The following is a 115343-nucleotide window of genomic DNA, read 5'->3' as shown; positions in this document are numbered from 1 at the left end:
CGCGCGCCTACAATTCGATCTACGTGATCGATCACGACGGCAGCGTGCTCGCGGTCTACGACAAGCTGCACCTCGTGCCGTTCGGCGAGTTTCTTCCCTATCAGGAGTTGATGGAGAAGCTCGGTTTCGAGCAGCTGACGCGTGTGCGTGGCGGCTTCATCGCCGGCAGCGTGCGGCATGCACTGCCGGTCCCCACCGCACCATCGGCACTGCCGCTGATCTGCTATGAGGCCATCTTTCCCGGTGAGGTGGCAGGACGAAACGAACGTCCCGGCTGGATCGTGAACCTCACCAATGACGGCTGGTTCGGCATCTCGACCGGTCCCTATCAGCATCTGGAGCAGGCACGCATGCGCGCGATCGAGCTCGGATTGCCGCTGGTCCGCTCCGCCAATACCGGCATCTCCGCGGTGATCGATCCGGTCGGACGAACCGTCGCCAGCCTCGGTCTCGGCATCGAAGGCATTTTGGATGCAAGCCTGCCCGCCGCGATACCACCGACCGTCTACGTGCGGCTAGGCGATGTGCCCGCAGCCATGCTCGTCGCGCTCGGCGTGATACTCGCGGTCCGCCGACGTGTTGCCAAACGGCACCCCTGATCGCGCCGTCGTCGCCGAGGCGGCCGGAATCCTTTGACAACCGTAGTCCCACGGTTGACAGATTGCAGGCGGGTTCCTCATTCTGCACCCGCTGCGAAAGACAGTGGGCATTGCTAAATTTCTCCGCAATGTTTCCCAATAACAGGGTTTGATTTTTACGCTGCTGGCACCTGAGGCATTCCGGTCGATTGCGCTGAGGGTGGTGTTTGGAGGCTGAGGAAATGTCGAAAGCGCCCAACCCTGTTGACAAATATGTCGGCAGCCGCGTGCGCATGCGCCGCATCATGTTGGGCATGAGCCAGGAAAAGCTCGGCGAAGCTTTGGGCCTGACGTTCCAGCAGATTCAGAAATACGAGAAGGGCACGAACCGGGTCGGCGCGAGCCGCATCCAGCAGATTGCCGAGATTCTCCAGGTGCCTGTGTCGTTCCTGTTCGAGGGCGGCCCGAGCGGTGTGGCCGGCCCGGACGGCTTCGCTGAAGGTGCTTCGCCCTCCTACGTCTCCGACTTCCTCGCGACCTCCGAAGGTCTCGCCTTGACCAAGGCGTTCACCCGAATCACCGATTCGAAGATGCGCCGCTCGATCGTCGATCTCGTCGAGCAGATCGCGGCCCGCGAAGGCCCCGACAAGCGCTGAGGCGCACCAGCTCAATCCGATTTGAGGCTGCGCCAAATCTGGCCTATGTCGTCATTTGCGGCCGCGCGTTGACGCGCGCCCTCCCGGATGATGCGATTCAAAGGCATAGATGCGCCCATGACGAACTCCAACTGGTTTGATACCCAAACTATTCTCGACGGCATCCGGCGCTGGGTGGAGATCGAGACGCCGACCGAGGCGCCTGAGCAGGTCAACAAACTCGTGTCACTGGTCGCGGATCAACACCGCGATCTGCCCGTCACGCTCGAGCGCATCGCCGGCGTCGACGGCTGCGGCGATCATCTTCTGGCCCGCTCGACATGGGGGCAGGAGCAGCCGGGCATCCTGGTGCTGAGCCACCTCGACACCGTGCACCCCCTCGGCTTCATCGAGCGCCTGCCGTTCAAGGTCGAGGGCGACAGCGCGTTCGGCCCCGGCATCTACGACATGAAGGGCGGCGCCTACATCGCCCATCACGCATTCGCTGCGCTCTGCGCCGACGGCAAGCGTCCGCCGCTCGGCATCACCCACATGTTCACCTCCGACGAAGAGATCGGCAGCCCCACCTCGCGCGCGCTGATCGAGCAGGAAGGACGCAAGGCCAAATACGTGCTGGTGACGGAGCCGGCGCGCGACGGCGGCAAGATCGTCACCGGCCGCAAGGGCGTCGGACGCTTCGAGGTGTTCATCAAGGGCGTGCCCGCGCATGCTGGCTCGCGGCCCGAAGACGGCCGCAGCGCCATCCGCGAGCTCGCCAATATCATCCATGCGCTGGAGGGAATGAACGACCTCAAGCGCGGTGTCACCGTCAATGTCGGCGTGGTGCGCGGCGGCACGCGCCCCAACGTGACGCCGGAAGAGGCCTATGCCGAAATCGACCTGCGCGTTCCGAGCTTCACCGACGCGGACGAATTCGTCGGCAAGATCCTCGGGCTGAAATCGAAGACGGAGGGCGTCACCGTCACGGTCACGGGCGAGCTCAATCGTCCGCCCTACGAGAAGGGCAATGCAGGCGCCTCGCTCTACGAGCACGCCAAGGCGCTCGCCTCGGAGATCGGCTTCGAGCTGATCGACACCTATACCGGCGGCGGCTCGGACGGCAATTTCACCGCGCCCTACACCGGCACGCTCGACGGGCTCGGCGTCGACGGCAAGGGCGCGCACACCCATTATGAGCAGCTCTATGTCTCGTCGCTCGAACCGCGCGCGCGGCTGCTCTACCGGCTGTATCAGACGCTGCGATGAGCGAGCGCAAGTCAGACCCCGATCGCGACGACAGCGAGCGCGCCTTCTTCGGGCGCCGCAAGGGCCACAAGCTCAGGCAGCACCAGGCCGGGCTGATCGATCATCTGCTGCCGCATCTTGCACTCGACATCGAGGGCGAGAAGCCGGCTGATGCAAGCGAGATCTTCGATCCCGCGGCCGATGACGTGCGGCTCGAGATCGGCTTCGGCGGCGGCGAGCATCTCGCGGCCGAGGCGCAGGCTTTCGCCACGACCGGCTTCATCGGCTGCGAGCCTTACGTCAACGGCATGGCGAAGATCCTCGCACAGATCGAAGCTGCGAACATCGCCAACATCCGCCTGTTCGCCGGCGACGCCGCCGAGCTGCTGGCCTGGCTGCCGAAGGCTTCGCTGTCGCGGATCGACCTGATCCATCCGGATCCCTGGCCGAAGCGGCGGCACTGGAAGCGGCGCTTCGTCCAGGACAGGACGATCGCAGCGATGGCGCGGGTGCTGAAGCCGGGTGGCGAATTCCGCTTCGTCTGCGACATCGACGATTACTGCGCCTGGACGCTGTCGCATCTTGCGCGCTCGTCGGACTTCGTCTGGCTCGCGGAGCGCGCCGACGATTTCCGGCAGCCATGGCCCGGCTACACCATGACGCGCTACGGCCGGAAGGCGGCGCGCGAAGGCCGCAAGGCGGCTTATCTGCGGTTCAGGCGGGTCGGTTAGAAACTAGATCGTCTGCCGGTTGCGCCAGAAATTCACGACGCGCTCGGCCGTGGTCGGCATCAGGCGCGTGAAGTTCATCCGCGCGGCCTCGATGTCGGCATCGGCCGGTGTGCGATTGGGGCCATACCAGAGCAGGATCAGTGCGCGCACCGTAGGCCAGCCGAGATTGAGCACGCGGCCGAGGATCAGGATCGGATCGTAGCGGTCGCCCGCGATCAGACGGTCGAGGATCGAGATGCGGATGCCGGCCATCGCCGAGAGCGAGGCGATCGATTCCTCGTATTTGTGCGCCTTGGCGAAGCCAAGCAGCGCGCTCTCGCCGAGATGGCCCTCGCGGTGCAAGGTGAGCACAGTGCGCTGCGCCGCGGAGAAATCGCGTCGCGGTCCCGGCGGTAGCGCAGCCTCTTCGATGGCCGCCATCGCACGCTTGATCTCGACCTGGCGCACGGGATTGACCACGGTGGAGAGACGGCGGCGGATGACGTCGAGCGTGCCGTCGAGAAGCTGTTTCAGGTGCTCGCCGGAGAGATCGCTGCGCTGGCCGATCTTGAGCGTCAGCACGCCGTCCTGCGCGGAACGCTTGATCAGCTCGGAATAGCTGCCCGGTGAAAACACTGCGCCGGCATTGCCCGCGGCGCGGCGCACGACATCGCGATCGCCGCGCTCGACCAGCACGTCGGTGACGACGGCCGGCAGGACGGGGCGCTCCGTCATCGCCAGCAGATGACCCTGTCCCTTCAGCCGCGCGATCTCGACGAGAGCGGCGTCATCGAGCACGGGCGAGCGGCGCAGCACGGGTCCCGCCACCATGATCTCGTTTTCGCGCGCGAGCTGGTTCACCAGATGCGGCGGCGCGTTGTCCAGGCGCGAGAAGCGCTCGGCGAGATCGACGCGCGAGGTGAGCTCCGCATGCGGGACGAGATCGATCAAGAGATCGTCGAAGAGATCGATGAGCTCGGGACCGAGCCTCGTGGGATCCTGGAAGAACAGCCCGGCGATGGCACGCGCGATCTCGCCGCGACGGCGGGGGTCGCCGCGCTTGACGATAGCGTCCAGTCCAGGAATGAGCGACGTGGCAGCGGTCATGAAACGCAAACTCGTACAGGGCACGCCGCGGGTGCGCCCTAGGTCCAAGCCGCCCCACAATCAGGGAATTTAGGCCTCGGAAATGAAGGAAGCGTTGCGCCGAAGGCCACAAACCGGGCGCAAAAAGCCTTGTAGCCCCAGCGATGGGCCTTGTCCGGGAGGGCAGAAAGGGCTATATCAGCGCCAATTCATCTTCTCATACGATCCGCGTAGTGAGAGTGGGCCCGAAAGGACCCGCTCTTTTTTATTACCTGAACGCGGGTTGGCGGAAGATCCGGCCCGACGCGCTGTCGGGAGAGTTCCGAAGCAGGCTTTGAAGTCTTAACCAAGCCTTAACCCAAGCGTTAACCAACGAGCGCCTTGACCGCTGATATGACCGAACCGAACACTGGTTCCACCGATGCCGAACTGCTGGCCGAGCCGAGGCTCGTGGTCGAGCCTGGCGTGGCGGCACGGGTGTCTGCTGTCGCGGCTCCCGTGCTCGAGGGCATGGGTTACCGCCTGGTCCGGATCCGCATCTCCGGGGAAGCCGGCTGCACCGTGCAGATCATGGCCGAACGGCCGGACGGCTCGATGCAGCTCGAGGATTGCGAGGCGATCTCGCGGGCGCTGTCGCCCGTACTTGATGTCGCCGACCCCATCGATCGCGCCTACCGGCTGGAGATCTCCTCGCCGGGAATCGACCGCCCGCTGGTGCGGCGCTCCGATTTCGAGCGTTATTCCGGCCATCTGGTGAAGGTCGAGATGGCGGTCGCGCATGAGGGACGGAAGCGGTTCCGCGGCACGCTCGGCGCCGTCGAAGGCGACCGCGTCCATCTGCATCGCGACGACGTCAAGGCGAGCGACGATGCCGACGTTCTCCTGACCATGGAGGATATCGGCGAGGCTAGGTTGGTGCTGACCGACGAGCTGATCGCCGAATCCATGCGCCGCGGCAAGGCCGAAGAGCGCCAGATGCGCAGGGATCTCGGCCTCGCGCCGCCGCAGGCGCCGCACGCGAAAATCAGCGAAAAAACCACCAAGAACACCAAGCCGAAAAAGAAGCCGGCCCCGACCAATACCAAGAAACATCGCCTTGCCGCCGAGCGCGCGCGGCGCGGCGAGTTCGAGCCTGACCAAGGAGACTAGCCATGGCAGTCAGCGCCAATCGACTTGAATTGCTTCAGATCGCCGATGCCGTTGCCCGCGAGAAATCGATCGACCGCGGCATCGTCATCGCGGCGATGGAGGACGCCATCGCCAAGGCCGCACGGGCCCGCTACGGCAGCGAGACTGACGTTCATGCCGAGATCGACCCGAAGAAGGGCGAGCTGCGGCTGTCGCGCCACATGCTGGTCGTCGACAAGGTCGAGAATCACTCCAACCAGATCTCGCTGGTCGATGCGCAGCGCGCCAATCCCGGCGCCCAGGTCGGCGACACCATCGCCGACACCCTGCCGCCGCTGGAATATGGCCGCATCGCCGCGCAGTCTGCCAAGCAGGTGATCGTGCAGAAGGTGCGCGAGGCCGAGCGCGACCGGCAGTACCAGGAATTCAAGGACCGCATCGGCGACATCGTCAACGGCGTCGTCAAGCGCGTCGAATATGGCAGCGTGATCGTCGATCTCGGCCGCGGTGAAGCCATCATCCGCCGCGACGAGATGCTGCCGCGCGAAGTGTTCCGCAACGGCGACCGCGTCCGCGCCTACATCTTCGACGTCCGCCGCGAGACGCGCGGCCCGCAGATCTTCCTCTCCCGTACCCATCCGCAGTTCATGGCGAAGCTGTTCGCGCAGGAAGTGCCTGAGATCTATGACGGCATCGTCGAGATCAAGGCGGTCGCTCGCGATCCCGGCTCGCGCGCGAAAATCGGCGTGATTTCCCGGGATTCCTCGGTGGATCCGGTCGGCGCCTGCGTCGGTATGCGCGGCTCGCGCGTGCAGGCCGTGGTGAACGAGCTGCAGGGCGAGAAGATCGACATCATTCCCTGGTCGCCCGACATCGCGACCTTCGTGGTCAACGCGCTGGCGCCGGCCGAAGTCTCCAAGGTCGTCATCGACGAAGACCGCGAGCGCATCGAGGTCGTCGTCCCCGACACCAACAACCAGCTCTCGCTGGCGATCGGCCGCCGCGGCCAGAACGTGCGTCTGGCCTCGCAGCTTACCGGCTGGGACATCGACATCCTGACCGAGCAGGAAGAATCGGAGCGCCGCCAGGCCGACTTCGAGAACTCCACCCGCGTCTTCATGGAATCGCTCAACGTCGACGAGGTGGTCGGCCAGCTGCTCGCGTCCGAAGGCTTCACCTCGGTCGAGGAGCTCGCCATGGTGGACGTCAAGGAGCTCGCCGGCATCGAGGGCTTCGACGAGGAGACCGCACAGGAGCTCCAGAACCGCGCCCGCGAATATCTCGAGCAGCAGGAAGCCGAGCTCGAGGCGAGGCGCAAGGAGCTCGGTGTCGAGGATGCCCTCAAGGACGTGCCCGGCGTCACCTCGAAGATGCTGGTGAAGTTCGGCGAGAACGATATCAAGACCGTCGACGACCTCGCCGGCTGCGCCACCGACGATCTGGTCGGCTGGACCGAGCGCAAGGAAGGCGGCGAGCAGACCAAATATCCGGGCGCGCTCGACGGTATCGACATCTCCCGTGACGATGCCGAGGCGATGATCATGCAGGCCCGCGTCAAGGCCGGCTGGATCACCGAGGCCGATCTCGCCAAGCCCGCTGAAGAGGCTGAAGCGACCGAAGATCAGCCGGCTTAAGGGCTAAGGAGAATGTCGCCCGGATGCTCGCAGATACTGACCCCGAACTCGACCATGGACCGCGGACCGAAAGGTCCGCGACCATGCGGATGTGCGCGGTCAGTCGCGAAGTCCGGCCGATCGACGAGCTGATCCGTTTCGTCGTCTCGCCGCAAGGCGACATAGTTCCCGATCTCAAGCGCAAGCTGCCCGGACGCGGCATGTGGGTCACCGCCTCGCGCGAGGTGGTTGCGGAAGCCGTGCGGCGTCACCAATTTAGCAAGGCCTTCAAGCGCGAGCTGCGCGTTCCCCAGACGCTTCCCGCCGACATCGAGGCGCTCCTCGTCAGGAGCGTGACGGAAGCCCTTGGGATCGCTGCCAAGGCAGGCCAGGTCGTGGCCGGCTTCGGCAAGGTCGAGAGCGCCCTGCGGGAAGGCACGGCCGAGGTCCTGATCCACGCCAGTGACGGGGCTGCGGACGGAATCCGCAAATTGGACATGCTGGCGCGTCAAAATGCCGGAAATCGCGGCGCCAAGCCGCAGATTCCCGTCATTACCGCACTGAAATCGTTAGAATTGGATTTGGCACTGACCCGGTCAAATGTGATACATGCTGCGCTGCTCGCGGGCCCGGCGAGCAGGTCATTCCTGTCACGTAGCCAGATGCTGGTCCGATACCGGATGGCGGACGATGACAAGACTGCCGAAAAGCACGGCCAGGATTTCTGAGAGACAACGACGAACCGATCTGACGGTGCGGCAACGCACAACACTGATAAATCAGGATTAGGACTGCTGAATGGTTGATACCAAGACCCCTGGCGACAAGAAGCTGAGCGTTCCGAGCAAGACGCTATCGCTCAAGCCGCGCGTCGAAACGGGTACCGTGCGCCAGAGCTTCAGCCATGGCCGCAGCAAGCAGGTCGTGGTCGAGAAGCGCGGCAAGCGCCGCATTGGTGACGGCCCCGAGCCGCACGCGCCTGAGGTTGCTGCAAAGCCGGCACCGGCCGCGCCTGCTCCGTCGCGCCCTGCTCCGCCGCCCCCGCCGCGCAATGCCGGTTCCGGCGTGGTCCTGCGCACGTTGACCGAGGACGAACGTTCCGCCCGCGCCAGCGCGCTGGCCGATGCCAAGGTGCGCGAAGTCGAAGAGCGCCGCCAGGCCGAGGAAGAGGCCCAGCGCCGCGCCGTCCGCGAGGCCGCCGAACGCGCCGAGCGCGAGGCCGCCGAGTCGCGCCGCAAGGCCGAGGAAGAGCGCCATCGTCACGAGGACGAAGCCAAGCGGAAGGCCGAGACCGAGGCCAAGAAGCGCTTTGGCGAAGGTGAGCAGCCGTCCGCTCCCCGCCCTGCGGCGGCTGCGGCCCCGGCCGCTCCCGCGCCGCGTCCCACCAGCGCGCCCGCAGCGCGTCCCGGCGCCCCCGCGACGGCACGTCCGGGAACAACGACCGCGCGCCCCGGAACGACCACGCAACGGCCGGCCGGCGGTGGCCCGCTGGGTCGCGCCCCCGCAGTCGCAGCCGGACCGGACGAGGACGATGGTCCGCGCCAGATCCGCCGCGGTCCCGGCGGCGCTGCGCGTCCTGCGGCAGCCCCCAAGACGACCCACAAGCCCGGCCCGCAGAAGGAACGCGGTCGCCTCACCGTCGTCACCGCGCTCAATGCCGACGAGGTGCGCGAGCGCTCGATCGCCTCGTTCCGCCGCCGCACCCAGCGCCTGAAGGGCCACGCCTCGAACGAGCCGAAGGAAAAGCTCATCCGCGAGGTGACGATTCCGGAAGCGATTACCATCCAGGAACTCGCCAACCGCATGGCCGAGCGCGCAGTCGACGTCATCCGCATGCTGATGAAGCAGGGCGCGATGCACAAGATCACCGACGTGATCGACGCCGACACCGCGCAGCTGATCGCCGAGGAGCTCGGTCACACCGTCAAGCGCGTTGCCGCCTCCGACGTCGAGGAAGGCCTGTTCGACCAGGTCGACGATTCCACCGACACTGAGACCCGTTCGCCTGTCGTGACCGTGATGGGCCACGTCGACCACGGCAAGACCTCGCTGCTCGATGCGCTCCGTCATGCCAACGTGGTCTCCGGCGAAGCCGGCGGCATCACCCAGCATATCGGCGCCTATCAGGTGACCTCGCCCGAAACCGGCAAGAAGATCACCTTCATCGACACGCCCGGCCACGCCGCATTCACCGCGATGCGCGCCCGCGGCGCCAAGGTCACCGACATCGTCGTGCTGGTGGTTGCGGCCGATGACGGCGTGATGCCGCAGACGGTCGAAGCCATCAATCACGCCAAGGCGGCAGGCGTGCCGATCATCGTTGCCATCAACAAGATCGACAAGCCCGATGCCAAGCCGGAGCGCGTGCGCACCGAGCTGCTCCAGCATGAGGTGCAGGTGGAATCCTTCGGCGGCGAAGTCGTCGACGTCGAAGTGTCCGCCAAGAACAAGACCAATCTCGACAAGCTGCTCGAGATGATCGCGCTCCAGGCCGAAATCCTCGACCTGAAGACCAATTCGGAGCGTCCGGCCGAAGGCACCGTGATCGAAGCCAAGCTCGATCGCGGCCGTGGTCCGGTCGCCACCGTGCTGGTCCAGCGCGGCACGCTCCGTGTCGGCGACATCATCGTCGCCGGCGCCGAGATGGGTCGCGTCCGCGCGCTGATCTCGGATCAGGGCGAGACGGTGCAGGAGGCCGGTCCCTCGGTACCGGTCGAGGTGCTCGGCTTCAACGGTCCGCCGGAAGCCGGCGATCGTCTCGCTGTGGTCGAGAACGAAGCCCGCGCCCGCCAGGTCACCAGCTACCGCGCGCACCAGAAGCGCGAGAATGCGGCTGCCTCGATCTCCGGCATGCGTGGCTCGCTCGAGCAGATGATGTCGCAGTTGAAGACGGCGGGCCGCAAGGAATTCCCGCTGATCGTCAAGGCCGACGTGCAGGGCTCGCTGGAAGCCATTCTCGGCTCGCTGGAGAAGCTCGGCACCGACGAAGTCGCCGCCCGCATCCTGCATGCCGGCGTCGGCGGTATCTCGGAATCCGACGTGACGCTGGCGGAAGGTTTTAACGCCGCGATCATCGGCTTCTCGGTTCGCGCCAACAAGGAGGCCGCTGCGGCCGCCAAGCGCAACGGCATCGAGATCCGCTACTACAACATCATCTACGACCTCGTGGACGACGTGAAGAAGGCGATGAGCGGCCTGCTCGCGCCGACCTTGCGCGAAACCATGCTGGGCAATGCCGAGATCCTGGAGATCTTCAACATCTCCAAGGTCGGCAAGGTCGCCGGCTGCCGCGTCACCGACGGCACCGTGGAACGCGGCGCCAATGTGCGCCTGATCCGCGACAACGTCGTCGTGCACGAAGGCAAGCTGTCGACGCTGAAGCGCTTCAAGGACGAGGTGAAGGAAGTCCAGGCCGGTCAGGAATGCGGCATGGCCTTCGAGAACTATCACGACATGCGTGCCGGTGACGTGATCGAGTGTTATCGCGTGGAGACGATCCAGCGCTCCCTGTAAGTCCAAATCTTACCGAAGCGTTCGGATCTTTTTGAGCTGAAATTGCAGGAGTGCGATGGCCGGATTTTTCCGGCCATCCGCGCCTCTTCGTTTCAACAGGACAAATGACAATGCCCGTGTCCCAAACGCGGGCATGACGAGGTGATTTCCAAACTATGCCCCGCCACCACCAGAAAAAAAGTTCCGCGCCCGGCGGCTCGCAGCGTCAGTTGCGTGTCGGCGAGCAGGTTCGCCATGCGATGGCCGAGATTCTGGCGCAAGGCAACGTGCATGATGCGGATCTCGAAGGCCACATCATCACCGTGCCGGAGGTACGGATGTCGCCCGATTTGAAGCTCGCAACAATCTACGTGATGCCGCTCGGTGGACGCGACACCGAGATCGTCATCGCTGCGCTCGAGCGCAACAAGAAATTCCTGCGCGGCGAAGTCGCGCGGCGCGTTAACCTGAAATTTGCACCTGACATTCGCTTCCGCGTCGACGAACGATTCGACGAGGCGGAACGGATCGAGAAGCTTTTGCGAACACCTGCGGTGCAGAAGGATCTCGAACAGGACTTGGAACAGGATCCGGATTCGGATCGGGAAGAAGAGCAATGACGATGGACCCGGCTCACGGCACGATCGACGGCAACGAGGCCGATCAGCGCGATGTGCAGAACAATAATTTTGCGGAGATGGGCGGCAATTCCCAGCCGCATCAGGAGCCGCGCCGCGTCAACAACGATCCGCGCGCCAAGCAGCAGAAGGGCAACCAGCCTCGCCGCGACCGGCGCGACGTCCACGGCTGGGTCGTGCTCGACAAGCCGATCGGCATGACCTCGACGCAGGCGGTCGCCGTGCTCAAGCGCCTGTTCAACGCCAAGCGTGCGGGACACGCCGGCACGCTCGACCCGCTCGCCTCCGGCGGCCTGCCGATCGCGCTCGGAGAGGCCACCAAGACGGTTCCCTTTGTGATGGACGGCCGCAAGCGCTACCAGTTTACCGTGTGTTGGGGCGAGGAGCGCGACACCGACGACATCGAGGGCCGGGTGACCGCGACCTCGGACCAGCGCCCGACCCGGGACGCCATCCTGGCCCTGCTGCCCCGCTTCACCGGGGTGATCGAGCAGATCCCGCCGCGCTATTCGGCCATCAAGGTCCAAGGCGAGCGCGCCTATGACCTCGCCCGCGACGGCGAGGTCGTGGAGCTGGCCCCCCGCCCCGTCGAGATTCATCATTTAGCCCTTGTAGATCAACCAGATAACGACAGGGCCGTGTTCGAGGCCGAGTGCGGCAAGGGCACCTATGTCCGCGCGCTCGCCCGCGATATGGGCCGGATTCTCGGCACTTACGGCCATATCTGCGCGCTCCGGCGGACCCTGGTCGGCCCATTTGGCGAAAACGACATGATTCCGCTGGATCAGTTGGAGGCTTTGTGCGATAGAGCCGCGTCCGGCGAGGGCAGCCTCGCCGACGCGCTTTTGCCCGTTGAGACCGCGCTGGACGACATCCCGGCACTGGCCGTCACTCGGGCTGATGCGGCAAGGCTCCATCGGGGCCAAGCCGTTTTGTTGCGCGGACGGGATGCGCCCACTTGTAGCGGCACAGTCTATGTCACGGTGGCAGGCCGTCTTTTGGCGCTTGCCGAAGTTGGCAATGGCGAAATCATCCCCAAGCGTGTGTTCAACCTGACCGGCCTGACTGCCAGCCCCGGTCGCAACGAGAGAAATTGACGATGTCGATTGCCGCAGAACGCAAAGCGGAAGTCATCAAGACGAATGCCACCAAGGCGGGCGACACCGGCTCGCCCGAGGTTCAGGTCGCGATCCTGTCGGAACGCATCAACAACCTCACCAACCATTTCAAGACCCACGTGAAGGACAACCATTCGCGTCGCGGTCTCTTGAAGCTGGTCTCGACCCGCCGCTCGCTCCTCGACTACCTGAAGAAGAGGGACGAGGCGCGTTACAAGGCGCTGCTCGAGAAGCACAACATTCGTCGTTAAGAGCTCTGCGCGCGCCAACGGCGCGCGTTTTCGCGCGTGGTTTCGAACGAAAGCATTTGTGTAAAGGTTTTTGATCGAGGCTGCGTGCGCGTCGGGTGCGGGCCGTTGACGGCGAGCACCCGAGGCACGAAGGGCGAAGACCGCAATTCGGTGTTCGCATTCGTGCCGACTGACAGTCCAGCAGCAATCCGGCGGCTGGGCACAACGGGCAAGGCGCCCGTATGACCCGAAAGGATGGACGCCATCCGAAATCCAAAAACCATGGCAGGATCGCAGGACGCTGATCGCCCGCTTCGATCAGCATCCCGCAATCTTGCGCATGGTTTTTGTTTTTCCGAGCCGTCCCTTCTTTCGAGAACCATGAAAGAAGACATCTATGTTCAATAAGCATTCGGTCGAGATCGACTGGGGCGGACGCCCTCTCAAGCTCGAAACCGGCAAGATCGCCCGTCAGGCCGACGGCGCCGTCATCGCCACCTACGGCGAGACCGTGGTGCTCGCCACCGTCGTCGCGGCGAAGGCGCCGCGCGAAGGCGTCGACTTCCTGCCGCTGACCGTCGACTACCAGGAGAAGACCTACGCTGCCGGCCGCATTCCCGGCGGCTATTTCAAGCGTGAGGGCCGTCCGACCGAGAAGGAGACGCTGGTCTCCCGCCTGATCGACCGTCCGATCCGTCCGCTGTTCGTCGACGGCTGGCGCAACGAGACCCAGGTGATCGCCACCGTGCTGTCGCACGACATGGAGAACGACCCTGACATCGTCGCGCTGGTGGCATCGTCGGCTGCGCTGACGCTCTCCGGCGCTCCGTTCAAGGGCCCGATCGGCGCCGCGCGCGTCGGCTTCGCCAATGACGAGTTCATCCTCAACCCGACGCTCGACGAGATGGTCGACACCCAGCTCGACCTGGTCGTCGCCGGCACCGCCGACGCCGTGCTGATGGTGGAATCGGAAGCCAAGGAGCTGAACGAAGACATCATGCTCGGCGCCGTGATGTTCGGTCACCGCCACTTCCAGCCGGTGATCAACGCGATCATCGAGCTCGCCGAGAAGGCCGCCAAGGAGCCGCGCGAAGTCACCGTGATCGACAACGCCGCGCTCGAGAAGGAGATGCTCGGCCTCGTCGAGCAGGAGCTGCGCGCCGCCTACGCCATTCCGGTCAAGCAGGATCGCTACGCCGCGGTCGGCAAGGTCAAGGAAAAGGTGATCGCCCATTACTTCCCCGAAGGGCAGGAGCCGAAATACGACAAGCTCCGCATCGCTGCCGTGTTCAAGGAGCTGGAAGCCAAGATCGTTCGCTGGAACATCCTGGACACCGGCAAGCGCATCGACGGCCGCGACAGCAAGACCGTCCGCAACATCGTCGCCGAAGTCGGCGTGCTGCCCCGCGCCCACGGCTCGGCGCTGTTCACCCGCGGCGAGACCCAGGCGATGGTCGTGACCACGCTCGGCACCGGCGAGGACGAGCAGTACATCGACGCGCTGTCGGGGACGTACAAGGAAACGTTCCTGCTGCACTACAACTTCCCGCCCTTCTCGGTCGGCGAGACCGGCCGCCTCGGCGGCACCAAGCGCCGCGAGATCGGCCACGGCAAGCTGGCCTGGCGCGCGATCCACCCGGTGCTGCCGCCGCACCACGAATTCCCCTACACCACGCGCGTGGTGTCGGAGATCACCGAGTCCAACGGCTCGTCCTCGATGGCTTCGGTCTGCGGCGCCTCGCTCGCGCTGATGGATGCCGGCGTGCCGTTGAAGCGGCCGACCGCGGGCATCGCGATGGGCCTGATCCTCGAAGACAAGCGCTTTGCGGTTCTCTCCGACATCCTCGGCGACGAGGACCATCTCGGCGACATGGACTTCAAGGTGGCCGGCACGGAAGCGGGCATCACCTCGCTCCAGATGGACATCAAGATCGAGGGCATCACCGAAGAGATCATGAAGGTGGCGCTGGCCCAGGCCAAGGACGGCCGCATCCATATCCTGGGTGAGATGTCCAAGGCGCTGACCGCAGCCCGTGCCGAGCTCGGCGAATACGCGCCGCGCATCGAGACCTTCAAGATCGCCACCGACAAGATCCGCGAAGTGATCGGCACCGGCGGCAAGGTGATCCGCGAGATCGTCGAGAAGACCGGCGCGAAGGTCAACATCGAGGACGACGGCACCGTGAAGGTCGCCTCCAGCGACGGCGAGGCCATGAAGGCCGCGATCAAGTGGATCAAGTCGATCGCGTCCGACCCGGAAGTCGGCCAGATCTATGACGGCACCGTCGTCAAGGTGATGGAGTTCGGCGCCTTCGTGAACTTCTTCGGCTCCAAGGACGGTCTCGTCCACATCAGCCAGCTCGCTTCGGCACGCGTGCAGAAGACCTCCGACGTCGTCAAGGAAGGCGACAAGGTCAAGGTCAAGCTGCTCGGCTTCGACGATCGCGGCAAGACCCGCTTGTCGATGAAGGTGGTCGACCAGACCACCGGCGAAGACCTCGAGGGCAAGGACAAGGGCGGCGAGGGCGAGAAGGCCCCGCGCGAAGCGGCCGGCGAGTAGATCTCGCTACAGTCCAGAAAAACGAAGGGCGGCCGAAAGGCCGCCCTTTTTGTTTGTGTTTGACGTATCGCCTCTCCGCAGTCCGTAGCCCGCATGAAGCGAAGCGGAATGCGGGACCGGCGTCCCGGATTGCGCTGCGCTCCATCCGGGCTACGGGAAGTCACCTCTCCCGCAAGCGGGAGAGGTGCAAGGCCTCACGCCGCGATGTCGTAGCGGTCGAGGTTCATCACCTTGGTCCAGGCCTTGGCGAAGTCCTTGACGAACTTCTCCTTGGCGTCCGAGGTCGCATAGACCTCGGCGAAGGCGCGGAGCTGCGAGTGCGCGCCGAAGATGAGATCGGCGCGGGTGCCGGTCCACTTCACCGCGTTGGTCTTGCGGTCGCGTGCCTCATAGGTGCCATCGGCAACCGGCGTCCACTGCGCGCTCATGTCGAGCAGGTTGACGAAGAAGTCGTTGCTCAGCGTTCCCACCTTCGCGGTGAGCACGCCGTGCTTCGAGCCGTTCGCATTGGCGCCGAGCACACGCAGGCCGCCGACCAGCGCGGTCAGTTCAGGCCCGGTGAGCTTGAGCAGCTGCGCGCGATCGACGAGGGCTTCTTCCTGCTGCAGGAACTGATGCTTCTTGCCGATGTAGTTGCGGAAGCCATCGGCCCGCGGCTCGAGCGGCGCGAAGGACTCCGCGTCGGTCTGCTCCTGCGAGGCGTCCATGCGGCCCGGCGTGAAGCCGACCTTGACGTCGACGCCGGCGTCCTTGGCGGCCTTCTCGACCGCGGCGGTGCCGCCGAGCACGATCAGATCCGCGAGCGAGACCTTCTTCGCACCGGTGCTGAACTCCTTCTGGATCGCTTCGAGCTTGCCGAGCACCTTGGAAAGCTGGGCCGGCTGGTTCACCTCCCAGTCCTTCTGCGGAGCAAGGCGGATGCGCGCGCCATTGGCGCCGCCGCGCTTGTCCGAACCGCGGAACGTCGAGGCCGACGCCCAGGCGGTCGAGACCAGCTCGGAGACCGACAGCCCCGAGGCCAGGATCTTCGACTTCAGCGCAGCGATATCCTGGTCGCTGGCCAGCTCGTGGTTCAAGGCCGGAATCCGATCCTGCCAGATCAGCGCTTCCTTCGGCACCAGCGGGCCGAGATAACGCTGGATCGGGCCCATGTCGCGATGGGTCAGCTTGAACCAGGCGCGGGCGAAGGCGTCCGCGAACTGAGCCGGATTCTCGAGGAAGCGGCGCGAGATCTTCTCGTAGGCCGGATCCATGCGCAGCGACAGGTCGGTCGTCAGCATGGTCGGCCGATGCTTCTTCGACTTGTCGAAGGCATCGGGAATGATCGCGTCGGCGCCCTTGGCCGTCCACTGGTTCGCACCGCCCGGGCTCTTCGTCAGCTCCCATTCGTACTTGAACAGGTTCTCGAAGAAGTTGTTGCTCCACTTCGTCGGTGTCGTCGTCCACGTGACCTCGAGACCGCTGGTGATGGAATCACCCGCGAGGCCCGACGCGTGCTTGCTCTTCCAGCCGAGGCCCTGATCTTCCAGCGCGCCTGCTTCCGGCTCCGGTCCGACCAGCGAGGGATCACCCGCGCCATGGGTCTTGCCGAAGGTGTGGCCGCCGGCGATCAGCGCGACGGTCTCTTCGTCGTTCATCGCCATGCGGGCGAATGTCTCGCGGATGTCCTTGGCAGCGGCGACCGGATCCGGCTTGCCGTTCGGGCCTTCCGGGTTGACGTAGATGAGGCCCATCTGCACGGCGCCAAGCGGTTCGGCGAGCTGGCGTTCGCCGCTGTAGCGCTCGTCGCCGAGCCAGGTGCCTTCCGGACCCCAATAGAGCTCTTCCGGCTCCCACACGTCGGCGCGGCCACCGGCGAAACCGAAGGTCTTGAAGCCCATCGATTCCAGCGCGACGTTGCCGGCGAGCACCATCAGATCGGCCCAGGAGATCTTGCGACCGTATTTCTGCTTGATCGGCCAGAGCAGACGGCGCGCCTTGTCGAGGTTGGCGTTGTCGGGCCAGCTGTTGAGCGGCGCAAAGCGCTGCTGACCGGCACCGGCGCCGCCGCGGCCGTCGGTGATGCGGTAGGTGCCCGCGCTATGCCAGGCCATGCGGATCATCAGGCCGCCATAGTGACCGAAGTCGGCCGGCCACCACTCCTGCGAATCCGTCATCAGGGCGGTGAGGTCCTTGACGACTGCGTTCAGGTCGAGCGACTTGAATTCCTTGGCATAATCGAACTCCTTGCCCATCGGATCGGACAGGTCGGAATTCTTGTGCAGCATCTCGATGCTGAGCTGGGTGGGCCACCAGTCGCGGTTCACGCGCGTGGGTTTTCCGCCCGAAAACGGGCACTTCGAAGTGTCGTCCATGATTACCTCCTCTGGTGGCGTCCGACGGCGCCTTTGACCAGGTAGAACCACTCTAAGCGCCGCCTCCTATCAGGTGAAGTTGACTTTAATGATCGCTGCGATAGGATTTTCTTATGATAAATCTGACGCTGCGCCAGCTCCGGTATTTCGATGCGCTGGCGCGCCATGGCCATTTCGGGCGTGCGGCCGAGTCCTGCTCGATCTCACAGCCGGCCCTGTCGATGCAGATCAAGGAACTGGAGGAGACGCTCGGCGGCCTGCTGCTGGAGCGCAGCGCGCGGCAGGTCGCGCTGACCCGGTTCGGCGAGGAACTCGCCCAGCGGGTCCGCGATATCCTGCGCTCGGTCGACGAGCTCGGCGATTTCGCCCGGGCCTCGCAGGACCGCTTCGCCGGCCGGCTTCGCATCGGCATGATCCCGACCATCGCGCCATACCTGCTGCCCACGATCACCAAGAACCTCACGCGCATGCACCCGGAGCTCGACATCCGCGTGCGCGAGACGATGACGCCGCGGCTGATCCAGGAGCTGGTGGAGGGACGGCTCGACACCGCCATCGTCGCGCTGCCGGTGTCGGAGCCCTCGCTCACCGAGGTCGCCCTGTTCGAGGAGAAATTCCTGCTGGTGCGGCCGGGCGCTGATGAAGGGACGCCGGCGCCCTCGCGGGAGATGATGCGGGAGATGCGGCTGCTGCTGCTCGAGGAGGGCCACTGCTTCCGCGACCAGGCGCTGTCGTTCTGCAACATGCAGTCGGCGCCGCCGCGCGAGATGCTGGACGCGAATTCGCTGTCGACCCTGGTGCAGATGGTCAGCGCCGGCATCGGCGTGACCTTGATCCCGGAGATGGCGGTGCCGGTGGAGACGCGATCGGCCTCGGTCTCGCTGACGCGCTTTCGCGATCCCGAGCCCTCGCGCACCATCGGCATGGTCTGGCGCAAGACCAGCCCGTTGGCGCGGCAGCTGCTGCAGATCTCCGAAGTGGTGTGCCTGTCGGCCGGCAAGGTACGCGCACGGCAATCCGTGCGCAGCCAAAGGGCTTGAGCTCGGATGTCGCAACCCGTCATCCGCCCTGCCCGCGCGGACGAATACGACGAGATCGGTCGCGTCTGGATGGAGAGCTGGGTCTCGACCGGGCTTGGCGAGGCCAGCGAATTCCTGCTGGCAAATTTGCGCGCGCGCATCCGGCGCGAGATGGAGAACGGCTGGAGCCTGTTCGTCGCCGACGATAACGGCACGATCGGCGCGATGCTCGCGCTGCACCTGCCAAAGCTCTATCTCGATATGCTGTTCGTCGCGCCTGCCTATCAGGGCCAATCGGTCGGGCGGCAATTGCTCGCCTTCACGCGAACGCAAATGCCGGACGAGATGCATCTTCGTTGCGTGCGCGAAAACGAAAAGGCCTGGCGCTGGTACGAGCGCGAAGGTTTTGTGTTCGAGAAGGAAGAGATCGAACCGTCGAACGGGTTCGTGATGAAATACTACCGGTGGAAGCGGTAGCCTGCGGGATAGACGGCGACCTCTGGATGCATCTTGCGGTTGTCGCGATCCCAACCTAGTCTGGCGTGACCGATGACCTCCTGCCTCTGATCTCCCGGAATCCATGATTCGAATTGCTGTCGCGGCGATCGCCCTGCTGTCCCTTTTGACTTCGGCAAATGCCCAAACCCCTCCCGCAAACGGCACGCCTCCGGCCTCAACCGCGACACCGGCGAAACCGGTTTCCACGAAAGCGACGGCGAAGCCAAAAGCGACAGCCAAGTTTGCGGAGCCGGCGACGGCCGGTCCTTGTGGCGTCGGCGTGATTGCGGGGACCGGGGACATCTTCGTCGTCCAGAAGATCGGCCTGACCGTGTTCGGCAACGACTATGCAGAAGTCCCGGTATCCTGGGGCCTCGACGATCTCGTCTTTGCGCGGGCGCGGGCAGCCGCAGGCAGCACGCCGGTGCGACGGATCACTTACGCCAAGGGCGCGCTCGATTCCTACTATCACCCCAAATCCGGCCTGTTCCGCAATCGAGGCGAAGAGCTGTCGAACCTGATCCGACAGGTCGCGGGGAATGCCGGTTGCGAGCGCTATCTCGTCATCATGCGCAGCGAAGGACAGCTAGACGGGACCAACCAGTCGCTCAGCGGCGTCGGCATCTTCAGCAGGGGCGTCGGTCTCATCTCCTACGCATATGTCTTCGCCTATATCGGCGTGACATGGGTCGACGGCCGCACCTTCGAAATCATGAAGGGCCCAGCCGTAACGTTCGAAGGTGTCATGAAGCATATGGCGGACAACTTCGTCTCGAACGAGCTCTTGCAGAAAGTGGACAAGTCGATGTTTCCGGAGACGGCCACGGACTCCGCCAACAACACCACCCTGCGCGACACCACGCGCGACTTTCTGACCCAGCGGCTGGACAAGATCTTGCCGCCGTATTTCGCGCCGTGACGATGCTGAAGGGAAGCCAGGCTCGTAAGAAGGCGATGATCAAGGCGATGCAGGCCGTCGCAATGATCGTCGCGGCTCATCTGCTCTCGACGGCGGGGGCTGAGGCCCAGGCAGCGCCAAAGACGAGCACGGCCAACGGCAAGGTAACCACGCGGCGCGATGTGACGGCGAGGTCCGCTGCTGCTGGCGGCGGCTCGTGCGACTTCGGTGTCGTGGTCACCGCCGGCGATGAGTTCACCGTGCTGACGACCGGCCTCACCGTATTCCAGAACAAGAAGATGGTGATCCCGATCCCGGGCTGGGGGCTCAACGATCTGATCTTCGCGCGGACTCGCGCCGCGATCCCTGCCGGCGTGTCCGTTCTGAGAATCCCCTACAACCCGGCGAAATTTCCTCCCCGCGATGAGTCCAAGGACACATTGAAGGACAGGTTGTTCCGCGATCTCAACGCGGAGCTGGCCGGATACATGCGCGAGGTCGTGAAAGGAACGAATTGCCGGCACTACATCCAGATCCTCAATTCGATCAGCCCTATCGGGACATCGAACTATACGGTCCGCGGTTTCGGCATCCTCAACCAGGATGTAGTGCTAGGGCGTCGCATCTATCTTTATGCCCTGGCGTTTATCCGCATCTTTGACGGGCGCGATTTCTCCGTTGTCAGACAGAGCTCTGCGCTGATCAACCTGCATCATTCCCTGGTGGTGCAGAGGCTTCTGGGCAGGCAAATCGGCGGCCCCTATCGCGAATTACCCGCAGAATCGTTTCCAGCGCGCCCTGAAGATGCCGCCGACAATCCCGCACTGCGCGACGGCGTGCGCGCCCTGCTGACCGAAAGCCTCGACAAGACGCTGCCGCTTTTGCTCGGTGTTCGATCAGCAGCGAGTCAAAGCGACGCCGGAGAACGTTGACCCACATGTCGTTCACGCCGCTTGCCTTCTGCCTAGGCGTAGTGCGTTGCGGATGCGCGGCAAACGCGGCATGAATTGCGCGCTGTTGACCTTCCGCCGATGAAAGGTTCCCGCCATGATCAAGCTCTATTGGTCGCCCCGCTCGCGCTCGTTCACGACGCTCTGGCTGATGGAGGAGAGCGGCCTGCCCTACGAGCGCGTGCTGACCGACATCTCGACCGGCGCGCAGAAGGCGCCGGACTATCTCAAGATCAATCCGATGGGCAAGGTGCCGGCACTCAGTGACGGCGATGCCGCGCTCGGCGAAGCCGCCGCGATCTGCGCCTACATCGCCGACCGCTATCCCGAGACGAAGCTCGCGCCCGCCGTGACCGATCCGCGCCGCGCACGCTATCTGCAATGGCTGTTCTTCTCGCCGGGCTGCATCGAGCCGGCCATCATCCAGATCTTCACCAAGATCGAGATCCCGACCTCGACCGCGGCGTGGGGCAGCGCGACGCAGGTGTTCGACGTGCTGGAGGCTGCGCTCGCCAAGGGGCCGTGGATTCTCGGCGAGGAATTTTCTGCCGCCGACGTCACGGTCGGCTCGGGCCTGAATTTTGCGGTGCGCCTGTTCAAGATGGTGCCGTCGCGCCCGGCCTTCGATGCCTATCTGGCGCGCTGCATGGCGCGGCCGGCATTCCAGCGCGCGGAGAAGATCGCGGCGGGCTAGAGCGTTTTCGGGCGAGATGGGGACCGGTTCGCGTCAAGAAAACGCGCCAAACAAGAATCTCGCTTACAGCCTGATCTTAAGGACGGCGAGCCCGGACTGCTGAAGCAGTCCGGAGGACGTCGCCGACAGGCCATAGCGGAGGCCGAGATCGAAGCGATCGTTATCGGCCGCGACGAGCCCCAGCGCGGTCGAGTAGATCCATGGCGACAGCGCAAGACCGGAGGTCGCGAAGGTGTCGCCGCCGCCGGCAAACGCCGACTTGATCTGAAGGCCCTGGTTCAGCGCGTTGTAGCCGACACCGACCTCGCCGGTGAGATAGACCTGCTTCGCGATCCTGTAGGCGCTCTTCAGTCCCGCCGTCAGCGTCAGCTCGCGATAGGTCTGCGAATCCACGTTGAGGCTGAAGCCGCCCGCGCCGCCCTCCTGATAGGCGGGCGAGCGAACCTGGCCATAGTCCAGCCGCAGCGACGGCGCGATCGCAAGTCCCGGCTCGATCGGGATCAGCTTGCGAACACCCGCACCGGCGTGCGCGCTATAGGATCTATAGCCAGCGCCGGCCGTGCTGTTGATGAAGGTCAGCGAGCGGCTCTCGCCATTGTCATTCAGCGCGCCGTCGAGCTGGCCGTCGACCTGAACGCCATGGCCGAGTGCATAAGCGCCATAGACGCCAGCTTGATAGGAATCGATGGCGAGCCGGTTCGGGACGGCGTCGTCGCTGCCGATGATCGCCTGATGCGAAAAGGCGAACACGCCGCCAAGTATCGCGCGCGGGGATATCGTCGCGTCCGCACCCACGGCAATGCCGCCGCCGGAGGCGTTGTAGCCGGGGACGCCGTCGACACTCCCTTGCCGGACACTACCGCCGAGCGGCTTCATCCAGACATTCCGCTCTGGTGTGACGCCGGCGTTCAACCCGAGCACATCGTCCAGCCGGCCCGTCATCGCCTGCTGGAACACGCGCTGCGTGGAATAGGTCGCCTGCGATGCTGCGCCGGTGAGGACAGGCAAGGTCTGGTTGACGGCGTTGACGAGACCGGGACCGCTGAGATTGTCGAGCGCGACAAAACCTTGCGCCATGCTGCCGCTCCAGCCGAGCGACGTCGCCGATAAGCGATAGAGCATGTCGACTGCGCCGAGGCCCGCGCGGCTGTTCTGCGCTTGCAGCGTTTCGGCGTAGGGGCGCACCAAAGAGAGATAGGCAACGCCGCCGGTCGGGTTGCCCGAGAGATCGTAGGTGCTGACCAGCATCTGCGCGCCCGACGCATCACCGCTGGCCGTGCCATAGAGGCTTGCGAGCGTGCCCTTCGAAAGCGTGTTGAAGAGCACGTTGCCTTCAGGCGTCACCGAGCCCAGCAGCGTGAAGTTCGCGGCGCTGCTTCCCGCGGGCGCGATGCCGGCGCCCCAGAAATATCCGTTCTGGTAATTGGTGATGACGAAGCGGCCGGGTGCCGAGGTGCCGAACAGCGTGGAGCTGACGATCCGCCACGGTGTGCCCGATGTCCACGCCCATTGCGGGACGGAGTTGGCGGGGACGGCCTGCGAGGCCGGCGGCGTGAACGTCGCGGGATCGTAGGGCAGCATGTAGGCCCAGTGCGTCACGAGCAGCGTGTCGCCGGTGATCATCTGCATTTCCATCGCGGTCACGCCGTTGATGGCCCGCATATGGCCGAGGCCAACAGTGACCGCGCCGCCCGATGTCGGCGTGAACAGCATCGTGATCTGGCCCGCAGTCGTGACGAAGCCCTGGATGGTCGAGCTATCCGTCAGCAGCGCCGACCCAAGCTTGAGCTGGGCAACGCTCGTTCCCGTGAACGCGCCGTTGGTCGCGGTCGCGAGCGACCACAGCGTCTGATCGCCGATCGGGATCGGGTTGGAGAAGCCGGTCTTCGGCGCGGCGTAGGCCAGCAATTGCGCCGTCGGCACGTACCAGTTGGTGTTGGAGAGGGTCGTGTCCCAGATCGCCGACTGCGCCCGGGCAAGCGTGCTGCTGCAAAGCAGCGCGGCGCCGGCAACGGACGCCAGCGCCCCGGCACGACATATCGCACGCATCCTCGGCACGATCGTTCCTCCCGAACCGCGGGATACGATCCTGCGGCGCCACCGGGGCGCAGCAAACATGATTTTATTGCCGGGTCTGCCCCATGATCGTGGGGGTGCGACGAGGTCGCGGCCGCTGAGGCGGCTTCAGTCCGCCAGGACGAAGATCCTGTAGGGTGGGCAAAGGAGCGCAAGCGACGTGCCCACGTTTCAGATGGTGGGCACGCTTCGCTTTGCCCACCCTACGGCAGCTTCGTCTATTCCGACTTCAAATCATCCGGCCTCGGCATCAGGACGATGTTGTAGCCGGAATCGACATAATGAATTTCGCCGGTCACGCCGCCCGAGAGGTCCGACAGCAGATACAGCGCCGAGCCGCCGAGCTCGTCGAGCGTGACGCCGCGGCGGAGCGGCGCATGCTTCTGCATGAACGCGAACATCGCGCGCGCCTCGCCGATGCCGGAGCCGGCGAGCGTGCGGATGGGACCTGCGGAGATCGCGTTGACGCGGATACCGCGCGGTCCGAAATCGGAGGCGAGGTAGCGTACCGAGGCTTCCAGCGCGGCCTTGGCCACGCCCATCACGTTGTAGTTCGGCATCGCGCGTTCCGAGGCGCCGAAGGTCAGCGTGATCATGCTGCCGCCCTCCGTCATCAGCTCGGCGGCGCGCTTTGCCACTTCCGTGAATGAGAAGCAGGAAATCACCATGGTGCGCGAAAAGTTCTCGCGGCTGGTGTCGGCGTAGCGGCCCTTCAGCTCGTTCTTGTCGGCAAAGCCGATCGCATGGATGACGAAATCGAGCTTGCCCCACTTTTCGCGCAGCACCGCGAAGGTGGCATCGACGCTGGCGATGTCCTCGACATCGCAGGGCAGCACCAGATCCACGCCAAGCGATTCAGCCAGCGGCTTGACCCGCTTGCCCAGGGCTTCGCCCTGGAAGGTGAAGGCGAGCTCGGCGCCGTGGGCATGCAGCGTCTTCGCCATGCCCCAGGCGATCGAATGATCATTGGCGATGCCCATGATCAGACCGCGCTTGCCTTTCATCAAACCTTCCATTGCCTTTCGGCTCCTATCATTCCCACGTCATCGCCCGCGCATGCGGGCGATCCAGTATTCCAGAGACAGCAATTACAGGCCAAGAAGCCGCGGTGTGGGGGCTCACACATCCAGCCGGCTGAACACCAGCGTGGCGTTGGTGCCGCCGAAGCCGAAGGAGTTCGACAGCACGGTGCCGACCTTCACGTTGTCGATGCGCTTGCGCACGATCGGCATGTCGGCGAACACGGGGTCGAGCTCCTGGATGTGCGCGCTCTCGCAGATGAAGCCGTTGTTCATCATCAGCAGCGAGTAGATCGCCTCCTGCACGCCGGTGGCGCCCAGCGAATGGCCGGTCAGCGCCTTGGTGGCGGAGATTGGCGGGCACTTCTCGCCGACGCCGAACACCCTGCGGATCGCCTCGATCTCCGGCGGATCGCCGGCCGGCGTCGAGGTCGCATGCGGATTGATGTAGTCGACCTTGGTCTTCACCGTCGACATCGCCATGCGCATGCAGCGCTCGGCGCCTTCGCCAGATGGCGCGACCATGTCGTGGCCGTCCGACGTCGCGCCGTAGCCGACGATCTCGCCATAGATGCGCGCGCCGCGCGCCTTGGCATGCTCGAGCTCTTCCAGCACCAGCACGCCGGCACCGCCGGCGATGACGAAGCCGTCGCGGTTGACGTCGTAGGGACGCGATGCGGTGGCGGGCGTGTCGTTGTACTTCGAGGACATCGCGCCCATGGCGTCGAACAGCACCGACAGCGACCAGTCCAGCTCCTCGCAGCCGCCGGCGAAGATGACGTCCTGCTTGCCGATCTGGATCGTCTCATAGGCATTGCCGACGCAGTGGTTCGACGTCGCGCAGGCCGAGGAGATCGAATAGTTCACGCCCTTGATCTTGAACCAGGTCGCGAGCGTCGCGGAGGCCGTGGACGACATCGCCTTCGGCACTGCAAACGGTCCGACGCGCTTCGGCCCCTTGGTGCGGGTGATGTCGGCGGATTCGACGATGGTGCGCGCGGACGGACCGCCCGACCCCATGATGATGCCGGTGCGGATGTTGGAGACTTCGTCGGGCGACAGGCCGGAATCCTGGATCGCCTGCTCCATCGCGATGTGATTCCACGCCGCGCCCTGACCGAGGAAACGCATGGCGCGGCGGTCGACCACCGTCGAAGGATCGAGTGTCGGCTCACCTTGCACCTGCGAACGGAAGCCGAGCTCGGCATATTTCTCAGCCCGCGAAATGCCCGACTTCGCCTCGTGAAGGCTCGCAAGCACTTCCTGGGTGTTGTTTCCGATGGACGAGACAATGCCCATCCCGGTGACCACAACCCGCCTCATGACAGCCTCGCCTAAATCGTTGTCTCTCTTGGTGATGCGCCTCAGCCCAGGCTCGTGCCCTGCTTGAACAGGCCGACCTTCAGATCCTTGGCGCGATAGATAATCTGGTCATCGACCGAAAGCCACCCGTCGGCGATGCCGAGCACCAGCTTTGACCGCATCACGCGCTTCATGTCGACGTTGTACACAACCTTGCGGGCCTCGGGCAGCACCTGGCCGCTGAACTTTAATTCGTTCAGGCCAAGTGCACGGCCACGACCTTCGCCGCCGATCCAGCCCAGATAGAAGCCGACCATTTGCCACAGCGCATCGAGGCCGAGGCAGCCGGGCATGACGGGATCGTTCTTGAAGTGGCAGCCGAAGAACCAGAGGTCAGGCTTCACATCGAGCTCGGCGCGCACCAGGCCCTTGCCGAACTCGCCGCCATTGTCGTTGATGTCCGTGATGCGGTCGAACATCAGCATCGGCGGCAGCGGCAGCTGGGCATTGCCCGGGCCGAACATCTCGCCGCGGGCACACGCCAGCAAGTCTTCATATTCGTAACCGTTGCGCCTGTTCAGCATGCACGAGCCTCTGTTCAAATTCCGATTGAGCGGCGTTCTTTGGCGAAAATGGGCCCCGTCTCGGTCGGAGAGCAACGCCGATTGCCGTCGTCAGGCGCAGCCCCCGCAAGCCCGGATGGACGGCGGACCGGGCCTCCAGGCCCGGTTGCGCCAAAATCGGCTAAGCGGAACCGCGGGCTCTCTAACACAGGCTATTTCGGTGGCAAAGCGCTCTCATGAAGGTAGAATGACGGCCTTCTCGCCCGGTTCCAAGCCTGATTAGAACCTCTCTAGTTGCGAGAAACTTGCATCTGCATCTTTCTATTCTTATATTGCAGGGAGATATTGTTCACGCGTGCCCGAAAACTGGAAATGAGCGAGAATACCGCGCCCCATCACGACGACGACGTCCATGCCGCAGCCCTCCTGTCCGGCCGCCAGCCGGCCCTGACCGGCTGCCCCTGGCACGACGTCAATGAAATGCTCCAGTCCGCCGGGCTCCGTCCGACGCGCCAGCGCATGGCGCTGGGCTGGCTCCTGTTCGGCAAGGGTGCGCGGCACCTCACGGCTGAAATGCTGTACGAGGAAGCAACCCTCGCCAAGGTCCCGGTGTCGCTGGCGACCGTCTACAACACGCTGAACCAGCTCACCGATGCCGGCCTGCTCCGCCAGGTCAGCGTCGACGGCACCAAGACCTATTTCGACACCAACGTCACCACCCACCACCACTATTACCTCGAGAACAGCCACGAGCTGGTAGACATCGAGGATCCGCATCTGGCGCTGTCCAAGATGCCGGAGGTGCCCGAGGGTTACGAGATCTCCCGCATCGACATGGTCGTGCGCCTGCGCAAGAAGCGCTGAGATCGATCCAAATCTGCTGAATTCGTCGTCATGGCCGGGTTTATCCCGGCCATTGTTGTTTTATCCCGTCATTCCGGGGCGGTGCGAAGCGCCGAGCCCGGAATCTCGAGATCCCGGATTCGATGCTGCGCATCGCTCCGGGATGACCCTTTGGGTCAATTCACCTGCTCGTCCGAGTACACGCCCCAGAGGCGTTCCTGCTGGATCCAGCCGTCAAAGCCGCTGCCGGTGACGCGGCACCAGTTTGCAGTGCACTTCTTCACTTGCGTGACCACGCCGGCCTGGAGCCTGGCCGCAACCGCGCTGTCCGAATCGGCCCGGTCATAGATCGGTGCGAGGTCATCCTTGTGCTTCATGGTGACGACCGCAGTGCGGCGGCCCGACAGCAGCGAGTGATAGACCCAGCCCTCGGCGCCCTCGGAATCGCGCACCCGGCGCCAGTTCTCGAACTCGGCGGTAATTTCGACCGGCAGGCCGGCGCGGGTATAGACCCAGGCCACGTCATTGTCCTTGGTCGGGCCGGCGCGAACGTTGACGTGATCGGACTTGAGGCTGACATAGCGCGGCACGGGCAAGCCGCTGGCGGTCTGCGGGCTATTGTCCTTCGCCGAATGCGAGGGGCCGACCGAGGCGCTCAACCAGGTACAAACGAGCGCCATCACCGAACAAAAACGCCCCAACGCCATCAACCCGTCTCCTGTCGAGGACCCGGCCACGCGCCGAACCCTCACCCCAAACTCCAAAAACCCCGCCGCGCCAGTCCCTGACCCGCCCCACGCGGGTGTTCCGCCAAGCCTTGACCCGTGGTTCTTGTCTTGGCCCGGCCTTCTGCTAGAGAGGACGGGCGCTTGAGCAACCAGTTTGTCCCGATTTTCCGGCTGGAAATCTCGGGAGAGCTTAGAGGAAACGCCGGGGACGACACGGCAAGGCCAGTGTCGAACAACCGGGTTAATGAGGCCTGAACGACCGGCCTTTGGCGACAGAGGCGGCGTGCGGCGCCTCATGAGAGCAGGACATGTCGGTGAAGAAAAAGCCCCTCGTCGTGGTGACGCGCAAGCTGCCGGATTCGATCGAGACGCGGATGCGCGAGCTGTTCGATGCGCGGATCAATCTCGACGACACGCCGATGTCGCCTGAGCAGATCGCGGAAGCCGCGCGCACCGCCGACGTGCTGGTCCCGACCGTCACCGACCACATCAGCGCCGATGTCGTGAACCAGCCCGACTGCAAGCTGCGCCTGATCGCCAATTTCGGCAACGGCGTCGACAATATCGACGTCGAGGCCGCACACGCCCGCGGCATCACCGTCACCAACACGCCAAAGGTCCTGACCGAAGACACCGCCGACATGACCATGGCGCTGATCCTGGCCGTGCCGCGCCGGATGATCGAAGGCGCCTCGATCCTGACCGAAGGGAAATCCTGGGCCGGCTGGTCGCCGACCTGGATGCTCGGCCACCGCATCGGGGGAAAACGTCTCGGCATCGTCGGCATGGGCCGCATCGGCCAGGCGGTGGCGCGCCGCGCCCGCGCCTTCGGCCTGCAGATCCACTATCACAACCGCCGTCCCGTGGCCCCGAAGATCGCCGAAGAGCTTGGCGCGACCTATTGGGAGAGCCTCGACCAGATGCTGGCGCGGATGGACATCATCTCGGTGAACTGTCCGCACACGCCGGCGACCTATCATCTGCTCTCGGCGCGGCGGCTGAAGCTGATCCGCAAGGACGCCTATATCGTCAACACCTCGCGCGGCGAGGTGACCGACGAGGACACGCTGATCAAGCTGATCGAGGGCGGCGAGATCGGCGGCGCCGGCCTCGACGTCTACGAGCACGAGCCTGCGGTGAATCCGAAGCTGGTGCGGCTCGCCAAGGCGGGCAAGGTGACGCTACTGCCGCATATGGGCTCGGCCACGATCGAGGGCCGCGTCGAGATGGGCGAGAAGGTGATCATCAACATCCGCACCTTCCTCGACGCCCACAAGCCGCCGGATCGCGTGCTGCCGAGCATGCTCTGAGTTTCTGATTTCCGCGCGCCACACCCTCATCTCCTCATCCTGAGGAGCCGCGAAGCGGCGTCTCGAAGGATGGCCACAGGCGAGATGCGGGCCTTTCATGGTTCGAGACGCGCGCAAGAGCGCGCTCCTCACCATGAGGGTCTACCGGCTGCGCGTCTCGCGCCTGCGCCAATCGGCGACGAAATCGATGAACGCGCGCAGCGCGGGCGGTGTCTGGCGCCGGCTCGGGTAATACAGGAACGGGCCCGGAAACGGCTCGCACCAATCTTCCATCACGCTGACCAGCGCGCCGGACTTCACGGCTTCACCGACATAGCCATCGAGCGTCGCCCAGACACCAGCGCCGTCGAGCGCCGCGCGCATCGCAAGGTTCATATTGGTCGAGATCAGCTTTGCGGGCGGATCGACCTTCACGATCTGGCCCGCCTTCTCGAACTCGAGATCATGCATGACACCGCTCGAGTAGCGCGCGCGAATGTAATCGTGCCCAAGCAGATCCTTCGGATGCGTCGGGCGGCCGCGGCGCGCGATGTAATCGGGCGACGCGACGACGACGTAACTCTGCGGGCCGCTCAGCGGGATCGCCACCATGTCCTGCGCGAGATGCTCGCCATAGCGCACGCCGGCGTCGTAGCCCCCACTCACGATGTCGACGAAACCGCTCTCGGAAACGATATCGAGATCGACCTGCGGATGCTCGCCAAGAAACGGCCCCACCATCGGCGCCAGCACCAGATCGACCGCCGGCGGCGGCGCGTTGATGCGCAGGCGGCCCGAGGCGACCTCGCGCAAGCCGCGGACCTGATCCAGGGCATCGCCGACATCGCGCAGCGCCGGGGCGACGCGCGACAGCAGCAGCTCGCCCGCCTCGGTCAGCGCGACGCTGCGGGTGGTGCGGTTCATCAAGCGGACGCCGAGGCGTTCCTCCAGGTCACGTAGCCGCTGGCTCAAGCTCGATACGGACACGCGCATTTCGACCGCCGCGCGCCGGAAATTGCGGGTGCGGGCGATTGCCACGAAGGCATCGAGATCGCGCAGGTCGGGGGTAACCATTGTTCGCCAGTGTGAACAAGCTATTCTGGATTGTCCAGCTTATCGGCGTAATCGCCCAAGCGCATATCTGACCTCGTCACGCGGCGCCATTCGCCGCCAATTTTCGAGGAGAGCCATCATGGAACAGCGCAAACTCGGTTCAACCGGCCCCAACGTCTCCGCCCTCGGGCTCGGCTGCATGGGCATGTCCGAGGTCTACGGCCCCGCCGATCGCGGCGAGGCCATCGCCACGGTGCATGCGGCGCTCGACGCCGGCATCACGCTGCTCGACACCGGCGACTTCTACGCCATGGGCCACAACGAGATGCTGGTCCGCGAAGCCTTGAAGGATGTGCGGCGCGAAAAAGTGCAGCTCAGCGTCAAGTACGGCGCACTGCGCGGCCCCGCCGGCGAATTCGTCGGCATGGACACGAGGCCGGCTGCGACCAAAAATTTCCTCGCCTATTCGCTGCAGCGGCTCGGCACCGACTACATCGACGTCTACCGCCCGGCGCGGCTCGATCCCAACGTTCCCATCGAGGAGACCATCGGCGGCCTCGCCGATCTCGTGAAGGCCGGTTACATCAGGCATATCGGCCTGTCCGAGGTCGGCTCCAACACCATCCGCCGCGCCCATGCGGTTCATCCGATCGCCGACCTCCAGATCGAATATTCGCTGATCGAGCGCGGCATCGAACGCGACATCCTGAAGACCTGCCGCGAGCTCGGTATTTCCATCACCGCCTATGGCGTGCTGGCGCGCGGCCTGATCAGCGGCCACTGGTCGAAGGAGTCAGGCAAGGCCGGCCGCGACTACCGGCTGATGACGCCGCGCTTCCAGGGTGCGAACCTCGATGCCAATCTCGCACTCGTGGACCAGCTGCGCGCCATCGCGACCGAAATCGGAGCCACGCCGGCGCAAGTCGCGATCGCCTGGGTGGCGGCGCAGGGGAAGGAGATCGTGCCGCTGATCGGCGCGCGCACGCGCAGCCGTCTGGCCGAAGCGCTCGGCGCGACCAAGGTGACGCTGACGCAGGCACATCTTGCCGCGCTGGCAAAAGCCTTCCCGCCGAATGTCGCAGCCGGCACGCGCTATGCAGCCGAGCAGATGGCGCATCTCGACAGTGAGAAGCCGGCGACGGCGTAACCGCGCCGATCAGGTGCGATGGGCGCTGAGATCGGTGATCACAGGCCCGTCGCCATTGAGCGGATTGGCGGGATCGCGGGCATAGCGCAACGTCTCGAAGCGCATCGCGCGTGCATCGATCATCAGGAGGCGGCCGACGAGGCCGTCGCCAAAACCGACGATCTCGCGGATCGCCTCCAGCGCCATCATCGAGCCGAGCACGCCCGCGAGCGCGCCCATGACGCCGGCCTCGGCGCAGGCCGGCACGGTGCCCGGCGGCGGCGCCTCCGGAAACAGGCAGCGATAGGTCGGATTGAACTCGCCTTGCTCGTTCGTCTCATGCGCGCGGATGGTGGTGAGCGAACCGTCGAAGGTGCCGAGCGCGGCCGTGATCAGCGGCCGCTGTGCGAAGAAGCAGGCGTCGGAGACGAGATAGCGCGTCGAGAAATTGTCGGAGCCGTCGAGCACGAGGTCGTAGTCGCCGATCAGACCGAGCGCGTTGTCGGCATTGAGCCAGGTGGCATGCCCGACGAAGCGCACATGCGGATTGAGCGCGGCGATGCGCTCGGCCGCGCTCTCGACCTTGTGCCGGCCGATATCGGGCGTCGTGTGTATGACCTGGCGCTGCAGGTTGGACAGCGACACCACGTCGTCATCGACCACGCCGAGGGTGCCGACGCCGGCCGCGGCCAGATACATCAGGGCTGGCGCGCCGAGCCCGCCGGCGCCGACCACCAGCACGGAAGCACGCTTCAGCGCAGCCTGGCCGGGGCCGCCGACATCGCGCAGCACGATATGGCGGGCATAGCGTTCGAGTTCGTCCGGGCTCAGCATCGTCCTACGTTCCTCTCAACCCTCATGGTGAGGAGCGCGGAACGCGCGTCTCGAACCATGAAGGCCCCGATCTCGCCTGTGGCCATCCTTCGAGACGCGGCCTTTGGGCCGCTCCTCAGGATGAGGACCTCAGTTCGTGGTCTCTCAGCCACCTGAACCACCGCAACATTGTTCGCGACCAACGAGATGTGCTTGAATGGCATTGCGTTCAATGGGCTGGCTGGATTTGTCATGAGATCGATGCTTGCGGCAACACTGATGTTGGCGGCCGCCACGGGCGCGCACGCCCAGATGACGGCGCCGCAGATCCCCGGCACCAAGCCGAAACCGGTCCAGACCGTCCCGGTCCGCCCGCCCGCACTGCAAACGGCGTCGGAAACGGCCGATGCAATGGCACAGGCGGAACGGTTGTCGCTGCAGTCCGACCTCGCCTGGGTCGGCCAATATAACGGCGCCATCACCGGCGACGTCAGCGAGCGCATGGTCAACGCCATCAAGGAATACCAGAAGACCAAGGGCGGCAAGCCGACCGGCGTGCTCAATCCGCAGGAGCGCGCGGCGCTGGCCGAGACGGCGCGGCGCAAGCAGGACAGCGTCGGCTGGAAGATCGTGATGGAGCCGACCAGCGGTGCGCGGCTCGGTATTCCCTCGAAGCTGGTGCCGCAGCAGGCGAGCGACGCCAACGGCTCGAAATGGACCTCGCCGACCGGAACCGTGCAGGTGCTGCTCAGCCGCCGCAAGGAGGCGAATCCGACAACTGCAAAGCTCGCCGAGGTCGAGAAGAGGGAGCCCGCGGGGCGCAAGGTCGATTACACCGTGGTGAAGCCCGACTTCTTCGTGCTGTCGGGCTTGCAGGGCCTGAAGAAGTTTTACGTACGCGGCACCTTCAGAGGCGACGAGGTCCGCATCATGACGATCCTCTACGACCAGGCGATGGAGAATACGGTCGAGCCGGTCGTGATCGCGATGTCGAGCGCGTTCAACGCGTTTCCGTCCACCCCGATGGCCGGACCGCCGCCGCGCAAGAATGTCGAATACGGCACCGGCATCGTCGTCAGCGACGACGGTGCGATTTTGGCCGACCGCCTTGTCACCGACAGCTGCCTTGCGATCACCATCGCAGGCTTCGGCAGCGCCGACCGTCTCGCCGAGGACAAGGAGCACGATCTGGCGCTGCTGCACATCTACGGCGCGCGGGGCCTGAAGCCGCTCAGCCTCGCCGGCGGAACGGCCAGGACCAATGTCGATGTCATCGGCATCGCCGATCCCCAGAGCCAGGGCGGCGCGGCCGGCGTATCGAGCGTCAAGGGCGCGCTGGCGCCGGTCACATCGAGCGACTCCGCACTGTCGCCGCCGCCGGCGATCGGGTTATCCGGTGGTCCCGCAATCGACGGCGACGGCAAGTTCGCCGGCGTCGCGCTGCTGAAGCCGGCAATGGTCGCGGGCCCCGCGACAGCGGTGCCGGCCTCGCAGGCGGTGATGGTCTCCGCGGAAACGGCGCGCGAATTCCTCAAGGCGAACGGCGTCACCGCGAACGGCACATCGACTGACGCGAAAGCCGCCGTCGTGCGCGTGATCTGCGTGCGGAAGTAGCTTTCGTGTCCCGGACGCGCTGCAACGCGCTTGCGTTGCTGCGCAGAGCCGGGACCCATGCCACCACAAATTCGGTGGGCGAAGTTTCTGGGCCCCGGCTCTGCAGCGCACCGCTTCGCGCTGCGCCGCGTCCGGGGCACGGGACCTAGCTCAACCGGAACCTGACCCCACTCTTCGCGAGCCCACCCGAAATCCCGACCGGCGTGCCGTCGGCGCGCCAGCAGGCGGCGCCGGTCATGGTGCCGTCGTCGTGGAAGGCGATGGCGTTCATGCCGCCGGCGACGGTCGCGACGGGCTGCACCTTGTGGCCAAGCGCTGCGAGCTTCGCCCGCACGCTCTCCGGCACCTTTTGCTCGACCTCCAGCGCATTGCCTTCCGTCCAGACCCTGGGCGCCTCGACCGCTTCCTGCAGGCTCATGCCGTGGTCGATCAGATTGACCAGCGCCTGCATCGCGCTCGGGAAGATGCGTTTTCCCCCGGGCAGCCCCAGCGCATAGCGCAGCTTACCGTCGCGCAGTGCCATCATCGGCGACATCGAGGTGGTCACCCTCTTGCCCGGCGCCAGCGACAGCGCGTGGCCCGGACGCGGATCGAACAGGTTCATGTAATTGTTGGCGACGGCCCCGAGGCCCGGGATCATGATCTTGGCGCCGAACAAATTGTTGATGGTCTGCGTGGTCGCGACCACATTGCCGAAGCTATCCGCCGCCGTCATATGCGTGGTGTGCGCGCCTTCGAGCTGCGACACGCCGGCGCTCCAGGCCTGCGCCCGGGCCGGATCGATCGCGCGGCGGCGCTCCTCGGCGTACGTCTTCGAGGTCAACTTCTCCACGGGGACGCCGACGTAATCAGGATCGCCGCTGGCCGCGGCGCGGTCGGCGAAGGCGATCTTCAGGACCTCGGCGAGATAGTGGATGGTCTCCGATGTCCCGAAGCCGAGACCTTCGATGTCGTAGCCTTCCAGAATGTTCAGCATCTGCGCGATATGCACGCCGGAGGCCGCGGGCGGCGGCGGGCCAAAAATGGTCCAGCCGCGATAGTCGGCGCGGATCGGCTGCCGTTCGACGGTCTTGTAAGCCGTGAGGTCATTGCGGCGGATGAAGCCGCCGGTCTTCTCCATGTAGTCGGCGAGGATGTCGCCGAGCGGCCCCTCGTAGAGCGCCTTCTCGCCGTGGTCGGCGATATGGCGCAGCGTCTCGTCATATTCCGATTGCACCACGCGCTCGCCGACCTTCAGCGGCTCGCCGTCAGGCAGGAAGATCGCCGCGATCGGCTTGTCCTTGCGCATCTCGGCCGCGCACTCGCTGATGCATTCGTGCAAATAGGGCGTCGTCGCATAGCCACGCGCGGCGTGCTTGATCGCGGGCTGCATCACGTCGGCGAGGCTCATGGTGCCGAACCGGTGCAGCGTCTCGCACCAGGCTTTCAGCGAGCCCGGCACCGCGACGGCCTTCGAACCGTTGAGATTCTCGTTGCCGACGGTGTCGAACACGTCATGCGCCGAACCCGGCTTGGAGGTGTAGGTGGTGTCGCGCACCGCCGATGGGACCGTGCTCTGGCCGTCGATGAAGCGATGGCTGCCGTCGGCGAGGCGGATATGCGCCATGCCGCCGCCGATGATGCCGACCATCATCGGCTCGACCACGGTCAGGGTGAACAGGGTTGCGATCGCGGCATCGATGGCGTTGCCGCCGGCGGCCAGCATCTCGGCGCCGGCACTGGAGGCGAGCGGATGGTTGCTGACCACCATGCCGCGGCTCGAGACCGCCGGCATTTTCTGGCAGTCAAAGGTGGTTGCCGTCCGGTCGCGCCAATTGCCGCTCATCTCGCCTGCCCTTTCTATTCAAGGCGGCGAGCACACCATAGGCACAACTACGGGTCCAGTATTGGTACGGATTAGCTGGCATTCCCGATTCTGCCATCATCATACCGTTGATTCGGACATCCGCGGTCCCCTTTGGATCGGGCAGGGCACGTCCTGAGCGAGAAGAGCTCAGCATCGAGAAGCGATGCACGTTCGCGTGGCGTTTCCCCTTAAGACCCAGGCACTCCAAAGGATTGATCTTCAAATGCATACGATCGTACTGGCCACCCAAAAGGGCGGCAGTGGCAAGAGCACGCTTGCCATCGGCCTCGCACTGGCGGCCAAGCAGGCCGGCTTCACCGTCCGCCTGATCGAGACCGACCCGCAGGGCACCCTCTCCAACTGGCAACGCCGCCGCAACAACGACGACGTCGTCGTCGAGCCGATCTATCACGCCGCCAATATCGAGCCGCGCCTGAAGATGCTGGCCGACAGCGGCCTCCAGCTCGCGATCGTCGACACCGCGGCCGGCCTTTCCGCCGCCACCACCGCCGCGATCCGCCATTCCGATCTTTGCCTGATCCCGGCCCGCCCGAGCGTTGCCGACATCGAGGCGACCGTCTCGACGCTGAGCGTCGCGCGCGCCTGGAAGCGCCCCTACAGCTTCGTGCTGAACCAGACACCGATCCGCGGCCAGCGCATCGACAATGCCGCGGGTGCGCTCGCCGAGGAAGCCGCGCTCGATCTCGCCGAGGTGCTCGCGCGCCCCCTGATCGTGATGCGAAACGACCACCAGGACTCGCTCGCGAGCGGCCTCGCGGTGAGCGAATTCGCGCCGAACGGCAAATCGGCGGACGAGATCCGCGGCCTCTGGCGCTGGATCGAGACCCGGCTCGACCTCGAAGCCACAACGAGTGTCCTGATCGACCAGGTCATCTCGGCTGCGGACGGCATGCTGCACGTCGCCACCGAGCTTGCGGCGGACGAGACCACGCCCCTGGTGTCCTGAGCGGGGCAATCGCTCGGACGACAGCCGGCCCTTCTCCATCCGGAAGGGCCCCAGCGACGAAGCAATCCGGCCACCAGCCCGGCCGGATTGCTTCGCTTCGCGTTCCATCCACCCGTCATTGCAATGACGGGCTCCTTGTAGCCCGGATGAAGCGGAGCGAAATCCGGGAAAGTCTCTCCGCGGAGAGGCTGGACCCGGATTGCGCTGCGCTCCATCCGGGCTACGTCACTTCTGACACTTTTGGCACCAGAAGGTCGAGCGGCCGTTCTGGGCGAAGCGCTTGATCGTGCCGCCACAGCGCGGCGTCGTGCATTTCTCGCCCTCGCGGTCATAGACTTTGAACGAGTGCTGGAAATAGCCGAGCTCGCCGGTGGTCTGGCGATGGTCGCGCAAGCTGGAGCCGCCGGCCTTGATCGCGTCGTTCAGCACGGTGTGGATCGCACCGACCAGACGCTTCGCATGGTCCGTCGCCTCGCCCTTCTTGGTCGACAGCGTTGCCGCGATCCGACGCGGCGACAGATGCGAGCGATGCAGCGCCTCGCAGACATAGATATTGCCGAGCCCGGCGACCACGCGCTGGTCGAGCAGCGCGGCCTTCAGGCTCGTGGCCTTGCCTTCGCACGACCGCGCCAGCATCGCGGCGTCGAACTCGTTGCCGAGCGGCTCGGGTCCGAGCCCACGCAGCAGCGGCTCGTCCTCGAGCGCGTTGCGCGCGATCACTTTCATGTAACCGAAACGGCGCGGATCGTTGAACACGATGTCGGCGCCGGAGGACATCCGAAACAGCACGTGGTCATGCGCCGAATCCTTGGCCTTCGGATAGTGAAACTCGCCGGGCACCGTGCCGTTGTCCGGCTTGATGACGCGGAACGAGCCCGACATGCCCAGATGCATCAGCAGCACGTCGCCGGAGGCGAGATCGGCCATGAGATATTTTGCGCGGCGACCGAGGCCCGTGACCACCTGCCCCTTGAGCCGGGCCACGAAATCCGGCTGGAAAGGGAAGCGCAGGTCCGGCCGGCGGGCCTCTGCGACCAGGATTTTTGCACCCTCCATGACGGGCTGAAGGCCGCGGCGGACGGTCTCGACTTCGGGCAATTCAGGCATGGTCAGGCATTCACCTTATGAGGGCGGTGTGATAGCGCCATTGCGGCGGGCAGGCTATGGTCCGCCTCGTGGAGTAGAGTAATGGATCGGCCGGGCGAAACCACGCATTTTGGCTTCAAAGACGTTCCCCTGGGGGACAAGCAGACGCTGGTGAACGATGTGTTTCACAGCGTGGCGTCTCGCTATGATTTGATGAACGACCTGATGTCCGGTGGCATGCACCGGGTCTGGAAGGACATCATGATCAACGCGCTGGACCCGCCGAGGAGCGACCGGCCGTTCGCCTTGCTCGACGTCGCCGGCGGCACCGGCGACATCTCGTTCCGCGCCGCCAAGGCGGCCGGCCCCGGCTTCCACGCCACGGTCTGCGATATCAATTCCGACATGCTCGCGGTGGGGCGCGAACGCGCCGCCAAGCGCCATCTCGAGACTCAGGTCGATTTCGTCGAGGGCAATGCCGAATCGCTTGGCTTCGCCGACCGCAGCTTCGACGCATATACGATCGCTTTCGGCATTCGCAACGTGCCGCGGATCGACCTTGCGCTGCGCGAGGCCTATCGCGTGCTGAGGCCCGGCAGCCGCTTCCTGTGCCTGGAGTTCTCGACCGTCGAGATGCCCGGCCTCGACAAGCTCTATGATCTGTTCTCGTTCAAGGTGATCCCGCCGCTCGGCCGCATGGTCACGGGCGACGCCGAATCCTACCAATATCTCGTCGAATCGATCCGCAAGTTTCCGAAGCCTGCCGCCTTCGCCGACATGATCCGCGAGGCCGGCTTTTCCCGCGTGAGCTGGCAGACACTCTCCGGCGGCATCGTCGCACTGCATTCGGGCTGGCGTTTGTGATCTCTGCTTTCACCCACATTACGCGCCTCATCCGCGCCGCGTTCGTGTTTGCGCGCGAAGGCGTGTTCGGCTCGGTCGATCCAAGCCTGGTGCCGCCCCCCGGCCAGCTTGCGCTGAAGCTCGCGCGCATCGTCGAACGCCGCGGCGTCAAGCAGGGACCACGGATCTCGCGCGCACTGACGCGGATGGGTCCGGCCTATCTCAAGCTCGGCCAATTCCTGGCAACGCGCCCCGACGTGGTCGGCTTCAACATGGCGCGGGACCTCGAAAGCCTTCAGGACCGCCTGCCCCCGTTTTCGCAGGCGGAAGCGGAAGCTACGATCGCGACCTCGCTGGAGCGGCCGCTGAAGGACATCTTCGTGAGCTTCGGCCCGCCGGTCGCCGCCGCCTCGATCGCGCAGGTGCATCGTGGCGAGGTGATGCGCGACGGCATCCGCAAGCCCGTTGCGGTCAAGGTGCTGAGGCCAAATGTAGCCTCGCGTTTCCGCCGCGACCTCTCGGATTTCTTCTTCGTCGCGCACAAGGCGGAGGCCTATTCGGCCGAGGCGCGGCGGCTGCGCCTGATCGAGGTCATCAACACCATGTCGCGCTCGGTCGCGATGGAGATGGACCTGCGGCTGGAAGCAGCCGCGCTGTCCGAGATGGCGGAGAACACGGGCGACGATCCCGATTTCCGCGTGCCGACCGTCGACTGGGATCGCACCACGCACAACGTGCTGACGATGGAATGGATCGACGGCATTGCGCTGAACGACCACAAGCGTCTGGCAGAGGCGCAGGTCGATCTGCCCGATCTCGGCCGCAAGGTGATCCAGAGCTTTCTGCGCCACGCTTTGCGCGACGGCTTCTTCCACGCCGACATGCATCCGGGCAATCTGTTCCTCGATGACGCCGGCCGCCTCGTCGCTGTCGATTTCGGAATCATGGGCCGGCTCGGGATGAAGGAGCGGCGCTTCCTCGCCGAGATCCTGCTCGGCTTCATCACCCGCGACTATCGCCGCGTGGCGGAAGTGCATTTCGAGGCGGGCTATGTGCCCTCGCACCACTCGGTCGAGAATTTCGCGCAGGCCATCCGCGCCATCGGCGAGCCCATTCACAACCGCACCGCCGAGGAGATCTCGATGGCGCGGCTGCTGACCCTGCTGCTCGAGGTCACCGGCCTGTTCGACATGACGACGCGGCCCGAACTGATCCTGCTGCAGAAGACCATGGTCGTGGTCGAGGGCGTCGCGCGCGGCTTCGATCCCAGGCTCGACATCTGGAAGGTCGCCGACCCCGTGGTGCGCGAGTGGATCGAGCGCAATCTCGGACCCATAGGCCGGGTGCAGGGCGCGCTTGCCGGGACCGGGGACATTGCGCGCGTGCTGATGCGCCTGCCGGAGATTGCGGAGCGCTCGGTGAAGGTCATCGAGCAGCTCGAGACCATGACCCGGGAGGGGTTAAAACTGTCGCCGGAGAGCATCGCGGCGATGGGCCGCAGCGAAGGCCGCAAGAACCGCTGGCGCACCGTGGCGCTCTGGATCATCGCCGCAACCTTCATCGGAATCCTGATCGCCGTCCGGAATCTGTGATTGCACTGCAATCACGCGGATGATAGCATCGCTATCATTCCGTGCTGGAGGGGCGTCATGGCAAGCCTGACCATCCGCAAGCTCGACGATGCCGTCAAAACCTATTTGCGGCTGCGCTCGGCCAAGAACCGCAGGTCGGTCGAGGAAGAGGTCCGGGTCATCCTGCGGGAGCTGATCGAGGGCCGCGAGGAGCCGCTGACGCCGTTTTCAGCGCCCCCGGCCCCATCCTCCGCCCCGACACCCCAGCGCACCGGCGCGCTTCCCGAGGCCAGTGTCACCCTGATCATCGGCGGCGGGATCGCAGCCTATAAGTCGCTCGACCTGATCCGGCGGCTGAAGGAACGCCGCGTCGAGGTGCGCTGCGTGCTGACCAAGGCCGCGCAGCAGTTCGTGACGCCGCTCGCCGTCAGCGCGCTCTCGCATGAGCGCATCTACACCGACCTGTTCGACCCTCAGAGCGAGTTCGACGCCGGCCACATCCGCCTCGCGCGCGACTGCGATTTGATCGTGGTGGCACCGGCGACGGCCGACCTGATGGCGAAGATGGCCAACGGCCATGCCGACGATCTCGCCAGCGCCATCCTGCTCGCGACCAACCGCAAGATCCTGCTGGCGCCGGCGATGAATCCGCTGATGTGGAACAACGCGGCGACGCGGCGCAACGTCGCGCAGCTCCAGCGCGACGGCGTGGTGCTGATCGGACCGAATTCCGGCGAGATGGCGGAGGCAGGCGAAGCCGGCATCGGCCGCATGTCGGAAGCGATCGAGATCGCCAATGCGGCCGAGCGCCTGCTGCGGCCGCCGGTGCCGAAGCCGCTCGCCGGCAAGCGCGTGCTGATCACCGCGGGTCCGACGCACGAGCCGATCGATCCGGTGCGCTATATCGCCAACCGTTCCTCCGGCAAGCAGGGTTTTGCCATTGCCGCCGCCGCACAAGCCGCGGGCGCCGAGGTGATCCTGGTGAGCGGCCCGGTCGATCTCGACGATCCCGCCGGCGTCACGGTGAAGCACGTGGAATCGGCACGGCAGATGCTGGAGCAGGTCCAGGCGGCGCTGCCCGCCGACATCGCGATCTTCGCTGCCGCGGTCGCCGACTGGCGCGTCGCCAATGAAGGCGAGCAGAAGCTGAAGAAGACCGCGGCCGGCATGCCGCCGCTTCAGTTGGTCGAGAACCCCGACATCCTCGCCACCATCTCGAAACTGGCCGACAAGCGTCCGCCGCTGGTGATCGGCTTTGCCGCCGAGACCGAGCACCTCATCGACAACGCCAAATCAAAACTCGCCCGCAAGGGCTGCGACTGGATCGTCGCCAACGACGTCTCGCCGGCCACCGGTGTGATGGGCGGCGATCGCAACACTGTCCATCTCATCAGCCGCAAGAGCGGAGAGATTGCAGTTGATTCCTGGCCCGTGATGACCAAGGAACAGGTCGCCATCGAACTGGTCGCGCACATCGCCAGAAGCGTGACCGACAAATCCCTGGAGCCGGCATCTTGAGCACGAAGGTCACCGTCGAACTGCAACGCCTCGCCCATGCCGAAGGCCTGCCGCTGCCGGCCTATCAGACCGCAGAAGCCGCCGGCCTCGACCTGATGGCCGCGGTGCCGGAGGCCGAGCCGATGACGCTCGCGCCCGGTCAACATGCGCTGGTGCCGACCGGCCTTGCGATCGCCTTGCCGCCCGCGCACGAGGCGCAGGTGCGGCCGCGTTCGGGCCTTGCCGCCAAGCACGGCGTTACCGTGCTGAACTCGCCCGGAACCATCGACGCCGACTACCGCGGCGAGATCAAGGTGATCCTGATCAATCACGGCACCGCCCCGTTCGTGATCAAGCGCGGCGAGCGCATCGCGCAGATGGTGATCGCCCCCGTGGTGCAGGCCGCGCTGGTTCCCGTGGCGACCTTGTCCGCGACCGATCGCGGCGCCGGCGGCTTCGGCTCCACCGGCCGCTAACACACGGTAATCCCAGCCGAATCGCCCGAAGAACGACGTGAGTGCGGAACCGCGCGGCCGGCATTTTTTTGGCGCCGGGTTTGCGTTCACGATCTGGACTCTTACCGGTGGAGTCGCGGTGGGGGTATTGTCTTTTGATTCGCGTGCGGCGGGGGTCGCCGCGCGTAAATCCGTGCGGTCTTGGGGCAACTATGTCAGGCGTGATCGTGTCGATGCGTCGGACGCTGCTGTCGTGCACATCGTTGGCGCGCAACAGCTTGTTGGGAGGCGCTTTCGCAGCGCTGCTGCCGGCTGCGCCGGCTGAGGCCGCCGACCTCATGGACACGCTTTCCATCTTGCTGGACTTCAACCGGCAGGAGCTCGCGGTGCTCGCCACCGCGCTGGCCTTGCTCGGCTTCTCGGTCATGGCCGCGATCCTGCTGATGCGGACGCGGGTGCGCACGGCAGCGAACGAGGCACAGCTGCGCGCGCGGATCGGAGAGCTGCAGCTGCAGGCCGACCGCTTCGGCGCGCTGCTGTTCGCCGAGCCGCAGATCCTGATCTCCTGGCCGGCCGGCGACAACCGCGCGCAGATCTCCGGCGACATCTCGATGGTGCTGCCGCGCGATTCCTCGCCACAGCGCGTGCTGGCGTTCGGAACCTGGCTGCCGCCGGAACCCGCGCTGCAGATGGATCATGCCGTCGACGCGCTGCGCGACCGGGGCGACGGGTTCCAGCTGACGCTGACCACCGCGCATGGCCACACGCTGGAAGCCATCGGCCGCGCGATCGGCGGCCAGGCCATCGTCCGGATTCGCGAGCTCTCCGGACTGCGCCGCGACCTCGCCGAGACCCATCTGCGCTACAAGGCGCTCTCGGACGAGACCGAGATGCTGCGCGGCTTCGCCGCCGCAGCGCCGTGGCCGATCTGGGCCAAGGGCGAGAACGGCGCGCTCACCTACGCCAATCCGGCCTATGTCCGCGCGACCGAGGCGACCAGCATCACCGATGCCCATGAGCGCAAGCTCGAGCTGCTCGACAGTGCCGACCGCACCGCGATGGAGCGGGGGCTGAAGGATGCCGCCGGCTTCACCTCGCGGCTGCCGATCGTAGTCGGCGGCGAGCGGCGCATGTACGACGTCCGCGCCGTCAATGTCGGCAGCAGCAGCGTCGGCGTCGCCATCGATGCCAGCGAGGCGGATGCGCTGAGCTCGGCCTTGGTGCGGATGGCGGAGGCGCATCGCCGCACGCTCGACCAGCTCTCCTCCGGCGTCGCGGTGTTCGACGGCCATCGGCGCCTTGCCTTCTACAACGATTCCTACCGCCGGCTGTGGGACCTCGACCGCACCTTCCTCGACGCCAATCCCGATGATTCCAGCGTGCTCGACCAGCTTCGCGCCGCGCGCAAATTGCCGGAGCAGCCGGACTTCCGGGCCTGGAAGGCCAAGCTGCACGAGGCCTATCGCGCGGTGGAGACCGCCAAGGACACCTGGTACCTGCCCGACGGCCGCGCGCTCTCCGTCGTCACCACGCCGAATCCGGAAGGCGGCGTCACCTATCTGTTCGACGACGTCACCGAGAGCCTCGAGCTCGCCCGCCGCTTCGACGGCATGATCCGGGTCCAGCGCGAGACGCTGGACAGTCTCGCCGAGGGCGTCGCGGTGTTCGGCAGCAACGGCAAGGCGCAGCTGTTCAATCCGGCCTTCGTGCGGATGTGGAAGCTGTCGAGCGATGCCATGCGCGACGAGCCGCACATCCAGACCGTCGAGGGCTGGTGTCATCAATTGTTCGACGAGCCGCAGGTCTGGCGGCAGATCCGCGAGGCCATCACCTCGATCGAGAACCGCGCCGACGTGCCGCTGAAGCTGGAGCGCAAGGACGGCAGCGTGCTCGACGGCATGATCCGCCCGCTGCCCGACGGCGCGACCATGCTGACGTTCCAGGACATCACCGACACCGAGAATGTCGAGCGCGCGCTGCGCGAGCGCAACGAGGCGCTTGAAGCCGCCGACCAGATGAAGGTGGATTTCGTCCACCACGTGTCCTACGAGCTGCGCTCACCGCTGACCACCATCATCGGCTTCGCGCATTTCCTCAGCGACCCCTCGACCGGGCCGCTGACGCCGAAACAGGCCGAATATCTCGATTACGTCACCAAATCGACCAACGCGCTGCTGGCGCTCACCAACAACATCCTGGATCTCGCCACCATCGACGCCAGCGCGATGAAGCTGGAACTCGGGCCCGTCGACGTCAGCAAGACCATCGAGCTCGCCGCCGAGGGCATCCAGGACCGCCTCGCCACCGACCGCATCCGCCTCAAGGTCGAGATCGCGCCCGATGTCGGCAGCTTCATCGGCGACGAGAAGCGCGTGGTGCAGGTGCTCTATAACCTCCTCGCCAACGCCGTCGGGTTTTCTCCACAGGATTCCACCGTCGGAATCAGCGCACGCCGCACCGAACGCAGCGTGGTCTTCACTGTGACAGATTCCGGGCCTGGAATACCTGCCGACATGAAGGACAAGGTGTTCAACTGGTTTGAAAGCCGCTCGCAGGGCTCGCGTCACCGCGGCGCCGGGCTCGGCCTGTCGCTGGTGCGCTCCTTCGTCGAGCTGCATGGCGGCAAGGTGCGGGTGGATTCGATCGTCGGCCGGGGCACGGTCGTGATCTGCGATTTCCCGACCGACCAGGCGGCGCATCGCGACGCCGCCGAATGACCGCCCCCACCACATTCTCCGTCGCGCTTCACAACGAGACGGCCACCGCGCAATTGATGGCCGATCTCGCCCTGCTGGTCGGACCGGGCGATGTCATCACCCTCACCGGCGATCTCGGCGCCGGCAAGACCGCCGCCGCCCGCGCGCTGATCCGCTACCTCGCCGGCGACGACGAGCTGGAAGTGCCGAGCCCGACCTTCACGCTGGTGCAGGGCTACGAGCTGTCGCCGTTTCCGGTGATGCATGCCGATCTCTACCGCGTCGAGGACGAGAGCGAGCTCGAGGAGATCGGGCTGTCGCCGCTGCCGGACGCCACGCTGGTTCTGATCGAATGGCCGGAGCGTGCACCGTCGGCCATGCCCGCGGATCGCATCGACATTGCGCTGACGCATCGACCCGCACTGGGCTCGAATGCGCGCGCCGCCGACATCACCGGCTATGGCAAGAGCGCTGCGCAGGTCGCGCGGCTGAAGGCGCTGCGCGAATTCCTCGACGCAGCCGGCTACATCGACGCGACGCGACGGCGCATGAACGGCGATGCCTCGACCCGATCTTATGCGCGACTGATCCGCGGCGATGAGATCGTCATCCTCATGAACTTTCCGCAGCGCCCCGATGGTGCTGCCCTCTACAATGGGAAGTCCTATAGCGCCGCCGTGCATCTCGCCGAAAACGTTCGGCCGTTCGTCGCGATCGACGAGGGCCTGCGCGCCCAGGGAATCTCCGCGCCGGCAATCCATCATTTCGATCTCGACCACGGCTTCCTGATCTCGGAGGACTTCGGCAGCGACGGCGTGATCGAGGGCGATCCGCCGCGTCCGATCGCCGAGCGCTACGAGGCCGCGACCGACCTGCTGGCGATGCTGCACGGCAAGTCGCTGCCGGAGACGCTGCCGCTGGACGGGCAGACCTACGCCATCCCCGTCTTCGACACCGAGGCACTCCTGATCGAGATCGGGTTGATGCCGGAATGGTATCTGCCCGATCGCGACGCGCCGTTGAGCGACGAGAAGCGCGCGGAATTTTTTGCGATGTGGCGCGAGCTGCTGAAGAAGCCGCAGGCCTCGCCGAGGACCTGGATCATCCGCGACTATCACTCGCCGAATCTGATCTGGCTCGGAGAGCGCAGCGGCATCGAGCGCGTCGGCGTGATCGACTTCCAGGACACCGTGCTCGGGCCACACTCCTACGACGTGGTGTCGCTGCTCCAGGACGCCCGCATCGACGTCCCTGAAAACATCGAGCTGACGCTGCTGTCGCGCTACATCAAGGCGCGGCGCGCGGACGATACGAGCTTCGATGCGGCCGGCTTCGCCGAGCTCTACGCGATCATGTCGGCGCAGCGGAACACGCGGCTGCTCGGCACCTTCGCGCGGCTCAACCGCCGCGACGGCAAGCCGCATTATCTGCGACATCAGCCGCGGATCTGGACCTACCTCCAGCGCTCGCTGGCGCATCCCGCACTCGGCCATCTGCGCGACTGGTATCTCGCCAACGTGCCGCCGCCCCAAAGGCCGCCGCAGGCCTGATTCGGGCCCGATTTACCGCCTGTTAGCCAAGGCATCGCTATTCTGGCGGCGAGGCAGCCGGATAAATACGGGGCTGGAGCGGGGCAGATGGCGGTAAAGACGGATCAGCGCGGCAACAGCCGGGTTGTTTTCGAGCGCGGGATACCGGCCCAGATGATGGGAATCGACGGTACCTGGCGGCGCGACTGCACCATGGAGGACGTCTCCGAAAGCGGCGCCAAGCTGACCATCGACGGTTCGGTCGAAGGCCTGCATCTGAAGGAATTCTTCCTGCTGCTGTCGTCCACGGGACTTGCGTACCGTCGCTGCGAACTGGCCTGGGTCAATGGCGACCAGATCGGCGTCAATTTCCTCAAGATCGGCGACAGGAAGAAAAAGGCCCGTTCCGCATCCGTTGGGGCGTAACGGCAACACCCGTCGTACAACCGTCACGGCGGGTGGTTAAGGCGGTTGAGACGCGGTGCGACTGATGAAGTCCCGTGCTAGGATTTGCTGCAAGCGCGAAACCAGTGGGTCCGAGACATAAGATCCGAGACAGAAAGAGTTCCGAGAAGGCAAAGGATGTCCGTCAAGCCGACCAAAGCCATGGTGCTCGCCGCAGGGTTCGGCCTGCGCATGCGTCCGTTGACGGACAAGATACCGAAGCCGATGGTGCCGGTCGCCGGTCAGCCGCTGCTCGACCACGTGCTCGACAAGCTCGGCCACGCCGGGGTGAGCGAGGCGGTGGTCAATGTGCACTACCTGCCGGACCAGATCATCGACCACGTCGCATCGCGCCAGCTTCCGCGTGTGACCATCTCGGACGAGCGCGACCAGGTGCTCGGCACCGGCGGCGGCGTGGTCAAGGCGCTACCGCTGCTCGGCGACGCCCCGTTCTTCCACGTCAATTCCGACACGCTCTGGATCGATGGCGTGCGCTCCAACCTGACGCGCCTTGCCGAAAACTTCGACCCCGAGCGGATGGACATCCTGCTGCTGATGGCGCCCACGGCGACCAGCATCGGTTATACCGGCCGCGGCGATTACGGCATGCTGCCCGACGGCGCCCTGCGCAAGCGCAAGGAGAAGGAGGTCGTCCCGTTCGTCTATGCAGGCGCGGCGATCCTGTCGCCGTCGATCTTCGCCGGTGCGCCGCAGGGCGAATTCTCGCTGACAAAGATGTTCGACCGCGCCAACGAGCAGGAGCGGCTGTTCGGCCTGCGCCTCGACGGCGTCTGGATGCATGTCGGCACGCCCGATGCGGTGCACGCCGCGGAAGAGGCGTTTCTGGAGAGCGTGGCTTAGGGGCTGCTCTCGCCACAACGGCAGTGCCGTAGGGTGGGCAAAGGCGCCCTTGCGCCGTGCCCACCATCTCTTTCGATCGCAAAAATGCGTGGGCACGCTTCGCTTTGCCCACCCTACGGCACTACGGCACCTGTGCCAGCCCGCGAACAACGGGGACGACTTCGTTCCCACCCATGACCATTCGAGCCCGTCTCCCTATATTGCCCTGATTCCCGAATCAGGCAGCCCATGCGCGTTTTCAGCGTTCCCATCTCAATTCCGTTCCTGCGCACGGTCGTCACGGCCCTGCTCGACGGCCGGCTGGTCGAAGGATTCGAGGCGCGCAAGGAACCGGCGCGACTGGCGGACGCCACGCTGTATCTGCCGACCCGTCGCGCGATGCGCGTCGTCCGGGAGATCTTCCTCGATGAAATGAAGACCGATGCCGTCGTGCTGCCGCGCATCGTCGCGCTCGGCGACATCGACGAGGACGAGCTCGCCTTCGCCGACGAAGGCGAGCAGTTCTCCGGCGCAACGCCGCTGGACATTCCGCCACGGCTTGGCGAGCTGGAGCGACGGCTGACGCTGGCGCAACTCGTCGCCGCCTGGGCCAAGGGCCCGGTGCTGGCACCGCTGGTGGTCGGCGGTCCAGCCTCGACGCTCGCTCTCGCCGGCGATCTCGCACGTCTCATCGACGACATGGTGACGCGCGGCGTCGACTGGAGCGCGCTCGACGGCCTCGTGCCTGATAACCTCGATCGCTACTGGCAGCACTCGCTCGAATTCCTGCGCATCGCGCGCATCGCCTGGCCCAATCATCTCGCCGAGATCAACCGGATCGAGCCGGCGGCGCGGCGCGATCTCCTGATCGCGGCGGAGGCGAGGCGCCTGACCGCGCATCCGAGCGGGCCGGTGATCGCGGCCGGTTCGACCGGCTCGATGCCGGCCACCGCAAAATTCCTGCATGCCGTCGCCGCCCTGCCGCATGGCGCGGTGGTGCTGCCGGGTCTCGACACTGATCTCGACGACGATGCTTGGCGCACCATCGGCGGCGTGCGCGACTCGCTCGGCAAGTTCGCCGAGCATCCGGCGTCGAACCATCCGCAATATGCCATGCACGCGCTGCTGCAGCGCTTCGGCATCAAGCGCAGCGATGTCGAGATCCTCCAGCCGCCCGCGGAAGGCGGCCGCGATCTGCTTGCATCGGAATCGATGCGGCCGTCTGCCAAGACGGAGGTCTGGCACGACCGGCTGAAGCAGCCGGATGTCGCCGCGAGGATCGCCGGCGGCATGAAGAATCTCGCAGTCGTCGAGGCTCCCAATCCCGAAATGGAAGCGCTCGCGATCGCCATCGCGATGCGCGAGGCGCGGCATCTCGACAAATCGGCGGCGCTGGTGACGCCCGATCGTGCGCTGGCGCGGCGGGTGATGGCCGCGTTGACGCGATGGGATCTCGCCTTCGACGATTCCGGCGGCGACGTCCTGATGGAGACCTCTGCCGGCGTCTTTGCACGCCTCGCGGCGGAAGCCGCGACCAAGGGCCTGGAGCCACCGACCCTGCTGGCGATGCTGAAGCATCCGCTGTGCCGGCTCGGCCGCGCGCCCGGCGCATGGAAGGCAGCGATCGAAGACCTCGAGCTCGCGATCTTGCGCGGCACACGACCGCCTGCGGGCACGGCCGGGCTCTTGCGCGAGTTCAATCGTTTTCGCGAAGAGCTTGCAAAGCTGTGGCGCAGCGAAGTCTCTGCGCTTCATAGGGCAGAACCGCGCGCGCGTCTGAACGCCGAGGATCTCGATCGCATCCAGGCGCTGATCGATACGCTGCAAAAAGCATTGGCGCCGATCGAGAGTCTTCCGCCGCCGAAGCCATATGACTTCGCCGAGCTCGCACACCGGCATCGCGAGATCCTGATCGCGCTGTCGCGCGACGAGCTCGGCATTCCGCTCGCCTTCGAGGAGCGCGAAGGCCTCGCGCTCGCCGGCGCCTTCGACGACCTCCTGCGCGGCGGCACGGCCAGCGGATTGATGGTGCCACTGCCGGACTACGCGGACGTCTTCCAGACCGCGTTCGGCGACCGCGCGGTGCGGCGTCGCGACAGGCCGGGCGCGCGGCTGCAGATTTACGGCCCGCTGGAATCGCGCCTGATGCAGGCCGACCGCATCATCGTCGGCGGACTGATCGAGGGCGTCTGGCCGCCGGCGCCGCGGATCGATCCCTGGCTCAGCCGGCCGATGCGGCACGAGCTTGGGCTCGATCTGCCGGAACGCCGTATCGGCCTCTCCGCACACGACTTCGCGCAGCTCCTCGGCGGCGATGAGGTGATCCTCACCCATTCCGCCAAGGCTGGCGGCGCGCCGGCCGTCGCCTCGCGCTTCCTGCATCGGCTGGAAGCGGTGGCGGGCGACGAGCTCTGGAAGACGGCTATTCGCGCCGGCGAAAAATACGTGCAGTTCGCGGGCGCCCTGGACCAGCCAGCCGAGGTCACGCCGATCAAGCAACCCGAGCCGCGCCCACCGCGCGCGACGCGGCCGACAAGCATGTCGGTCACCGCAATCGAGGACTGGCTGCGCGATCCCTACACGATCTACGCAAAGTATATACTGAAGCTCGCGGCGCTCGATCCCGTCGACATGCCGCTCTCGGCCGCCGACCGCGGCTCCGCGATCCACGATGCGATCGGCGAGTTCACGGAAAGCTATGCTGCACATCTGCCTGACGATCCCGCGCGTGTGCTGCATGCGATCGGCAAAAAGTACTTTGAACCGCTGATGGAGCGCCCTGAGGCGCGTGCACTGTGGTGGCCCCGCTTCCAGCGCATCGCGCGCTGGTTCGGCGAATGGGAGACCGCGCGGCGCGAAGCGATCGAGGGGATCACGGCGGAGACGCGCGGCGAGATCTCGATCAGGCTCGACAATGAGCGCAGCTTCTCTCTCTCCGCCCGCGCCGATCGCATCGAGCGGCGCCAGGGCGGCGGCTACGCCATTCTCGACTACAAGACCGGCCAGCCGCCGACCGGCAAGCAGGTGCGCATGGGCCTGTCGCCGCAGCTGACGCTGGAAGCGGCGATCCTGCGCGAGGGCGGTTTTCCCGATATCGACGCCGGCGCGTCCGTGAGCCAGCTCGTCTATGTCCGCCTCAGCGGCAACAATCCGCCCGGCGAGGAGCGCATCCTCGAGCTCAAGTACAAGCAGGGCGACGAGCCGCAGCCGCCGGATACGGCAGCCGCCGAGGCGCGGGCCAAGCTGGAAGCGCTGATCCGCGCCTTCGAGGACGAGAATCAGCCCTACACCTCGCTGAACCTGCCGATGTGGACGAACCGCTACGGCACCTATGACGACCTAGCCCGCATCAAGGAATGGTCGGCCGCCGGCGGTCTGGGGATCGAGGAATGGTGAAACTGCCGCGTCCCATCCCCGACGAAGTGCGCGCGCGGCAGGCGCGCGCGTCCGATCCGACCGCGTCGGCCTTCGTGTCGGCCAATGCCGGCTCGGGCAAGACGCATGTGCTGGTGCAGCGCGTGATCCGCCTGCTGCTGTCGGGCGTGCCGCCGGAAAAGATCCTCTGCATCACCTTCACCAAGGCCGCCGCCGCCAACATGGCCGAGCGCGTGTTCAGCACGCTTGGCCATTGGGTGACGCTCGACGACACCGCACTCGACACGGCGATCCGCGCGGTCGGCATTCCGCATCCGAGCACAAAGCTGCGCCGCGACGCGCGAAAACTGTTCGCCTGCGCGCTGGAGACGCCCGGCGGCCTGAAGGTGCAGACCATCCACGCGCTGTGCACGCGTCTGCTCCAGCAGTTTCCGTTCGAGGCAAACGTCCCGGCGCGCTTCTCGGTCATCGACGAGCGCGACCAGACCGACATGATGGAGCGCGCCAATCTGAAGGTGCTGCTCGAGGCCGCGCGCGATCCCGACAGCGTCACCGGCCGCGCGCTGCTGACGGCGATGGCGAGCGCCGCCGATGTCACCTTCAAGGAGGTCGTGCGGGAGGCCTGCCTCAGCCGCGACCATTTCATGGCCTGGACGGATGAAGCCGGCAACGCGGAAGCGGCCGCGGCGCAGATGGCGGCCGTGCTGGGCGTTGATGCCGCCGATCGTATCGAGGACGTCGAGGCCGAGATTCTCGACGGCCCGTTCCTGCCGCGCTCGCGCTGGGACGACATCGCCTTCGCGCTGGAGGACGGCAGCAAGTCCGACAACGACCAGGCTGGCCGGCTGCGCGAAGCGAAGGTCTTCTCCGGCAGCGCGCAGGTCGACGCCTATGTCTGCGTCTTCCTCACCGACGAGAAGCTGCCGCGCAAGGCGGTGCTGACCAAGAAGTTTTGCGACAACAACCCGTCCGTCGCGCGCCTGTTCGAGGCGGAGGTGCAGCGCCTCGCCGGATTGATCGAGAAGCGCCGCGCGGTGACCATGCGCGACCGCACCGCGGCCCTTCTGCACATCGCGACGGCCGCCGCCGCAAACTACCGGCGCGAGAAGCAGGAGCGCGGGCTGCTCGACTATGACGACCTGATCGACAAGACGCTGGCGATGCTGAACCGCGTCTCCTCGGGCTGGGTTCACTACAAGCTCGACCGCGGCGTCGATCATGTCCTGATCGACGAGGCCCAGGATACCAGCCCACGGCAATGGGACATCGTCGCGCACATCATCTCCGAGTTCACCGCGGGCGAAGGCGCGCGCGAAGGGCTCAACCGCACGGTCTTTGCGGTGGGCGACGAGAAGCAGTCGATCTTCTCGTTCCAGGGCGCCGACCCGCACGAATTCGACAAGCGTAAGCGGGAGCTTGACCGCAAGTTCAAATCTGCCGGCCTGAAGTTCGATCCGGTTGCCTTCACTTATTCGTTCCGCTCGGGTGCCGCTATCCTTCATTCGGTGGACCACGTCTTCCGCGAGCCCCAGATCTACAAGAGCATCCATTCGATCGATATCGGCCACCCCCTGCACAATTCGCTCACCGATGCCGGCCCGAGCGTGATCGAGCTCTGGGATCTCGCGGAAGCCGACGACCGGCAGGAGATCGAGGGCTGGCGTGCGCCGTTCGACGGCGTTGCCGCGACCAGTCCCGAAGTCAAACTCGCACGCCGCATCCAGGGCGAGATCAAGCGGCTGGTCGAGAGCGGGACGCTGACGGGCCACGAGGGCGAGCGGCGTCCGCTGCGCTATGGCGACATGCTGATCCTGGTGCGCCGGCGCGGCAATGCCTTCGACGCCGTGATCCAGGCGCTGAAGCACGCCAACATCCCCGTCGCGGGCGCCGACCGGCTCAAGCTCACCGAGCACATCGGCATCATCGATTTGATGAACCTTGCCGACGCGCTGCTGCTGCCGCAGGACGACCTCGCGCTCGCGGTGGCGCTGAAGAGCCCGCTGTTCGGGCTCGACGACGACGATCTGTTCCAGCTTGCCTGGGATCGCAAGGGTTCGCTGCGCCGCGCGCTCGGCGAGCAGGCGGGCTCAAACGAGAAGTTCACGACCGTATTGCGGCGCCTGGAAGCCTGCGAGATTCGTGCGCGCGAGGAGACACCGTTCGCCTTCTACGCCTGGCTGCTCGGTGGCGACGGCGGCCGCGCGCGCATCCTGCGCCGGCTCGGCCATGAGGCCAACGACGCGCTCGACGAATTCCTGGAGCTTGCGCTGAACTATGAGCGCAAGGCGCCGGCCTCGTTGCAGGGTTTCATGGCCTGGCTGCGCTCGGCCGACACCGAGGTGAAGCGCGACATGGAGATCTCGCGCGACGAGGTGCGGGTGATGACCGTGCACGGCGCCAAGGGCCTGGAGGCTTCCGTCGTGTTCATGGTCGACACCACGTCGTCGCCTGCGGACTCGCAGCGGGTCCGGCTGATCAACGTGCCGCGCGGCAATGGCGGTGAGGTCGTGGTCTGGGCCGGGCGCAAGGCGGACGATCCAAAACCCGTCGCCGACGCGCGCAAGGCCATGATCGAGGAGACCGAGGACGAGTATCGCCGCCTGCTCTATGTCGCGATGACGCGCGCGGCCGACCGGCTGATCGTCGGCGGCTGCATGCCCGGCAACATGAGGACGGTGCGCAAGCTGAGCTGGTACGACCTCATCGACACCGGCCTCGCCGGCTCGGGCCTCGACAAGCAGACGATCGAGACGCCGCTCGGCAAGGTCACGCGATTCGCCCGGCCCGAGGATGTCGCGGCCCTGGGCACGCCCGCGACGTCAGTTGACCAGACGGTCACGCTGCCGGACTGGCTGCGGACACCCGCGCTGCGCGAGACCGTCGACGATGATCTCGTGCGCCCGTCCGGCCATTCGGCCGAGGAAGGCCGCAGCGTGCGGACAGGCGAATCGGTGCAGTCCCGGGCGCTGGCGCTGCAGCGCGGCACGCTGGTGCACCGTCTCCTGCAATCCCTGCCCGACATCGCCGCCGAGCGCCGGCGCGAGGCCGCGCTCGGCTTCATGGCGCGCAACGCCGCGGACTGGACGGAAGCCGACCGCATTGCGCTGGCCGACAAGGTGCTCGCCTTGATCACCGAGCCGCGTTTTGCCCCGGTCTTTGCCGCCGGCAGCCGGGCCGAGGTCGCCATCGCCGGCCGGCTGGAGCGGCCGGGCCGCAGCCCAGCGCTGGTGTCGGGGCAGATCGACCGGCTGGTCGTTCGTCCGGACGAGGTTTTGATCGTCGATTTCAAGACCAACCAGGCGGCCCCCAAAAGCGCCACCGAGGCGCCGGCGGCCTATGTCCGGCAGCTCGCGCTGTACCGGGCGGTGCTGGCGCGGCTTTATCCCCAAAAGCCGATCCGGGCCGTCCTGCTCTGGACCGAGGCCCTTGAATATATGGAGATTTCGGCCCCCGCGCTGGACGCGGCGCTGGCATCCCTTCATCTCGGTGTGAGCGTCCTTGACCCGGCAAGGAGCCGTTCATAGGTTCACCCCATGATCCCAGGCGCGATTCCAGGTCGCGCCGATTCTCTTTCAACCGAGTGAGGTACTCCAATGGCCGTTAGCAAGGTTTCCGACGCCGATTTCGAAGCCGAAGTGCTCAAGGCGAACGGCCCCGTGGTCGTCGATTTCTGGGCCGAGTGGTGCGGCCCCTGCCGCATGATCGCCCCCGCCCTCGACGAGATCGCCGGCGCGATGGGCGACAAGGTCAAGATCGTGAAGCTCAATGTCGACGAGAGCCCGAAGACGGCCTCCAAGTACGGCGTGATGTCGATCCCGACCCTGATGATCTTCAAGGGCGGCGAGATGGCCTCCCGCCAGGTCGGCGCCGCGCCGAAGGCGAAGCTGCAGCAGTGGATCACGTCGGCGGTCTGATCCGCGGCGCTCCCGAAGAGTTGATGCAACGGCCGGCGTTCACGCCGGCCGTTTTGTTTTGCCTATTTGATCCATCCCGTCGCCAGCGCGTTGGCAAGCTCCGGCTGATTGTTGCGGCGCGCTAGCGCGGCCATCGTCTCGTGATCGTAGACGATGTTGCGGAACGTCACCTGCCACGCCCCGTCGGCCAGTTCGAGGATCGCATAGCGCGCGTGCGGCGTGCCGGCTTCGACGACATGCGGAAACGGATGCTTGTCGCGATAACCGGGGCTGCCGACGCTGCCGGGATTGACGATGAGCCTTCCGTCACGCAGCCGCACCGCACGGGCGAGATGGGTGTGGGCGCAGAGGATCAGCGATTGCGTGATGCCTTGCGCGAGCTGCTCGATACGGTCGAGCGGCGATAGCGCGACGGTGCCGTCGGGGTGCACGGTGTCGAGCCAATAGACCTCGTCATTCCCGGGCGTGGCGTGACAGAGGAACACCTGGTCGCGGAACACGCGCGTCATCGGCTGCGCGCGCAGCCAGTCGAGGTGCGCGGCGTCGAGCTGCGCATGCGCCGGACGGTCCCAGGAGCCCATCTTCTCCGGGGGCCGGTCGAGCAGATAGCGGTCGTGATTGCCGAGCACGTGCACGGCGTCGAGCTGCATCAGGATCTCGACGGTGCGGCGCGCATCGAGCGGGCCGCTCAGCATGTCGCCGAGATTGACGATGTCTGCAATGCCGTGCGCGCGGATATCGGCGAGCACCGCCTCCAGTGCGAGATGGTTTCCGTGGACGTCGGCGATTGCGGCAAAACGCATTGGCATTTCTCACTCTCGTGCCCCGGCTCTGCGGAGCAGCGTTGCACGCTGCACCGCGTCCGGGACACGAAACCCTTATGCAGGAGGCGTGCCGTTGAGCCCGAGCACATGGCCGGCGAGATAGAGCGAGCCGGTGATCAGGATGCGCGGCGGCACCTCGTAAGCCAATTTCGACAAAGCGCGTAGCGCGGCCTCGATCCCGGGCGCGATCTCGACGCGCATGCCGAGGCTGCGCGCCGCATCCGAGAGGCGATCGACCGGCATCGCATTCTCCGCGTCGGGGATCGGCACCGCGACGATGTGGCGGGTGAGGCCGGCGAAATTGGCGAGAAAGCCGTGCGCATCCTTGTTGGCCATCATGCCGGCGATAACCACCAGCGGCCGCGACACCCGCTCCTCGAGATCGCCGAGCGCGGCCGCAGCGACACGCCCGCCTTCGGCATTGTGGCCGCCGTCGAGCCAGATCTCCGAGCCCTGCGGTCCCCACGAGAGCAGATCGCCCGCGGTGAGACGCTGCATCCGCGCCGGCCATTCGGCGCCGACGATGCCGGCTTCGAAGGCGGCCTGGTTGACCTTGAAGGTCGGAATCGCGCGCAGCGTCGCAATCGCAAGACCGGCATTGTCGAACTGGTGGCGGCCGAACAGGCGCGGCGCCGCCAGATCCATCAGGCCGCGGTCGTCGGAGTAAACCAGCCGTCCGTGCTCGACATTGACGTGCCAGCTCTCGTTCGCGGCAAACAGCGGCGCGCGCATGCGCTTGGCCTGCGCCTCGATCACCGCCATCGCCTCCGGCAATTGCTCGGCGCAAATCACGGGCACGCCGCACTTGATGATCGCGGCCTTCTCGCCTGCGATCGACGTGAGCGTGTCACCGAGAAAGTCCATGTGGTCCATGCTGACCGGCGTGATCACGCAGGCCGCAGGCTGATCGACCACATTGGTCGAATCGAGCCGGCCGCCGAGGCCGACTTCGAGCAGCACGGCGTCGGCGGGGTTCTGCGCGAACAGACGAAACGCCGCAGCGGTCTTCAGCTCGAACACGGTCGCGGGCTCGCCGGCATTGACGCGCTCGACCTCTTCGAGTGCGGCGCGCAACTCGTCGTCACTGACGAGTACGCCGCCACCGACACGGCCAAGCCTGAAGCATTCGTTGATGCGGACCAGATAGGGCGAGGTGTAGGCGTGGACGCGCAGGCCGGCGGCCTCCAGCGTCGCGCGCAGATAGGCGACCGTCGAGCCCTTGCCGTTGGTGCCGGCGATGTGGATCGCCGGCGGCAGCTTGCGTTCGGGGTGGCCAAGCCGCTCGAGCAGGCGGTGCATCCGCTCGAGCCCGAGATCGATGCGCTTCTGATGCAGGGCCGACAGCCGCCCGATCACTTCGTCGAGCGGTGTCTTTGCACTGTCAGAGGAGGCGTTCACGCGTGCGGCGCGGCCGGCGCCGTCTCGGCGGCCGATACGATCTGCGCCGGGCTCGTCACCGGCTGCGCCGGCTTCGAAGCGCCTTCCTGCGCCGGCGCCTTGGTCAGCAGGCGGCAGAGCCGCGCCAGGGTCGGGCGCAGATCGTGGCGATGCACGACCATATCGACCATGCCGTGCTCCTTGAGATATTCGGCGCGCTGGAAACCCTCAGGCAGCTTCTCGCGGATGGTCTGCTCGATCACGCGCGCTCCGGCAAAGCCGATCAACGCGCCGGGCTCGGCGATCTGCACGTCGCCCAGCATTGCGTAGGAGGCGGTGACGCCGCCGGTGGTCGGATTGGTCAGCACGACGATGTAGGGCAGCTTTGCCTCGCGCAGCATCTGCACCGCCACCGTGGTGCGCGGCATCTGCATCAGCGACAGAATGCCTTCCTGCATGCGCGCGCCGCCCGAGGCTGCGAACACGATGAAGGGCGATTTCTTCTCGACCGCGAGCTCCAGCCCACGCACGATGGCTTCGCCCGCGGCCATGCCGAGCGAGCCGCCCATGAAATCGAAATCCTGCACGGCGACGACGACGGCGGCGCCTTCGAGCTTGCCGTAGCCGACCTTGATCGCATCGTTCAGATTGGTGCGCGCGCGCGCATCCTTGATGCGGTCGACATATTTCTTCTCGTCACGGAACTTGAGCGGATCGGGCGAGACGTCGGGCAGCGCGACGTCGTACCAGGTCTCGTTGTCGAAGATCGACTTCAGACGCGCCGCCGAGTTCATGCGCATGTGGTAGTTCGAGCCGGGAATGACGAACTGGTTGGCCTCGACGTCCTTGTAGAACACGAGCTGTCCGGAATCCGGGCACTTGATCCAAAGATTCTCCGGCGTCTCCCGCCGCAGCATGTTGCGGATCTTCGGCCGGACCACATTGGTAAGCCAGTTCATGGTTTGCTCCGATGTGCGATCCCGCTGGGAATCGCCTGAAGGAATATATGGCGGCCGGGCCCCTGCCCGGCAAGCCGCCGTGTCGCCCGCCCCGGAAGCGGAATTTGGCCTATTCGGCCGCTTGTTTCGCGCCCTTGACGCCCTGGGCCAGAGCCGCCGTCAGCTCGGCTACGGCGTTAACGGTCTTGGCGGTTGCCCGCCCCTCAGCATCGAGGCTGTTCTTGAGCGCATCGACCAGCGCGGTACCGACCACCGAACCATCGGCCTTCTCGGCAATGGCGCGCGCCGCCTCCGGCGTGCGGATGCCAAAACCAACGCAGATCGGCAGCTTGGTATGCCGCTTGATGCGCGCGACAGCTTCGCCAACGGCATTGGCGTCCGCCGCCGCTGCACCGGTGATGCCGGCGATCGAGACATAATAGACAAAGCCCGATGTGTTCGCGAGCACCGCGGGCAGGCGCTTGTCGTCGGTGGTCGGGGTCGCCAAGCGAATGAAGTTCAGGCCCGCCTTCAGCGCGGGAATGCAGAGCTCGTCGTCTTCCTCCGGCGGCAGATCGACGATGATCAAGCCGTCAACGCCTGATGTCTTGGCATCAGCCAAGAACTTGTCGACGCCGTAGATGTAGATCGGATTGTAATAGCCCATCAGCACCAGCGGCGTGACGTTGTCGTCCTTGCGGAAGTCGCGCACCAGTTCCAGCGTCTTCCTCAAGGTCATGCCGACCTTGAGGGCGCGCAGACCTGCGGCCTGAATCGAGGGACCATCCGCCATCGGGTCGGTGAAGGGAATGCCGAGTTCGATGACGTCGGCGCCTGCCTTGGGCAGCGCCTTGACGATATTGAGCGACGTCGTGAGATCGGGATCGCCGGCCATCACATAGGTGACGAAGGCCGAGCGGCCTTGCTTCTTCAGCTCGGCAAAACGGGTGTCGATACGCGTGGTCACTTGCTCTTGCCCCTCAGGATGTCGCCGACCTGCGGGACGTCCTTGTCGCCGCGGCCGGAGAGATTGACGACCATCAGGTGGTCTTTCGGCCGCTTCGGCGCGAGCTCCATCACCTTGGCGATGGCATGCGCCGGTTCGAGCGCGGGGATGATGCCTTCGAGCTTCGACAGCAGCTGGAACGCGGCGAGCGCCTCGTCGTCGGTCGCGGAGAGATAATTCACGCGGCCGACCTCATGCAGCCAGGAATGCTCGGGGCCGATGCCGGGATAGTCGAGGCCGGCCGAGATCGAATGCGCGTCCTGGATTTGGCCGTCGGCATCCATCAAGAGATAGGTGCGGTTGCCATGCAGCACGCCGGGGCGGCCGCCGGCGATCGATGCCGCATGCAACTGCGTGAGCCCGTGGCCCGCCGCTTCGACACCAAAAATTTCGACGCTGGGATCATCGAGGAAGGGATGGAACAGGCCCATCGCGTTGGAGCCGCCGCCGATGCAGGCGACCAGCGAATCCGGCAGGCGTCCCTCGATCTCCTGCATCTGCGCCTTGGTCTCGTTGCCGATGATCGACTGGAAGTCGCGCACCAGGGTCGGATAGGGATGCGGGCCCGCCACCGTGCCGATGCAATAGAACGTGTTGTGCACGTTGGTGACCCAGTCGCGCAGCGCCTCGTTCATGGCGTCCTTCAGCGTGCGCGTGCCCGACTGCACCGGAAACACCTTTGCGCCCAGCATCTCCATGCGGATGACGTTGGGCTGCTGCCGCTCGACGTCGACGGCGCCCATATAGACCACGCATTCCAGGCCAAAGCGCGCGCACAGCGTCGCGGTGGCGACGCCGTGCTGGCCGGCGCCGGTCTCGGCGATGATGCGCTTCTTGCCCATGCGCCGCGCCAGCATGATCTGGCCGAGCACGTTGTTCACCTTGTGCGAGCCGGTGTGGTTGAGCTCTTCGCGCTTGAGGTAGATTTTTGCGCCGCCGAGATGCTCGGTCAGGCGTTCCGCGAAATAGAGCGGCGAGGGCCGGCCGACATAGTTCTTGAGATAGCCGTTCATCTCGGCCTGGAACGCCGGATCGGCCTTGGCCGCGGTGTAGGCCTTTTCCAGATCGAGGATCAGCGGCATCAGGGTTTCGGCGACGAAGCGCCCGCCGAAAATGCCGAAATGACCGCGCTCGTCGGGGCCGCTGCGGTAGGAATTGGGTTTGGCGATGTTCATCGAACGCTCAACTCTTGACTGGCGCGCGCGGCGCGAATGAAGGCCTTGATCATCTCGGGGTCCTTGACGCCGGGGGCGCTCTCGACACCGGAGGACACGTCGACGCCGCCGGCTCCGGTGACGCGGAGAGCTTCCGCGACGTTGCCGGCGTCGAGCCCGCCCGAGACCATGTAGGGCAATTTCAGATCGAGGTTTTCCAGCAGATGCCAGTCGAAGGGCGCGCCGAGGCCGCCGGGCCGCGTCGCATCCTTGGGCGCACGGGCATCGAACAGGATGCGGTCGGCGACCGCGGCATAGCCGGGCAGCACAGCGAGATCGGCTGATGTCGCGACCGGCACCGCCTTCATCACGGGGCGACCGAACTTCTGCTTGATGTCGCGCAGCCGCGCGACACTCTCCTTGCCGTGGAGCTGGAAAATGTCCGGCGACAGCGCGTCCATGATGTTGTCGAGCGTGGCGTCGTCGGCATCGACCGTGAGCGCGACCTTGAGCGCGCGCCGGTTGACCTGCCTGCCGAGATCGCGCCCAGCCTCCAGCGACAGATGCCGCGGCGAGGGCGGAAAGAACACGAACCCCACCATGTCGGCACCCGCCTCGAGCGCCGTTTCGAGCGTCTCGCGCGTGGACAGGCCGCAGATTTTGACGAGCAGGGGCATGGTCTCGAAGCGGGTAGCGGCCGCAAGGTGCGGCCGGAAAACGGGGTTTTCGGTCGGGGCCGCTTCTACAACGTCGCGCGCTGCTTGTCTCGCCCGATAGGCCCGTAAAGGCCGACCCCGGAGGGAACGGGGAGGCGCTGGGACTCGGGCCTCGCCGCGGCCGCCTGGGCCCGCAGATCGGCCAGTTCGCCCCTGGCGGCCCGGGCGTCGGCCTCATTCCGGCGCGCGGCGCGCCGCCAGCGCCGCTGGCCGAACCAGACCGCGCAGCCGCCCGCCACGACGCCCAGCGCCGCCACCAGGATGAGGAGCAGGAACAGCGGCATCGTCGTCGAGAAGGCGGGGTCGCCGGAGATGAAGGGATCGAAGGAGACCGTGACGAAATGCCGGTTGGCGACGGCAAAGGTCACCAGGATGAGGCCCAGCGGGATCACGATCAGCGCGGTCAGAAATTTTCGCATCTCGCTTCGCTCGCCTTGAATCAAGCTTCCGGCCGCGTCCTGAGCGACCGCGGAAAGCCCTGGCGCCGGTCTCAGTCGGCGGCGCCGGGATCCGGATGGTCGCGGTTCAGCCGCTCGCGCATTTCCTTGCCGGTCTTGAAGAACGGAACGCTCTTCTGGTCGACGGGCACATGGGCGCCGGTGCGCGGATTCCGCCCGGCGCGCGCCGGGCGATGCTTGACCGAGAAGGCACCGAAACCGCGCAGCTCGACGCGGTCACCGCGTGCGAGGGCCGCTACGATCTCTTCGAGAATCGCATTCACAATGTTCTCGACATCCCGCTGGTACAGATGCGGGTTGTGCTCGGCGATACGCTGAACAAGTTCGGATTTGATCATCGAGAGATAGGACCCGGAAGCGTGCGGATGACCATTTCCGTGAAAATACCGTGATCTGTCAAGACGCTAAATCAAGGTTGAGCGTCGTGAAAGTGCGTGACAAATGCCGAAAAAGCGGGCTGTCCCGACACTCGCACTGCGAGAAAAACCTCGGGAACTCGCCTGTCCGAGTCAATTTGATGCAGCCGGCTGCCACAACGCCAGCATTCCATCCATTCCGAGCCGGTCGACCGCCTGTGCGACGCCGGTTTGGCCGATTTGATGCGCGATCGAGCCCAAACCAAGCGCTTCCAGCGTTACGGCGGCCGCTGTCTTGAGGAACGGCAGATCGCCAAAGCGCGGCTGCAGCTTGTAATCGCGCACGGAAAGTCCCTTCTTGACGCCCTTCTGTTCGACCAGCCAGGTCACCGCCGCCTTCTCGTCGCCGATCTGGTCGATCAGCTTGAGGTCGATTGCCTGGCGTCCGGTGAAGACGCGGCCGTCGGCCACTTTGTCGAGCAGCGTGTCATCCATGCCACGCCGTTCCTTCACCAGTCCCTTGAACCAGGCGTAGGAGTCCTTCACCAGCGCATCGAGCGCGGCGCGCGCTTCGGGACTTGTCGGCTCGAATCCGTTGGGCGCTGCCTTCAGCGGCGAGGATTTCACCTCCTCGACCTTGACGCCGATGGTCTTCAAGAGCTCGGTGACGTTGGGATACTGGAACAACACGCCGATCGAGCCGACCAGCGAGCTCTGCTGGGCGATGATGTGGTCGCTCGCGATCGCCGTGATGTAGCCACCGGAGGCGGCGAGGCCTTCGACCACGACGACGAGCGGCTTCTTCGCCTTCAGCCGCACGAGCGAGTCATAGAGCTGCTCGGAGCCGGCGGTGGTGCCGCCCGGCGAGTTGATGTGAACGATGACGGCGGCGGCCTGCGAATTCTCCAGCCGCTCCAGCGCCTGCGTGCGATCGGAATCGCTGCGGATCAGTCCCTCGATCTGGACCCGCGCGATCGAGCCGGCGGATGCGAACGTGCCGCGCGCACCGGGCGTCGCGATCAGCGCAAAGCTCGCAATCGCCGCGATCGCGATCAGCGCCGCCATCACACGCCAGAACGTCAGCTTGCGGCGGATCCTGCGGCGATCGACGATGATGTCCGAATCGAGCGACATCGGAATATCTCCAAATGAAAGGCCAGAGGCGTTGTGCCGTCACAACGTAAGCATTGGCTTGTCTGGATACATCAATTGCCGCGCAATTTGAAGAAATGAAGGCTTGGAAGTCCTCGTAGCCCGGATGGAGCACAGCGCAATCCGGGGTCTTCGCGTCACGGAAAGGCTTTCCCGGATTACGCTGCGCTCCATCCGGGCTACGGCCACCAAGCGCAACAAAAAAGCCCCGGCTTTCGCCGGGGCTTCGATGCGGCGAAACGGAAGTTTCGCTTACTTGTTGTCGCGGTTCTTGAGCGCGGTGCCGAGGATGTCGCCCAGCGTCGCACCCGAATCCGAGGAGCCGTACTGCGCGATGGCTTCCTTCTCTTCGGCGACTTCGAGCGCCTTGATCGACACCTGGACCTTGCGGGCCTTCTTGTCGAACTGGATCACGCGGGCATCGACCTTCTCGCCGACGGCGAAGCGTTCGGCGCGCTGATCGTTGCGGTCACGAGCGAGCTCCGAGCGCTTGATGAAGGTGGTGAAGTCGGTACCGGCGATCTTCACCTCGATACCGCTCTCCTTCACCTCGAGCACTTCGCAGGTCACGACCGCGCCCTTCTTGACATCGCCCGGCTCGGCGAAGGGGTCGCCTTCGAGCTGCTTGATGCCGAGCGAGATGCGCTCCTTCTCGACGTCCACATCGAGCACCACGGCCTTCACCATGTCGCCCTTCTTGTAGTTGTCGATCACCTGCTCGCCCGGAAGCTTCCAGTCGAGGTCGGAGAGGTGGACCATGCCGTCGACGTCGCCCTCGAGACCCAGGAACAGACCGAACTCGGTCTTGTTCTTGACCTCGCCCTCGACCACCGAACCGGTCGGGTGACCTTCGACGAAGACCTCCCAGGGGTTGCGCATGGTCTGCTTGAGGCCGAGCGAGATGCGGCGCTTGACGGAATCGACTTCCAGCACCTGCACGTCGACTTCCTGCGAGGTCGACACGATCTTGCCGGGGTGCATGTTCTTCTTGGTCCACGACATCTCGGAGACGTGGATCAGGCCTTCGATGCCCGGCTCGAGCTCGACGAACGCACCGTAGTCGGTGATGTTGGTGACGCGGCCGGTGAAGCGGGCACCCAGCGGGTACTTGGCTTCGATGCCCTGCCACGGATCGTCCAGCAGCTGCTTCATGCCCAGCGAGATGCGGTGCGTCTCGTGGTTGATCTTGATGATCTTGACCTTCACGGTCTGGCCGATCGAGAGCACCTCGGTCGGATGGTTGACGCGGCGCCACGCGATGTCGGTGACGTGCAGCAGGCCGTCGATGCCGCCGAGATCAACGAACGCACCGTAATCGGTGATGTTCTTGACCACGCCGTCGATGACCTGACCCTCTTCGAGGTTCTGCACCAGCTCCTGACGCTGCTCGGCGCGGGTCTCTTCGAGAACCGTGCGGCGCGACACCACGATGTTGCCGCGGCGGCGATCCATCTTGAGGATCTGGAACGGCTGCGAGTTGTTCATCAGCGGCGCAACGTCGCGGATCGGACGGATGTCGACCTGCGAGCGCGGCAGGAAGGCCACGGCACCGTCGAGGTCGACGGTGAAGCCGCCCTTGACCTGGTTGAAGATGACGCCGTTGACCTTTTCGTTGTTCTGGAAGGCCTTCTCGAGCTTGCCCCAGCTCTCTTCGCGGCGCGCCTTGTCGCGCGACAGCACGGCTTCGCCGAGAGCGTTCTCGATGCGATCGAGGAACACTTCCACCTCATCGCCGACCTTGATCTCGCTGTCACGGCCGGGGCCGGAAAACTCGCGAAGGGCAACGCGGCCCTCGGTCTTCAGGCCGACGTCGATGACGGCCATGTCCTTTTCAATTGCAACCACCTTGCCCTTGACGACGGAGCTTTCCTGCAGGTTGCCACCTGCGAAGGACTCGTCGAGCATCGCGGCGAAATCGTCACGCGACGGGCTATAGGTATCAGCAGAAGTCGAAGCCATTTGTTCTCCAGTTGCGGAAGTCTTGCCGGCCGTTGGGTTCATGGGCGCATCGCACACGCAGTGTCGGAAGGTCCGCAAAACCTTCGAGCGACCGCTCGCTGCTCCGATCTCAAAGACCAGAACAGCGGAGGCGGGCCGGCTGAGGCCCGCGCGTTCGATACGTGGAAATCTTATGTCCGGAGCTGGATGCGACGGCTCCCGAAACGGGAACCGAGGTATCGACCTCAAAGAGCGGGAGCGGGCGCTTCCTCCAATGACGGCCGCGGCTTAACCCCGCGGACGGCCCGCTCGGACGGCCTCGATAATGTCGATGGCGGCCCGGACGCCGCCTTCTATATCCAGTTGGGAGTTATCTAGCAAGTAAGCATCCGCGGCCGGTTTTAGGGGCGCAATCGGCCGGTTCTTGTCGCGTTCATCCCGCCGGATGATGTCGGCAAGCACCGCTGCCTCATCGGCCTCCTCGCCCCGCGCCCTCGCCTCCATGGTCCGGCGGCGCGCACGAACCTTGGGGTCCGCAACGACGAAGATCTTCACGTCGGCATGGGGGCAGATCACGGTTCCAATATCCCGGCCGTCGAGCACGGCGCCGGGCGGATCGGCGGCGAATTGCCGCTGGAAATTGACCAGGACCTCGCGGACCCCAGGGATCGCCGAGACGATCGAGGCGCCCTCGCCGGCCTCCTGGGTCTTCAGGGCGGGATTGCCGAACTTTTCGGGATCGAGCTCCAAGGCGGCCTGCACCGCGGCCGCCTCGTCCCGGAGATCAAGACCGGACTGCATCAGGGCATAAGCCACCGCGCGATAGATCACGCCGGTATCGAGGTGACGATAGCCGTAATGGTGGGCGAGACGCTTGCCGAGCGTGCCCTTGCCCGAGGCCGCGGGCCCGTCGATGGCGATAATCATGAAAACTCGGCCCCTAGCGAACGCATCATCGGAATGAAATCCGGGAAACTGGTGGCGATGAAGGCGGTGTCGTCGACGGTCACGGGCTGGTCGGAGGCGCAGCCCATCACCAGCGCGGACATCGCGATGCGATGGTCCATGTGGGTGGCGACAGTGCCTCCGCCGGGGACATGGCCGCGGCCCTCGACGATCAAATCGTCGCCGGAGACCTCGACCTTGACGCCGTTGACACGCAGCATCGCGGCGGTGGCCTCCAGGCGATCGGATTCCTTGACGCGCAGCTCCTGCAGGCCGCGCATGATGGTCGTGCCTTCGGCGAACGACGCCGCCACCGCCAGCACCAGATATTCGTCGATCATCGAGGGCGCGCGCTCCGGCGGCACTACGACGCCGCGCAGCTTTGACGCGCGCACGCGCAAGCGCGCCATCGGCTCGCCGGCATCGCCGCGCACTTCGCTCTCCTCGATGAAGGCACCCATTTCGCGCAGCGTGGTGAACAGGCCGGTGCGCAGCGGATTGGTCATGACGTCGGACAAAACAACATCCGAGCCTTCGACAATCAGCGCAGCGACAATTGGGAAGGCCGCCGAGGAGGGATCGGCGGGCACGACGACATTGGCGCCATGCAGCTCGGGCTGGCCGACCAGCGTGACGCGGCGGCCGTGCTGGCCTTCCTGCACCGAGGTGATGTCGGCGCCAAAATGCTTCAGCATCAGCTCGGTGTGATCGCGGCTGGCCTCGCTCTCGATGACGGTGGTGATGCCCGGCGCGGCGAGGCCCGCCAGCAGCACGGCCGATTTGATCTGGGCCGAGGCGACCGGGGTCTTGTAGGTGATCGGCAGCGGATCGCGCGCGCCCTGGAGGGTCAGCGGCAGACGCCCGCCCTCGCTACCGGAGGTGACCTTCGCACCCATCTTTTCGAGCGGATCGAGGATCCGGCGCATGGGACGGCTGCGCAGCGAGGCGTCGCCGTCGAATACCGCCGAGATCGGGCAGCCGGCGACGGCGCCCATGACCAGCCGGCAGCCGGTGCCGGAGTTGCCGAAATCCAGCGGCACCTTGGGCTGGGCGAAGCCTCCGACGCCCACGCCGTTGACCTTCCAGGCGAAATCACCGGCGCGTTCGACCTTCGCGCCGAGCGCCTGCATCGATTTGGCGGTGTTGAGGACGTCCTCACCCTCCAGCAGGCCGGAAATCCTGGTCTCGCCGACCGCAAGCGCGCCCAGGATGAGGGCGCGATGGGAGATCGACTTGTCCCCGGGCACCCGTACTTTCCCGGTCAGGGGACCGCTGGCGCGAGACTGGAGCGGTCTCGGTTGGTCGGAATGGGTCAAGATTGTGTCCTTGGATAGGCCCTGTGGGCAGGCGCGCAGGTACCACATGGTCTGCGCCCCGTCACGGGCATGTCTTTCTCCCGTAATGCGCTATTGACAGCGGGCCGCCAACTAGCCAAGTGAAGCACCGCTTTTCAGACATTCCCAGGATTCCTGCCGTGGCCAAGTCCGAACTCGGAACCAAACGTATTTGCCCGACCACGGGCAAGAAATTCTACGACCTCAACAAGAATCCGGTGATCTCGCCCTATACAGGCGAGGTCGTGCCGATCGCGCCCGTTGCGCCTGCGCGCGCCCCCCGCGGTGCCGAGGCCCGCAGCATGGCCCAGGACACCACGCCGGAGCCGGCGGAGGCCGAAGAGATGGTCTCCCTCGAGGAGGCCGATGCCGAGGAGAACACCGGCAAGGTCAAGGCCGTCGTGCCCGAATCGGAGGACGATATCGAGGTCGACGAGACCCTCGACGACGACGATGACGATGATTCGACCTTCATTGCCGACGAGGAAGAGGGCGATGAGGACGTGACCGACATCATTGGTGATGTCGGAGGTGATGAAGAGACTTGAGATCAGTCCTGATCTGTGAAAAAGGGTGCACCGCGCGAGTCACCAGGCTCGCCGGTCTGTGGGGGATCCTCCGGGATCGTCCCATTTAAGGACTAAGGGGCCATAGCTCAGCTGGGAGAGCGCTTGCATGGCATGCAAGAGGTCGGCGGTTCGATCCCGCCTGGCTCCACCACGCTTCGCCCTTCGGGCTACGCGTGGCGCAGCCGCGCAGAGCCCGAAGGGTGAAGCGTGGTGTCCGGCGTAGCCCGCAGGGCGAAGACGGACTGTTAGACGCTCCCTACCCCGCGCTTTCCTCCGTGCGAGCCATCGATGTGGTACGTCTACATCATCCGCAGCATTGAGTTCCCCGACCAGGAATACATCGGCGCCACGGAAGATCTGAAGCGACGGCTTCCGGAGCACAACGCCGGCAAGTCCGCTCACACCGCCAAGTTCAAGCCATGGAAGCTGGTTTGGTACTGCGCCTTCCCTGACAAGATGAAGGCCTTGGCGTTCGAGACATACCTCAAGTCACACTCAGGCCGCGCCTTCTCGAAAAAGCGGCTCTGCTAACCTCTTCCTACTCCCCGATCACCGCATTCAGCCGGTCGCGCAGCGCGACGATCTCGTCTTTCATCGTCACCAGCTCCGACACCGAGCAGTCCGACGCCGCCAGGATCGACTGCGGCACGCTGCGCGCTTTCTCCTTCAGTGCATGGCCCTGCGTCGTCAGGGCGATCAGGACCTGACGCTCGTCCTCGCGCGAGCGGGTGCGCTTGACCAGATGGGCGGCCTCGAGGCGCTTGAGCAGCGGCGTCAGCGTGCCCGAATCCAGGAACAGCTTTTCGCCGATCTCCTTGACCGGCACGTCGTCGCGCTCCCACAGCACCAGCATCACCAGATATTGCGGATAGGTCAGGCCGAGCCGGTCGAGCAGCGGCTTGTAGACGCGGTTGAAGGCGTGCGCGGCGGAATAGACCGCGAAGCAGATCTGGTTGTCGAGGCGCTGCGGGTCGAGGGTCGATAGTTTTCGGGCCATGGAGAATCTCACGGGTTTCTCCCATTCTGGGGCCGGCCGGCGGCACATTCAATTGCGAACAATTAAATGTGAGGCATGCCGAATTATATTGCGCGCAATCTAATTGTCTGCGATAAAGATCGCACCCCAACCCGGAAAGACCCGAGGAGACGAAAATGTCCGTGAACGTCCTCTACAAGACCAGCGCAAAGGCCACCGGCGGCCGCGACGGCCATGCTGCGACCCTCGACGGCGCGCTCGACGTCAAGCTCACCACCCCGAAGGAGCTCGGTGGCGGCGGCGGCGCCGGCAACAATCCCGAGCAGCTGTTCGCGGCCGGCTATGCCGCCTGCTTCATCGGCGCGATGAAGTTCGTGGCCTCGCAGGGCGGCCCGAAGGTTCCGGCCGACGCCTCCGTCACCTCGACCGTCGGTATCGGCCCGCGCTCGGAAGGCGGCTTCGGCCTCGACATCGACCTCGCCGTCTCGCTGCCGGGCCTTGCCCGCGCGGAGGCCGAGGCGCTGGTCGCCAAGGCGCACCAGGTGTGCCCCTACTCCAATGCCACGCGCGGCAATGTCGACGTTCGCCTGACGGTCGTCTGATCGGCGGTGCGGATTGGCTGGCCCGGGATCCCCTTCGGGCCGGCCGCTTCCTCTTTGATTTGCCACCTCGCGGGACGGCTGCGCGGCAGCGCATACGGCTCCACGCGAGGGGCCATTGCTGGCGCAAAAAAACCTCGCTAGGCCTGTGATCAAATGACCGACACAGGGGAAGCGAAGGCATGACTGAAGCAGCATTGGGCGCAATGAGCGGACTGCGCGTCATCGATCTCACGCGCGTGCTTGGCGGTCCCTACTGCACCCAGATCCTCGCCGACCACGGCGCCGACGTCATCAAGGTCGAGCCGCCCGCGGGCGACGAGGTGCGCGAATGGGGCCCTCCCTTCCACGAGGAGGACGCGGCCTATTTCGTCGGCATCAACCGCAACAAGCGCTCGATCGGCCTCGACCTCGCCTCCGAGGGCGGCCGGGTCGTGCTGCTGAAGATGCTGGAGACGGCCGACGTCCTGATCGAGAACTTCAAGCCGGGCACGCTGGAGAAATGGGGCATCGGCAATGATGTCCTCAGCAAGAAATTTCCTCGCCTCGTGCATTGCCGGATCTGCGGCTTCGGCGCCGACGGCCCGCGCGGCGGCAATCCCGGCTATGACGCCATCATCCAGGCCATGACCGGCATGATCGCCGCAACCGGCTCGCCGGAGAGCGGACCGATGCGGATCGGCGTGCCGCTGGTCGACATCACCACCGGCCTCTATGCCGCGATCGGCATCCTGATGGCGCTGTCGGAGCGGCAGCGTTCGGGCAAGGGCCAGTTCCTGGAGACGACGCTGTACGAGACCGGCCTTGCCATCATGCATCCGCACACCGCGAACTATTTCATGCATGGCAAGCCGCCCTCGCTCACCGGCAACGAGCATCCGAACCTCGTGCCCTACGCGATCTTCCCGACCAAGACCGACAACATCTTCATCGGCGTCGGCAATGACGGCACCTTCCGCAAGCTCGCCAGGGAGATCGGCAAGCCCGAGCTCGGCATCGATCCGCGCTTTGCCCGCAACAAGGATCGCATCGCCAATCGCGAGGCGCTGCGCGCCGAGCTGGCCGCGGTGTTCAGCCAGCACGAGGCCGAGCCGCTGTGCAATCGCCTGCTCGCCGCCGGCCTGCCCGCAGGTCCGGTGCAGAAGATCGACCAGGCGTTGACGAACCCGCACACCATCGCGCGCGGCGATATCATCGAGAAGGACTGGTACAAGGGCGTCGCCTCGCCGATCCGGCTCGATCGCAGCAAGCCGAGCCTGCGGCGCGTGCCGCCGAAATTCAGCCAGCACGCGGCGGAGGTGCTGGGCGAGTTCGGCTACTCCAAGTCCGAGATCGACGCGATGGTCGAAAAGGGCACGGTCTGCGGCCCCGAGCGGAAGCGCTAGGGACCTTCGCCTCACCTCATCCAATGCCGCACTGCGGCGCGGGCACGATAGTGCAGCGCGAACGGCTGCTTCTGTCTGCGGCGCATTCGCCTATTTGACGGCTTCCCTTTTCCAGCGCTTGCCGCTTTCGTTTCGGCCGCTTACACAGTCATGTGAACGTCATATGGCGCTGCTAGCGCAAGCGCTTCTTTAGTGACGGGCAAGGGAGGTTTTCTTGATGGCTCTTAGACATTTTGGCGCGGCTGCAGCTGTTGCACTCACGGTTGGTCTCGGCGCCTCGCCGGCCCTGGCCGTGACCGAAATCCAGTGGTGGCACGCGATGACCGGCGCCAACAACGACGTCATCGTCAAGCTCGCCAACGACTTCAACGCGTCGCAGACCGACTACAAGGTGATTCCGACCTACAAGGGCAACTACCCCGATACGATGAACGCCGGCATCGCCGCGTTCCGCGCCGGCAACGCTCCGCACATCATGCAGGTGTTCGAAGTCGGCACCGCGACCATGATGGCCGCGACCGGCGCCGTGAAGCCGGTCTACAAGCTGATGGCCGAGACCGGCGAGAAGTTCGATCCGAAGAACTACCTGCCCGCGATCACCGGCTACTACTCGACCTCGAAGGGCGAGATGCTGTCGTTCCCCTTCAACTCGTCGTCGACCGTCATGTGGATCAATCTCGACGAGCTGAAGAAGGCCAATGTCGAGATCCCCAAGACCTGGCCTGAAGTGTTCGAGGCCGGCAAGAAGCTGAAGGCCGCCGGTCACGACACCTGCGGCTTCTCCGGCTCGTGGGTGACCTGGGTCAATCTCGAGCAGCTCTCGGCCTGGCACAACACGCCGCTCTCCAGCAAGGCCAACGGCCTCGACGGCTTCGACACCGTGCTCGAATTCAACGGCCCGCTCCAGGTCAAGCATCTCGAAAACCTGGTCGAGTTGCAGAAGACCAAGGTCTACGACTATGCCGGCCGCACCAACACCGGCGAAGGCCGCTTCACCTCGGGCGAATGCCCGATCTACCTGACCTCGTCGGCGTTCTTCGGCAACGTCAAGGCGCAGGCCAAGTTCAACTTCACCGCCGTGCCGATGCCGTATTATCCGGACGTCAAGGGCGCGCCGCAGAACTCGATCATCGGCGGCGCTTCGCTCTGGGTCATGGGCGGCAAGCCGGCCGACGATTACAAGGGCGTCGCGAAATTCCTGACCTTCCTCTCCGACACCGATCGTCAGGTCTACATCCACAAGGCCTCGGGCTATCTGCCGATCACCAAGGCGGCCTATGCCAAGGCGAAGGAAGAGGGCTTCTACAAGGACCAGCCCTATCTCGAGACCCCGCTGATCGAGCTGACCAACAAGGAGCCGACCGACAATTCGCGCGGTCTGCGCCTCGGCAACATGGTTCAGCTGCGTGACGTCTGGTCGGAAGAGATCGAGCAGGCGCTGGCCGGCAAGAAGACCGCCAAGCAGGCACTCGATGCCGCCGTCGAACGCGGCAACACCATGCTGCGGCAGTTCGAAAAGACCGCCGTCAAGTAAGGCGACTGGCGGCAGGCCGGACACCCGGCCTGCCGCTGCTGGGGCATCATGCAAAAGCAAGCCATTTTCCAATCGAAGCTGTTGCCCTACGCGCTGGTTGCGCCGCAGCTCGCGATCGTCCTGATTTTCTTCTATTGGCCGGCCCTGCAGGCCGTGATCCAGTCCTTCCTGCTCCAGGACGCCTTCGGTCTCTCCACCACCTTCGTCTGGTTCGACAATTACATCGAGCTGTTCAAGGACCCCGCCTATTTCGAAGCGGTCGTCCGCACCTTCTTCTTCTCGTTCGCCATCGCAATCTCGTCGCTGTCATTTGCGCTGCTGCTCGCCGTGATGGCCGACAAGCCGCTGCGCGGCTCGATGCTCTACCGCACGCTGCTGATCTGGCCCTATGCGGTGGCGCCGCCCGTGGTCGGTGTGCTCTGGATCTTCATGCTGCATCCCTCGCTCGGCGTGATCTCGCGCTATCTGCGCGCCGCCGGCATCGACTGGAATCCGCTGCTCGACGGCAACCAGGCCGCCGGCCTGATCATCCTCGCCGCCGCGTGGAAGCAGATCTCCTATAATTTCCTGTTCTTCCTCGCCGGCCTGCAGGCAATCCCGAAAAGCGTGTTCGAAGCCGCAGCGATCGACGGCGCGCGTCCGATGCGGCGGTTCTGGACCGTGACCTTCCCGCTGCTGTCGCCGACCATCTTCTTCCTGCTGGTCGTCAACATCGTCTACGCCTTCTTCGACACCTTCGGCATCATCGACACCATGACTCGCGGCGGTCCGGGAACGTCGACGGTGACGCTGGTCTACAAGGTCTATTCGGACGGCCTGCTCGGCGGCAATCTCGGCAGCTCGGCGGCGCAATCGGTGGTCCTGATGATCATGGTCATCGTGCTGACCGGCATCCAGTTCCGCTTCGTCGAACGCAAGGTGACCTACTGATGGTCGAGGACGAGGGCATCAGGCGCTACGTCGCCCATTTCATTCTCTGGATCGGAATCGCGATCGTCGCGTTCCCGGTCTACATCGCGATCATCGCCTCGACCCAGGACAACGCGCTGATCGCGAACGGGCAGATGTCGCTGCTGCCGGGCGGTCATTTCTTCGAGGTCTACTACCAGACCATCTTCGTCGGCACGAGCGGCTCGACCCGCGAGCCCGTCGGCAACATGATGCTCAATTCGCTGGTGATGGCGCTGGCGATCGCGATCGGCAAGATCGCGATCTCGATCATCTCGGCCTATGCGATCGTGTATTTCCGCTTTCCGTTCCGGATGTCGATCTTCTGGATCATCTTCATCACCCTGATGCTGCCGGTCGAGGTCCGCATCTATCCGACCTACAAGATCGTCGCCGACCTGCACATGCTCGACAGCTATGCGGGCCTCGCGCTGCCGCTGATCGCATCGGCCACGGCCACACTGCTGTTCCGTCAGTTCTTCATGACCGTGCCGGACGAGTTGTTGGAAGCCTCGCGCATCGACGGCGCCGGCCCCTTGCGCTTCTTCTGGGACACGCTGCTGCCGCTGTCACGCACCAACATGGCGGCGCTGTTCGTGATCCTGTTTATCCTCGGCTGGAATCAATATCTCTGGCCGCTGCTCATCACCACCCGCGACGACATGCAGACCATCCAGGTCGGCATCCGCAAGATGATCACCACCACCGACGCGCTGACCGAATGGCCGATCGTGATGGCGACCGCCGTGCTGGCGATGCTGCCGCCGGTGTTCGTCGTCGTCGCCATGCAAAAACTGTTCGTGCGCGGCCTGGTCGAGACGGAAAAGTAACAAGCGAGTTTCTATGGCTAACGTCACCCTGCGCAACGTCCGCAAGACCTACACCGGCGGCTTCGAGGCCATCAAAGGCGTCAACGTCGACGTCGCCGACGGGCAGTTCTGCGTGCTGGTCGGCCCTTCCGGATGCGGCAAGTCCACGCTGCTGCGCATGGTCGCGGGTCTCGAGACCGTCACCGGCGGCGAGATCGATATCGGCGGGCGCGTCGTCAACCAGATCGAGCCCGCCGATCGCGACATCGCGATGGTGTTCCAGAACTACGCGCTCTATCCGCATATGAGCGTCTACAACAACATGGCCTACGGCCTGCGCAACCGCGGCATGGCGGAGGCCGAGATCAAGACCCGCGTCGAGGAAGCCGCGCGCGTGCTCGAGCTCTCCGCGATGCTGGAGCGCAAGCCGCGCCAGCTCTCCGGCGGCCAGCGCCAGCGCGTCGCCATGGGCCGCGCCATCGTGCGCCAGCCGAAGGTGTTCCTGTTCGACGAGCCGCTGTCGAACCTCGACGCCAAGCTGCGCATCGCGATGCGGGTCGAGATCCGCAAATTGCAGCGCCGGCTCAACACGACCTCGATCTACGTCACCCACGACCAGCTCGAGGCGATGACGCTCGCCGACGTCCTCGTCGTGATGAATGGCGGCCAGGTCGAGCAGGTCGGCAACCCGCTCGCGATCTACGAGAAGCCGGCCACGACCTTCGTCGCCTCCTTCATCGGCGCGCCGCCGATGAATTTGATGTCGACGCGGCCCGAGGAGATCAAGTCGCAGCTGGACGGCGCCGCGGGCGAGGCCGGCATCGTCGGCATCCGCCCGGAGGACTTTGTCATCACCGACCAGGCCCCGGCCGGTGGCGTCGCATTGCCGCTGACCGTGGAAGCCATCGAGCGCGTCGGCGCCGAGACCTTCGTCTATGGCTCCCGCGAGCAGGAAGAGCAGCGCGTCGCCGCCACCCCGGGCGAGCTGCCGCCCGGCGAGGTCATCGTCCGCATCCCCGGAACCGACGCCCCCGCGATCGGCCAGAAGATCCGGGTCGCGGCGGTGCGGGCGAAACTGCATTTGTTCAGCGGCGACGGGCGGACGCGGATCGAGGCCTGACGCGTTCCGTAAGGCCCCTCTCAAAAAAGCGCGAAAACAACCCCATGCACAGTAGAAGGGGGTCTGTTTTCATTGGGATATTTCGCCTCGCAAATTCGTCATGCCTGCGCGTCCCGGGGCCATGACGAATTGTAAGCATTTTGTGCGATGGCAGAGCGGGTGGGCGGCAAGGCGTCCCATCCACAGCCCCCTGCTACGTCCTTGAACGCACAAGCGGATATGCCCATATTGCTGACCAAGGGGTGCCTTGATCGGGCCCCGAAACACCAAAGTCGCTTCGAGAGGACTTTGTAAACTATGTCTCGTGTTCCCACGTTATCCAGTCCGTTCCTGCTGGGCTTCGACGAGATCGAGCGCGTGCTCGACCGCGTCGTCAAAGGCGCCGACGGCTACCCTCCCTACAATATCGAGAGGTGTGACCGGTCGGACGGCCAGCCCGAGCGGCTCCGCATCACGCTGGCGGTCGCCGGATTCACCCGCGACCAACTCGATGTAACCATTGAGGAAAACCAGCTCGTGATCCGCGGGCGGCAGCAGGACGACAAGACCCGGCAATACATCCATCGCGGCATCGCCGCGCGCCACTTCCAGCGCACCTTCGTGCTGGCGGAGGGGATGCTGGTACTGGGTGCGGATCTGAAGAACGGGTTGTTGTCGATCGACCTGGCCCGGCCTGAACCGGAGAGGATCGTTAAGACAATCGCTATCAATGAGCACGAATAATGGAACGAGTAGCGGACTCGACCGCTTAGTTCGTTAGAGGAGTCGAGACCATGAGTGAAGGTCACGTTGCGTTCGAATACGAAGCCAAGAACGTCTCTCCGGAGACGCTGGCAACCCTGGGCGAAGGCCATATCGCCTATGTGAAGCAGATCCGCTCCGAGGACGTGCCGGGCCTGTTTCCCGAGGCGCCCAAGATCGCGCCCGGTCTCAAGCTCTTCGCGCTCCACGCCGCCGACGGCACGCCGATCATGCTGACCGACAGCCGCGAGGCCGCGATTGCCAACGCCTGGAGCAACGAGCTGCAGGCCGTCAGCGTGCACTGAGCACGGGTCGCACGAATCAGGATTTCAGACGGGCATGCCTTCGCAGGAAGGCATGCCCGTTTTCATTTTGGGCGATGAAGCTTCCGCGCCGTCATTGCGCGGAGCACTTGCGACGAAGCAATCCAGAATCGTTCCGCGGCAAGATTCTGGATTGCTTCGCTTCGCTCGCAATGACGGAGTGTGAGGAAATCGCACGCTCAACTCTCGTGTCCCGGGCGCGGCGCAGCGCGATGCGGTGCGCCGAAGGAGCGCTGCGCTGTGCGTCCGGGGCACGAGAGCGGGAATGTCCGCTCCTTTATCACTTCACAAAGCCGAGGCCTTCACGCGCCGTATCCACCGCCCATTTATCATTCAGCGGCAGCGCGAGCACGCTGTTGAAGTCCGCGCGCGCATGCTTGGCATCGGACATCATCATGTAGAGAAGGCCGCGATTGACCAGCGCGGTCTGGCTTTTGGGATCGAGCCGGATCGCCTCGTTGTAGTCGGCGAGCGCGCGGTCGTGCTGTCCGAGGTCGCGAAACACGCCGCCGCGATCGTTGTAGACCTCCGAATCTCGCGGCTGCAGCCGGATCGCTTCGTCGAAATCGGCAAGGGCCCGTTTGTCGTCGCCCTTCCTGTGCAGGACAACGGCGCGAACGCGATAAGCCTTCTGGAAAGACGGCGCGATTCGCGTAACGTCATCCAATTCCCGGATGGTGCCTTCAGTGTCATCCTTGTTCAGGAACACGATGGCCCGGCAATAATGGCCGCCGGCACTTCCGGGCTCGAGACGGACGGCGCTGTCGCAGTCGTCCAGGGCTGCCTCGATCTCGCCCTTGTTGAGACGAATGTTGCTTCGCAGCTCGTAGGGCCAGGCGGCGGCGGGATTCCGCTGCATGGCCTCGGTGTAATCGGCGGCGGCGTGATCGGCGTCGCCCTTCACCGCATAGACCTGCCCGCGCATCATGAGCGCGCGGTAGGCCTGCTTGGGGCTGTGTTCGATGGCCTCGGTGAAGCCGGCGATCGCGCGATCGAAATCGCGGTGGTTGAAATATTCCTCGGCGCGCGAGCTATAGGGCGCGCCATAGTCGGGATCGAGGCGGATGGCCTCGTTGTAGTCGGCCATCGCGCGATCGCGGTCGCCTTTGGCGGCATAGGCGCGGCCGCGGCAATGATAGGCACGCCCGAAGTTCGGGTCGATCCGGATCGCAGCGCTGCAATCGTCGAAGGCGCGATTCCAGTCCCGCTTGAGATAGTAGGCTTCTCCCCGCAACTCGTAGGCGGCCGCATTGGCCGGATCGGCTGCGATGATTGCGGTCTTCTCGGCGATGACGCGATCGTTGGATGCCTCGTCGGCATGCGCCACGGCCGTCACGGCGATCGTGACCGAGCAAAGCAGGCCGAAGAAACGTACTGTTGAACCGCAATTCATGCCTGAAAATCCCGCGTCGAATCCGAGCCGCCGGCAGGACGCCTCGTCGGCCCGGATGAGGAGAAAACCTCCCGGACGGCATCGCAGCCCCGGCTGTGACATAAGTCGCAGGGGACGCTGCGAGCGTTCAATCCGGACACGAGAGGGAGACGCCGTCGCCCCAGCGTCCACAATGGCGGCAAGACGGTCGCTATCTCGCGCCTGGGCGCCGCTACTGCGCGCTGAACGGCATTGAGGCGCGGGCGCGATAGGTCCACAGCCCAACGTCGCCGCCGATGCCGCCGCGCTCGACGCCGACAGCAATCTGCGCGCCACTGTCATAGCGCGCAGCGACGCCACCGGTGACCCGTGCGGACCAGCCATCGAGCAGGAATGCCGGTGGTGTTGTGGCCGCGGCCAACGCCGAGGCCGCAGCCGTGTCGCCATTGAAGTAATAGTCGCCGTACAAGCCAACATAGGGAATGACGGTCGCACGGGACAGCCATGCGACCGGGTATGCGAGCTTCACGCCTCCGCTGGCCCGGCCGCTGGTGAAATCGCGCGCGGCCTGCAACGTGCCGAGCGTATCGGTATAGGCGCTCTCGTGCTCCCACATCGCGTAGATCTTCGCCGACGGTTCGATTAGGAGGCTCAGGTAGCGATAGGTGCCCGTGAGCCCGCCGGAAGCCAGCCAACGGCTGCCGGTGAACGAGCCGGCTGCCGTGCCTGCAGTTGCGTTATAGCCGATGCCCGAATAGGCGATCCCCGCGTCGAAACGGACGGTGTCGGTGACGCGCCAGCCGAGATAGGAGCCGACCGTCCATCCGTCGCCCTTCAGGCGACCCGTGAGCACGTCGGAGCGATAGGCGAAGGTTTCGTAACCGCCGAGCACGCCGACCAGAAAGCTCGGCGTCAGCTTGCGCGTGACGCCCGCGAGCGCATTGATCTGGTTGCCGTAGAGCATTGGCACCGTGGAGGCGCTGCCAAGCGGCGCGACGCTCCAGCGATCCAGCGTCGCACCGCGCACCTCCGCCCAGGCCAGCCAATCGCGCGGCTCGGCGATGCGTTTGGGCGGCGCCTTGGCCGCTACCGCATTATTGAGCGCCGCGAAGGCATCATCGACGCGCGAGCCAGACATTTGCGGTGGCGATGCCGGTCGCATGCCCCAGGCGGAGGCGCGATCGCGGCTCGGGGCGGGATCGTTGCCGGCGCCGCGCGGAGCTGCGTCTGTTGCTGCTGCGCCGGGATCCGCGGCAAAGTTGAAGCGGACGCCGCTGCTGTTGGGTGTGACGAGCGGCCCGCCGTCGCTAAAGCCTTCGCCGATTGCGCTATCGACCACGCCGGAGATGGCCTGCCCGGAGACCTGCGCCACCATCGGCGCCGCCAGAGTCTGCATGGCACGCAGTTTCAGGCTGTCCGCCGGCGTGTTGACGCTCTGGATCAGCGGTGCGGACGTTGAGGCCGTGAAGGTCGCGTTCCCGGCGTAGCTTGCAGTGATGGCGTGGCTGCCGAGCGTCAGCGACGCGGTCGTGAAGGTCGCGATGCCCGCGGCAAGCGTCGCCGCGCCGATCGCAGCACCGCCGTCGCTGAATGTCACCGTGCCAGTCGGCGTGCCGCCACCGCTCGACACCGTCGCGGTGAATGTCACCGGCTGGCCTGCCGGGCTCGGATTTTGCGATGAGGTTACCACCGCGGTGGTCGCCGACTGATTGACGGCCTGCGTCAGAGCCGCCGATGTCGAGCCCGCGTTGTTGACATCCCCGGGATAAACCGCAGTGATTGAATGCGATCCGGCCGCCAGCGCCGACGTGGAGAATGTCGCTACGCCGCCGGCGAGCGCCCCTGTCCCGAGTGTCGTGGCGCCATCCTTGAACGTCACCGTCCCCGTCGGCATGCCCGACGGAGCCGTGACCGTCGCGGTGAACGTCACCGATTGCCCCAAGCCGCTCGGGTTTGGCGACGAGGTCAAAGCGGTCGTCGTCGTCGACGTATTCACGGTCAGGACGGCTGTCGCGGCGTTGCCAATGCCGCCATTGGTCGAACTGACGGGGCCGGTCGTGTTGGTCTTGGCGCCGACGGAGCCGGCCGTGACATTCACCGCGACGGTGCAGGAGCTGCTCGCCGTCACCGTTCCACTTGAAAGACTGACGGTGCCGCCGCCGGACGCCGCGGTCACGGTACCCCCGCAGGTCGTGGTGAGGCCGTTTGGCGCTGCGACCGCGAGGCCCGGCGGAAAGGCATCGGTAAACGCGACGCCTGTCAGTGCTGCCGAGGCACTGGGGTTGGTGATCGTGAATGTAAGCGTGGTGGCGCCGTTGACCGTAATGGACGCTGGAGCAAACGCCGCGTCGAGCACAGGAGGTGACAACGGTGAATTGACCACCTGCGGATTACCGGAGAGCGAGCCCGTGCTGCCGTTGAAATTGCCGTCGCCGCCAAAGCTGGCCGTGATGGTGTGATTGCCTGCGGCAAGCGCTGCGGTGGTAAGGGTGACGGAGCCTCCGCTCAGCGGCGCAGTGCCGATCGGACTGCCGCCGTCGAGAAAGGTCACCGTGCCGGTCGGAGTCCCGGCCCCGGGCGCAACGGCCGCAACGACGGCGGTGAAGGTGACGGACTGCCCGACCGCACTCGGATTGACTGAGGATGTCACGGAGGTCGTCGTGTTGGCCTTGTTGACCACTTGCGGATTGCCGGTGAGCGGTCCCGTGCTGCCGTAGTAAAAACTGTCACCGGCATAGGAGGCCGTGATCGTGTGATTGCCGACAGCGAGCGACGAGGTCGTGAGTGTGCCGGCGTTCGGGAATGGACCCGCGTTGATCGAAGTGCCGCCGTCGAGGAAGTCTGCGGTGAGGATCGAAATGCCCACCATTCCGCCTGACGAGACGTTCGCGGTGAAAGTGACGGGCTGGCCGAACACGCTCGGATTGGCCGAAGAGGTCACAGCGGTCGTGGTGTTCGCCGGGGTGACGATCTGTGACGTGTTCATCGAGCCGAAGCTGCTGTTGAAATTGCCATCGCCGCCATACGTAGCCGAGATCGTGTAGGAGCCCGGGTTCAGCCAGGTGGTGAAGCTGGCGATGCCCCCGCTCAACGTCGCCAATTGCGACCCCGCGCCGTCGCCGGAGATATTGAAGGTCACGCTGCCGGTCGGCGTTCCCGCCCCCGGGGTGGACGAGACGACCGCGGTGAAGGTGAACGAGCCGTACGGGCCTGGATTGGCCGAGGAGGTCACGCCGACGGCGGTGGCGGCCTTGTTGACCACGAGCGTATAGTTGTTCGAGGCGCTGGTGGTGTCCGTGTCGGTCGCCGTGACAGTGAAGGAAAACGATCCGGCTGCAATGGGCGTACCCGACAACAAGCCGGACGAACTGAGCGTGAGTCCAGGCGGAACAGCGCCCGATGCCGCATAGGTGCAGCACGCGGCCGCGCCTCCCACGCCGGAGAATTGTGTGGGGGTATAGGCATCTCCCACGGTTACCGACGGCAGAGCGCCGGCAGGCGGGCTGAGGGAGGTCACAGCAAGAGCCGTAGCCGGTACGGCGAGCAACATCAGTACCAGTGCAGCAATCTGCAACAGCCATGACGACATGAGCCGACCGCGGGTCGCCGGCCGGCACCTTTCGAGAGTCGAGGGCCGACTTTTCAGGACTGAACGAACGAACATACCCCGCCTTGCACGTTGGCCGACAAAATCGAGCCGGTCGGCCGTCGCTAGCAGGCAATTGTTTGGTCAATATTTGAGGATCGCCGGGCAGCCTAATGCCGGGCGTGCGTGAGCCGGATCGACCCGCCAATGCGGCACGCGGGCAACAATTCAGGCCGCGATCGGACCGATGCTCCTGAGAACGAAGGCTGGCACGGCCTCTTTGCCGTGCAGCCGCATCACATGCGCGATCAGGCCGCGCATGACATTGGCGCGTGCCTCCTCCGAGACGAGGTGACGCGCCGAGGTGAAGTAGAGATATTCGATCGCATTGCCTGCGCCCGCGGGGCCGATCGCGGTCAGTGCATCCACCGACGCCGCCGGCAATTTCTGCTCCGGGGCAGCGACCATCCAGCCGATCGTCAGGCCGATGTCGCGCGGGCAGCGCGGATTTTCCCTCGCTGCATCGGCGACCGTCGTGTCCAGCGCAGCGCGGTCTCCGGACGCAAGCACGGAGATCGCCTTCAGGACCCGCATATGGAGATGCAGGTCGGAGTCCGGTTCGAACGTTTCGATGCCGCGATCGAAGAATCCGATTGCTTCGTCGAAACGGCCGCGCGCATGGCACAGTTGCCCCATCACGGGAAGGGCTGCGCCAGAATCGGCCGTCCGGGCGAACGCGCGACCGGCAATGTCCTCCGCGAGGTCGAGGTGACCGCGGTCGATGAAGTACAACAGCTTGGCGGCCGCCAGCATCAGAAGCGGATTCGCCTCGACGGCAGGCAGGCACTCCAGCACCGTGGCGTCGATCTCGCTTTCGATGCGATAGCGTTCTTCCAGGCTGATCTCGCCGAACGGACTGGTGTGGACCAGGCGCGCGAACAGATGCAAACACCATTGCAGGGCGATGTCTGCATTAAGGGGGTCGTGCGCGCGGTCCCTGCCGAGTTGCTCACCGCTTGCCAGCCACGTGCGATTCGAGGCTGACAGAAGGCTTGCGGCCTTGTGGAAGCGCGTTTCAAGCGGTTCATCCGCGGGCGTGCCGAGGCCGGTCGAGGCCTCAATGAGCGCCTGCGACAGCGCATCGACGACGCCGTCCGAAATCCTTCTCGCCTCCGTCGCCAACGATCTGGCGTCCGCCATGTCGAAATGCAGCCGGAATGCTTTCACGATGCGCTTTGACGGCATGTCCCGCAAGGTCGCGGCACAATCAAGATACTCATTGCCGGCAAGAAAGCTCATTTGCAGGACATAGCGCGCGCTGGTTGCGGCGGCGTATCCGTCCTCGACAACCACGACATCGCGGCCGAGGCCGCCGGCGATCATGTCACTGATCTGCCCGACCAGGGACGACGCCTGCTGACCGAAGCGATGGCCCTGCGGTCCGAACGTCGGCGCAATGGCGAGGAAGCCCGCGATCGTTCCGGAAGACGGTGCAGCAATCCAGACATAGCCTTCGCCATATTGCGTGGCGATGTACTTTGGCGATCTGGCACTGTCGCCAAGCTTGGACCGCACCCTGTTTACCAGAAAGTCGATGTTGCGATCGGAAATGTCCGATTCGGAGGCGAGCTCGTCAAGCAGTCGGCCACGGCGCATGAGGCGATGTGGATTGCGCGTGAGGGCCAGCAGCAGTGCGCGCTCGTTTCTGGTGAACTTGATCGTCTGCTCGTTACGGCGCGCGAAGAGGCACGTCTCGTCAAGGATCAGATCTCCAAAGCGGAGATCTGGCACTTTGTTCACTCCCACCCCCTCAGCCCATCAACCGCCGGCTCCGAGACAGTTACAGTCTGGAACGTCTCAGCCGCAAGCGCTGAGTGGAACAGCTGCTGATCGCGCGGCCTTTCGACGCGCTGACGATCGATGGGTCGCTGAGGAGCGATTAAGCCGCGCTCGCCGGCGGCAGGGCGAGCACCGAATAGATCGCCTGGGCGTCGCGGGAGGCGCGGAGCTTCTTGGCGATATCCTGGTCGCGCAAGAGGCGCGCGATGCGGGCGAGCGCCTTGAGGTGGTCGGCGCCGGCGCCTTCGGGGGCGAGCAGCAGGAAGACGAGATCGACCGGCTGGCCGTCCATCGCCTCGAAATCGATCGGACGATCGAGGCGCGCGAACAGGCCAAAAATCTTTTCCAGCTTGGGCAGCTTGCCGTGGGGAATGGCGACGCCGTAGCCGACCGCGGTGGTGCCGAGCTTCTCACGCTGCAGCAGCACCTCGAACACCGCGCGCTCGTTCTGCCCGGTCAGCTCGGCGGCCTTGGCCGCAAGCTCCTGCAGGGCCTGCTTCTTGCTGTTGACCTTCAATGCCGGGAGAATCGCCTCGGGTGCGACCAGATCGGTAATCGGCATGGAAGGTTTCCGAGGTGAATTAAACCGTCAGGTTCCGAATTGGCCAGCTTGGAAAGAACCGCGCCGGGCCGGCGTCAAGAAGGTGAAGCAGGAGGAGGACTTAGCCCCGATCCTGATGTGGGGCGCTTCTACTCCAACGCAATCCCGGTGCCAACTCCTGCGTGCGGCTTTGCCCCGGTCATTGTTAAGACCTGTGGTTGATACGGGGCTTGATTTTCGGCCCTAACCGCCGGCCTTGCCGTCGGCTTTGGCCCCGGGCGGGTCGATCCAGCCCACATTGCCGTCGGCGCGCCGGTAAATGATGTTCACCCGGCCGCTGGAGCCATGCTGGAATACCAGGCAGGGTGCCCCGCTGAGGTCCAGTTCCATGACGGCTTCGCTGACAGAGAGCTGCTTCAGCGAGGTGGTTGCCTCGGCGATGATCACGGGGCTGTAGCCGGTGATCTCGTCCTCATCCTCGCCTTCGCCTGGAGCCTCCAATACGTAGCTCGTGGCGTCGAGCGCGGCCAGCGCCGCACTGGCGACATGGGCCTTGCGGGCCGAGCGATCCTTGAGCCGGCTCTTGTAGCGCTTGAGGCGCTTCTCGATCATCAGGAGGGCCTGGTCGGCGCTGGCATAGGCGTCGGGCGCGTTCGAATCGGCTTCCAGCGTTATTCCCGAATCCAGATGCAGCGCGCAGTCGGTACGGAAGCCGAAGCCGTCCTTCGAGAGCGTGATGTGGCCGGAATAATTGCCGTCGAAATATTTCCGCAGGACCTCATCGGTCCGGTCGGTAACGCGGCCGCGCAGGGCCTCGCCGACGCTGACACTCTTTCCCGAAATTCGAAGGGTCATGTGATGCCTCGCTTGGTTACGCCGAGCTGCGACGACGCATCATCGCAGCTGGGGTTGTTCCCTGCGCATGGTCCGCTCGGAAAACCGCCGTGCACATTTTCCGATTCATGCGCATGCTTGGATCGGTCTCGATGGGGGATTGAGAGTAGCGCGATTTGGCGCGAGCGCAATCAGGCCGGCTCGGTGTTGCGGGAGCGATCGGACAGTGCGGTGGAGAGGACGTTACCAAGAGCGCTCTGCTTGTCGCGGCGGCGTTGCACCGAGGAGGGAATGCGCATGGCTTCGCGGTACTTCGCGACCGTGCGGCGGGCAATATCAATGCCCGAGGCGCGCAACCGTTCCACGATGGTGTCGTCCGACAGGATCGCGGAGGGCGCCTCCGAATCGATCAGCTGCTTGATGTGGTGGCGCACGGCTTCGGCCGAATGCGCCTCGCCGCCGTCGGCCGAGGCGATCGAGGCGGTGAAGAAATATTTCAATTCGAATGTGCCGCGATTTGTCGCCATGTACTTGTTGGCGGTGACGCGCGACACCGTGGATTCATGCATCTGGATGGCGTCGGCGACGGCCTTCAGGTTCAGCGGCCGCAAATGCGCGACGCCGTGGGTGAAGAAGCCGTCCTGCTGGCGCACGATCTCGGTTGCAACTTTCAGGATGGTGCGGGCGCGCTGGTCGAGCGCGCGCACCAGCCAGGTGGCGTTCTGCAGCGCATCGGTGAAGTAGGACTTGTCGCCGTCCTTGCCGATCTTCTTCGACAGCTCGGAATAGTAGGTCTGGTTGACCAGCACGCGCGGCAAGGTGTCGCTGTTGAGTTCGACATGCCAGCCGCCGTCCGGACCCGGGCGGACATAGACGTCGGGCACCATGGTCTGCAGCCGCGCCGAGCCGAACTTCATGCCGGGCTTGGGATTGAGGCGGCGGATCTCGCCGATCATGTCGGCGATGTCCTCGTCGTCGACGCCGCAGAGCTTGCGCAGGGCGGCGATGTCGCGCTTGGCGAGCAGGTCGAGATGCTCGACGAGGGCCTGCATCGCCGGATCGTAGCGGTCGAGCTCGCGGAGCTGGATCGCGAGGCATTCGCTGAGAGAACGCGCGCAGACGCCGGGCGGGTCGAATTTTTGCAGCACGGCAAGGACGTCCTCGACCTCCTGCTGCGACGCGCCAAGACGTTCGGCGGCCTGGCCGAGATCGGGCGGCAGATAGCCGGCCTCGTCGACGAGGTCGATCAGGTACTGGCCGATCATGCGCTGCGCGGGTGCGGTGAAGGCGACCGAGAGCTGCTCGGCGAGATGGTCCGACAGCGTCGTCTCGGCCGCGACAAAGGCTTCGAGATTGTAGTCTTCGTCGCCGGAGGCGCCGCCGCCCCATTCGGTATAGGTGGTCGGTGCCGCGTCCTGGGCGTTGCGCGCGGCGGCCTCGGCCGGCTCCTCGGAGAAGACGTTGTCCAGGCCCGTATCCAGGGTCTGCTCGATCTCGGCGCGGGTGCCGAGATCCTTGCTCATCCATTCTTCCTGGCCGGGCTCGAAGGCGTCGCCCGAACCACCACCCGGCTCGTCGCCGTTGCTGCCGCCGAACTCATCGCCATCGCTGAACTGGCCGGTCTCGGCCGGGGCCTCGGTGGGGGCCTCGTCACTGGCCCGCTCCAGCAGGGGGTTACGCTCGAGTTCCTCTTCCACGAAGGTCGTGAGATCGAGATTGGACAATTGCAGCAGCTTGATCGCCTGCATCAGCTGCGGCGTCATGACCAGCGACTGCGATTGCCGGAACTCTAATCTCTGCGTAAGCGCCATGAAGCAAGAACCGATCCCGAAAAGTGGTCCGATTTTTGCTTATCCTAGTCTCAGCCCGATGTACACGTCTTGACGAATTGGAAAAAAGGGCTAGAGGCGGAATTCCTCGCCAAGGTAAAGGCGGCGAACGTCCGGATCGGCGACGATCTCATCCGGGCTACCCTCGGTCAAGATTTCACCGGCATAGACGATATAGGCACGATCGGTGAGGCCGAGTGTCTCGCGCACGTTGTGGTCGGTGATGAGCACGCCGATGCCGCGATTGGTGAGATGGCGGACGAGATCCTGAATGTCGCCGACCGCGATCGGATCGATGCCGGCGAAAGGCTCGTCGAGCAGCATGTAGTTCGGGCGCGTCGCCAGCGCGCGCGCGATCTCGACGCGGCGACGCTCCCCGCCTGACAGCGCGATCGACGGTGATTTCCTGAGGCGCGTGATGTTGAATTCGTCGAGCAGCGAGTCGAGCTGCTGCTCGCGCTTCTTGCGCGAGGGCTCCACCACTTCGAGCACGGCGCGGATGTTCTGCTCCACGGTGAGGCCGCGGAAGATCGAGGCTTCCTGCGGCAGATAGCCGATGCCGAGCCGCGCGCGCTGATACATCGGCAGCTTCGTGACGTCGTGGCCGTCGAGCTCGATCGCGCCGCGATCGGCCTTGATGAGGCCGGTGATCATGTAGAACACGGTGGTCTTGCCGGCGCCGTTGGGGCCGAGCAGGCCGACCGCCTCGCCGCGGCGCACATAGATGCTGACGCCGCGCACCACCTGGCGGCTGCCGAAGCTCTTTTCCACGCTATGCACAGCCAGGTAGCCCGGCCGCTTCAGGAGCTGCGGCCCGCCGGCGCCGTTCGGCCTGGCGGCCGCTCTGACCGGGTGGACCGGCAGCGCGCGCGGTGCCTCGGCCTGATAATCGACTTGATAATCACCCTGGAACTGGTCGGGCGCGTGCATCGGCTGGTCACGGGCGATCGTCGGCGCGTCCCGCACGGGGCTCGCCACCAGTCCACCGACGCTGTCACCGAGGGCGGTGATGTCCTGACGTGCAAATCCTGGCCGGCCGCGCTTGGCGGGGCGCCGACGGAACATGCTGAAGAGATCGACCATCCCCGCCTTCTAGCTTTTCGCGGCATTCGCGCGATCTGCCGCCCCGGCTTTATCGATTCGCCGGCGCAGCATGAGTGAAGGGATGTCCCATGCCCAATGAAACACGCCCGGTAAGCGGCGGACCCCGCTTCGAAAGCCCTTCGCGCTAGATACAGTCTCGCCGGGCAAGCTTCAACCTCGGATCGGGGGCATCCGAACCAAGCCGTTGAATTTACTTTGGTTTAGTTGCGCCGGGCAGCTGCAAAGGCGACCCCGGGGTGGGCTTGCCCCCTTGCCCGCCCGGGCCGCAATCATTGCCGCCACCCTGCGGCAGCAGGGCCTGCACCCTGCCGCTGTCGGATTCCACCCGCGAGACGCCCGTGGTCATGTCGACCATCAGGCGGTCGCCGCGCAGCACGTTCTTGCACTGCGTCAGGACCACCTGGCCGCCGCTGCCACCGAGCATCGTGATGAGATTGGTCTTGGTGTCGAACACGGCGGTCTCGCCGGTCACCACCTGATCCTTCTGGGTGACCACGACATTGCCGCGGGCCTCCAGCCGCTTGATCGACGAGGCACCGCCGGGGCCCGGCGTCGCCGACTGCATCGGCGCTCCGGTGCTGCTGTTCTTGGCCCCCTTCGCCGCAGGCTGCGCCGGCGCGGGCTTGTCACCGCTCGACTCATAGAACACCACCAGCGTCTTCGAGGTCATGGTGGTGTCGCCCTGCACGACCTTCACATTGCCGGCGAAGGTCGCCTCCTTCTTCTTGTCGCGCATCTCGAGCGAAGCGGCCTCGATCTGGATCGGCTGATCGCGGTTCTGCGAGAAGCCCTGCATCGCGTTCGGCACGCCCTGCATCGTGCTCTGCGCGACCGCCGCGCCGCCAGCGACCAGCGCGGCGCCGAAGGCCAGCGCGGCCGCAGCGATGATGGCGCACCGCTTGTCCTCGTTGCGCGAAAAAAAACCGATCATGAAAATCACTTTGAGTTGGCAGATTTGTTCTGAGGCGTACGCGTCTTCGCAGCCGGCGGCGCTGGCTCGGGCGGCGCAGGCTGCGCAGCGGCGCCGTCGTCGAGCTTGTCCAGATGCATCACCACATTGCCTTCGAAGCGGATAACGTCGCCGCCCTCCGTGATTCGCAGGCGATCCGCGGTCAGCGTGCCGTTGGTCAGCTTGACGTCGACACGCTCGTCCGACGAGACCGTGCCCTTGCCCATGTCGACGAAGGCCGAGTTCAGCCGCGCCTCATAGCCGGTCGAGGTGCGCAGGAAGATGTCCTTGTGCAAGTCGAGCTGCTGCTGCTTGTTGTCGAAGCGGCCGGTGCGCGCATCGAGGAACAGGGTCGATTGATCCTCCATCAGCACCTTCGCGCGCAGATCGGCGAGATCGACATGATCGGGGTCGGTGATGTCCTGCGTTGCCGTCTTGGCCCAGAGCTCGTACGGCCGCCGGTCCGGCGTGAATCCGGACATATGCGGCGATTCCATCGTGATCTTGGTGCCTGTCACCACGAGATTTCCGGAGTCGAGCTTGATGGGGATCGTGAAGGGATTGAGGAAGGTCGAGACGGCGACGATCGCGGCGATGGACGCGGCCACCGCCGCCGGCACCGCGACGCGCAGAATCCGCACCAGGCGGCTGTGACGCGCCGCTCTGGCAAACCTCGCCGCAAGCGCGGCGTCGTAGGTGGGATTCTGGGCCGAATTCACCGCTGCTCCAGAGGTCGCTCGCCTTGTCCGGTTGAAGGCCGCGCCATTGTACCCGGCGGCGACCGAATGTGCAGCCCGCGAGAGGCCGCAGGAAAGTGTCCGAAACGGGGCCGGCCCGGCCTAAAGCGCGAGATTTGGATGAATCGTCATCGCGCTTTAGGTCGTTGTTTGCGCGTGATCTTTTCGGAAAACCGCTCCGCACCTTGCGCTAGCGCGGCCCTTCGGGTCCGGATCATGCTTTGGAGGCCCGCTCAGGCCTCAGGAATGCGCAAAGATGTCCTCTTCCGCCCAGCCCTGGAGGTCGAGCAGGGCGCGGGTCGGCAGGAAGTCGAAACAGGCCTTGGCCAGCTGGGTACGGCCCTCCCGGACCAGCATGGCGTCGAGCCGCTCGCGCAAGGCATGCAGGTGCAGCACGTCGGAGGCGGCATAGGCGAGTTGCGGCTCGGTCAGGCTGTCGGAACCCCAGTCGCTGGACTGCTGCTGCTTGGAGAGGTCGACATTGAGCACCTCGCGCACGAGATCCTTCAGGCCGTGGCGGTCGGTATAGGTGCGGGTCAGGCGGGAGGCGATCTTGGTGCAGTAGATCGGCCCGGTCATGACGCCGAAGGTCTGGTACAGCACCGCGACGTCGAACCGCGCGAAGTGGAAGATCTTGGTAATGGCCGGATTGGCCAGCAGGGCCTTCAGGTTCGGCGCGTCGGTGTGCCCCTTGGGGATCTGCACCACGTCGGCGCTGCCGTCGCCGGGCGAGAGCTGCACCACGCAGAGCCGGTCACGGTGGGGGTTGAGCCCCATGGTCTCGGTGTCGATCGCCACCGCTGTGGTGTAGCGGGACAGGTCGGGCAGGTCGCCGCGGTGCAGGCGTACGGTCATGGTGTTTCAAAACCTCGGGTCGAATCGGTCTTTTGGCACAATAGGCTCATTTCGGATTGCCCGCGATGTATCCACTCGCGGCAGGCGGCGCAAGCGTCCGCCGGCTCAGATCGCGGCCAGCATGATGCAGATCATCGCCGCGACCGCGGTGCGGCTGGGGCCGTCGCGGAAGGCGTAGAGAATCGGATCGTCCGGCATCTCGCGGCGATGCGCCATCATCAGGGCCCGGCCGAACCAGTACAGCAGCAGCGGGGTCATGAGCCACAGCATCCAGGGGCGGCTGTAGAGCGGCGTCACCGCGGTTGATGACACATAGAGCGAGAACACGGTCACCGCGTTCATGGCGCTCGCCGCGGCCATTGCCGCGATGACATGCAGATCGGTGATCCGGTAATCGCGGTTGGAGGGATCGGCGAGACCGGCGCCCTCGCGCATGCTGAGCTCGCTGAAGCGCTTGATCAGTGCCAGCGAGGTGAACACGAACAGCGAGAAGATCAACAGCCATTCCGACAGCACCACGCCGACACCGACAGCGCCGGCGACGATGCGCAAGCTGTAGAGCCCGGCGAGCGTGACGACGTCGACCAGCATCTTGCGCTTGAGCACGAGCGAATAGGCGATGGTGGTGGCGAGATAGGCGCCGAGCACGCCGAGGAAGAGCGGCGAGATGAAGAGCGAGGCTGCGACCGCGAACAGCCACAGCGCGGGGATCGCTGATAGCGCCGACGAGATCGGCAAATCGCCGGCCGCGAGCGCGCGGTGGCGCTTGGTCGGATGCTGCCTGTCGGCGGCGAGATCGAGCAGATCGTTCATCAGATAGGCGCCGGAGGCGCAAGCCGAGAACGCCAGGAACGCCAGCAGCGCGTAGCCGAGCGTCGCGAAATTCATCTGGTGCGCGGTCAGCGCCGGCACGAACACCAGCGTGTTCTTGGCATATTGATAGACGCGCAGCGCCTTGACCCAGACCTTCAGCCCGGGATTGCGACCGCCGCGGTTCTCGATGCGATCGATCGTGCCGCGATCGAAGGGAAGCTCGCCCGCAGCGAGATCGGCCGGCGTCACGACGCCATCGAAACCGAGATGCGCGGCGATGCCGGCCGCATGACCGGGAAGCCGGCCGGCGACCAGGTAGACCTTCGCACCGCGCGCCCGCGCCGCCAGCGCCTGGTTCAGCACATCGGGATCATAGGGCAGATGGGCGTAGTCGATCTCGGCCTGCGCCAGGACATCCGTCAGCGCCGCCATGCCGGGCCGTCCGCCCGCGCCGAAGCGGGCCAGCAGGCGAGCGGGGCTGGAGAACAGCGCTTCCATCAAGAGCTCGGAACGGAGCAGGGCGCCTTCGAGATCGATGACGAGCGTCCGCGCCGCCGCCGGCACTGCCGACGGCTCCGGCGCGCTGGAAACGTACTGCCAGGCAGGCTGCTCCATTCGAAAACGCTCTTGTTTGCCGCAAAATGACCGGCTCCAGGAAAGCAGATGGCCAGGGAGCAGGGAAATGGACCGCAGCGAGCCTAGGAGGCATTCGCTAAGGCTGGCTTAACCCGAGATTGGCGGCAATCCGGCGAGGCCTGATGGTCTCTCAATTGCTCCAGCTGCGGAACTGCAGTCCGAGCAGGTCGTAACGGACCCGAAGATAGCCGTCGGGACCGTGCACCACGGCATTGGGCACGATCCGCTCGACCTCCTGGGCCATCACACCGATATAAAACGTGTCGTCCCAGAGATAGTGAAACCGGTAGAGACAGATGCCGCTGTCGAGGCATCCGAGCCGCGAGATATCGCGCTTGAGCCGCCTGTCGGACGTGACAGGCGGTGGAGGCGGTGGAGGCGTTGGCGGCAGGGTCGGAACCACCGCCGGCACGGGCTGCGGCGGAGGCGGACCGTATTTGTCGTAGGACCGCTCGATCGACCTGGGGGTGTTCGTGTCCTGGCCGTCGCCGCGGCTCTGCGAGACCGGCGCGCCAGTATAGGACAGTTTGGGCTGCGAGAAGATGATGGCTCGCTGGCGCATCGACCTGGCGAGGCCGCCGTTGACGCATCCACCACCTGAAGTCCTGCCCTCCGGGCATCTTGCTTGCGCCTGCGCCTGATCGAAAATCGACAAGCCGGCGACGAATGCCGTGACCAGAGCAAAGCCGCTCAAACCAGTGATGATGCGCGTCAAAATTTCATGCTCCCGCCAAGCATTGCGATCCAGCCGCGAACGCGAAGGTTCGGCGTCAGTTCGGTCAGGTTTTCATTGATCCAGAAGTGCTCGACACTCGTTTTCAAGGACAAGCCTTCGCGTGGCGAATACTGCGCAGAACCTCCCGCTCCGATGCGGGTCTTTGCCGGAATGAATTGCTGCGTGACCGGATTGTAGGAGTTTTGATCGCGCCGCATGTAGTTCAGCATCGGCGCGATGGTCCAGTTGCCGCTCACGACGGGTTGCTCGAGGCGATACCGATACACGGCGCTGTTGGACCGAAACGACTCGGGAATGATCTTCAACAACTCCGGATCCAAAACCCTATTCTTCTCGGCGTTGGTCCACGACGCCGTGAATGTCGTGCTCGATGATGTCGTCCATGCGTATCCGACCGTACCTGACAGCGTGTAGCGGTCGCCAAGCGCATAGGATGAGATATGATCCAGATGGGTTGCAGTTTCGTGGGCGTAGGACGCTGAAGCCAGCAGCGTCAGGCTTGCCAGCTGGTAGCCGAGCGACGCCGTCTGCGTCGCGACCCGTCCCGGCCCCACCAATGTGGTTGCCTGCGGCTCCGTGCTTGCGGGATCGAGCAGCGCTTCCATGCGATATGCGCCGCGCCATGTATAGCCGGAACTGAACGTCAGGATGAGCTGTTCGCCGATGGGCAGGTTGACGCCGACCGTCGGCCCTATGTTCAGCCCTTCCCCGAATGTTGCGAGGTCGACGATGTCCTGATCCATCCGCGCATTCGCCGCGCTGCCATAGAGAGCCGTCGTCCCCGTTGGAAGATTGACGTTCATGGAGACGAACGGCTGAATTCCGGGAATGCCGAGATAGGTTGCTGTCCCCGAGACGACCGTATCAGTCGTGGTCGTGACGCTGCCGGTCAACCCGGGCGTGGATTGCCGTGACCAGACATAGCCGCCCCTGCCGAGCAGATCGACTTTGACGTTTTCGAGCGGCTGCCCGCTCGCCTGGATCGTCAGGGGTGCATAGACCTGCGTCCCGGCGCCGGCCGCCGCCGAGCCGCTGGCAGGGAAACCCCGCGTGCCGCTCCAGGTGGCATATCGCAATTCCTGATCGGCGCTCAGCGACCAGTTCGGCTCGGCGGCATTCGCGAGCGAGGAGACCGTACAGCAGGCCATGACCACACGCGCGCGCTTCCATCCGTCTCGAACCGAATCGTAGAGGCGCGCGCGCATGATGGGCTGAGAGGACATGCAGTTGGAGAAGCCTGACGGCAACGAGATCGCCGGATGCACGGCGACCTCGCGCTCGGACCCGCGATCAAGCCGCGGCTACGGCTGCTTCTTCCCGGACGTGGGGGCTGGCGGCTTGGGGGGAGCCGGAGTGGGCTTCGGCGGCGGCGGGATATTCTTCCGTACGGCCGCGTCGGCCATCGACGGAGATCTCGTGTAAGCCATGACCGGAGCGGCACTGACCGCTGCGAACAACGCCGCGGCGATCATCATTCGATACATCATGAACTTGTTCCTCTTCATAGTCCGTCCGGGAGCAGTGAAAAATTCCAGCCGATGACGGTCGCGGCTGAGAATCTGTTGGCAGACATCGGGGAGCGCCGCGGGGATTTGTAGGCCGACCGCCGTCAATGCCGGCGTCAGTCCGGCGTGACAGCAGCGTGACTCCTGCTTTGCGCGGCCTTCAAAGTGCGTCAAAGCGTGTTAGGTGTGTTTCCGAGGCCACGATCGCCGGCCCGGTTTGCCATGGGAATGAGAGACTGCGTGCCGCTTCCGAGATTTGGTCTTTCGCTGTTCGGACGTTTTGAACTGACGACAAATGACGGCGTGGTTTCGTTGCCGGGCCGGAAACTTGCTGGATTGCTCGCCTATCTGGCTTGCACTGCGCCGCGCCGCCAACCGCGCGAAAAGCTCGCGAACCTGCTGTGGGGCTCGCATTTCGAGACTCAGGCGCGGCAGAATCTGCGCCAGAGCCTGGTGCGGTTACGGCGGATTCTCGGGCAGGACTCCATTTGCAGCGACGACAATGACGTCTGGCTCGCGCCCGGGGTGATCGATTGCGATGCGGTCCGCTTCGAGACCCTGATCGTCGAGGGCAGCCGCGCGTCGCTGGCCGCGGCCGCCGATCTCTACCGCAATCCGCTGCTGACGGATCTGAATATAGAAGAAGACGCATGGTCGGAATGGCGCGACCAGGAACGGGAGCGGCTGGACGGCCTGGCCGTCGATTCCATGGTCCGGCACGGCCAGCACGCGCTGCAGTCCGGACATGCGGAATCCGCGCTCAAGACGGCCAACCGGGCCATTGCCGTGAATGCCTTGCGCGAGGATGCGCATCGGCTGGTCATCCAGGCGCTCACCGCCAATGGACGCAAGGCCGAGGCGCTCAAGCGCTATCAGGATCTCGTCGCGCTGCTCAAGCGCGAGCTGAACACGGAGCCCGATGCGGTCACCCAGTCGCTCGTCGCGGAACTCCGCAACGCCAGACCGTCCGGTGCGGCGCGGACGAACGAGCCCCTGGATGGCGTTCGGGTGCGGGAGACCGAAGCCGCAGCCGTCGCGGAACGCGACGACGATGCTCCGCCCTCGGAATCGCTTCGCCCGGGCGGCCGCCAGCAGCGCCAGTTGACGATCATGGCCTGCCAACTGATCGGCGCGATGCCTCTGTCCGCGGAGCGCGACCCAGAGGATATCCACGACCAGATCGTCGCCTTTCATCGGGTCGCGGCTCGGATCGCAGCGCAATTCCATGGCTTCGTCGCCCAGCACCAGGGCAACGGTGTCCTGATCTATTTCGGTTATCCCATGGCGCGCGAGCACGATGCCGAACATGCCGTACGCGCTGGCCTTGCGATCGTCGACGCGGTTCGCATCCTGGACGCACCGGCCGGCGCGGCACCGCGGGCGAGCGTCGGGATCGCAACCGGCCTCGTCGTGATCGGCGAGAAGCCCGGGCCCGGTGATCTCAGGCAGCACGTTGCGATCGGCGAGACGCCGAACCTGGCAACACGATTGCAGGGCGTTGCCGGACCGGGCGAGGTCGCGATCGCGGCCGGCACGCGGCGGCTGCTTGGGCAATTGTTCGACACGCGCGCGCTTCCGGATATCGAGGTCAAGGGACTGCGAGAGCCGGTGCCCGCGTGGCAGGTGCTCGGCGAGGCTGTTGGCGTCAGCCGTTTCGATGCGCGGCGCGCCGATTCACTGTCCGCGCTCGTCGGTCGCCAGGAAGAGATCGAGCTGCTGCTGCGCCGCTGGAATCAGGCGAAGTCCGGTGCGGGCCGCGTGGTGCTGATCTCGGGCGAGCCCGGCATCGGCAAGTCGCGCATCGTCGAGAGCGTGTTGACGAGGCTCGAGGACGAGCAACACAGCCGCTTGCGCTATTATTGCTCTCCGCATCATGCGCACAGCGCGCTCTACCCGCTCATCGTTCAGCTTGAACGGGCTGCCGATTTCGAACCCGGCAGCAGCGCCGGCGTACGGATAGACAGGCTGGAAGCCCTGCTCGCGCCCGCAACGAAAAATCTGACCCGCGATGTCGCGCTGATCGCCGAACTTCTCGGCGTGCCCTCTGACGGACGCTATCCGGCCCTCGCGATCTCCCCGCAGGAGAAGCGGGAGATGACCCTCAATGCGCTGCTCAACCAGCTTTCAGCCGGAACGGTGCAGACACCGGGGCTGATCGTGGTCGAGGACGCGCACTGGATCGACCCGACATCGCTCGACCTGCTCGACGCGATCGCGGCTCGCGCCGCAAACCTGCCGCTGCTGTTGCTTGTCACCATCAGGCCGGAATTCCAGCCTTCCTGGATCGGCCAGCCACATGTGACGCTGTTGCCCCTCGGCCGCCTTGGCCGCAGCGACAGCGCCGGCATCATTGATGACGTCGCGGGAGGCAAGCCTCTCCCCGAGCCCGTCGTCGAGCAGATACTGTCGCGCGCCGACGGCATCCCGCTGTTCGTCGAGGAGTTGACCCGCACGCTGATCGAGCAGGAACTGTTGCGCGAGGCATCCGACAGCGAAGGGCCGGAGGGGTCGCGGCGGTCGCTCGCCATTCCGGCGACGTTGCAGGCCTCGCTGGCCGCTCGCCTCGATCTGCTCGGCGCGGTGAAGGACGTGGCTTCGATCGGCGCTTCGATCGGGCGAGAGTTCTCCTACGAGCTGATCGCTGCAATATCCGCGCTGCCCCCTGTCGATCTGGACGCCGCGCTTGAACGGCTGACGGCCTCCGGCCTCGTCAGCCGTCGCGGCTCGCCGCCGCAGGCGAGCTACACGTTCAAGCACGCGCTGGTCCAGGATGCCGCCTATGTCGCGATGCTGAGGAGCCGCAGGCAGCAATTGCATGCGGATATCGCGAACACGCTCATCGAAAGCTTCCCGGCACTGGCCGAAACCCAACCCGAGATCGTTGCCCTTCATTTCGCCGAGGCCGGGCGTGTCCGCGAGGCGACCGACCACTGGATCAAGGCGGGGCGACTCGCACATGCGCGATGGGCCAACCGCGAAGCAGCCAATTTCTTCGAACGGGGGCTGCGCTGTCTTGCGACGCTGCCGCAGACCCGGGACACAATGGAGCAGGCGATCGATCTCAGGTTCGACCTGAAGACCTCGCTGTTTCCACTCGGCCAGTTCGCGCGCATCGTCGGCTATCTTCGCGAGGCCGAAGCGCTGGCCAGAGATCTCGACGATCCCGGACGGCTTTGCCTCGCGTCCGTTCACATGTGCCAGACCCTCAGCCTGAGCGGCCATCCACAGGACGCCGTCAAGTTCGGGCGGGACGCCCATCGTCTCGCAGAGCAGCTCGGCGAGCTTTCGCTCCGCATCTCGGCATCGCTGTTTCTCGGGCTCGCCTGCTTCTCGACGCTGCACTACGGCGAGTCGGAATCTCATTATCTCAACGTGCTGGAACTGCTCGACGGCGACGCATGCCTCCAGCAATTTTCCCTCGCCGGATTTCCGGCCGTGACCGCCCACGGTTTTCTCGCTCGCATCTATGCCGACCAGGGCAAGTTCGCGCGCGGGATCGCTCACGGCGAGGAAGGCATACGCCTCGCCGAGGCGGTCGATCACCCCTATAGCCTCGGCATCGTCAGCTGGTGCTTTGCCGATCTGCTGGCGTCCCGGGGAGAGCTGAACCGCGCAGTCGTGGTGCTGGAGCGCGGATTGGCGGTGGCGCGCGAGTGGAACCTGCCGTTCCTCGTCGCAGGCAATTCCGGCAGCCTTGGCCACGCTTATGCCCTGCTGGGGCGAACGGCCGAAGGCCTGCCGCTGATGGAGCAGGCGCTGAGGGTCTTCGAGAAGATGGGGCATCGATTTGCCCAGGCGCTGTTCCTGTCGCCTTTGGGCGAAGCATACCTGTTGGCTGGCCGGCAGGCGGATGCTCTCAGGGCTGCCGGACAGGCGCTGACGCTGGCCCGTGAAAATGGCCAGCGGAGCGGCGAGGCGGCCGCCCGGCGTCTTCTGGGCGAGGCTTCCAGCGGCGGCAGCTCCCCCGACCAGGCCGAAGGTCACTACAGAGCCGCGCTGGCGCTCGCCGATGAACTCGACCTCCGCCCGCTTGCTGCGCGCTGCCGTCACGGCCTCGGAAAATTGTATTTGAACGCGGGACGCCCGGACCAGGCTCGCGACGAGCTTGTTGCCGCGGCGACGATGTACCGCGAGATGGAGATGCGGTTCTGGCTGGTGCAGGCCGAAGCGGAATTGAGCGGATTGCCGGACTCCCTGTTGCATGGATCCCACAACCCGGTGTGAGCTTCGTATTCCCCAGGGAACGAGCGGCCGGCGGCCGATGAAATTCGCCCCGGCTCACCCTATCTGCCAGTCTCTTCCTCCACTCGTCATGAATCGAGCCCCATGACCGACCAGACGCTCGCCGCGCCTATCGACGATCAATCGGACCGTCCGCGCGGCTTTTCGCGCTACCAGGCGCTCCTGATCGCGCTTCTGGCGTTCACGCAGTTCACGATCATCCTCGACTTCATCATCATGTCGCCGCTCGGCGCCATCCTGATGCCTGCGCTCAACATCACGGCCGCCCAATTTGGCGTGGCGGTGTCGGCCTACGCGTTCAGCGCGGGACTGTCGGGCATCCTCGCCGCGGGCTTTGCCGATCGCTTCGACCGCAAGCGCCTGCTGCTGTTCTTCTATGTCGGCTTCACGCTGGGCACCCTGCTCTGCGCCATGGCGCAGAACTACCACGTGCTGCTGGTCGGCCGGATCGTGACCGGATTGTTCGGCGGCGTGATCGGCTCGGTGGTGCTGGCCATCATCACCGACCTGTTCGCGCTGCACTTGCGCGGCCGCGTGATGGGCTTCGTGCAGACCGCGTTCGCCGCGAGCCAGGTGCTCGGCATTCCCGCCGGGCTGTTTCTCGCCAATCACTGGAGCTGGCAGGTCTGCTTCGTCGCGATCGTCGGCCTCTCGATCGTCACGATCGCCATCATCGCCTTCGTGATGGAGCCGGTGAACGCGCACTTGCGGCTCAAGCAGGACAGAAACCCGTTCCATCACCTGATCGCGACGGTCGGCGAGCCGCGCTATACGCTGGCCTTCGCCGTCACGACGCTGCTTGCGACCGGCGGCTACATGCTGATGCCGTTCTCCAGCGCCTACACCGTGCACAATCTCGGCATCGACATGCTGCATCTGCCGACGATCTATCTCGTCTCCGGCCTGTTCAGCATCGTCACCGGACCGCTGGTCGGCCGGGCCAGCGACGCCTTCGGCAAATATCCGACCTTCGTGTTCGGCTGCGCGATGACCGTCGTCATGGTGCTGATCTACACCCATCTCGGCCACGTCTCGCTCACGACCGCGATCACCGTGAACGTGCTGATGTTCGTCGGCATCTTCTCGCGCATGATCCCGTCGCAGGCGCTGATGTCGGCGATCCCCGACCCCAGCCAGCGCGGCTCGTTCAGCGCAGTCAGCGCCTCGCTGCAGCAGCTCTCCGGCGGGCTCGGCTCGGTGCTCGCCGGCGCGATCATCGCGCAGGCGCCCGACGGCTCGCTGATCCATTTCGACCGGATCGGCTACGTCGTCGTCATGACGACCCTCATCACGCTGGTGATGATGTATTTCGTGCAGAAGGCGGTCGCGGAGCGGGCGGGGAAGAGGGTGGTGTGAGGGGAGGGCCCATCGAGGGGCCGAGGGCGCGGCGATACCGGGATCGCCGCCCTGCCATCTCTACCGATCGAAGGTAGGTCTATTTTGGGACCAAATCCCGCAAAATGGTGCCCAGGAAAGGACTCGAACCTTCACGGCCGTTAAGCCACTGGCACCTGAAGCCAGCGCGTCTACCAATTCCACCACCTGGGCATGCCGTTTGGGGCACGGAGGCGGTTACTACGGTTCGGTGACGCCGTTGTCAATTCATGCTTGGCCGGTTTTGGCGATGCGGATTGCGCATCGCAAACCGGCCCGATACAAGCCTGATAATACGCACTCTTTCCCGCAGGATTGGCTCCCATGGCATCGAATCTGGAAACTCTCGTCACGGTTTTCGGCGGATCGGGGTTTTTGGGCCGGAATGTCGTCCGCGCGCTGTGCCGGCGCGATTACCGGGTCCGTGTTGCGGTGCGGCGGCCGGAACTAGCCGGATACCTCCAGCCGTCCGGCAAGGTGGGGCAGGTCCACGTCGTCCAGGCCAACCTGCGCTATCCGGCCTCGGTCGAGGCGGCGCTGCGTGATTCGGATGTCGTGATTAATCTGGTCGGCATCCTTGCCGAGGGCGGCGCGCAGACCTTCGACGCCGTCCAGGCCAAGGGCGCCGAGACCGTCGCCAAGGCGGCGGCTGCCGCGGGCGCTCGCCTGATCCATGTCTCCGCGATCGGCGCCGACGCCGAATCGCCCTCGCATTATGCCAGGGCCAAGGCGGCCGGCGAGGCGGCGGTGCTGGCTGCAGTGCCCTCGGCCACGATCTTCCGTCCCTCCGTGATGTTCGGCCCCGAGGACCAGTTCACCAACCGCTTTGCCGCGCTGGCCCGGATATCGCCGGTGCTGCCGCTGATCGGCGAGACGACCCGGATGCAGCCGGTCTATGTCGGCGACGTCGCCACCGCGATCGCCGATGCCGTCGACGGCAAGGCCAAGGCGGGCGCGACCTACGAGCTCGGCGGTCCGGAAGTGCTAACCATGCGCGAGATCATCGAGGCGATCCTCGCCATCACCGCCCGCAAGCGCATGCTGGTGCCGCTGCCGTTCGGCCTCGCCCGCTTCCAGGCCAACTTCCTGCAGTTTGCGCCGGGCGCATTCAAGCTGACGCCGGACCAGGTCACGTTGCTGGAGCGCGACAATATCGTGTCCGATGCGGCGAAGGCGGCCGGGCTCACGCTGGAAGGCCTCGGCATCGCCGCCGATTCGCTGGAGGCGATCGCCCCGCAATATCTCTGGCGCTTCCGCGCGGCCGGTCAGTTCCAGCGCATGAGCGTGTGAGGGTTTCTTTCTTCAGCGCGCCCCGCAAGCGGGGCGAGGGAGCAGACCGCCGCTGCGGCTACAAACCTCAAAACTTCAGCTTCTTGAACACCGCTTCCGGCAGCGTCTTGATGATCAGCATCACGAGGCGCCATTTGCCGCTGACATAGACGACGTCGGTTTTCTTTTCGACCGCGCCGAGGATCGCATCGCCCACGACGGGCGCCTCGACGGTGAGCGGGCCGATCAGCTTCATGCCCTCGGTCATCTTGGTGCGGACGAAGCCGGGTTTCACCGTGACGACGTGCACGCCGCCATGGCTGGCGCGGGCACGCAGGCCCGAGAGGAAGGCGGAGAAGCCGGCCTTGGCCGAGCCGTAGACATAGTTGGAGGCGCGGCCGCGGTCGCCGGCGACCGACGACACGCCGACGAGCGTACCGCTGCCGCGGCCTAAGAACTTTTCCGCGAACAGGCCGAGGATCAGCGACGGCCCCTCGTAGTTGGAGCGCATGATCGTGGTGGCGTGGGCGAGATCGCTCTGCGCGCTGTCCTGCGTGCCGAGCAGTCCGACGATGGAGATGACGACATCGGGTAGCGCCGGAAGACTGCCGACAAAGCCGTCGAACGCGGCGGTGTCGAGCACGTCGAACCTGTAGACACCGACCTCGACATTGTAGCGCACGCGCAGATCGGCGGCGTCGGGCTCCAGCGCGGCGACGTCGCGGCCCGCGAGGCCGACATCGTAGCCCGCCTTGGCAAAAGCACGCGCGGCGGCGCGGCCGATGTCGGAGGAGCCACCCAGCACCAGAACGGACTTGCGTGACGTCACGGCCTAGACCTCATCAAACAGGCGTTGTGAAAGCTTCGAGCGGATGTTGCCTTCGGGATCGAGCGATTTGCGGATCGCCTTGAAGCGCGACAGAGCGGGATAGCCGGCCTCGAACGTCGCGCGCGACTGGCGCGCATCCTTGGCGAGGTAGAGCCGGCCGCCGGCAGCGACGACCAGACGGTCGATCTCGTCGAGGAAGTCCAGGATGTCGCCCTTCACAGGGAAATCCAGCGCCAGCGTGTAGCCGGGCAGCGGAAACGACAGGAGGCCGTCGCCCTGGCCGAGCTTCTTCAGCACCGCGAGGAAGGAGGCATCGCCGCGACGCGCGACGCGATCGAGGATGTCGCCGAGCACGTCGCGCGCGCCGGCTTCCGGGATCACGCATTGGTGCTGCAGGAAACCGCGCTTGCCATAGATGCGATTCCAGTCGGCAATGCTGTCGAGCGGGAAGAAATAGGGATAGAGCGAGACCACATGGCTGCCGCCCGCGCGCCGCGCGCCCTTGCGATAATAGAGTTCGTTGAAGGCGCGGATGCTGTAGCGGTTCAACGTCATCGACGGCAGGTCGATCGGCACGCTGAGGCCGGGATTCTTGCCGACCGGAAATGCGTCGGCACCATCCGCAAGCTCATCCTTGCCGGCGTGCTCGCCGAGATAGATCAGCGAGCGGCCGAGATTTCGCCCGCGCGCGGCGCAGTCGATCCACGCCACCGAATAGGTCGCGGCATCGCCGGCATCGAGCGCGCGCATCGCGGCGTCGAGATCGGATGCGGAGATCACCCGCTCGCGGATCCATCCCGTTTCGACCCGCCGCAGTCGCATCGTCGCTTCGAGGACCACGCCGGTGAGGCCCATGCCGCCGATCGTCGCGAAGAAGGCATCGGAGTTCTGTTCGCGCGAGACCTCGATGGTCTGGCCCTCGCCGGTGCGCAGCAGGATGCTCTCGACATAGCGGCCGAAGCCGCCCTCGCAATGATGGTTCTTGCCGTGCACGTCGGACGCGATGGCGCCGCCGACCGAGACGAAGCGCGTGCCGGGCACGACGAAGGGCAGGAAGCCGCGTGGGCCGAAAGTGTCGATCAGGTCCGCCAGCAGCACGCCGGCCTCGAGGCGGATACGGCCCGTGGCCGGATCGAACGACCTGATCCGGTCGAAGCCGGTCATCGCGACGGTCCTGGCAGTTCCAATTGCGGCATCGCCATAGGCGCGGCCGTTGCCCCGCGCCACCGAGCCGGTCACATCAGCGACGGCGTCGCCTACGGCCTCGAACGAGCGCGGACGCAGCAGATCGGTATCGGCGACCGGGAAGCGCCCCCAGCCGGAGACGAGGGTCATGGTTCAGCTCCTGTGCCGGGCGGCGTCCGCCCCGCCTTGGAAACTGCCTACCGGTCAAAAGCTTATTTTGCGTTGAGGGCGTGGTGGACGCGTAGCCCGGATGGAGCGCAAGCTCCATCCGCTACGGGCCGCAACGAGTTTCTAAAGGTTACCGCCCCAGCGCCAGCGCGATCAGGCCGAGCGTGCCGACGATGACGCGCCACCAGGCGAACACCACGAAGCCGTGGCGGGTGACGTAGGTCAGGAACGTCTTCACCACGATGATCGCGGTGATGAACGACACGATGAAGCCGATCGCGACGATGCCCATATGGTCCATCGTCATCTCGGAGCGGTTCTTGTAGAAGTCGTAGGCGAACGCGCCGATCATGGTGGGGATGGCGAGGAAGAACGAGAACTCCGCCGCCGCGCGCTTGTCGGCGCCGAGCAGCATCGCCGCGACGATGCTGGCGCCGGAGCGCGACACGCCCGGGATCATCGCCACGCACTGCGCGATGCCGATATAGAGGTACATCAGCAGCGGGAACCTGGTGGCGTCGTGCTCGCGCGGCTTGAGGTCGAGCTTGTCGACCCAGAGCAGGATGGCGCCGCCGACGATCAGCGTGAAGCAGACGACCCAGGGGTTGAACAGCACGCTCTTGATGTATTTGCCGGCAACCAGGCCGACGACGACAGCAGGCAGGAACGCCACCAGCACGCCGATGACGAAACGGCGCGCATAGGCATCGCCCGTGAAGAAGCCGATCACGACGTCCCAGAGCTTTTTGAAATACAGCCCGACGATCGCGAGGATCGCACCCAGCTGGATCAGAACGGTAAACGAATCCCAGAAGGCGCCTTCACCAAGATGGAAGAAACGCTCGGCGAGCAGCAGGTGGCCGGTCGAGGACACGGGAAGGAACTCGGTCACGCCCTCGATGATGCCGAGGATCACTGCCCGTATTGCATCTGACATATTTACGGTCCATTTCGGCTGGAAAAGCGGGGCTCTTCTCGCCTATTCCCCCCAATGCTGCAATCGCAAAATGCGGCATCACGCTCTTGCTTCGCGGTTTTGAAGGACTAGTGTGGCGCCGCCCAAACATTGATGGATTCTTAAGCACCATCAAATAGTCAAAGGCTTCATGTTTACGCTGTTTCATCATCCGTTCTGTCCGCATTCGCGCTTCATCCGGCTGATCGCGGGCGAGTACGGGCTCGACCTCAAGCTGGTCGAGGAGCGCAGCTGGGAACGGCGCGAGGCATTCTTGCTGCTCAACGCGGCGGGCACGACGCCCGTCCTGATGGACGACGAGCAGCCGCCGATCCCGGGCGCGGCGATCATCGCCGAATATGTCGACGAGGCCTATGGCGCCGGGATGGGAGCCAAGCGCCTGATGCCGGAGACGACGTTCGAGCGCGTCGAGGTGCGCCGGCTGATGGCCTGGTTCAACGAGAAGTTCTTCGAGGAGGTTTCGCACCCTCTCGTCACCGAGCGCATCTACAAGCGCTTCATGAGCGAAGAGAATGGGGGCGGCCCGCCCTCGGCCGACGTAATGCGCGCGGCCAAGGCCAACGTGCGCTATCATCTGGCCTATATCGGCTGGCTGGCGCAGACGCGTAACTTCCTCGCCGGCGACCGGCTGACCTACGCGGATCTCGCCGCCGCGGCGCATCTCTCGGCGATCGACTATCTGGGCGACGTGCCATGGAGCGAGGACGACGCAGCAAAGGCGTGGTACGCGCGGGTGAAGTCCCGCCCGTCGTTCCGTCCGCTGCTGAGCGAATGGCTGGCCGGCGTGCCGGCGTCGCGGACCTACGTGGACCTGGATTTCTGAGCTCCGATCCGACTGAACTGAAGGCGGCGCTCGAACGCGAGGCGCGCGCGCTCGGCTTCGACTGCATCGGCGTCACTCAACCCGGCACGATCGAAGCGGCCGGAAAGCACTTCCTCGAATTCATCGCCTCCGGCGGCCATGGCGACATGGACTGGCTCGCGGCGCAGCCGGAGCGCCGGGTCGATCCGCGCGGGCTGTGGGCCGACGTGCGCAGCGTGATCATGCTCGGCGTCAATTATGGTCCCGACTCCGATCCGCTCTCGATTCTCGCGCAGCGCACGCGCGCCGCAATCTCGGTCTATGCGCAGGGCGACGACTATCACGACCTCATCAAGAAGCGGCTGAAGGCGCTGGCGCGCTGGCTGGTCGCAACCGCCCCATCGGATGTGAAGGTGTTCGTCGACACCGCGGCCGTGATGGAGAAGCCGCTGGCGCAGGCCGCGCATCTGGGCTGGCAGGGCAAGCACACCAATCTGGTCTCGCGCGAATTCGGCTCGTGGCTGTTTCTCGGCGCGATCTACACGACGCTGGAGCTGCCGCGCGACGGCGCCGAGATCGATCATTGCGGCTCGTGCCGCGCCTGTCTCGACATCTGCCCGACGGCAGCGTTCCCCGCGCCCTACAAGCTCGATGCGCGGCGCTGCATCTCCTATCTGACCATCGAGAACAAGGGGCCGATTCCGCACGACTTTCGCAAAGCCATCGGCAATCGCATCTATGGCTGCGACGACTGCCTTGCCGCCTGCCCGTGGAACAAGTTTGCGCAGGAGGGACGCGAAGCGAAGCTTGCCGCGCGTGACGAATTGCGCGCGCCAGGTCTCGCCGAGCTGGCGCGGCTCGACGATGCCGCGTTTCGGGCGCTGTTCACGAAGTCCCCGGTCAAGCGCATCGGCCGCGACCGCTTCTTGCGCAACGTGCTGATTGCAATCGGCAACTCGGGCGAGGCAGCGCTGGCAGCGGAGGCGCGGCGACTGCTGAGTGACGAGAGCGCGGTAGTGCGCGGGGCTGCGGTCTGGGCGCTGGGGCAGTTGGTGTCGCGGGAAGAGTTTGAGGCGCTGAAGTCTGCCGTGGCGAGCAACGAGCACGACGACAGCGTTCGTGAGGAGTGGCGCGCCGCTTCCTGACCCTCATCCTGAGGAGCCGCGTAGCGGCGTCTCGAAGGATCGAGGCCGAGCTGCCACAGCGGGGCCTGCATGGTTCGAGACGGCGCTTCGCGCCTCCTCACCATGAGGATCGAGCAACTTGATTTCCCCGCGCGTTCCCGCAAAGTCGCGCGCATGACAAACATGCCCTTCTTCACCCGCGACGGCGATACATTCCACCCGACGGAAGTCGCCAATGGTCCATGGGACCCGAAATCGCTGCACGGACGCGTCATCGTCGGCCTGCTCGGCTTCGCCATCGAGGAGCATCATTCCGGTCCCGAGTTCGTGCCGGCGCGGCTCACCGCCGACATGTTCCGGCTGCCGACCATCGACAAGCCGATTGAAGTGACGACGCGGCTCGTCCGCGATGGACTGCGTATCCGCGTGGTCGAGGCGGAGCTGTTTTCCGGCGGCGTCAGCATGGCGCGCGCCTCGTGCCAGCTGCTGCGCAAGACGCAGAATCCGGACGGCAATGTCTGGTCGCCGCCGAACTGGGACGTGCCGAAGCCATCAGACATTCCGAAACCGACCGATCCCAGGCTCGGCATGAACGGCAAATGGACGACGCGCCCCATCGTCGGTCACATGGGCGCGCTCGGGCCGCGCCGTCTCTGGATGAGCGAGGTGCGCGAGCTCGTCGCCGGCGTTGCGATGACGCCGTTCGTCCATGTCGCCGTCGGTGCCGATTTCGCCAGTCCGTTCGCGAACGCCGGCGACAAGGGGCTCGGCTACATCAACAGCGACGTCACGCTCTATCTGCACCGCCTGCCGGTGACGAAATGGATCGGCTTCGACGTGGTCAATCACCACGCGACGGATGGCGTCGCGATCGGCGAATGCTGGCTCTATGACGAACAGGGCCCGATCGGCACCGCAACGGTCGCAGCGCTGGCGCAGCGCAAGCCGATGACGAAGGTGCCGCCGCCGTAGGCACGCTGTCATTCCGGGGCATCGCGCAGCGTGAGCCCGGAATGACGACTACGCCAGATGCCTTTGCATCTCCGGCCGCGCCTTCAGCTCGGCGCCCTGCTTGGCGACGATCCTGGCAATTCTTTCAGGCGCGAACTTCAGATCGACGAAGGCCGGCGCGGTGTTGGCGACCTCGTGATAGCTGGCGATCCTGCCGCCCTTCAGCGTCATGATCGCGACGCCCTCGAACATCGCCCGCGCGCCGTTCGCTTCCGGCAGGGTCGATTTGTAGCTGAAGGTGTAGCGCGCATAGAGCGTGGCGCCGTCGGTGACGGGATCATGCATGTCCCAGCGGAAATCGGTCGCCGTGCGATAGAACCAGTCGTCGATCATCGCCGCGATCTTCTCGCGGCCTGCGAACGCCCCGTAGAAGACGTCGTGATAGACGCCGTCCTCGGTGAACAGCTCGGCGAAGGCGCGGCCATTGCGCTGCTCGACCGCATCGCAGAAGGCGCGCAGCATGGCGGTGGTGGTCATTGAATTGCCTCCCGGTGCTTCTTGTTGCGCCCTCTCCCCTTGCAAGGGGAGAAGGAAGAGAACAATCACCCGATCTCCGCTACCGCTGCAAGAATGCGTGCGATGTCCTGCGGGCGTGACAGGCGGTGGTCGCCGTCCTGGATCATGGTCAGCACGACGTCGTCGGCCGGCAGGCGATGCGTCAGCGCGAACGCGTGCTGCCAGGGCACGTCGGGATCCTGCGCGCCCTGCAGGATGCGGACGGGGCAGCCGAGATCGATGGCGCTGCCGAGCACGAGGTGGTTGCGGCCCTCCTCAATCAAGTTGCGCGTGATCGGATAGGGCGAGCCGTCGCCATAGTCCGACGGCCGCAGCCAGAAGCCTTTGGTCTCGATCTCCTTCTTCACCGCGGGCGGAAAATTCTTCCACATCAGTTCCTCGGTGAAGTCGGGCGCCGGCGCGATCAGCACGAGGCCTGCCAGTGAGCCCTTGCCGCTCCGCTTCCTGATCTCGCGCGCGAGCAGCAGCGCCATCCAGCCGCCCATGGAGGAGCCGATCAGGATCTGCGGGCCGTCGCAGAACCGCTGGAACACGGCGACGCTGTCCTCGAGCCAGCTTCCGATGGTTCCGTCGGCGAAATCGCCGCTGGATTCGCCGTGGCCGGAATAGTCGAACCGGACCGCCGCGCGGCCGTGATCCCTTGCCCAAGCGTCCAGCGCCACCGCCTTGCCGCCCTGCATGTCCGACTTGAACCCGCCCAGCCAGACGAGGCCAGGGCCCTTGCCGGCGCGGTAACGCACCGCGATCCGGCGCGCGGACGGGCCTTCGCCCAATTCGATGAAGTCGAGTACGGCATCGGAAATCGCTTCGGTCATGGAACGTTTACTCTGGCTGTGTGGTTTGAGCTGTTCGGACGTATTTTGCGACGCTGCCGAACATCGGCATTGGCCCTTTGGGACGCTTGCGGAACAGAAGCAAGGTGTCTATGTCGGTCAACGTGCCGGAGGACGTGGCCAAAATGCCTCGCATTTGAAGGTATTTTGACCGCGGCACGAGCGACTTGCTTGCCGGCAAACGCATCTTCCTTCAAAATAGCCGCTTCTTTCACAACTTTGGAGAACCACCCATTCGCCGTCCCAATAAAGCTCCGCCCGCTGCCAGCAAAGACGGGCCGCGCATCAATGATGATATTCGCAATGCGCAGATCCAGCTGATCGATCAGACCGGTGATAATAAAGGCACGGTTGAGACCGTCGTCGCCATCCGGATGGCCCAGGAAGTTGGCATGGATCTGGTCGAGATTTCGCCGAATACCAGCCCTCCCGTCTGCAAGATCATGGACTACGGGAAGTACAAGTATTCCGCTCAAAAGAAAGCCGCGGAAGCCCGCAAGCGGCAGAAGACCGTCGAGATCAAGGAGATCAAGCTCCGCCCGATGATCGACGACCACGATTACGACGTGAAGATGCGTGCGATGCAGCGGTTCTTCGAAGAGGGCGACAAGGTCAAGATCACGCTGCGCTATCGCGGCCGCGAAATGGCGCACCAGGAGATCGGCACCAAGCTGCTGGACAAGATCAAGACCGACGTTGCCGAGCTCGCCAAGGTCGAGCAGGACGCGCGGTTCGAAGGTCGCCAGGTCGTCATGGTGCTGGCACCGCGCTGACGCGAAGCGCTTCGGAACTCGAGTTCAACGGCCCGTCCGGATCTCCGGCGGGCCGTTTGTGTGTCAGCTCCGCGTCGCCTGCCAGGTGCCGCTGCAGTAATCGCCGGAAATGATGCCCCTCCACGAACCGGCGCCGTACATGCCGGCGAGCCGGCCACCGCCGCTGGCATGGGAGGCGCCGACCGAAACCTGGACGGCGACGGCGCCGGAGCGGTTGACCCTGCCCGAGACCCGGCCACCGCCGGCCGACGAGACGCGGCTGCCTGTCACGGTGAAGGGAACGCTGTAGCCCGAGCTGCAATTGCCGCGGGTGGTGGCGAAGGTGACGTTCCAGATGCCGTCATAGCCGCCGGCGCGGGCGTCGGCAGGTGAGGGGAGCGCGGCCGTGGCGAGCACGGCGAACAGCGCGAGATGGCGCGGACGGGCGAAACCGGTCAGCGAGGAGAGAAATTGCGGAAAATGGGCCATTTTGGACCTGCTTCAGGCGACAAGGCTTGGATATGGGGTAGCGTCCTCCAATAGTCGGCGGGCCCGTTTCGGCGGTTCATCGTTGCCAATTGGCTTGTCCTCTGTCATAAGCCCAGCCTTCATCGCCCGGCTGATTAAGGGCTGCCGTGGCGGTGTTTCGTGCGGGTTTCGCGCTAATTCGCAAAACCTGAGCACAATCAACGCTCTAACGAGCATTTTTGACGGCCAGCCGCCTTCGCGGGCGGATCTCTATGGCCATTAGGAGAGCCAAATGCCCAAGCTGAAGACCAAATCGGGCGCTAAAAAGCGCTTCAAGGTGACTGCCACCGGCAAAGTGATGCACGCCCAGCGCGGCAAGCGTCACGGCATGATCAAGCGGACGAAGAAGCAGATCCGTCAGCTCCGCGGCACTCGCGTGCTGTTCAAGACCGACGGCGACAACGTCAAGAAGTACTTCTTGCCGAACGCCTGATCGCGTCCACGATCACTGCCATCCCTGCCGCATTCCGTGCGGCAATCCGATAACCAAAGTCATCTCTGAAGGATTTCGTCATGTCTCGCGTCAAACGCGGTGTGACCGCCCACGCCAAGCACAAGAAAGTCTACAAGGCCGCCAAGGGTTTCTACGGCCGCCGCAAGAACACCATCCGCGCCGCCAAGCCGGCCGTGGAGAAGGCCCAGCAATACGCCTTCCGCGACCGCAAGCGTAAGAAGCGGACGTTCCGCGCGCTCTGGATCCAGCGCATCAACGCTGCCGTCCGTCCGTTCGGCCTGACCTACAGCCGCTTTATCGACGGCATGGCCAAGTCCGGGATCACCGTGGACCGCAAGGTGCTGTCGGATCTCGCGATCAGCGAGCCCGCCGCGTTCCAGGCGATCGCCGAGAAGGCCAAGGCCGCTCTGGCTGCCTGAGGCTCGCGCTAGCGGGCCTTCTGGCCCGCAGCCTTCAGCGCGCGCTGCGAGTAGCGCTGGGCGACCTCCGCCCGGCAAAAAGCCGCGAACGAGAGATACATGGTGCCGGACTTGTTCCGGTACTTCCGGTCGCAGACGCGCATCTCGCGTTTGTAAGCCTGCTGCTGCGCCGTGTTGAGACCGGGCATGAAGTCTGCCTCGCACTTCTTCTCGACGGCGGCGCCGAGCTGGACATCCCCGCTCGCGGTCAACTGGCAATCCTGAAACACCTTCATCGCGCTTTCGCAGCTCTTCTGCTTGTTGATGGTGTCGACGACCTCATCCAGCGTCATGGTTGTCTCCATGCAGACCATGGCGCGCGCTGGGGTGGCTGCGACCGACAGGACGACAGCCAGAACGGCAAGAACAACGGCAAGGCGGGGTCTCGACAGCGTCGTAAAGGTCTCCTCGTATCCCCCTTGGTGCCGCCTCCCCGCGCAGGGTTCAACCCAGCCGGCCATGTGCCCGAAATGACCGGCTTTTTGCTTGACGTTACGGCCTTCGGGCGGCGACAACCCAGCCGAATTTAGAGCCAAGGATTTGACAGTGTCCGACCTCGCAACGCTCGAAACATCCATCCTCGACCAGATCGCCGCCGCCGGCGACGAAGCCGCCCTGGAAGCGGTGCGCGTCGCGGCCCTCGGCAAGAAGGGCTCGATCTCGGCGCTGCTTGCCACGCTCGGCAAGATGTCGCCGGACGAGCGCAAGACGCAAGGCGCCGCGATCAACCTCGCCAAGGACAAGGTCACGCAGGCGCTCGCAGCACGGCGCGACGTGCTGAAGTCGGCGGCGCTCGATGCGCGGCTCGCATCGGAGACTATCGACGTCACCTTGCCGCTGCGCGATGCGGCCGCGGAGGCCGGCCGCATCCATCCGCTGAGCCAGGTCTGGGACGAGCTGACCACCATCTTCGCCGACATGGGATTCTCGGTCGCCGAAGGTCCCGACATCGAGACCGACGACTACAACTTCACAAAACTGAACTTCCCGGAAGGCCATCCGGCGCGCGAGATGCACGACACCTTCTTCTTCCATCCGAAGGAGGACGGCTCGCGGATGCTGCTCAGAACCCACACCTCGCCGGTGCAGGTGCGCACCATGCTGAGCCAGAAGCCGCCGATCCGCGTGATCTGCCCGGGCCGCACCTACCGCATCGATTCGGACGCGACCCACACGCCGCAATTCCACCAGGTCGAAGGCCTCGTCATCGACAAGAGCTCGCATCTCGGCCACCTCAAATGGATCCTGCACGAGTTCTGCAAGGCGTTCTTCGAGGTCGACCACATCAACATGCGGTTCCGCCCCTCGTTCTTCCCGTTCACCGAGCCGTCGCTGGAAGTCGACATCCAGTGCCGCCGCGACAAGGGCGAGATCCGCTTCGGCGAGGGCGAGGACTGGCTGGAGATTCTCGGCTGCGGCATGGTGCATCCGAACGTGCTGCGCGCCTGCGGCATCGATCCCGACGAGTACCAGGGCTTTGCCTGGGGCATGGGCATCGACCGCATCGCCATGCTGAAATACGGCATCGCCGATTTGCGTCAGCTGTTCGACAGCGACGTCCGCTGGCTGTCCCATTACGGCTTCAAGCCGTTGGAAGTCCCGACGCTCGCGGGGGGACTGAGCACGTGAACCTGAGCGCCGTCCCGGAGCAATATCGCGGCCTGCGGTCGTTCGCCTTCGGCGACGGACCGGCGCTGGCCGACGAGTTGCTCGATCTCGTGATCCGGGGCGTCAAGACCGCGACATGCAGCACCGAGGACGAGCCCAACACCTCGACGCCGGGCGAACGCTGGATCGTGCTCGACGGACGCGGAGAGCCGCGCTGCATCATCGAATCGACCGAGGTGAGCTATCGCCGCTTCGGCGAGGTCGATGCGGCCTTTGCCTTCGAGGAGGGCGAAGGTGATCGCAGTCTCGACCACTGGCGCAATGCGCATCGCAACTATTTCGGTCGGCAAGGCAAGTTTCGCGAAGACATGATGCTGATGTGCGAACGCTTCCGCCTGGTCGAGGTTTTCTAGGAACGCAAAATGAAATTCACGCTCTCCTGGCTGAAGGACCATCTCGAGACCGACGAGCCGCTGGACAAGCTGGCCGACAAGCTCACCATGATCGGGCTCGAGGTCGAGAACATCGAGGACAAGGCGAAGGCGCTGAAGCCGTTCACCATTGCGAAGGTGATCTCGGCCGAGCAGCATCCGAATGCGGACCGGTTGCGCGTCTGCATGGTCGACACCGGCGACGGTGGCGCGCCGGTGCAGGTCGTGTGCGGCGCGCCGAATGCGCGCGCGGGCCTCGTCAGCGTGTTCTCAGCCCCCGGCACCTACATTCCCGGCAAGGACATCACGCTGGGTGTCGGCACCATCCGCGGTGTCGAGAGCCGCGGCATGCTGTGCTCAGCGGCCGAGCTGCAGATCTCCAACGACCATGACGGCATCATGGAATTGCCGGCGGACGCGCCGATCGGCGCTGGCTATGCGGAATGGGCCGCCCTCGGCGATCCCGTGGTCGAGATCAATTTGACGCCGAACCGGCAGGACTGCACCGGCGTGCACGGCATCGCGCGCGATCTCGCCGCCGCCGACATGGGCAAGTTCAAGGACCCCACCATCAAGCCGGTCAAGGGCGAATTCCCCTGCCCGGTGAAGGTCACGGTCGAGGACGCCACGCTGTGTCCGGGCTTCGCGCTCCGGCTCGTGCGCGGCGTGAAGAACGGCCCGTCGCCGGAATGGCTGCAGAAGCGGCTGACCGCGATCGGGCTGCGCCCGATCAACGCGCTGGTCGACATCACCAACTTCATGACCTACGACCGCGCGCGCCCGCTGCACGTGTTCGACGCCAAGAAGGTGAAGGGCAATCTCGTCGTGCGCCACGCGCGCGAGGGCGAGACGCTGCTGGCGCTCGACGGCCGCACCTACAATCTCGATCCCGCCATTTGCGTGATCGCCGATGAGCACGGCGTCGAATCGCTTGCCGGCATCATGGGCGGCGAAGCCTCGGGCTGCGACGAGAACACCACCGACGTGCTGATCGAATCGGCGCTGTGGAACGAGATCAACATCGCCCAGACGGGCCGCAAGCTCGGCATCAATTCCGACGCGCGCTACCGCTTCGAGCGCGGCGTCGATCCGGCCTTCATGGTGCCCGGCCTCGAGCTCGCGACCAAGCTGGTGATGGAGATGTGCGGCGGCGCGCCGTCCGAGAACGTCGTGGTCGGCAAGGCCTTCGGCGACGACCGCGTGATCGATTTCCCGGTGACGGAAGTGAAGCGTCTGTCCGGCATCGAGGTGCCGCAGGTCGAGATGAAGCGCATCCTGACCCATCTCGGCTTCATGATGGCCGGCCCGGGTCCGGTGGTGAAGGTCGCGGTGCCGTCGTGGCGCTCGGACGTGCACGGCAAGGCCGACATCGTCGAGGAGATCGTCCGCATCTTCGGCGTCGACAAGGTGCCGATGACGCCGTTCGAGCGCGGCGACGACGCGCGCAAACCGGTGCTGACCCCGCTGCAGCTGCGCATCCGCCGCGCCCGGCGCGCGCTCGCCAGCCGCGGCATGGTCGAGGCCGTCACCTGGTCGTTCATCGCCAAGCCTGCGGCCGAATTGTTCGGCGGCGGCCAGCGCGCGCTCGAAGTGGCCAACCCGATCGCGTCCGATCTTTCCGATATGCGCCCGACCCTGCTCGCAGGGCTGATCGCGGCGGCGCAGGCCAATGCCGATCGCGGCTTTGGCGATGTCGCGCTGTTCGAGGTCGGTCAGTTATTCAAGGGTGATCGCCCGCAGGACCAGTTCATGGCGGCGAGCGGCGTGCGCCGCGGCCTTGCTTCGTCCGAAGGTCTCGGGCGGCACTGGACCGGCTCGGCGCAGGCCGATGTGTTCGACGCGAAAGCCGATGCGCTGGCGGTGCTGGCCGCGGCCGGCGCGCCGATGCAGGCGCTGCAGATCGTCGCCGGCGGTCCCGGCTGGCTGCATCCCGGCCGCTCCGGCACGATCCAGATCGGGCCGCAGAACGTGCTCGGCTATTTTGGCGAAGTGCATCCGCGCGCGCTCGAAGCGCTCGGCGCCGACGGGCCGCTTGTCGTGTTCGAGGTGATCCTCGACCGCATCCCCGAGGCGAAGAAGAAGCCGACCCGCGCCAAGCCGCTGATCGAGCTCTCCGCCTTCCAGCCGGTGTCGCGTGACTTCGCCTTCATCGTCGACCGCGCCGTCAAGGCCGGCGATATCGTCCGCGCCGCGCAGGGCGTCGACAAGAAGCTGATCACCGGCGTCAACGTCTTCGACGTCTACGAGGGCAAGGGCATCGACGATGGCAAGAAGTCGATCGCAGTCGCGGTCACGCTTCAGCCGCGCGAGAAGACCCTGACCGACCAGGAGATCGAGGCCGTCGCGGCGAAGATCGTCGCCGATGTGACCAAGAAGACCGGCGGCGTCTTGAGAGCATGATGCCGAAAAGTGTGAAGCGGTTTTCGGACAACATCATGCTCCAGAATCAACGAGCATGACGCTGGCGGATTTCCTTCCGAAGGATGTCAGCCTCACCATCGCGGCGGCGCTCTGCGCCGTCGCTTTCATTTCGGGCACCGCGCGCGGCTTCTCCGGCTTCGGTTCTGCACTGATCTTCATGCCGCTGGCGAGCAGCATCGCGGCGCCGCGACTGGTCGCAGCGCTTCTGCTCGTGATCGATTTCGTCGCGGCCGCGCCGCTGCTGCCGGATGCGTGGCGGAAGGCGGATCGAAAAGCCACGGCCGTGATCGTGCTGGGCGCGCTAATCGGCGTGCCCGTCGGCACCTATTTCCTCAGCGTGCTCGAGCCCGTCACCACGCGCTGGATCATCTCCTGCTTCGTCGCGGCGCTCCTGCTTCTGCTGCTGTCGGGCTGGCGCTATCGCGGCAAGGACCACGCCTGGCTCTCGGTCGGCATCGGCGGCCTCTCCGGCTTCTGCAGCGGCCTTGCACAGACCGGCGGGCCTCCGATCGTCGGCTACTGGCTCGGCCGCCCGATCGCGCCGATCGTCGCGCGCGCCAACATCTTGCTGTTCTTCGGCGCCTCGGATTTCTTCTCGATGGTCAGCTACGCCACGACCGGTCTGATCAGCCGCGAATCGCTGGTGCTGTCGCTGATCGTCGGCCCGGTCTACGCCCTCGGCGTCGCCTTCGGCGCGTCGCTGTTCGGCCGCGCCAGCGAGAAGGTGTTTCGCGGGATCTGCTATGCGCTGATTGCGATGGCGGTGATTTTCGGGCTGCCGGCGCTGGATGGGTTGTTGCGGTAGCTCTCAATGTCGTCCCGGCGAAGGCCGGGAGGTGGATTCACACTCGAAGTGCAACACTTGGGAGAAGGCCTCTGCCGGGGTCCT

The 115343-nt window shown here is 65.2% G+C and carries 100 protein-coding genes, 2 tRNA genes and 1 pseudogene (1 of these 103 running past the window's edge); 57 read left to right on the top strand and 46 right to left on the bottom strand.

Going from position 1 to position 115343, the window contains the following annotated elements; translation table 11 throughout:
* The 4 genes from lnt to trmB form a co-directional block, all read left to right on the top strand.
* On the top strand, positions 1-599 hold the 3' end of the coding sequence (lnt, locus tag XH79_RS21800) for an apolipoprotein N-acyltransferase (protein WP_271582866.1). Its footprint begins 1015 nt before the window's first position; only the last 599 of its 1614 coding nucleotides appear in the window; its start codon lies beyond the left edge, outside the window; it ends in the stop codon at positions 597-599.
* Between the two features lie 221 nt (positions 600-820).
* Positions 821-1234 carry a helix-turn-helix domain-containing protein gene (locus tag XH79_RS21795; protein ID WP_008131807.1) on the top strand — a complete coding sequence of 138 codons (414 nt, stop codon included), beginning with the start codon at positions 821-823 and terminating at the stop codon, positions 1232-1234.
* 87 nt (positions 1235-1321) lie between these two features.
* Positions 1322-2479, top strand: a complete 1158-nt coding sequence (locus XH79_RS21790; RefSeq protein ID WP_212340211.1) for a M20 family metallopeptidase — start codon at positions 1322-1324, stop codon at positions 2477-2479.
* On the top strand, positions 2476-3189 hold the full coding sequence (trmB, locus tag XH79_RS21785; RefSeq protein WP_271582865.1) for a tRNA (guanosine(46)-N7)-methyltransferase TrmB: 714 nt from the start codon (positions 2476-2478) through the stop codon (positions 3187-3189). The genes XH79_RS21790 and trmB overlap by 4 nt, the downstream gene beginning before the upstream one ends.
* Before the next feature lie 3 nt (positions 3190-3192).
* Here the strand turns inward: trmB and XH79_RS21780 are convergent, their stop codons facing one another.
* Positions 3193-4275, bottom strand: coding sequence for a DUF2336 domain-containing protein (locus XH79_RS21780; protein WP_212340205.1), 1083 nt, complete (start codon positions 4273-4275; stop codon positions 3193-3195).
* Between the two features lie 372 nt (positions 4276-4647).
* Between XH79_RS21780 and rimP the strand changes: the two genes are divergently transcribed.
* The 8 genes from rimP (at position 4648) to pnp (ending at position 15033) form a co-directional block, all read left to right on the top strand.
* The gene (gene rimP, locus XH79_RS21775) at positions 4648-5403 is read left to right on the top strand and encodes a ribosome maturation factor RimP (RefSeq protein WP_212340204.1); all 756 of its coding nucleotides are present in this window, start codon (positions 4648-4650) and stop codon (positions 5401-5403) included.
* Between the two features lie 2 nt (positions 5404-5405).
* Positions 5406-7016, top strand: coding sequence for a transcription termination factor NusA (gene nusA / locus XH79_RS21770; RefSeq protein ID WP_080133769.1), 1611 nt, complete (start codon positions 5406-5408; stop codon positions 7014-7016).
* A 23-nt stretch (positions 7017-7039) separates the two neighbouring features.
* The gene (locus XH79_RS21765) at positions 7040-7723 is read left to right on the top strand and encodes an RNA-binding protein (RefSeq protein ID WP_271582864.1); all 684 of its coding nucleotides are present in this window, start codon (positions 7040-7042) and stop codon (positions 7721-7723) included.
* 70 nt (positions 7724-7793) lie between these two features.
* Entirely contained in the window at positions 7794-10508 is a 2715-nt protein-coding gene (gene infB, locus XH79_RS21760) for a translation initiation factor IF-2 (RefSeq protein ID WP_271582863.1), read from the top strand.
* A 155-nt stretch (positions 10509-10663) separates the two neighbouring features.
* On the top strand, positions 10664-11107 hold the full coding sequence (rbfA, locus tag XH79_RS21755; RefSeq protein ID WP_212340200.1) for a 30S ribosome-binding factor RbfA: 444 nt from the start codon (positions 10664-10666) through the stop codon (positions 11105-11107).
* A complete protein-coding gene (gene truB, locus XH79_RS21750) occupies positions 11104-12222 on the top strand; it encodes a tRNA pseudouridine(55) synthase TruB (RefSeq protein WP_271582862.1) in 1119 nt (372 codons plus the stop codon). Before rbfA ends, truB begins: the two co-directional genes overlap by 4 nt.
* Positions 12223-12224: 2 nt before the next feature.
* A complete protein-coding gene (rpsO, locus tag XH79_RS21745; protein ID WP_018644188.1) occupies positions 12225-12494 on the top strand; it encodes a 30S ribosomal protein S15 in 270 nt (89 codons plus the stop codon).
* Between the two features lie 376 nt (positions 12495-12870).
* The gene (gene pnp / locus XH79_RS21740; protein ID WP_212340196.1) at positions 12871-15033 is read left to right on the top strand and encodes a polyribonucleotide nucleotidyltransferase; all 2163 of its coding nucleotides are present in this window, start codon (positions 12871-12873) and stop codon (positions 15031-15033) included.
* 194 nt (positions 15034-15227) lie between these two features.
* Here the strand turns inward: pnp and katG are convergent, their stop codons facing one another.
* A complete protein-coding gene (gene katG / locus XH79_RS21735) occupies positions 15228-17387 on the bottom strand; it encodes a catalase/peroxidase HPI (RefSeq protein ID WP_271582861.1) in 2160 nt (719 codons plus the stop codon).
* Between the two features lie 113 nt (positions 17388-17500).
* On the opposite strand from katG, the gene XH79_RS21730 reads away from it, so the two are divergent.
* The 5 genes from XH79_RS21730 to XH79_RS21710 all read left to right on the top strand — a co-directional run bounded on the left by XH79_RS21730 (position 17501) and on the right by XH79_RS21710 (position 21446).
* The gene (locus XH79_RS21730; protein WP_212340185.1) at positions 17501-18427 is read left to right on the top strand and encodes a hydrogen peroxide-inducible genes activator; all 927 of its coding nucleotides are present in this window, start codon (positions 17501-17503) and stop codon (positions 18425-18427) included.
* Between the two features lie 6 nt (positions 18428-18433).
* Entirely contained in the window at positions 18434-18883 is a 450-nt protein-coding gene (locus tag XH79_RS21725) for a GNAT family N-acetyltransferase (RefSeq protein ID WP_271582860.1), read from the top strand.
* Positions 18884-19184: 301 nt separating this feature from the next.
* On the top strand, positions 19185-19823 hold the full coding sequence (locus tag XH79_RS21720; protein ID WP_271582859.1) for a hypothetical protein: 639 nt from the start codon (positions 19185-19187) through the stop codon (positions 19821-19823).
* Positions 19824-19825: 2 nt separating this feature from the next.
* Complete coding sequence (locus tag XH79_RS21715; RefSeq protein WP_271582963.1) at positions 19826-20734, top strand: hypothetical protein; 909 nt, start codon at positions 19826-19828, stop codon at positions 20732-20734.
* A gap of 115 nt (positions 20735-20849) precedes the next feature.
* Positions 20850-21446 (top strand): glutathione S-transferase family protein, encoded by a 597-nt coding sequence (locus XH79_RS21710; protein ID WP_271582858.1) that lies wholly within the window; start codon positions 20850-20852, stop codon positions 21444-21446.
* Between the two features lie 63 nt (positions 21447-21509).
* Here XH79_RS21710 and XH79_RS21705 read toward each other — a convergent pair whose 3' ends face one another.
* The 4 genes from XH79_RS21705 to fabA form a co-directional block, all read right to left on the bottom strand.
* Positions 21510-23495 (bottom strand): autotransporter family protein, encoded by a 1986-nt coding sequence (locus tag XH79_RS21705; protein ID WP_271582962.1) that lies wholly within the window; start codon positions 23493-23495, stop codon positions 21510-21512.
* Between the two features lie 245 nt (positions 23496-23740).
* Positions 23741-24538: an enoyl-ACP reductase FabI gene (fabI, locus tag XH79_RS21700; RefSeq protein ID WP_212340177.1), complete on the bottom strand. Its 798-nt coding sequence runs from the start codon at positions 24536-24538 to the stop codon at positions 23741-23743.
* A 102-nt stretch (positions 24539-24640) separates the two neighbouring features.
* Positions 24641-25864: a beta-ketoacyl-ACP synthase I gene (gene fabB / locus XH79_RS21695; RefSeq protein ID WP_018644179.1), complete on the bottom strand. Its 1224-nt coding sequence runs from the start codon at positions 25862-25864 to the stop codon at positions 24641-24643.
* Positions 25865-25905: 41 nt separating this feature from the next.
* Entirely contained in the window at positions 25906-26427 is a 522-nt protein-coding gene (gene fabA, locus XH79_RS21690) for a bifunctional 3-hydroxydecanoyl-ACP dehydratase/trans-2-decenoyl-ACP isomerase (protein WP_130363910.1), read from the bottom strand.
* A gap of 351 nt (positions 26428-26778) precedes the next feature.
* Here fabA and irrA point away from each other — a divergent pair, with 351 nt between their 5' ends.
* Complete coding sequence (gene irrA, locus XH79_RS21685) at positions 26779-27270, top strand: iron response transcriptional regulator IrrA (protein ID WP_027546833.1); 492 nt, start codon at positions 26779-26781, stop codon at positions 27268-27270.
* 155 nt (positions 27271-27425) lie between these two features.
* On the opposite strand, the gene XH79_RS21680 is transcribed toward irrA, so the two are convergent.
* Positions 27426-27956 (bottom strand): SH3 domain-containing protein, encoded by a 531-nt coding sequence (locus tag XH79_RS21680; protein WP_212340173.1) that lies wholly within the window; start codon positions 27954-27956, stop codon positions 27426-27428.
* 329 nt (positions 27957-28285) lie between these two features.
* Here XH79_RS21680 and XH79_RS21675 point away from each other — a divergent pair, with 329 nt between their 5' ends.
* The gene (locus XH79_RS21675) at positions 28286-29287 is read left to right on the top strand and encodes a 2-hydroxyacid dehydrogenase (RefSeq protein ID WP_212340171.1); all 1002 of its coding nucleotides are present in this window, start codon (positions 28286-28288) and stop codon (positions 29285-29287) included.
* Positions 29288-29428: 141 nt separating this feature from the next.
* On the opposite strand, the gene XH79_RS21670 is transcribed toward XH79_RS21675, so the two are convergent.
* Positions 29429-30340 carry a LysR family transcriptional regulator gene (locus XH79_RS21670; RefSeq protein WP_271582857.1) on the bottom strand — a complete coding sequence of 304 codons (912 nt, stop codon included), beginning with the start codon at positions 30338-30340 and terminating at the stop codon, positions 29429-29431.
* Positions 30341-30458: 118 nt separating this feature from the next.
* Here XH79_RS21670 and XH79_RS21665 point away from each other — a divergent pair, with 118 nt between their 5' ends.
* Complete coding sequence (locus tag XH79_RS21665; RefSeq protein ID WP_271582856.1) at positions 30459-31466, top strand: aldo/keto reductase; 1008 nt, start codon at positions 30459-30461, stop codon at positions 31464-31466.
* A gap of 9 nt (positions 31467-31475) precedes the next feature.
* Here the strand turns inward: XH79_RS21665 and XH79_RS21660 are convergent, their stop codons facing one another.
* On the bottom strand, positions 31476-32279 hold the full coding sequence (locus XH79_RS21660; protein WP_271582855.1) for a HesA/MoeB/ThiF family protein: 804 nt from the start codon (positions 32277-32279) through the stop codon (positions 31476-31478).
* A gap of 231 nt (positions 32280-32510) precedes the next feature.
* On the opposite strand from XH79_RS21660, the gene XH79_RS21655 reads away from it, so the two are divergent.
* Positions 32511-33872, top strand: a complete 1362-nt coding sequence (locus tag XH79_RS21655; RefSeq protein WP_271582854.1) for a peptidoglycan-binding protein — start codon at positions 32511-32513, stop codon at positions 33870-33872.
* 145 nt (positions 33873-34017) lie between these two features.
* Here XH79_RS21655 and ggt read toward each other — a convergent pair whose 3' ends face one another.
* Positions 34018-35697, bottom strand: a complete 1680-nt coding sequence (gene ggt, locus XH79_RS21650) for a gamma-glutamyltransferase (RefSeq protein ID WP_271582853.1) — start codon at positions 35695-35697, stop codon at positions 34018-34020.
* 244 nt (positions 35698-35941) lie between these two features.
* On the opposite strand from ggt, the gene XH79_RS21645 reads away from it, so the two are divergent.
* Complete coding sequence (locus XH79_RS21645; protein WP_271582852.1) at positions 35942-36685, top strand: ParA family protein; 744 nt, start codon at positions 35942-35944, stop codon at positions 36683-36685.
* Between the two features lie 225 nt (positions 36686-36910).
* Here XH79_RS21645 and mutM read toward each other — a convergent pair whose 3' ends face one another.
* Entirely contained in the window at positions 36911-37792 is an 882-nt protein-coding gene (gene mutM, locus XH79_RS21640; RefSeq protein WP_271582851.1) for a bifunctional DNA-formamidopyrimidine glycosylase/DNA-(apurinic or apyrimidinic site) lyase, read from the bottom strand.
* A gap of 81 nt (positions 37793-37873) precedes the next feature.
* On the opposite strand from mutM, the gene ubiE reads away from it, so the two are divergent.
* From ubiE to trxA, 11 genes are all read left to right on the top strand, one after another.
* Positions 37874-38635, top strand: a complete 762-nt coding sequence (gene ubiE / locus XH79_RS21635) for a bifunctional demethylmenaquinone methyltransferase/2-methoxy-6-polyprenyl-1,4-benzoquinol methylase UbiE (protein WP_212340152.1) — start codon at positions 37874-37876, stop codon at positions 38633-38635.
* Complete coding sequence (gene ubiB, locus XH79_RS21630) at positions 38632-40206, top strand: 2-polyprenylphenol 6-hydroxylase (RefSeq protein WP_271582850.1); 1575 nt, start codon at positions 38632-38634, stop codon at positions 40204-40206. The genes ubiE and ubiB overlap by 4 nt, the downstream gene beginning before the upstream one ends.
* Before the next feature lie 57 nt (positions 40207-40263).
* A complete protein-coding gene (gene coaBC, locus XH79_RS21625; protein ID WP_271582849.1) occupies positions 40264-41703 on the top strand; it encodes a bifunctional phosphopantothenoylcysteine decarboxylase/phosphopantothenate--cysteine ligase CoaBC in 1440 nt (479 codons plus the stop codon).
* Positions 41700-42158, top strand: a complete 459-nt coding sequence (gene dut, locus XH79_RS21620) for a dUTP diphosphatase (RefSeq protein ID WP_271582848.1) — start codon at positions 41700-41702, stop codon at positions 42156-42158. The genes coaBC and dut overlap by 4 nt, the downstream gene beginning before the upstream one ends.
* Positions 42159-42349: 191 nt before the next feature.
* Positions 42350-44854 (top strand): sensor histidine kinase, encoded by a 2505-nt coding sequence (locus XH79_RS21615; RefSeq protein ID WP_271582847.1) that lies wholly within the window; start codon positions 42350-42352, stop codon positions 44852-44854.
* Entirely contained in the window at positions 44851-46383 is a 1533-nt protein-coding gene (gene tsaE / locus XH79_RS21610; protein WP_271582846.1) for a tRNA (adenosine(37)-N6)-threonylcarbamoyltransferase complex ATPase subunit type 1 TsaE, read from the top strand. Before XH79_RS21615 ends, tsaE begins: the two co-directional genes overlap by 4 nt.
* An 87-nt stretch (positions 46384-46470) precedes the next feature.
* Positions 46471-46788, top strand: a complete 318-nt coding sequence (locus tag XH79_RS21605) for a PilZ domain-containing protein (RefSeq protein WP_212340140.1) — start codon at positions 46471-46473, stop codon at positions 46786-46788.
* Between the two features lie 156 nt (positions 46789-46944).
* On the top strand, positions 46945-47667 hold the full coding sequence (locus tag XH79_RS21600; protein ID WP_271582845.1) for a nucleotidyltransferase family protein: 723 nt from the start codon (positions 46945-46947) through the stop codon (positions 47665-47667).
* Positions 47668-47895: 228 nt separating this feature from the next.
* Positions 47896-51042 carry a double-strand break repair protein AddB gene (addB, locus tag XH79_RS21595; protein ID WP_271582844.1) on the top strand — a complete coding sequence of 1049 codons (3147 nt, stop codon included), beginning with the start codon at positions 47896-47898 and terminating at the stop codon, positions 51040-51042.
* A complete protein-coding gene (gene addA, locus XH79_RS21590) occupies positions 51036-54545 on the top strand; it encodes a double-strand break repair helicase AddA (protein ID WP_271582843.1) in 3510 nt (1169 codons plus the stop codon). The genes addB and addA overlap by 7 nt, the downstream gene beginning before the upstream one ends.
* Positions 54546-54614: 69 nt before the next feature.
* A complete protein-coding gene (gene trxA, locus XH79_RS21585) occupies positions 54615-54935 on the top strand; it encodes a thioredoxin (RefSeq protein ID WP_008540017.1) in 321 nt (106 codons plus the stop codon).
* Between the two features lie 62 nt (positions 54936-54997).
* Here trxA and XH79_RS21580 read toward each other — a convergent pair whose 3' ends face one another.
* The 12 genes from XH79_RS21580 to aroA form a co-directional block, all read right to left on the bottom strand.
* Positions 54998-55738, bottom strand: coding sequence for a metallophosphoesterase family protein (locus XH79_RS21580; protein WP_271582842.1), 741 nt, complete (start codon positions 55736-55738; stop codon positions 54998-55000).
* Positions 55739-55813: 75 nt separating this feature from the next.
* Positions 55814-57157: a bifunctional folylpolyglutamate synthase/dihydrofolate synthase gene (locus tag XH79_RS21575; protein WP_271582841.1), complete on the bottom strand. Its 1344-nt coding sequence runs from the start codon at positions 57155-57157 to the stop codon at positions 55814-55816.
* Entirely contained in the window at positions 57154-58095 is a 942-nt protein-coding gene (gene accD, locus XH79_RS21570) for an acetyl-CoA carboxylase, carboxyltransferase subunit beta (protein ID WP_271582840.1), read from the bottom strand. The genes XH79_RS21575 and accD overlap by 4 nt, the downstream gene beginning before the upstream one ends.
* A gap of 109 nt (positions 58096-58204) precedes the next feature.
* Entirely contained in the window at positions 58205-59041 is an 837-nt protein-coding gene (gene trpA / locus XH79_RS21565) for a tryptophan synthase subunit alpha (protein WP_271582839.1), read from the bottom strand.
* Positions 59038-60255, bottom strand: a complete 1218-nt coding sequence (trpB, locus tag XH79_RS21560) for a tryptophan synthase subunit beta (RefSeq protein ID WP_212340117.1) — start codon at positions 60253-60255, stop codon at positions 59038-59040. Before trpB ends, trpA begins: the two co-directional genes overlap by 4 nt.
* A complete protein-coding gene (locus XH79_RS21555) occupies positions 60252-60911 on the bottom strand; it encodes a phosphoribosylanthranilate isomerase (RefSeq protein WP_271582838.1) in 660 nt (219 codons plus the stop codon). The genes trpB and XH79_RS21555 overlap by 4 nt, the downstream gene beginning before the upstream one ends.
* A gap of 65 nt (positions 60912-60976) precedes the next feature.
* Entirely contained in the window at positions 60977-61369 is a 393-nt protein-coding gene (locus XH79_RS21550; RefSeq protein ID WP_212340114.1) for a lipopolysaccharide assembly protein LapA domain-containing protein, read from the bottom strand.
* Positions 61370-61440: 71 nt separating this feature from the next.
* Complete coding sequence (locus tag XH79_RS21545; protein WP_008539997.1) at positions 61441-61746, bottom strand: integration host factor subunit beta; 306 nt, start codon at positions 61744-61746, stop codon at positions 61441-61443.
* Between the two features lie 171 nt (positions 61747-61917).
* Positions 61918-62898 (bottom strand): signal peptide peptidase SppA, encoded by a 981-nt coding sequence (gene sppA, locus XH79_RS21540; RefSeq protein WP_271582837.1) that lies wholly within the window; start codon positions 62896-62898, stop codon positions 61918-61920.
* Positions 62899-63168: 270 nt separating this feature from the next.
* Positions 63169-64875 (bottom strand): 30S ribosomal protein S1, encoded by a 1707-nt coding sequence (gene rpsA, locus XH79_RS21535; RefSeq protein ID WP_026312314.1) that lies wholly within the window; start codon positions 64873-64875, stop codon positions 63169-63171.
* 267 nt (positions 64876-65142) lie between these two features.
* Positions 65143-65781: a (d)CMP kinase gene (gene cmk, locus XH79_RS21530; protein WP_271582836.1), complete on the bottom strand. Its 639-nt coding sequence runs from the start codon at positions 65779-65781 to the stop codon at positions 65143-65145.
* A complete protein-coding gene (gene aroA, locus XH79_RS21525; protein WP_271582835.1) occupies positions 65778-67115 on the bottom strand; it encodes a 3-phosphoshikimate 1-carboxyvinyltransferase in 1338 nt (445 codons plus the stop codon). The genes cmk and aroA overlap by 4 nt, the downstream gene beginning before the upstream one ends.
* Before the next feature lie 158 nt (positions 67116-67273).
* Between aroA and XH79_RS21520 the strand changes: the two genes are divergently transcribed.
* From XH79_RS21520 to XH79_RS21510, 3 genes are all read left to right on the top strand, one after another.
* Positions 67274-67681 (top strand): TIGR02300 family protein, encoded by a 408-nt coding sequence (locus tag XH79_RS21520; protein ID WP_271582834.1) that lies wholly within the window; start codon positions 67274-67276, stop codon positions 67679-67681.
* A 96-nt stretch (positions 67682-67777) separates the two neighbouring features.
* A tRNA-Ala gene (locus tag XH79_RS21515) sits at positions 67778-67853 on the top strand.
* A gap of 137 nt (positions 67854-67990) precedes the next feature.
* Entirely contained in the window at positions 67991-68233 is a 243-nt protein-coding gene (locus tag XH79_RS21510) for a GIY-YIG nuclease family protein (RefSeq protein WP_200470836.1), read from the top strand.
* A 7-nt stretch (positions 68234-68240) separates the two neighbouring features.
* On the opposite strand, the gene XH79_RS21505 is transcribed toward XH79_RS21510, so the two are convergent.
* Complete coding sequence (locus tag XH79_RS21505) at positions 68241-68699, bottom strand: MarR family winged helix-turn-helix transcriptional regulator (protein WP_212341513.1); 459 nt, start codon at positions 68697-68699, stop codon at positions 68241-68243.
* 155 nt (positions 68700-68854) lie between these two features.
* On the opposite strand from XH79_RS21505, the gene XH79_RS21500 reads away from it, so the two are divergent.
* From XH79_RS21500 to XH79_RS21465, 8 genes are all read left to right on the top strand, one after another.
* The gene (locus XH79_RS21500) at positions 68855-69280 is read left to right on the top strand and encodes an organic hydroperoxide resistance protein (protein ID WP_018645071.1); all 426 of its coding nucleotides are present in this window, start codon (positions 68855-68857) and stop codon (positions 69278-69280) included.
* A gap of 179 nt (positions 69281-69459) precedes the next feature.
* Entirely contained in the window at positions 69460-70662 is a 1203-nt protein-coding gene (locus XH79_RS21495) for a CaiB/BaiF CoA transferase family protein (protein WP_271582833.1), read from the top strand.
* Positions 70663-70879: 217 nt separating this feature from the next.
* A complete protein-coding gene (gene ugpB, locus XH79_RS21490; RefSeq protein ID WP_211411283.1) occupies positions 70880-72196 on the top strand; it encodes a sn-glycerol-3-phosphate ABC transporter substrate-binding protein UgpB in 1317 nt (438 codons plus the stop codon).
* A gap of 48 nt (positions 72197-72244) precedes the next feature.
* Positions 72245-73126 carry a sn-glycerol-3-phosphate ABC transporter permease UgpA gene (gene ugpA, locus XH79_RS21485; RefSeq protein ID WP_212340108.1) on the top strand — a complete coding sequence of 294 codons (882 nt, stop codon included), beginning with the start codon at positions 72245-72247 and terminating at the stop codon, positions 73124-73126.
* A complete protein-coding gene (ugpE, locus tag XH79_RS21480; RefSeq protein WP_018645067.1) occupies positions 73126-73974 on the top strand; it encodes a sn-glycerol-3-phosphate ABC transporter permease UgpE in 849 nt (282 codons plus the stop codon). Before ugpA ends, ugpE begins: the two co-directional genes overlap by 1 nt.
* Positions 73975-73987: 13 nt before the next feature.
* Positions 73988-75073, top strand: coding sequence for a sn-glycerol-3-phosphate import ATP-binding protein UgpC (locus tag XH79_RS21475; protein ID WP_271582832.1), 1086 nt, complete (start codon positions 73988-73990; stop codon positions 75071-75073).
* A gap of 297 nt (positions 75074-75370) precedes the next feature.
* On the top strand, positions 75371-75796 hold the full coding sequence (locus XH79_RS21470; RefSeq protein WP_011083554.1) for an Hsp20 family protein: 426 nt from the start codon (positions 75371-75373) through the stop codon (positions 75794-75796).
* Between the two features lie 50 nt (positions 75797-75846).
* Positions 75847-76119: a DUF1150 family protein gene (locus XH79_RS21465; protein WP_007598581.1), complete on the top strand. Its 273-nt coding sequence runs from the start codon at positions 75847-75849 to the stop codon at positions 76117-76119.
* 298 nt (positions 76120-76417) lie between these two features.
* On the opposite strand, the gene XH79_RS21460 is transcribed toward XH79_RS21465, so the two are convergent.
* From XH79_RS21460 to XH79_RS21395, 14 genes and pseudogenes are all read right to left on the bottom strand, one after another.
* Entirely contained in the window at positions 76418-77530 is a 1113-nt protein-coding gene (locus XH79_RS21460; RefSeq protein WP_271582831.1) for a tetratricopeptide repeat protein, read from the bottom strand.
* Positions 77531-77741: 211 nt separating this feature from the next.
* Complete coding sequence (locus XH79_RS21455; RefSeq protein ID WP_271582961.1) at positions 77742-81059, bottom strand: Ig-like domain repeat protein; 3318 nt, start codon at positions 81057-81059, stop codon at positions 77742-77744.
* 264 nt (positions 81060-81323) lie between these two features.
* Positions 81324-82277: a tetratricopeptide repeat protein gene (locus XH79_RS21450; protein ID WP_271582830.1), complete on the bottom strand. Its 954-nt coding sequence runs from the start codon at positions 82275-82277 to the stop codon at positions 81324-81326.
* 381 nt (positions 82278-82658) lie between these two features.
* Positions 82659-82886, bottom strand: a pseudogene (locus tag XH79_RS43335) (winged helix-turn-helix domain-containing protein); the annotation flags it as partial.
* Positions 82887-83034: 148 nt separating this feature from the next.
* Positions 83035-83496 carry a PTS IIA-like nitrogen regulatory protein PtsN gene (ptsN, locus tag XH79_RS21440; protein ID WP_027550087.1) on the bottom strand — a complete coding sequence of 154 codons (462 nt, stop codon included), beginning with the start codon at positions 83494-83496 and terminating at the stop codon, positions 83035-83037.
* Positions 83497-83718: 222 nt separating this feature from the next.
* Complete coding sequence (hpf, locus tag XH79_RS21435) at positions 83719-84330, bottom strand: ribosome hibernation-promoting factor, HPF/YfiA family (RefSeq protein ID WP_212340092.1); 612 nt, start codon at positions 84328-84330, stop codon at positions 83719-83721.
* A 170-nt stretch (positions 84331-84500) separates the two neighbouring features.
* A complete protein-coding gene (gene rpoN, locus XH79_RS21430; RefSeq protein WP_212340091.1) occupies positions 84501-86120 on the bottom strand; it encodes an RNA polymerase factor sigma-54 in 1620 nt (539 codons plus the stop codon).
* 90 nt (positions 86121-86210) lie between these two features.
* Positions 86211-87221, bottom strand: coding sequence for an LPS export ABC transporter ATP-binding protein (gene lptB / locus XH79_RS21425; RefSeq protein WP_271582828.1), 1011 nt, complete (start codon positions 87219-87221; stop codon positions 86211-86213).
* Positions 87222-87432: 211 nt separating this feature from the next.
* Positions 87433-88173: an LptA/OstA family protein gene (locus XH79_RS21420; RefSeq protein WP_271582827.1), complete on the bottom strand. Its 741-nt coding sequence runs from the start codon at positions 88171-88173 to the stop codon at positions 87433-87435.
* A 5-nt stretch (positions 88174-88178) separates the two neighbouring features.
* Positions 88179-88910: an LPS export ABC transporter periplasmic protein LptC gene (lptC, locus tag XH79_RS21415; RefSeq protein WP_271582826.1), complete on the bottom strand. Its 732-nt coding sequence runs from the start codon at positions 88908-88910 to the stop codon at positions 88179-88181.
* 258 nt (positions 88911-89168) lie between these two features.
* Positions 89169-89783, bottom strand: a complete 615-nt coding sequence (locus tag XH79_RS21410; RefSeq protein WP_271582825.1) for a ribonuclease D — start codon at positions 89781-89783, stop codon at positions 89169-89171.
* A gap of 105 nt (positions 89784-89888) precedes the next feature.
* On the bottom strand, positions 89889-91211 hold the full coding sequence (locus XH79_RS21405) for a UbiA family prenyltransferase (protein WP_271582824.1): 1323 nt from the start codon (positions 91209-91211) through the stop codon (positions 89889-89891).
* A gap of 151 nt (positions 91212-91362) precedes the next feature.
* Positions 91363-91947, bottom strand: coding sequence for a tail fiber domain-containing protein (locus tag XH79_RS21400; protein ID WP_271582823.1), 585 nt, complete (start codon positions 91945-91947; stop codon positions 91363-91365).
* On the bottom strand, positions 91944-93233 hold the full coding sequence (locus tag XH79_RS21395; RefSeq protein WP_271582822.1) for a hypothetical protein: 1290 nt from the start codon (positions 93231-93233) through the stop codon (positions 91944-91946). The genes XH79_RS21400 and XH79_RS21395 overlap by 4 nt, the downstream gene beginning before the upstream one ends.
* Before the next feature lie 480 nt (positions 93234-93713).
* Here XH79_RS21395 and XH79_RS21390 point away from each other — a divergent pair, with 480 nt between their 5' ends.
* Positions 93714-97697 (top strand): BTAD domain-containing putative transcriptional regulator, encoded by a 3984-nt coding sequence (locus XH79_RS21390; RefSeq protein WP_271582821.1) that lies wholly within the window; start codon positions 93714-93716, stop codon positions 97695-97697.
* 102 nt (positions 97698-97799) lie between these two features.
* Positions 97800-99071, top strand: coding sequence for an MFS transporter (locus XH79_RS21385; protein WP_271582820.1), 1272 nt, complete (start codon positions 97800-97802; stop codon positions 99069-99071).
* A gap of 105 nt (positions 99072-99176) precedes the next feature.
* On the opposite strand, the gene XH79_RS21380 is transcribed toward XH79_RS21385, so the two are convergent.
* Positions 99177-99263: transfer RNA gene (locus XH79_RS21380), tRNA-Leu, on the bottom strand.
* Positions 99264-99413: 150 nt separating this feature from the next.
* Here XH79_RS21380 and XH79_RS21375 point away from each other — a divergent pair.
* On the top strand, positions 99414-100379 hold the full coding sequence (locus XH79_RS21375; protein WP_271582819.1) for a complex I NDUFA9 subunit family protein: 966 nt from the start codon (positions 99414-99416) through the stop codon (positions 100377-100379).
* A gap of 67 nt (positions 100380-100446) precedes the next feature.
* Here the strand turns inward: XH79_RS21375 and XH79_RS21370 are convergent, their stop codons facing one another.
* The 3 genes from XH79_RS21370 to XH79_RS21360 all read right to left on the bottom strand — a co-directional run bounded on the left by XH79_RS21370 (position 100447) and on the right by XH79_RS21360 (position 103477).
* Complete coding sequence (locus tag XH79_RS21370; protein WP_271582818.1) at positions 100447-101187, bottom strand: SDR family oxidoreductase; 741 nt, start codon at positions 101185-101187, stop codon at positions 100447-100449.
* A 3-nt stretch (positions 101188-101190) separates the two neighbouring features.
* On the bottom strand, positions 101191-102522 hold the full coding sequence (locus XH79_RS21365) for an FAD-binding oxidoreductase (protein ID WP_271582817.1): 1332 nt from the start codon (positions 102520-102522) through the stop codon (positions 101191-101193).
* Between the two features lie 148 nt (positions 102523-102670).
* Entirely contained in the window at positions 102671-103477 is an 807-nt protein-coding gene (locus XH79_RS21360) for an undecaprenyl-diphosphate phosphatase (RefSeq protein ID WP_212340066.1), read from the bottom strand.
* 169 nt (positions 103478-103646) lie between these two features.
* Here XH79_RS21360 and XH79_RS21355 point away from each other — a divergent pair, with 169 nt between their 5' ends.
* The 3 genes from XH79_RS21355 (at position 103647) to XH79_RS21345 (ending at position 106414) form a co-directional block, all read left to right on the top strand.
* Positions 103647-104339: a glutathione S-transferase family protein gene (locus XH79_RS21355; RefSeq protein WP_212340064.1), complete on the top strand. Its 693-nt coding sequence runs from the start codon at positions 103647-103649 to the stop codon at positions 104337-104339.
* Positions 104288-105463 carry a tRNA epoxyqueuosine(34) reductase QueG gene (gene queG, locus XH79_RS21350; protein ID WP_271582816.1) on the top strand — a complete coding sequence of 392 codons (1176 nt, stop codon included), beginning with the start codon at positions 104288-104290 and terminating at the stop codon, positions 105461-105463. Before XH79_RS21355 ends, queG begins: the two co-directional genes overlap by 52 nt.
* 153 nt (positions 105464-105616) lie before the next feature.
* A complete protein-coding gene (locus tag XH79_RS21345) occupies positions 105617-106414 on the top strand; it encodes an acyl-CoA thioesterase domain-containing protein (RefSeq protein ID WP_271582815.1) in 798 nt (265 codons plus the stop codon).
* A gap of 48 nt (positions 106415-106462) precedes the next feature.
* Here XH79_RS21345 and XH79_RS21340 read toward each other — a convergent pair whose 3' ends face one another.
* On the bottom strand, positions 106463-106930 hold the full coding sequence (locus tag XH79_RS21340; protein WP_271582814.1) for a nuclear transport factor 2 family protein: 468 nt from the start codon (positions 106928-106930) through the stop codon (positions 106463-106465).
* 65 nt (positions 106931-106995) lie between these two features.
* Entirely contained in the window at positions 106996-107784 is a 789-nt protein-coding gene (locus XH79_RS21335) for an alpha/beta hydrolase (protein ID WP_212340056.1), read from the bottom strand.
* A gap of 251 nt (positions 107785-108035) precedes the next feature.
* On the opposite strand from XH79_RS21335, the gene infC reads away from it, so the two are divergent.
* A complete protein-coding gene (gene infC / locus XH79_RS21330) occupies positions 108036-108575 on the top strand; it encodes a translation initiation factor IF-3 (RefSeq protein WP_074447655.1) in 540 nt (179 codons plus the stop codon).
* A 63-nt stretch (positions 108576-108638) separates the two neighbouring features.
* On the opposite strand, the gene XH79_RS21325 is transcribed toward infC, so the two are convergent.
* Positions 108639-109043: a hypothetical protein gene (locus XH79_RS21325; protein ID WP_212340054.1), complete on the bottom strand. Its 405-nt coding sequence runs from the start codon at positions 109041-109043 to the stop codon at positions 108639-108641.
* Positions 109044-109314: 271 nt separating this feature from the next.
* Here XH79_RS21325 and rpmI point away from each other — a divergent pair, with 271 nt between their 5' ends.
* On the top strand, positions 109315-109515 hold the full coding sequence (rpmI, locus tag XH79_RS21320; RefSeq protein ID WP_008539890.1) for a 50S ribosomal protein L35: 201 nt from the start codon (positions 109315-109317) through the stop codon (positions 109513-109515).
* Positions 109516-109595: 80 nt separating this feature from the next.
* Entirely contained in the window at positions 109596-109955 is a 360-nt protein-coding gene (gene rplT / locus XH79_RS21315; RefSeq protein WP_027561620.1) for a 50S ribosomal protein L20, read from the top strand.
* Positions 109956-109963: 8 nt separating this feature from the next.
* Here the strand turns inward: rplT and XH79_RS21310 are convergent, their stop codons facing one another.
* On the bottom strand, positions 109964-110509 hold the full coding sequence (locus tag XH79_RS21310) for a hypothetical protein (protein WP_271582813.1): 546 nt from the start codon (positions 110507-110509) through the stop codon (positions 109964-109966).
* A gap of 31 nt (positions 110510-110540) precedes the next feature.
* On the opposite strand from XH79_RS21310, the gene pheS reads away from it, so the two are divergent.
* From pheS to XH79_RS21290, 4 genes are read left to right on the top strand one after another with little or no spacing between them, the layout of a single operon-like run.
* Positions 110541-111623 (top strand): phenylalanine--tRNA ligase subunit alpha, encoded by a 1083-nt coding sequence (gene pheS, locus XH79_RS21305; protein ID WP_212340052.1) that lies wholly within the window; start codon positions 110541-110543, stop codon positions 111621-111623.
* 2 nt (positions 111624-111625) lie between these two features.
* The gene (locus XH79_RS21300) at positions 111626-112015 is read left to right on the top strand and encodes an ASCH domain-containing protein (protein WP_271582960.1); all 390 of its coding nucleotides are present in this window, start codon (positions 111626-111628) and stop codon (positions 112013-112015) included.
* A gap of 9 nt (positions 112016-112024) precedes the next feature.
* A complete protein-coding gene (gene pheT, locus XH79_RS21295; protein ID WP_271582812.1) occupies positions 112025-114433 on the top strand; it encodes a phenylalanine--tRNA ligase subunit beta in 2409 nt (802 codons plus the stop codon).
* Positions 114434-114488: 55 nt separating this feature from the next.
* Positions 114489-115259, top strand: coding sequence for a sulfite exporter TauE/SafE family protein (locus tag XH79_RS21290; protein ID WP_271582811.1), 771 nt, complete (start codon positions 114489-114491; stop codon positions 115257-115259).
* Positions 115260-115343: the final 84 nt, after the last annotated feature.

It is taken from the genome of Bradyrhizobium sp. CCBAU 45389 (assembly GCF_028128625.1).
Lineage (GTDB): Bacteria > Pseudomonadota > Alphaproteobacteria > Rhizobiales > Xanthobacteraceae > Bradyrhizobium > Bradyrhizobium liaoningense_B.
This window is presented reverse-complemented; position numbering and strand designations above follow the sequence as displayed.

Bases quoted from the DNA above. Each gene is read 5' to 3' on its own strand.
- XH79_RS21795 (WP_008131807.1), top strand. From the start codon at position 821: ATGTCGAAAGCGCCCAACCCTGTTGACAAATATGTCGGCAGCCGCGTG.
- XH79_RS21790 (WP_212340211.1), top strand. From the start codon at position 1,322: ATGATGCGATTCAAAGGCATAGATGCGCCCATGACGAACTCCAACTGG.
- trmB (WP_271582865.1), top strand. From the start codon at position 2,476: ATGAGCGAGCGCAAGTCAGACCCCGATCGCGACGACAGCGAGCGCGCC.
- XH79_RS21780 (WP_212340205.1), bottom strand. From the start codon at position 4,275: ATGACCGCTGCCACGTCGCTCATTCCTGGACTGGACGCTATCGTCAAG.
- rimP (WP_212340204.1), top strand. From the start codon at position 4,648: ATGACCGAACCGAACACTGGTTCCACCGATGCCGAACTGCTGGCCGAG.
- nusA (WP_080133769.1), top strand. From the start codon at position 5,406: ATGGCAGTCAGCGCCAATCGACTTGAATTGCTTCAGATCGCCGATGCC.
- XH79_RS21765 (WP_271582864.1), top strand. From the start codon at position 7,040: ATGCTCGCAGATACTGACCCCGAACTCGACCATGGACCGCGGACCGAA.
- infB (WP_271582863.1), top strand. From the start codon at position 7,794: ATGGTTGATACCAAGACCCCTGGCGACAAGAAGCTGAGCGTTCCGAGC.
- rbfA (WP_212340200.1), top strand. From the start codon at position 10,664: ATGCCCCGCCACCACCAGAAAAAAAGTTCCGCGCCCGGCGGCTCGCAG.
- truB (WP_271582862.1), top strand. From the start codon at position 11,104: ATGACGATGGACCCGGCTCACGGCACGATCGACGGCAACGAGGCCGAT.
- rpsO (WP_018644188.1), top strand. From the start codon at position 12,225: ATGTCGATTGCCGCAGAACGCAAAGCGGAAGTCATCAAGACGAATGCC.
- pnp (WP_212340196.1), top strand. From the start codon at position 12,871: ATGTTCAATAAGCATTCGGTCGAGATCGACTGGGGCGGACGCCCTCTC.
- katG (WP_271582861.1), bottom strand. From the start codon at position 17,387: ATGGACGACACTTCGAAGTGCCCGTTTTCGGGCGGAAAACCCACGCGC.
- XH79_RS21730 (WP_212340185.1), top strand. From the start codon at position 17,501: ATGATAAATCTGACGCTGCGCCAGCTCCGGTATTTCGATGCGCTGGCG.
- XH79_RS21725 (WP_271582860.1), top strand. From the start codon at position 18,434: ATGTCGCAACCCGTCATCCGCCCTGCCCGCGCGGACGAATACGACGAG.
- XH79_RS21715 (WP_271582963.1), top strand. From the start codon at position 19,826: ATGCTGAAGGGAAGCCAGGCTCGTAAGAAGGCGATGATCAAGGCGATG.
- XH79_RS21710 (WP_271582858.1), top strand. From the start codon at position 20,850: ATGATCAAGCTCTATTGGTCGCCCCGCTCGCGCTCGTTCACGACGCTC.
- XH79_RS21705 (WP_271582962.1), bottom strand. From the start codon at position 23,495: ATGCGTGCGATATGTCGTGCCGGGGCGCTGGCGTCCGTTGCCGGCGCC.
- fabI (WP_212340177.1), bottom strand. From the start codon at position 24,538: ATGGAAGGTTTGATGAAAGGCAAGCGCGGTCTGATCATGGGCATCGCC.
- fabB (WP_018644179.1), bottom strand. From the start codon at position 25,864: ATGAGGCGGGTTGTGGTCACCGGGATGGGCATTGTCTCGTCCATCGGA.
- fabA (WP_130363910.1), bottom strand. From the start codon at position 26,427: ATGCTGAACAGGCGCAACGGTTACGAATATGAAGACTTGCTGGCGTGT.
- irrA (WP_027546833.1), top strand. From the start codon at position 26,779: ATGAGCGAGAATACCGCGCCCCATCACGACGACGACGTCCATGCCGCA.
- XH79_RS21680 (WP_212340173.1), bottom strand. From the start codon at position 27,956: ATGGCGTTGGGGCGTTTTTGTTCGGTGATGGCGCTCGTTTGTACCTGG.
- XH79_RS21675 (WP_212340171.1), top strand. From the start codon at position 28,286: ATGTCGGTGAAGAAAAAGCCCCTCGTCGTGGTGACGCGCAAGCTGCCG.
- XH79_RS21670 (WP_271582857.1), bottom strand. From the start codon at position 30,340: ATGGTTACCCCCGACCTGCGCGATCTCGATGCCTTCGTGGCAATCGCC.
- XH79_RS21665 (WP_271582856.1), top strand. From the start codon at position 30,459: ATGGAACAGCGCAAACTCGGTTCAACCGGCCCCAACGTCTCCGCCCTC.
- XH79_RS21660 (WP_271582855.1), bottom strand. From the start codon at position 32,279: ATGCTGAGCCCGGACGAACTCGAACGCTATGCCCGCCATATCGTGCTG.
- XH79_RS21655 (WP_271582854.1), top strand. From the start codon at position 32,511: ATGAGATCGATGCTTGCGGCAACACTGATGTTGGCGGCCGCCACGGGC.
- ggt (WP_271582853.1), bottom strand. From the start codon at position 35,697: ATGAGCGGCAATTGGCGCGACCGGACGGCAACCACCTTTGACTGCCAG.
- XH79_RS21645 (WP_271582852.1), top strand. From the start codon at position 35,942: ATGCATACGATCGTACTGGCCACCCAAAAGGGCGGCAGTGGCAAGAGC.
- mutM (WP_271582851.1), bottom strand. From the start codon at position 37,792: ATGCCTGAATTGCCCGAAGTCGAGACCGTCCGCCGCGGCCTTCAGCCC.
- ubiE (WP_212340152.1), top strand. From the start codon at position 37,874: ATGGATCGGCCGGGCGAAACCACGCATTTTGGCTTCAAAGACGTTCCC.
- coaBC (WP_271582849.1), top strand. From the start codon at position 40,264: ATGGCAAGCCTGACCATCCGCAAGCTCGACGATGCCGTCAAAACCTAT.
- XH79_RS21615 (WP_271582847.1), top strand. From the start codon at position 42,350: ATGTCAGGCGTGATCGTGTCGATGCGTCGGACGCTGCTGTCGTGCACA.
- tsaE (WP_271582846.1), top strand. From the start codon at position 44,851: ATGACCGCCCCCACCACATTCTCCGTCGCGCTTCACAACGAGACGGCC.
- XH79_RS21605 (WP_212340140.1), top strand. From the start codon at position 46,471: ATGGCGGTAAAGACGGATCAGCGCGGCAACAGCCGGGTTGTTTTCGAG.
- XH79_RS21600 (WP_271582845.1), top strand. From the start codon at position 46,945: ATGTCCGTCAAGCCGACCAAAGCCATGGTGCTCGCCGCAGGGTTCGGC.
- addB (WP_271582844.1), top strand. From the start codon at position 47,896: ATGCGCGTTTTCAGCGTTCCCATCTCAATTCCGTTCCTGCGCACGGTC.
- addA (WP_271582843.1), top strand. From the start codon at position 51,036: ATGGTGAAACTGCCGCGTCCCATCCCCGACGAAGTGCGCGCGCGGCAG.
- trxA (WP_008540017.1), top strand. From the start codon at position 54,615: ATGGCCGTTAGCAAGGTTTCCGACGCCGATTTCGAAGCCGAAGTGCTC.
- XH79_RS21580 (WP_271582842.1), bottom strand. From the start codon at position 55,738: ATGCGTTTTGCCGCAATCGCCGACGTCCACGGAAACCATCTCGCACTG.
- accD (WP_271582840.1), bottom strand. From the start codon at position 58,095: ATGAACTGGCTTACCAATGTGGTCCGGCCGAAGATCCGCAACATGCTG.
- trpB (WP_212340117.1), bottom strand. From the start codon at position 60,255: ATGAACATCGCCAAACCCAATTCCTACCGCAGCGGCCCCGACGAGCGC.
- XH79_RS21555 (WP_271582838.1), bottom strand. From the start codon at position 60,911: ATGCCCCTGCTCGTCAAAATCTGCGGCCTGTCCACGCGCGAGACGCTC.
- XH79_RS21550 (WP_212340114.1), bottom strand. From the start codon at position 61,369: ATGCGAAAATTTCTGACCGCGCTGATCGTGATCCCGCTGGGCCTCATC.
- XH79_RS21545 (WP_008539997.1), bottom strand. From the start codon at position 61,746: ATGATCAAATCCGAACTTGTTCAGCGTATCGCCGAGCACAACCCGCAT.
- sppA (WP_271582837.1), bottom strand. From the start codon at position 62,898: ATGTCGCTCGATTCGGACATCATCGTCGATCGCCGCAGGATCCGCCGC.
- rpsA (WP_026312314.1), bottom strand. From the start codon at position 64,875: ATGGCTTCGACTTCTGCTGATACCTATAGCCCGTCGCGTGACGATTTC.
- cmk (WP_271582836.1), bottom strand. From the start codon at position 65,781: ATGATTATCGCCATCGACGGGCCCGCGGCCTCGGGCAAGGGCACGCTC.
- XH79_RS21510 (WP_200470836.1), top strand. From the start codon at position 67,991: ATGTGGTACGTCTACATCATCCGCAGCATTGAGTTCCCCGACCAGGAA.
- XH79_RS21505 (WP_212341513.1), bottom strand. From the start codon at position 68,699: ATGGCCCGAAAACTATCGACCCTCGACCCGCAGCGCCTCGACAACCAG.
- XH79_RS21500 (WP_018645071.1), top strand. From the start codon at position 68,855: ATGTCCGTGAACGTCCTCTACAAGACCAGCGCAAAGGCCACCGGCGGC.
- XH79_RS21495 (WP_271582833.1), top strand. From the start codon at position 69,460: ATGACTGAAGCAGCATTGGGCGCAATGAGCGGACTGCGCGTCATCGAT.
- ugpB (WP_211411283.1), top strand. From the start codon at position 70,880: ATGGCTCTTAGACATTTTGGCGCGGCTGCAGCTGTTGCACTCACGGTT.
- ugpA (WP_212340108.1), top strand. From the start codon at position 72,245: ATGCAAAAGCAAGCCATTTTCCAATCGAAGCTGTTGCCCTACGCGCTG.
- ugpE (WP_018645067.1), top strand. From the start codon at position 73,126: ATGGTCGAGGACGAGGGCATCAGGCGCTACGTCGCCCATTTCATTCTC.
- XH79_RS21475 (WP_271582832.1), top strand. From the start codon at position 73,988: ATGGCTAACGTCACCCTGCGCAACGTCCGCAAGACCTACACCGGCGGC.
- XH79_RS21470 (WP_011083554.1), top strand. From the start codon at position 75,371: ATGTCTCGTGTTCCCACGTTATCCAGTCCGTTCCTGCTGGGCTTCGAC.
- XH79_RS21465 (WP_007598581.1), top strand. From the start codon at position 75,847: ATGAGTGAAGGTCACGTTGCGTTCGAATACGAAGCCAAGAACGTCTCT.
- XH79_RS21460 (WP_271582831.1), bottom strand. From the start codon at position 77,530: ATGAATTGCGGTTCAACAGTACGTTTCTTCGGCCTGCTTTGCTCGGTC.
- XH79_RS21455 (WP_271582961.1), bottom strand. From the start codon at position 81,059: ATGTTGCTCGCCGTACCGGCTACGGCTCTTGCTGTGACCTCCCTCAGC.
- ptsN (WP_027550087.1), bottom strand. From the start codon at position 83,496: ATGCCGATTACCGATCTGGTCGCACCCGAGGCGATTCTCCCGGCATTG.
- hpf (WP_212340092.1), bottom strand. From the start codon at position 84,330: ATGACCCTTCGAATTTCGGGAAAGAGTGTCAGCGTCGGCGAGGCCCTG.
- rpoN (WP_212340091.1), bottom strand. From the start codon at position 86,120: ATGGCGCTTACGCAGAGATTAGAGTTCCGGCAATCGCAGTCGCTGGTC.
- lptB (WP_271582828.1), bottom strand. From the start codon at position 87,221: ATGGTCGATCTCTTCAGCATGTTCCGTCGGCGCCCCGCCAAGCGCGGC.
- XH79_RS21420 (WP_271582827.1), bottom strand. From the start codon at position 88,173: ATGATCGGTTTTTTTTCGCGCAACGAGGACAAGCGGTGCGCCATCATC.
- XH79_RS21410 (WP_271582825.1), bottom strand. From the start codon at position 89,783: ATGACCGTACGCCTGCACCGCGGCGACCTGCCCGACCTGTCCCGCTAC.
- XH79_RS21405 (WP_271582824.1), bottom strand. From the start codon at position 91,211: ATGGAGCAGCCTGCCTGGCAGTACGTTTCCAGCGCGCCGGAGCCGTCG.
- XH79_RS21385 (WP_271582820.1), top strand. From the start codon at position 97,800: ATGACCGACCAGACGCTCGCCGCGCCTATCGACGATCAATCGGACCGT.
- XH79_RS21375 (WP_271582819.1), top strand. From the start codon at position 99,414: ATGGCATCGAATCTGGAAACTCTCGTCACGGTTTTCGGCGGATCGGGG.
- XH79_RS21365 (WP_271582817.1), bottom strand. From the start codon at position 102,522: ATGACCCTCGTCTCCGGCTGGGGGCGCTTCCCGGTCGCCGATACCGAT.
- XH79_RS21360 (WP_212340066.1), bottom strand. From the start codon at position 103,477: ATGTCAGATGCAATACGGGCAGTGATCCTCGGCATCATCGAGGGCGTG.
- XH79_RS21355 (WP_212340064.1), top strand. From the start codon at position 103,647: ATGTTTACGCTGTTTCATCATCCGTTCTGTCCGCATTCGCGCTTCATC.
- queG (WP_271582816.1), top strand. From the start codon at position 104,288: ATGGCTGGCCGGCGTGCCGGCGTCGCGGACCTACGTGGACCTGGATTT.
- XH79_RS21345 (WP_271582815.1), top strand. From the start codon at position 105,617: ATGACAAACATGCCCTTCTTCACCCGCGACGGCGATACATTCCACCCG.
- XH79_RS21340 (WP_271582814.1), bottom strand. From the start codon at position 106,930: ATGACCACCACCGCCATGCTGCGCGCCTTCTGCGATGCGGTCGAGCAG.
- XH79_RS21335 (WP_212340056.1), bottom strand. From the start codon at position 107,784: ATGACCGAAGCGATTTCCGATGCCGTACTCGACTTCATCGAATTGGGC.
- XH79_RS21325 (WP_212340054.1), bottom strand. From the start codon at position 109,043: ATGGCCCATTTTCCGCAATTTCTCTCCTCGCTGACCGGTTTCGCCCGT.
- rpmI (WP_008539890.1), top strand. From the start codon at position 109,315: ATGCCCAAGCTGAAGACCAAATCGGGCGCTAAAAAGCGCTTCAAGGTG.
- rplT (WP_027561620.1), top strand. From the start codon at position 109,596: ATGTCTCGCGTCAAACGCGGTGTGACCGCCCACGCCAAGCACAAGAAA.
- pheT (WP_271582812.1), top strand. From the start codon at position 112,025: ATGAAATTCACGCTCTCCTGGCTGAAGGACCATCTCGAGACCGACGAG.
- XH79_RS21290 (WP_271582811.1), top strand. From the start codon at position 114,489: ATGACGCTGGCGGATTTCCTTCCGAAGGATGTCAGCCTCACCATCGCG.